The sequence below is a fragment of the Nostoc cycadae WK-1 genome, assembly GCF_002897135.1.
GTDB lineage: Bacteria > Cyanobacteriota > Cyanobacteriia > Cyanobacteriales > Nostocaceae > Nostoc_B.
Genome location: NZ_DF978431.1, coordinates 103,708 through 219,050 on the forward strand (window position 1 = coordinate 103,708; position 115,343 = coordinate 219,050).

The 115,343-nt window shown below is 40.7% G+C and carries 93 protein-coding genes, 2 tRNA genes and 1 pseudogene; 41 read left to right on the forward strand and 55 right to left on the reverse strand.

The genetic code is table 11. The features are described from left to right. Positions 1–52: 52 nt before the first annotated feature. Complete coding sequence (locus NCWK1_RS16875) at positions 53–1,882, forward strand: HEAT repeat domain-containing protein (RefSeq protein ID WP_103125505.1); 1,830 nt, start codon at positions 53–55, stop codon at positions 1,880–1,882. 271 nt (positions 1,883–2,153) lie between these two features. On the opposite strand, the gene NCWK1_RS16880 is transcribed toward NCWK1_RS16875, so the two are convergent. The 6 genes from NCWK1_RS16880 to NCWK1_RS16905 all read right to left on the reverse strand — a co-directional run bounded on the left by NCWK1_RS16880 (position 2,154) and on the right by NCWK1_RS16905 (position 8,869). Continuing rightward, positions 2,154–3,224, reverse strand: coding sequence for an LOG family protein (locus tag NCWK1_RS16880; protein ID WP_103125506.1), 1,071 nt, complete (start codon positions 3,222–3,224; stop codon positions 2,154–2,156). 203 nt (positions 3,225–3,427) lie between these two features. Next, on the reverse strand, positions 3,428–6,070 hold the full coding sequence (gene clpB / locus NCWK1_RS16885) for an ATP-dependent chaperone ClpB (RefSeq protein WP_103125507.1): 2,643 nt from the start codon (positions 6,068–6,070) through the stop codon (positions 3,428–3,430). 207 nt (positions 6,071–6,277) lie between these two features. Continuing rightward, the gene (gene gloA, locus NCWK1_RS16890) at positions 6,278–6,712 is read right to left on the reverse strand and encodes a lactoylglutathione lyase (RefSeq protein ID WP_096583933.1); all 435 of its coding nucleotides are present in this window, start codon (positions 6,710–6,712) and stop codon (positions 6,278–6,280) included. Positions 6,713–6,997: 285 nt separating this feature from the next. Then, positions 6,998–7,180 (reverse strand): hypothetical protein, encoded by a 183-nt coding sequence (locus NCWK1_RS16895; protein ID WP_096583931.1) that lies wholly within the window; start codon positions 7,178–7,180, stop codon positions 6,998–7,000. Positions 7,181–7,384: 204 nt separating this feature from the next. Beyond that, complete coding sequence (locus NCWK1_RS16900; RefSeq protein ID WP_146034001.1) at positions 7,385–7,900, reverse strand: HMA2 domain-containing protein; 516 nt, start codon at positions 7,898–7,900, stop codon at positions 7,385–7,387. Positions 7,901–8,233: 333 nt separating this feature from the next. Continuing rightward, a complete protein-coding gene (locus NCWK1_RS16905; RefSeq protein ID WP_103125509.1) occupies positions 8,234–8,869 on the reverse strand; it encodes a hypothetical protein in 636 nt (211 codons plus the stop codon). Positions 8,870–9,177: 308 nt separating this feature from the next. Here NCWK1_RS16905 and NCWK1_RS16910 point away from each other — a divergent pair, with 308 nt between their 5' ends. The 3 genes from NCWK1_RS16910 to NCWK1_RS16920 all read left to right on the forward strand — a co-directional run bounded on the left by NCWK1_RS16910 (position 9,178) and on the right by NCWK1_RS16920 (position 11,204). After that, positions 9,178–10,263: a tocopherol cyclase family protein gene (locus NCWK1_RS16910; RefSeq protein WP_096583925.1), complete on the forward strand. Its 1,086-nt coding sequence runs from the start codon at positions 9,178–9,180 to the stop codon at positions 10,261–10,263. Positions 10,264–10,295: 32 nt separating this feature from the next. After that, a tRNA-Arg gene (locus tag NCWK1_RS16915) sits at positions 10,296–10,369 on the forward strand. A gap of 280 nt (positions 10,370–10,649) precedes the next feature. Then, positions 10,650–11,204 (forward strand): YdcF family protein, encoded by a 555-nt coding sequence (locus NCWK1_RS16920; RefSeq protein ID WP_096583923.1) that lies wholly within the window; start codon positions 10,650–10,652, stop codon positions 11,202–11,204. Positions 11,205–11,268: 64 nt separating this feature from the next. Here NCWK1_RS16920 and NCWK1_RS16925 read toward each other — a convergent pair whose 3' ends face one another. From NCWK1_RS16925 to NCWK1_RS16955, 7 genes are all read right to left on the reverse strand, one after another. Beyond that, positions 11,269–11,562: a DUF2288 domain-containing protein gene (locus NCWK1_RS16925; RefSeq protein WP_096583921.1), complete on the reverse strand. Its 294-nt coding sequence runs from the start codon at positions 11,560–11,562 to the stop codon at positions 11,269–11,271. A gap of 93 nt (positions 11,563–11,655) precedes the next feature. Continuing rightward, a complete protein-coding gene (locus NCWK1_RS16930; RefSeq protein ID WP_103125510.1) occupies positions 11,656–12,693 on the reverse strand; it encodes an AI-2E family transporter in 1,038 nt (345 codons plus the stop codon). A gap of 100 nt (positions 12,694–12,793) precedes the next feature. Beyond that, positions 12,794–13,432 (reverse strand): lysophospholipid acyltransferase family protein, encoded by a 639-nt coding sequence (locus tag NCWK1_RS16935; protein WP_096583917.1) that lies wholly within the window; start codon positions 13,430–13,432, stop codon positions 12,794–12,796. A gap of 151 nt (positions 13,433–13,583) precedes the next feature. Beyond that, the gene (gene fabD, locus NCWK1_RS16940; RefSeq protein ID WP_103125511.1) at positions 13,584–14,465 is read right to left on the reverse strand and encodes an ACP S-malonyltransferase; all 882 of its coding nucleotides are present in this window, start codon (positions 14,463–14,465) and stop codon (positions 13,584–13,586) included. A gap of 76 nt (positions 14,466–14,541) precedes the next feature. Continuing rightward, positions 14,542–15,534, reverse strand: a complete 993-nt coding sequence (locus tag NCWK1_RS16945; protein ID WP_103125512.1) for a beta-ketoacyl-ACP synthase 3 — start codon at positions 15,532–15,534, stop codon at positions 14,542–14,544. A gap of 91 nt (positions 15,535–15,625) precedes the next feature. Then, on the reverse strand, positions 15,626–16,651 hold the full coding sequence (gene plsX, locus NCWK1_RS16950; protein WP_096583911.1) for a phosphate acyltransferase PlsX: 1,026 nt from the start codon (positions 16,649–16,651) through the stop codon (positions 15,626–15,628). A gap of 335 nt (positions 16,652–16,986) precedes the next feature. After that, on the reverse strand, positions 16,987–18,465 hold the full coding sequence (locus NCWK1_RS16955) for a leucyl aminopeptidase (protein ID WP_103125513.1): 1,479 nt from the start codon (positions 18,463–18,465) through the stop codon (positions 16,987–16,989). Between the two features lie 179 nt (positions 18,466–18,644). Between NCWK1_RS16955 and NCWK1_RS16960 the strand changes: the two genes are divergently transcribed. After that, entirely contained in the window at positions 18,645–19,349 is a 705-nt protein-coding gene (locus NCWK1_RS16960; protein ID WP_103125514.1) for a Uma2 family endonuclease, read from the forward strand. Between the two features lie 88 nt (positions 19,350–19,437). Here NCWK1_RS16960 and NCWK1_RS16965 read toward each other — a convergent pair whose 3' ends face one another. The 3 genes from NCWK1_RS16965 to NCWK1_RS16975 all read right to left on the reverse strand — a co-directional run bounded on the left by NCWK1_RS16965 (position 19,438) and on the right by NCWK1_RS16975 (position 22,692). Continuing rightward, positions 19,438–20,646: a hypothetical protein gene (locus tag NCWK1_RS16965; RefSeq protein ID WP_245894918.1), complete on the reverse strand. Its 1,209-nt coding sequence runs from the start codon at positions 20,644–20,646 to the stop codon at positions 19,438–19,440. 175 nt (positions 20,647–20,821) lie between these two features. Then, entirely contained in the window at positions 20,822–21,649 is an 828-nt protein-coding gene (locus NCWK1_RS16970) for an alpha/beta fold hydrolase (protein WP_096583905.1), read from the reverse strand. Between the two features lie 317 nt (positions 21,650–21,966). Beyond that, positions 21,967–22,692 carry a lysophospholipid acyltransferase family protein gene (locus tag NCWK1_RS16975; protein ID WP_096583903.1) on the reverse strand — a complete coding sequence of 242 codons (726 nt, stop codon included), beginning with the start codon at positions 22,690–22,692 and terminating at the stop codon, positions 21,967–21,969. A 375-nt stretch (positions 22,693–23,067) separates the two neighbouring features. Here NCWK1_RS16975 and metG point away from each other — a divergent pair, with 375 nt between their 5' ends. The 3 genes from metG (at position 23,068) to lptC (ending at position 26,729) form a co-directional block, all read left to right on the forward strand. Continuing rightward, positions 23,068–24,669, forward strand: a complete 1,602-nt coding sequence (gene metG, locus NCWK1_RS16980; RefSeq protein ID WP_103125515.1) for a methionine--tRNA ligase — start codon at positions 23,068–23,070, stop codon at positions 24,667–24,669. Between the two features lie 171 nt (positions 24,670–24,840). Next, on the forward strand, positions 24,841–25,473 hold the full coding sequence (locus tag NCWK1_RS16985; protein WP_096585719.1) for a LabA-like NYN domain-containing protein: 633 nt from the start codon (positions 24,841–24,843) through the stop codon (positions 25,471–25,473). Beyond that, positions 25,470–26,729 carry an LPS export ABC transporter periplasmic protein LptC gene (gene lptC / locus NCWK1_RS16990; protein ID WP_103125516.1) on the forward strand — a complete coding sequence of 420 codons (1,260 nt, stop codon included), beginning with the start codon at positions 25,470–25,472 and terminating at the stop codon, positions 26,727–26,729. The genes NCWK1_RS16985 and lptC overlap by 4 nt, the downstream gene beginning before the upstream one ends. A 65-nt stretch (positions 26,730–26,794) precedes the next feature. Here lptC and NCWK1_RS16995 read toward each other — a convergent pair whose 3' ends face one another. From NCWK1_RS16995 to NCWK1_RS17010, 4 genes are read right to left on the reverse strand one after another with little or no spacing between them, the layout of a single operon-like run. Next, positions 26,795–27,523, reverse strand: coding sequence for a hypothetical protein (locus NCWK1_RS16995; protein WP_103125517.1), 729 nt, complete (start codon positions 27,521–27,523; stop codon positions 26,795–26,797). 37 nt (positions 27,524–27,560) lie between these two features. Next, positions 27,561–28,364 (reverse strand): S1 family peptidase, encoded by an 804-nt coding sequence (locus NCWK1_RS17000; protein WP_103125518.1) that lies wholly within the window; start codon positions 28,362–28,364, stop codon positions 27,561–27,563. 7 nt (positions 28,365–28,371) lie between these two features. After that, positions 28,372–29,160: a S1 family peptidase gene (locus NCWK1_RS17005; protein ID WP_103125519.1), complete on the reverse strand. Its 789-nt coding sequence runs from the start codon at positions 29,158–29,160 to the stop codon at positions 28,372–28,374. Positions 29,161–29,201: 41 nt separating this feature from the next. Further along, entirely contained in the window at positions 29,202–29,774 is a 573-nt protein-coding gene (locus tag NCWK1_RS17010; RefSeq protein WP_245894919.1) for a COP23 domain-containing protein, read from the reverse strand. Positions 29,775–30,252: 478 nt separating this feature from the next. Between NCWK1_RS17010 and NCWK1_RS17015 the strand changes: the two genes are divergently transcribed. From NCWK1_RS17015 to NCWK1_RS17030, 4 genes are all read left to right on the forward strand, one after another. Further along, positions 30,253–31,230 carry a sodium-dependent bicarbonate transport family permease gene (locus tag NCWK1_RS17015; protein ID WP_103125520.1) on the forward strand — a complete coding sequence of 326 codons (978 nt, stop codon included), beginning with the start codon at positions 30,253–30,255 and terminating at the stop codon, positions 31,228–31,230. Positions 31,231–31,234: 4 nt separating this feature from the next. Continuing rightward, a complete protein-coding gene (locus tag NCWK1_RS17020; RefSeq protein WP_096583889.1) occupies positions 31,235–31,528 on the forward strand; it encodes a P-II family nitrogen regulator in 294 nt (97 codons plus the stop codon). An 88-nt stretch (positions 31,529–31,616) separates the two neighbouring features. Next, positions 31,617–32,291, forward strand: a complete 675-nt coding sequence (locus NCWK1_RS17025) for a carbonic anhydrase (RefSeq protein ID WP_096583887.1) — start codon at positions 31,617–31,619, stop codon at positions 32,289–32,291. Between the two features lie 86 nt (positions 32,292–32,377). Next, positions 32,378–33,652: a proton extrusion protein PcxA gene (locus tag NCWK1_RS17030; protein ID WP_103125521.1), complete on the forward strand. Its 1,275-nt coding sequence runs from the start codon at positions 32,378–32,380 to the stop codon at positions 33,650–33,652. 3 nt (positions 33,653–33,655) lie between these two features. Here NCWK1_RS17030 and NCWK1_RS17035 read toward each other — a convergent pair whose 3' ends face one another. Continuing rightward, positions 33,656–33,838: a hypothetical protein gene (locus NCWK1_RS17035; RefSeq protein ID WP_103125522.1), complete on the reverse strand. Its 183-nt coding sequence runs from the start codon at positions 33,836–33,838 to the stop codon at positions 33,656–33,658. Positions 33,839–33,973: 135 nt separating this feature from the next. Here NCWK1_RS17035 and NCWK1_RS17040 point away from each other — a divergent pair, with 135 nt between their 5' ends. Further along, positions 33,974–34,729, forward strand: a complete 756-nt coding sequence (locus tag NCWK1_RS17040; protein ID WP_103125523.1) for an alpha/beta fold hydrolase — start codon at positions 33,974–33,976, stop codon at positions 34,727–34,729. 104 nt (positions 34,730–34,833) lie between these two features. Here NCWK1_RS17040 and NCWK1_RS17045 read toward each other — a convergent pair whose 3' ends face one another. Next, positions 34,834–36,519 carry an NAD(P)H-quinone oxidoreductase subunit 4 gene (locus NCWK1_RS17045; RefSeq protein ID WP_103125524.1) on the reverse strand — a complete coding sequence of 562 codons (1,686 nt, stop codon included), beginning with the start codon at positions 36,517–36,519 and terminating at the stop codon, positions 34,834–34,836. Between the two features lie 199 nt (positions 36,520–36,718). Continuing rightward, complete coding sequence (locus tag NCWK1_RS17050; protein WP_103125525.1) at positions 36,719–37,225, reverse strand: GNAT family N-acetyltransferase; 507 nt, start codon at positions 37,223–37,225, stop codon at positions 36,719–36,721. A 74-nt stretch (positions 37,226–37,299) separates the two neighbouring features. On the opposite strand from NCWK1_RS17050, the gene NCWK1_RS17055 reads away from it, so the two are divergent. Together NCWK1_RS17055 and NCWK1_RS17060 are read left to right on the forward strand one after the other, a co-directional pair. Next, positions 37,300–38,199 carry an isopenicillin N synthase family dioxygenase gene (locus NCWK1_RS17055; RefSeq protein ID WP_103125526.1) on the forward strand — a complete coding sequence of 300 codons (900 nt, stop codon included), beginning with the start codon at positions 37,300–37,302 and terminating at the stop codon, positions 38,197–38,199. Continuing rightward, on the forward strand, positions 38,200–39,342 hold the full coding sequence (locus NCWK1_RS17060; protein ID WP_103125527.1) for an NAD(P)/FAD-dependent oxidoreductase: 1,143 nt from the start codon (positions 38,200–38,202) through the stop codon (positions 39,340–39,342). It abuts the gene before it with no gap. 236 nt (positions 39,343–39,578) lie between these two features. Here NCWK1_RS17060 and NCWK1_RS17065 read toward each other — a convergent pair whose 3' ends face one another. The 5 genes from NCWK1_RS17065 to NCWK1_RS17085 all read right to left on the reverse strand — a co-directional run bounded on the left by NCWK1_RS17065 (position 39,579) and on the right by NCWK1_RS17085 (position 49,254). Continuing rightward, the gene (locus NCWK1_RS17065) at positions 39,579–40,298 is read right to left on the reverse strand and encodes a hypothetical protein (RefSeq protein WP_103125528.1); all 720 of its coding nucleotides are present in this window, start codon (positions 40,296–40,298) and stop codon (positions 39,579–39,581) included. 8 nt (positions 40,299–40,306) lie between these two features. Then, on the reverse strand, positions 40,307–41,620 hold the full coding sequence (locus NCWK1_RS17070; RefSeq protein ID WP_103125529.1) for a cytochrome P450: 1,314 nt from the start codon (positions 41,618–41,620) through the stop codon (positions 40,307–40,309). Between the two features lie 125 nt (positions 41,621–41,745). Further along, a complete protein-coding gene (locus NCWK1_RS17075) occupies positions 41,746–45,711 on the reverse strand; it encodes an Ig-like domain-containing protein (protein WP_103125530.1) in 3,966 nt (1,321 codons plus the stop codon). A gap of 443 nt (positions 45,712–46,154) precedes the next feature. After that, the gene (locus tag NCWK1_RS17080; RefSeq protein ID WP_187308169.1) at positions 46,155–47,738 is read right to left on the reverse strand and encodes a peroxidase family protein; all 1,584 of its coding nucleotides are present in this window, start codon (positions 47,736–47,738) and stop codon (positions 46,155–46,157) included. Between the two features lie 823 nt (positions 47,739–48,561). Next, positions 48,562–49,254 (reverse strand): response regulator transcription factor, encoded by a 693-nt coding sequence (locus NCWK1_RS17085; protein ID WP_096583860.1) that lies wholly within the window; start codon positions 49,252–49,254, stop codon positions 48,562–48,564. An 86-nt stretch (positions 49,255–49,340) separates the two neighbouring features. Here NCWK1_RS17085 and NCWK1_RS17090 point away from each other — a divergent pair, with 86 nt between their 5' ends. Next, a complete protein-coding gene (locus tag NCWK1_RS17090) occupies positions 49,341–50,723 on the forward strand; it encodes a sensor histidine kinase (RefSeq protein ID WP_103125532.1) in 1,383 nt (460 codons plus the stop codon). Positions 50,724–50,802: 79 nt separating this feature from the next. Here the strand turns inward: NCWK1_RS17090 and ilvD are convergent, their stop codons facing one another. Continuing rightward, complete coding sequence (ilvD, locus tag NCWK1_RS17095; protein ID WP_103125533.1) at positions 50,803–52,494, reverse strand: dihydroxy-acid dehydratase; 1,692 nt, start codon at positions 52,492–52,494, stop codon at positions 50,803–50,805. A gap of 358 nt (positions 52,495–52,852) precedes the next feature. Here ilvD and modA point away from each other — a divergent pair, with 358 nt between their 5' ends. Continuing rightward, positions 52,853–53,767 (forward strand): molybdate ABC transporter substrate-binding protein, encoded by a 915-nt coding sequence (gene modA, locus NCWK1_RS17100; protein ID WP_103125534.1) that lies wholly within the window; start codon positions 52,853–52,855, stop codon positions 53,765–53,767. A 75-nt stretch (positions 53,768–53,842) separates the two neighbouring features. After that, entirely contained in the window at positions 53,843–54,559 is a 717-nt protein-coding gene (locus NCWK1_RS17105) for a PEP-CTERM sorting domain-containing protein (RefSeq protein WP_103125535.1), read from the forward strand. 120 nt (positions 54,560–54,679) lie between these two features. On the opposite strand, the gene NCWK1_RS17110 is transcribed toward NCWK1_RS17105, so the two are convergent. Beyond that, a complete protein-coding gene (locus NCWK1_RS17110; RefSeq protein WP_103125536.1) occupies positions 54,680–56,575 on the reverse strand; it encodes a S8 family serine peptidase in 1,896 nt (631 codons plus the stop codon). A 507-nt stretch (positions 56,576–57,082) separates the two neighbouring features. On the opposite strand from NCWK1_RS17110, the gene NCWK1_RS17115 reads away from it, so the two are divergent. Next, positions 57,083–57,706: an FMN-dependent NADH-azoreductase gene (locus NCWK1_RS17115; protein WP_103125537.1), complete on the forward strand. Its 624-nt coding sequence runs from the start codon at positions 57,083–57,085 to the stop codon at positions 57,704–57,706. Positions 57,707–57,783: 77 nt separating this feature from the next. On the opposite strand, the gene NCWK1_RS17120 is transcribed toward NCWK1_RS17115, so the two are convergent. Further along, positions 57,784–58,050, reverse strand: a complete 267-nt coding sequence (locus NCWK1_RS17120; RefSeq protein ID WP_015112584.1) for a hypothetical protein — start codon at positions 58,048–58,050, stop codon at positions 57,784–57,786. Positions 58,051–58,526: 476 nt separating this feature from the next. On the opposite strand from NCWK1_RS17120, the gene NCWK1_RS17125 reads away from it, so the two are divergent. Beyond that, complete coding sequence (locus NCWK1_RS17125) at positions 58,527–58,976, forward strand: Fur family transcriptional regulator (protein WP_096583848.1); 450 nt, start codon at positions 58,527–58,529, stop codon at positions 58,974–58,976. A 54-nt stretch (positions 58,977–59,030) separates the two neighbouring features. Here NCWK1_RS17125 and NCWK1_RS17130 read toward each other — a convergent pair whose 3' ends face one another. After that, positions 59,031–62,054: a pentapeptide repeat-containing protein gene (locus tag NCWK1_RS17130; protein ID WP_103125538.1), complete on the reverse strand. Its 3,024-nt coding sequence runs from the start codon at positions 62,052–62,054 to the stop codon at positions 59,031–59,033. 103 nt (positions 62,055–62,157) lie between these two features. Here NCWK1_RS17130 and NCWK1_RS17135 point away from each other — a divergent pair, with 103 nt between their 5' ends. After that, positions 62,158–63,909, forward strand: a complete 1,752-nt coding sequence (locus NCWK1_RS17135) for a DUF3685 domain-containing protein (RefSeq protein WP_103125539.1) — start codon at positions 62,158–62,160, stop codon at positions 63,907–63,909. Between the two features lie 15 nt (positions 63,910–63,924). Here NCWK1_RS17135 and NCWK1_RS17140 read toward each other — a convergent pair whose 3' ends face one another. Further along, positions 63,925–64,149, reverse strand: a complete 225-nt coding sequence (locus NCWK1_RS17140; RefSeq protein ID WP_103125540.1) for a DUF4351 domain-containing protein — start codon at positions 64,147–64,149, stop codon at positions 63,925–63,927. Positions 64,150–64,227: 78 nt separating this feature from the next. Between NCWK1_RS17140 and NCWK1_RS17145 the strand changes: the two genes are divergently transcribed. From NCWK1_RS17145 to NCWK1_RS17200, 12 genes are all read left to right on the forward strand, one after another. Continuing rightward, entirely contained in the window at positions 64,228–65,412 is a 1,185-nt protein-coding gene (locus tag NCWK1_RS17145) for a nucleotidyltransferase domain-containing protein (protein ID WP_103125541.1), read from the forward strand. Positions 65,413–65,802: 390 nt separating this feature from the next. Further along, a complete protein-coding gene (locus NCWK1_RS17150; RefSeq protein ID WP_146034002.1) occupies positions 65,803–66,651 on the forward strand; it encodes a phosphoenolpyruvate carboxykinase (ATP) in 849 nt (282 codons plus the stop codon). 30 nt (positions 66,652–66,681) lie between these two features. Beyond that, positions 66,682–67,194, forward strand: coding sequence for a PqqD family protein (locus NCWK1_RS29170; RefSeq protein ID WP_146034003.1), 513 nt, complete (start codon positions 66,682–66,684; stop codon positions 67,192–67,194). A gap of 149 nt (positions 67,195–67,343) precedes the next feature. Continuing rightward, positions 67,344–67,925 (forward strand): PqqD family protein, encoded by a 582-nt coding sequence (locus tag NCWK1_RS17160; protein ID WP_103125542.1) that lies wholly within the window; start codon positions 67,344–67,346, stop codon positions 67,923–67,925. A gap of 56 nt (positions 67,926–67,981) precedes the next feature. Further along, positions 67,982–68,635: a 2OG-Fe(II) oxygenase gene (locus NCWK1_RS17165; protein ID WP_103125543.1), complete on the forward strand. Its 654-nt coding sequence runs from the start codon at positions 67,982–67,984 to the stop codon at positions 68,633–68,635. A gap of 25 nt (positions 68,636–68,660) precedes the next feature. After that, positions 68,661–70,478 carry a GlcNAc-transferase family protein gene (locus NCWK1_RS17170; RefSeq protein ID WP_103125544.1) on the forward strand — a complete coding sequence of 606 codons (1,818 nt, stop codon included), beginning with the start codon at positions 68,661–68,663 and terminating at the stop codon, positions 70,476–70,478. Further along, the gene (locus NCWK1_RS17175) at positions 70,475–71,443 is read left to right on the forward strand and encodes an NAD-dependent epimerase/dehydratase family protein (protein WP_103125545.1); all 969 of its coding nucleotides are present in this window, start codon (positions 70,475–70,477) and stop codon (positions 71,441–71,443) included. Before NCWK1_RS17170 ends, NCWK1_RS17175 begins: the two co-directional genes overlap by 4 nt. Before the next feature lie 116 nt (positions 71,444–71,559). Further along, complete coding sequence (locus NCWK1_RS17180; protein ID WP_103125546.1) at positions 71,560–72,267, forward strand: diacylglycerol/polyprenol kinase family protein; 708 nt, start codon at positions 71,560–71,562, stop codon at positions 72,265–72,267. A 227-nt stretch (positions 72,268–72,494) separates the two neighbouring features. Next, positions 72,495–73,211 carry an SDR family oxidoreductase gene (locus NCWK1_RS17185; protein ID WP_187308173.1) on the forward strand — a complete coding sequence of 239 codons (717 nt, stop codon included), beginning with the start codon at positions 72,495–72,497 and terminating at the stop codon, positions 73,209–73,211. Between the two features lie 484 nt (positions 73,212–73,695). After that, positions 73,696–74,295, forward strand: a complete 600-nt coding sequence (locus tag NCWK1_RS17190; RefSeq protein ID WP_103125605.1) for a MiaE family protein — start codon at positions 73,696–73,698, stop codon at positions 74,293–74,295. Between the two features lie 26 nt (positions 74,296–74,321). Beyond that, positions 74,322–74,729 (forward strand): VOC family protein, encoded by a 408-nt coding sequence (locus NCWK1_RS17195; protein ID WP_044499852.1) that lies wholly within the window; start codon positions 74,322–74,324, stop codon positions 74,727–74,729. A 218-nt stretch (positions 74,730–74,947) separates the two neighbouring features. After that, entirely contained in the window at positions 74,948–75,490 is a 543-nt protein-coding gene (locus tag NCWK1_RS17200; RefSeq protein WP_103125548.1) for a hypothetical protein, read from the forward strand. Between the two features lie 38 nt (positions 75,491–75,528). Here NCWK1_RS17200 and NCWK1_RS17205 read toward each other — a convergent pair whose 3' ends face one another. After that, positions 75,529–75,978 (reverse strand): YlqD family protein, encoded by a 450-nt coding sequence (locus NCWK1_RS17205; protein WP_015112570.1) that lies wholly within the window; start codon positions 75,976–75,978, stop codon positions 75,529–75,531. Positions 75,979–76,084: 106 nt separating this feature from the next. Beyond that, a complete protein-coding gene (locus tag NCWK1_RS17210; RefSeq protein WP_103125549.1) occupies positions 76,085–78,055 on the reverse strand; it encodes an AMP-dependent synthetase/ligase in 1,971 nt (656 codons plus the stop codon). 691 nt (positions 78,056–78,746) lie between these two features. On the opposite strand from NCWK1_RS17210, the gene NCWK1_RS29630 reads away from it, so the two are divergent. Then, positions 78,747–78,890, forward strand: coding sequence for a hypothetical protein (locus NCWK1_RS29630; protein ID WP_187308170.1), 144 nt, complete (start codon positions 78,747–78,749; stop codon positions 78,888–78,890). Between the two features lie 73 nt (positions 78,891–78,963). Here the strand turns inward: NCWK1_RS29630 and recQ are convergent, their stop codons facing one another. The 7 genes from recQ to NCWK1_RS17245 all read right to left on the reverse strand — a co-directional run bounded on the left by recQ (position 78,964) and on the right by NCWK1_RS17245 (position 87,010). Then, positions 78,964–81,120: a DNA helicase RecQ gene (gene recQ, locus NCWK1_RS17220; protein ID WP_103125606.1), complete on the reverse strand. Its 2,157-nt coding sequence runs from the start codon at positions 81,118–81,120 to the stop codon at positions 78,964–78,966. 189 nt (positions 81,121–81,309) lie between these two features. Further along, positions 81,310–81,636, reverse strand: a complete 327-nt coding sequence (locus NCWK1_RS17225; protein WP_096583818.1) for a type II toxin-antitoxin system RelE/ParE family toxin — start codon at positions 81,634–81,636, stop codon at positions 81,310–81,312. Then, complete coding sequence (locus tag NCWK1_RS17230; protein WP_103125551.1) at positions 81,620–81,910, reverse strand: type II toxin-antitoxin system Phd/YefM family antitoxin; 291 nt, start codon at positions 81,908–81,910, stop codon at positions 81,620–81,622. The genes NCWK1_RS17225 and NCWK1_RS17230 overlap by 17 nt, the downstream gene beginning before the upstream one ends. Positions 81,911–82,538: 628 nt before the next feature. Continuing rightward, positions 82,539–82,811 carry a tetratricopeptide repeat protein gene (locus tag NCWK1_RS30170; RefSeq protein WP_245894921.1) on the reverse strand — a complete coding sequence of 91 codons (273 nt, stop codon included), beginning with the start codon at positions 82,809–82,811 and terminating at the stop codon, positions 82,539–82,541. Positions 82,812–82,883: 72 nt separating this feature from the next. Further along, a complete protein-coding gene (locus tag NCWK1_RS30175; RefSeq protein ID WP_340641209.1) occupies positions 82,884–83,120 on the reverse strand; it encodes a tetratricopeptide repeat protein in 237 nt (78 codons plus the stop codon). A gap of 85 nt (positions 83,121–83,205) precedes the next feature. Beyond that, a complete protein-coding gene (locus tag NCWK1_RS17240; protein WP_103125552.1) occupies positions 83,206–86,682 on the reverse strand; it encodes a tetratricopeptide repeat protein in 3,477 nt (1,158 codons plus the stop codon). A gap of 1 nt (position 86,683) precedes the next feature. Next, the gene (locus NCWK1_RS17245) at positions 86,684–87,010 is read right to left on the reverse strand and encodes a hypothetical protein (protein WP_103125553.1); all 327 of its coding nucleotides are present in this window, start codon (positions 87,008–87,010) and stop codon (positions 86,684–86,686) included. 135 nt (positions 87,011–87,145) lie between these two features. Here NCWK1_RS17245 and NCWK1_RS17250 point away from each other — a divergent pair, with 135 nt between their 5' ends. Beyond that, positions 87,146–87,430: a DUF427 domain-containing protein gene (locus tag NCWK1_RS17250; RefSeq protein ID WP_103125554.1), complete on the forward strand. Its 285-nt coding sequence runs from the start codon at positions 87,146–87,148 to the stop codon at positions 87,428–87,430. A gap of 90 nt (positions 87,431–87,520) precedes the next feature. On the opposite strand, the gene NCWK1_RS17255 is transcribed toward NCWK1_RS17250, so the two are convergent. From NCWK1_RS17255 to NCWK1_RS17265, 3 genes are all read right to left on the reverse strand, one after another. Further along, entirely contained in the window at positions 87,521–88,348 is an 828-nt protein-coding gene (locus NCWK1_RS17255; protein ID WP_103125555.1) for a DUF4351 domain-containing protein, read from the reverse strand. A gap of 19 nt (positions 88,349–88,367) precedes the next feature. Further along, complete coding sequence (locus tag NCWK1_RS17260; protein ID WP_103125556.1) at positions 88,368–88,967, reverse strand: Uma2 family endonuclease; 600 nt, start codon at positions 88,965–88,967, stop codon at positions 88,368–88,370. Positions 88,968–89,084: 117 nt separating this feature from the next. After that, positions 89,085–91,175, reverse strand: coding sequence for a prolyl oligopeptidase family serine peptidase (locus NCWK1_RS17265; protein WP_103125557.1), 2,091 nt, complete (start codon positions 91,173–91,175; stop codon positions 89,085–89,087). Positions 91,176–91,465: 290 nt separating this feature from the next. On the opposite strand from NCWK1_RS17265, the pseudogene NCWK1_RS17270 reads away from it, so the two are divergent. Further along, a pseudogene (locus NCWK1_RS17270) lies at positions 91,466–91,777 on the forward strand (Uma2 family endonuclease); the annotation flags it as partial. A gap of 210 nt (positions 91,778–91,987) precedes the next feature. Here the strand turns inward: NCWK1_RS17270 and NCWK1_RS17275 are convergent. The 5 genes from NCWK1_RS17275 to NCWK1_RS17295 form a co-directional block, all read right to left on the reverse strand. After that, positions 91,988–97,183: a hybrid sensor histidine kinase/response regulator gene (locus NCWK1_RS17275; protein WP_103125558.1), complete on the reverse strand. Its 5,196-nt coding sequence runs from the start codon at positions 97,181–97,183 to the stop codon at positions 91,988–91,990. Between the two features lie 122 nt (positions 97,184–97,305). Beyond that, positions 97,306–100,194: a methyl-accepting chemotaxis protein gene (locus NCWK1_RS17280; RefSeq protein ID WP_096583803.1), complete on the reverse strand. Its 2,889-nt coding sequence runs from the start codon at positions 100,192–100,194 to the stop codon at positions 97,306–97,308. A 16-nt stretch (positions 100,195–100,210) separates the two neighbouring features. After that, on the reverse strand, positions 100,211–100,741 hold the full coding sequence (locus NCWK1_RS17285) for a chemotaxis protein CheW (RefSeq protein WP_015112465.1): 531 nt from the start codon (positions 100,739–100,741) through the stop codon (positions 100,211–100,213). A 13-nt stretch (positions 100,742–100,754) separates the two neighbouring features. Continuing rightward, on the reverse strand, positions 100,755–101,120 hold the full coding sequence (locus NCWK1_RS17290) for a response regulator transcription factor (RefSeq protein WP_015112466.1): 366 nt from the start codon (positions 101,118–101,120) through the stop codon (positions 100,755–100,757). Positions 101,121–101,303: 183 nt separating this feature from the next. After that, the gene (locus tag NCWK1_RS17295; protein ID WP_103125559.1) at positions 101,304–102,515 is read right to left on the reverse strand and encodes a response regulator; all 1,212 of its coding nucleotides are present in this window, start codon (positions 102,513–102,515) and stop codon (positions 101,304–101,306) included. Positions 102,516–102,919: 404 nt separating this feature from the next. Here NCWK1_RS17295 and hmpF point away from each other — a divergent pair, with 404 nt between their 5' ends. Further along, the gene (gene hmpF / locus NCWK1_RS17300; protein WP_103125560.1) at positions 102,920–104,677 is read left to right on the forward strand and encodes a pilus motility taxis protein HmpF; all 1,758 of its coding nucleotides are present in this window, start codon (positions 102,920–102,922) and stop codon (positions 104,675–104,677) included. Between the two features lie 30 nt (positions 104,678–104,707). Here the strand turns inward: hmpF and tilS are convergent, their stop codons facing one another. The 5 genes from tilS to NCWK1_RS17325 all read right to left on the reverse strand — a co-directional run bounded on the left by tilS (position 104,708) and on the right by NCWK1_RS17325 (position 110,393). Then, a complete protein-coding gene (gene tilS, locus NCWK1_RS17305; RefSeq protein WP_103125561.1) occupies positions 104,708–105,691 on the reverse strand; it encodes a tRNA lysidine(34) synthetase TilS in 984 nt (327 codons plus the stop codon). A gap of 90 nt (positions 105,692–105,781) precedes the next feature. Then, positions 105,782–106,837: a c-type cytochrome biogenesis protein CcsB gene (gene ccsB, locus NCWK1_RS17310; protein ID WP_103125562.1), complete on the reverse strand. Its 1,056-nt coding sequence runs from the start codon at positions 106,835–106,837 to the stop codon at positions 105,782–105,784. 145 nt (positions 106,838–106,982) lie between these two features. After that, positions 106,983–108,728 (reverse strand): DUF3352 domain-containing protein, encoded by a 1,746-nt coding sequence (locus NCWK1_RS17315; RefSeq protein WP_096583793.1) that lies wholly within the window; start codon positions 108,726–108,728, stop codon positions 106,983–106,985. Between the two features lie 829 nt (positions 108,729–109,557). After that, complete coding sequence (locus tag NCWK1_RS17320) at positions 109,558–110,187, reverse strand: chorismate lyase (protein WP_096583791.1); 630 nt, start codon at positions 110,185–110,187, stop codon at positions 109,558–109,560. Between the two features lie 125 nt (positions 110,188–110,312). Continuing rightward, positions 110,313–110,393 (reverse strand) — tRNA-Leu (locus tag NCWK1_RS17325). 420 nt (positions 110,394–110,813) lie between these two features. Between NCWK1_RS17325 and accC the strand changes: the two genes are divergently transcribed. The 4 genes from accC (at position 110,814) to NCWK1_RS17345 (ending at position 115,141) form a co-directional block, all read left to right on the forward strand. Continuing rightward, a complete protein-coding gene (gene accC / locus NCWK1_RS17330; protein ID WP_103125563.1) occupies positions 110,814–112,157 on the forward strand; it encodes an acetyl-CoA carboxylase biotin carboxylase subunit in 1,344 nt (447 codons plus the stop codon). Positions 112,158–112,512: 355 nt separating this feature from the next. After that, complete coding sequence (locus NCWK1_RS17335) at positions 112,513–113,655, forward strand: IS4 family transposase (RefSeq protein ID WP_103124467.1); 1,143 nt, start codon at positions 112,513–112,515, stop codon at positions 113,653–113,655. 5 nt (positions 113,656–113,660) lie between these two features. Continuing rightward, entirely contained in the window at positions 113,661–114,146 is a 486-nt protein-coding gene (locus NCWK1_RS17340) for a GNAT family N-acetyltransferase (protein ID WP_103125564.1), read from the forward strand. Between the two features lie 166 nt (positions 114,147–114,312). Further along, positions 114,313–115,141, forward strand: a protein-coding gene (locus NCWK1_RS17345) for an IS5 family transposase (RefSeq protein WP_245894923.1) whose coding sequence is annotated in 2 segments (ribosomal slippage) — positions 114,313–114,704 and positions 114,703–115,141 — 831 coding nt in all. Because the reading frame shifts where the segments join, the coding sequence is not laid out codon by codon here. Positions 115,142–115,343: the final 202 nt, after the last annotated feature.

A 115,343-nucleotide genomic window follows, 5' to 3' on the forward strand; every position in this document is an offset into this window, starting at 1 on the left:
TACCAGTTAGTCGCGCAAAGTGCTGTATATAGATACACTCACCGGAATTTTTATGTCACTTTTAACAGATGCGCTGGATAGAATTGAGACTTGGTTAGTGAGTCATCAACCTGAATTTGCCTTGAGTTTAGCGCCTGGATTAACTCGCCAAGAAATAGACGCAATTGTTGAAAATTTTCCTTATCGCTTGCCAGAAGAATTATACGAGTTTTACGGGTGGCATAATGGTTGCCAATATGGCTATATAGTTCCTAAATTTGACAATTTTTTCTCTTTGCAAGAGGCGTTGAAATGGTATGCAGACTTTTTAAGTTGGGGCTTTGATTGGAATCCGCAGTGGCTAACAATATTAGATTTTAATGGTGATTATAGATACGCTGTTGTTACAGGAGAAGATTCTGCACCTATTTGGTTTATCGATCCAGAATGTGGCATTGAAGAAATTCGCTGGGATAGTTTAACAGATTTAATGCTGGCGACAGCAGAGTGTTACGAAACTGGTGCTTATTATTTTGATGATGAAGGATACATGGAGGCAGGCGAACAAAAAGTTGCAGAAATTCACCGTAAGTATAACTATCGAGGCAGAGAAAAATCGACTACGAATGAATCATACAATCCTGAGTTGCCAACAGTTGCTAGTGAAGTTGATTTGTCTCATCCAAATGCCCTAGAAGAATTGATCCAGGCTTTGCAAGCTGCGCCATTGAGTCCTGATGCTGGGATGTTGCAAGGAATGGCAGCTAATACGTTAGATAATTTAGCGAATTTGGGTTTAGCTAATCAAGTTGGTGTGGAACCGTTAGTAATTGGTTTACAAAATATACTCTATGACAATGCTGGTCATGCTCTCGCCGCAAAAAAATTAGGTGAATTAGGAGATATTCGAGCAGTTGAGCCACTTCTACAAGCTTTAAGCGATCGCTCTAGTGAAGTCAGAACCAATGCAATTGAATCATTGGTAAAGTTGGGAGATAGTCGAGCCGTTGAACCAATAATTCAGTGTTTGCAAGACGCAGATTTTTTTGTGCGAACTAAAGCAGCATGGGCGCTGGCAGAATTTGGCGATACTCAAGCTATTGAACCGTTAATTGAAGCATTGAGTCATGAGAATCAGTCTACCGCTTGTGGTGCGATCGCCTCAGCATTAGGCAAGTTTGGCGATGTGGGAGCTATAGAACCTCTGATTGCAGTGTTTCGCAGCAATGGTAGTTTTCTCAGAGATGTTTCTAGTTTTCCTCATGTCCAATTAGCTGTGGTTCATGCTTTACGGTTCATTGATGATTCCCGCACTACAGATATTTTGGTGGAATTGCTTAAGGACAAGGAAGGTATGTTGCAAGCGATCAAAAGAGATTGGCTACGCTCGGAGCAAGCAACTCACCAAGTTATCGAAACTCTCCTTACCCGTCAATATCCAGACTTGCTGGAAATATTAGCCCAGTTGCTGCAAGATTCGGAAAGTCGCATTCAAACAAACACTCTTTCTGCGATCGCGAAGATTGCAAATCCGCTGATGGTCGATTTGTTAATTTTGACATTAGCCAGTAAAAATGACTGGCTACGTAAAAGTGCGATGTATTACCTAGGACAGCGAGGTGAAACTAGAGCTATTCAACCCCTCATCAATATTTTGCCAGATGTGAATGCAGATTTGCGTTTAGAGGCTGTTCATGCTCTAGCAAAAATGAATGGTGATCAGGTGGTGAATGTTCTAATTGAAATGCTCAAAGATGAAGATTTTAGGGTTCGCGGTGAAGCAGCATTAGCGTTAGGTAATTTAGCAAATTTACGAGCAGTGGAACCACTTAACAAATGCTTAGAAGATGAAAGCTCAATTGTTCGGAAAATAGTTCAACAAGCCTTGAATAAATTTGAATAACTGATACCATTTCACTAAATAAATGATACGAATAATTTCTCCTCCGCCCCTCTGCTCCTTTGCCCACGCCAGTCGCTACAAGTCGGGAAACCCGCCGACACTTGCTACAACTGAGGGAACCTCCGCAACGCAGTGTCTCCCCAACGCGCTCGCTCCCCTGCGGTCTATTTGTATCAAACTTAAAGTGAAACGGTATGACTTGTAGACAAGCTTTGCAAAACTTTCTGAAGGTTAACAAGTGACGCAAAATGTTAATCAATAAGTCTTGGCACTACTTTCTCTCTGGATGGGCTATCTCCTGTTGCGAAGGTCTACCCATTTGATTAATAGTGGCAATCATCTGATATAAACGCCCCAAATCTCGTTGATTAAAGTGCAAAATTAACCGAGGTAATTCTAAAGTTTCATCTTGAGCTTCTTGAGGCAATGCCTGACTTTTTTCAATTTTTCCTTTAACCAGGATTTCGCTAAACTCAGCGTTCAGCCGTTCTACCTCTGCATCTGATAAATCGCAACTGAGGCGAATCACCAACTGATTACTCACGTAGCGGCTGGAGTGATAAACCTTATAAAAATCTGTGATGGCGTTACAAGCTACTTCCAGGTTATCTGTCACAGTGTAAAGGCTAGGGTCTTCTGGACTCACAAGACCTTTCTGTACCAGTTGTTGATCAATATAATCGCTCCAAGACCGCCAATAATCTCCGCCTGGATGGTCAATTAAAACTAAAGGTACAGGGCCAAATTTGCCAGTCTGACTTAAAGTCATGCACTCAAAGGCTTCATCTTGAGTACCGAATCCACCAGGAAACAACGCAACTGCATCACTTTCTTTGAGGAGAAACAGTTTGCGGGTAAAGAAATACTTAAAGTGAATCAGCTTTGGATCACCTTCAATAATCGGGTTCGCTTGCTGTTCAAAGGGTAACTGAATATTTAACCCAAAGGAATTTTCTCGTCCAGCGCCTTCGTGACCAGCCTGCATAATCCCGCCGCCGCCACCTGTCATCACCATAAAACCCAACTGAGTCACAGCGCGACCAAATTCCAGCGCCATTTGGTACTCTGGTGTTTCTGATGATAAACGGGCAGAACCAAAAATAGTTACTTTACGTACGTGTCGGTAGTTATAAAATAACTCAAAGCCTCGCTCCATATCCGCTAAAGCAGAGGATAGTATTTTCCAATCAAGACGATCAATGTCACTATCAGCCAAACGGATTATAGTAGCAAGTGCCTGTTGGATAAATTGCCGATTTTTTAAAGTCGGTAGGCGATCGATTAAGTCAGCGATATCCGCTTGCAGAGACTCTAATGTGTCAAACGAGGCAGATGAGGTCATGAGAACTGCTGGCACAATGGCATTACATTTTACCTAATTTTTGGCTGATATTGACAATGTTTTTTTAAAACAAAAATATTCAGCTTTTGCCGCCTCTACGCCACTGGCTACAACACAGGAAAACCCTGCTATGAGAGGGTTTCCCGACTTGAGGTGACTGGTGTGAGAGGGGTTTTTTGATCTGTCGAATTCACGTTAAATGCTTATGTGATTACCTGTGGGACTGAGACTTTCACAGTCACTTTTTTGTTAAAAGTCAAATTGTCTTCATCTTTATCAATCAGGATGGTATCGCCACCAATAAAAGTATTTTCTAATAATTTAGTGGCGATGGGATTTTCTACTTCTCGCTGAATTGCTCGTTTTAAGGGACGTGCGCCATAAACTGGGTCATAACCCATTTCTACTAAGTAATCACAAGCTGCTGGGGTGATTTCAAAAGAGATTTTTTGCTCTTTTAGCAGGTTCTCAACACGCTTGAGTTGAATGCGGATGATGTGACGCATTTCGGAACGGCTGAGGGTATGGAACAGGATAATATCATCTACACGGTTGAGAAATTCGGGGCGGAAATGCGATCGCAGTGCATCTGTTACCCGGTTCCGCATCATGTCATATTTAGAATCATCACCAGACACATCTAAAATGTGTTCACTGCCAATGTTACTGGTCATCACAATCACAGTATTACGAAAATCTACTGTTCTGCCTTGAGAATCAGTAATTCTCCCATCATCCAGTACTTGCAACAAAATATTAAACACATCGGGATGAGCTTTTTCCACTTCATCCAGCAGCACGACTGAGTAAGGATGACGGCGAACCGCCTCGGAAAGTTGACCGCCTTCTTCATAACCAACATATCCCGGAGGCGCACCAACTAACCGCGAAACCGAGTGTTTTTCCATATACTCGGACATATCTAGACGGACTAAAGCATCATCAGAATCAAAGAGAAACTGTGCTAAAGCACGGGCTAATTCGGTTTTACCGACTCCAGTCGGCCCCATGAATAAAAATGAACCAATGGGACGGCTGGGGTCTTTCATTCCCGCACGGGCGCGACGAATGGCTGCGGCTACGGCTTCGACGGCTTCATGTTGTCCAATGACCCGTTCGTGTAAATGGCTTTCGAGTTGCAGTAATTTTTGCCGTTCTGATTCCAATAAACGGTTCACTGGAATTCCTGTCCATTTGGCGACAATTTCCGCGATGTCGGCTTCGGTGACTTGTTCGCGCAACAAAGTCGAACCTTGGCTTTGCAGTTCTAAAAGTTTGGTTTCTTTGGCTTCGCGATCACGCTGTACGCCTTCTAATTTGCCATACTTCAATTGGGCAGCTTTATTTAAATCATACGCCCGTTCTGCCTGATCAATTTGCACCCGCAAGGCTTCTTCTTCTTTCTTTAATACACTAATAGCTTCTAACAGCTGCTTTTCACCTTGCCATTGTTCGTTAAATTCTTGCTGTTTTACCTTTAAGGTGTCAATTTCTTCTTCAATGCGCTGCAAACGTTCGCGGGTTTGGGTAGGAACTTTTTCTTCTCCCGCTAGTGACAGCTTTTCCATTTCTAGCTGCATTAAGCGGCGGTCGATGGTTTCCAATTCTGAAGGTTTAGAGGTAATCTCCATTTTTAACTGCGCCGCCGCCTCATCAACTAAATCAATGGCTTTGTCGGGTAAGAAGCGGTCAGAAATGTATCGTGCTGACAAAGTAGCCGCCGCCACTAATGCTGAATCAGAAATTTTGACGTTGTGATGGACTTCGTAGCGTTCTTTCAAACCCCGCAAAATCGAGATAGTATTTTCTACGTTCGGCTGATCGACAAATACTTGTTGAAAACGGCGTTCTAAGGCTGCGTCTTTCTCAATATATTTGCGGTACTCATCTAAAGTTGTCGCGCCAATACACCGCAATTCGCCCCTAGCCAGCATAGGTTTGAGTAAATTTCCTGCATCCATCGCCCCTTGTTGATTGGAACCTGTACCCACAACGGTATGCAGTTCATCGATAAACATGACAATTTGTCCGTTGGAATCGATAACTTCTTTAAGTACAGCTTTCAAGCGGTCTTCAAATTCACCCCGATATTTCGCCCCAGCAATTAAACTCCCAATATCTAAAGAGATTAATTGACGATTTTTGAGAGATTCTGGGACATCACCGTTGATTATACGTTGTGCCAAAGCTTCAGCGATCGCAGTTTTTCCTACCCCCGGTTCACCAATCAAAACCGGATTATTTTTACTACGACGCGACAACACCTGAATCACGCGGCGAATTTCATCATCCCGGCCAATAACTGGGTCGAGTTTGCCCGCTTTGGCTTGTTCTGTTAAATCTCTACCAAATTTTTGCAGTGCTTCATAGCGAGATTCTGGATTTTGATCTGTCACTTTTTGGCTACCACGCACAGCTTTAATTGCCGCCTCTAGAGTACCACTATCAGCATTAAAACCTTTGAGAATTCGCCGACCAATACGTTCGTCTTCCGCAAAGCCTAAGAGAATATGTTCTACAGATATGTAGGTATCTTTCATTTTGACTCTTGCTTCCTCAGCATGGTCAAGTAGCACATCTAAAGTGCGACCGAGGTAAAGCTGGTCATTATTAGCAACTTTGGGCTGACGTTGGGTATAAGCTTCTAGTTGCTGTTGCAAGCGGATGGGGTCGATTTCCGCCCGTGCTAAGATGCGAATCGCTAAACTGGTGGGTTCTTCTAAAAGGGCAATAATTAAATGTTCAACGTCTAATTGTTGTTGTTTATAAGCACGAACTATATCCTGAGATTTGACAATTGCTTCCCAGGCTTTATCTGTAAATTTATTAGGATCTGTAGGCTGCATCGTTACGATTTTAAATGGCGGATTTTATTTAAGAAATTGGGGGTTGGGGAAAGGTGGAGGACTTAGATGCACTATCCGGCGATCGCGGCATCTCCTTATTAGTAGCGTAGGATAAAAGATCTCACCCCCTACACCCAACCTCAACAAACAAGGTTTTGCGTAAGTCTTGTGAATCAAAAAGACCTTACACCCTAATCGTAATCAAAATTATGGCGATACGAGTTGGTCTTGTGAGGATTGCTTCACAGCTGATCCTTGACTACCCAATTGAATCAGTTCAATTTTGTATCCATCCGGATCTTCGACAAAAGCAATTACTGTAGAACCATGTTTCATTGGCCCTGGTTCTCGCACAACTTTACCACCACGATTTTTAATTGCTTCACAGGTAGTGTAAATATCATCCACTCCCAACGCAATGTGGCCGTAGGCGTTACCTAATTCGTACTTTTCCACTCCCCAGTTATAAGTTAATTCAATAACTGCATTATCACTTTCATCACCGTAGCCAACAAAAGCTAAGGTAAATTCTCCCCCTGGATAATCTTTTCTTCGGAGTAATTTCATACCTAGGAGTTCACAGTAAAATTTCAATGATTCTTCTAGGTTCCCCACCCGCAGCATTGTATGTAGTAAGCGCATAATGATTTTTTACTTTGGTTCTGTAGGATTTATTGATTGCTGCCAACATTTTACAAGGGACTGATCAAGAGGATGAGCCTCTAACAGAAGAGATATTTTTGTATAAACATACCCTAATATGTCTCTAATGCTGAATTTTTATGTATTTCGAGATGATTTACTCTGCAAAAATTTCGGTTAAACACTTAACGCACCACCAAAAAAAGGTGGTGCGTTATACAAAAACAAACAGAATCAAAAGTTCTCAGATTTAGCTAAACTCCTTTACCAGTCATCAATAGAAGTTTAAGCAGATCTATCTTCCCGTTCTATTTGTTGTCGAATGGTATCAATGGCAGCATTAATACCAGATAGCTTGGATTCTAAATCATCGCGCATCCAAGTCAAGAACTTGAGTTTACGTTCTAAATGAGCTTTGTGCGAAATAGGTTCGCTACCGTAACAGACGTTACTCCAAAAAGGAAACATACTTGGCCTCTGGATTTAGCTAGATAAAAGTGTGCTATGTTGCACTACTAAGTTACATTCTGGCTAAAAACAAGCTGACTGGTAGAGTAAAAACCGACCAAAATATTACGTGTTTGGTAAACTATCAGAAAATTATTTTTTTACTTAAAAGAGTATTTTCATATTCTGCTTCTAGACTCATGCCTAAATATGGAAATGCTCTAATTAAGCAGAGTTTAGTGCTGACTGTGAATGCCATTGCTTGTGAGGCAGAATAAACATTATAGCAGATTTGAAACCTTTAATTATCCTTTCTCCAGTTGACAATAATCGCTCCCAAGAGTCTTTTTTCATATCTTGATGCTGAATAGCAGTACGTGCTTTGTTGACGTTACGTAGGCTATCCATTAAGTTAATCAACGCATCAAAAACAGTCCCAGCAATTGTTTTGGCACTGACTTTTGTGGGTAAAACTATATTTTGGGCAGTTTGAATGAGATTAACTAGATGCGATCGCATTTGTTCATCTGGCATTAAACCTGATGGATAATGAATAACAACAGATGCGGCTGTAGGATTAATTCGGACTTTGGCATTTTTAATTTGAGATTCTATCGCTACTTTGAGTTTATTCGCATATTCCACATCTTTTGATAGCCGAGGAACCCGAAAGCGAATTCGTCCACTAATTGCATGAGCAACGCTATATGATATTTGTTGAGCTTGCGTTTTCTCATGCATTAAATTTTTGCTAGTTTTTGCAGTTTTCCGCTGAAAATCGCTCAGATAATTTTGTCTTTTGCTAAATAATTGTAGATAATTCATAACCCAGGTTTACTTAATAAAAAATAATTTTATTGATATGTTTCCTAGTTAATTTATCTAGGTAAGGTTTTTAAATTATTTTTCTTTTAAATAAACTATTTACAACACAAAATATAGTAAATGTTAAGCTATCTCAAAAAACTCTATCCACAGAAGAGTCTCAGCAACTATCAAAAGTATGAAGATAATCAAACACAATAAAATAGAGGCGTTGGAATGCAACGCCTCTACAACTATGGCAATTAATTATTATCGAGAGTTACTCTTATCTGTACTAGTATCACCAGTGGTAGAAGAATCAGTATTTGATTTTGCCTTAGTTTTACTACTGTCCACTGGAGCAGGATTATCTTTTGGAGGAGTGGTTTGTGTTCCCGAAGTTACAGGCTGTTGAGGTGGAACAGTTATATTAATGTCTGGTGGGGAAGGTATATTTACGGTTGGAACTTGTTGTTGAGGAATTACAACAGGTACTTCTCTGGTTCTTTCGATGATTGTGGTTTGTTGTGGTTGGGGAGTAGGAAGATCATTTTTAGGTGAAGGAGTCACTATTGGTTGAGTTTCGTTAACTACGGTTTCTCTGGGCTGGTTAAAGTACCAGAATGCACCAACAATTAAACCAGCTAGAGAGGTGAGCAAAATCCCCAATAGTAAGCCACGAGAAGCATTGTCATTATCACGGGCGGCTAAATTAGCTTGCTGGTAGTTACGCTCAATTTCTCGACCATTTGCATAACCATTTCGATAAGAATTGACATTGTTGGGATTGTTGTTAACTGTTTCACTGGTGCGTGTCAGGTTAGTGTGAGTGTTACCGTAATTATCTGTGTAAGACTCTTGTCTAGTTTCGTTGTTATAAGTTTCGCGATCGCCTGAATTAGTCATACTATTAATTACACTCCTAAAATCTGTACTAAAAAAGCTAAACTCTGACGACAAAAGAAATTGCAATACTAATCTGACAAGAACCAAATAAATTTGCGTTCTTTTTTTTACTTAGCTTTTAATGATATTCAGCATACCCTCTGTAATTGCACAGATGGTTCTATCTAAAGTTGGGAGTTTATCATCTGCCAAAAGAATTAGTTTCGGGTAGAGATATGCTGTTATTAGCTGTTGCCTAAAAATGTTCAAGCTTGTTTACAGGCGATCGCTCATACTAAAAAATAGTCAATTAGCAAACATTTATATAGATGTTTTCCTTACCTGTAAATTATCAAACACCACACAGTGGGTATCATTGGGATGGCAGTAGTCGCCGTTTTTTTGAAGGTTGGTATTATCGTGTAACTTTGCCAGACTGCGGACAAACCTTTGCCTTTATGTACTCAATTGAAGACCCTATTGGTGGTAAACCTTATAGTGGTGGTGCAGCGCAAATTCTCGGCCCCGATGATCAGTATTTATGTCGCACTTTTCCGGATGTAGACAAATTTTGGGCTAGTCGAGATGTCTTAGCTTTAGGACATTGGGGTAAAACCAACCTCAACACTCAACCTCTCTACCTTTTACCAAAAGAATTTGAACAACATATTCAAGAGGGTTATCAAGCTACAGCCACCATTAACCAAGGAATAATTCGTGATCCTGCAACTGGTTTTTATTGCCGTTGGTTATATGAAATTCAGCCAGTATACGCTTGGGGAAATCAAAATAGCCCTCAGCAATCAACAGCTGGCTGGCTATCATTTTTACAGATTTTTGAACCTGGCTGGCAAATTTTGATGGCGCATGGCTTGGCTAGTGGTTGGATAGACTGGAATGGCAAAATCTATCAATTCACTAACGCACCAGCCTACTGCGAGAAAAATTGGGGCGGGGCTTTTCCACAAAAATGGTTTTGGCTAAACTGTAATTGCTTTGATGGCGAACCTGACTTAGCATTAACCGCGGGTGGTGGTAGACGCGGTGTGTTGTGGTGGATGGAATCTGTCGCCATGATTGGAGTACATTATCAAGGCAAATTTTATGAATTTGTGCCTTGGAATTCGCAAGTTCAATGGCAAATTCAACCTTGGGGTAGATGGCAAATGCAAGCTAAAAATCTAAACTACGAGGTTGAATTGACAGGAACCACGCATCTACTAGGTACACCCCTACGTGCGCCGACAACCAATGGTTTAGAGTTCTGTTGTCGGGATACCATGCAAGGAAAACTGAATTTAGAGTTGCGAAAAGTAAGTGACAAACCATCTCAAATTATCCTAAAATCACAGAGTTCTCTGTGTGGTTTAGAAATAGGCGGCGGTTCTTGGGATAATTCTTGGCACTCTAGCTAAAACTACTGCTATTATATTTATGCCTCATAGTTGGGGCTGTAGCTCAGTTGGATAGAGCGAGCGCCTCCTAAGCGCTAGGCCGTGCGTTCGAGACGCACCAGTCCCGTCGTTGTATCAAAATAAATTCACCAAAAATTTCCTCGGTAGTTTTTGCGGAATCTTCTAAATTTATCTGAAGTTAACTAATAAATACTTACCGAGAGCGTTTATACGGAATTTAATCTGTATCAACATCAAAATTGGTAACAAACTATAGGGTGGATTTGACAAAAGTCTGCTAACCTAACATATATTTTTGACTTATTCAGAGAAGAATACGTATCCCTACACGAAATCACAGAGCCTTGAAGAACAATTTTTTGTTTACAGGTAAATCTTTTCGGTTTATGGTTCTTGCCTTACCCCTATTTATGTGGCTTGGTTACAAAGAATTCCAACAACAAGCTAAACAACCTGAAGCGGTTTTAGTATTGGGTGGTTCAACCAAAAAATTAGAGAGAGAAAAGTTCACAGCGGAGTTTGTTCGTAAGCATCCAAATTTACCGATTTGGATTTCTGGCGGTAGTCCACCTAGATATACGCGGAAGGTATTTGTCAAAGCTGGCATTGATCCCAAGCGTTTACACTTAGATTATGAAGCTGTAGATACAGTTACTAATTTTACCAGCTTAGTAGACGATTTAAAAGCCCACGGCATCAAGAGGGTTTATTTAATTACCTCAGATTTCCACATGCGTCGTGCTTCTGTTATTGGTGAGATTGTCTTAGGTAGCCGGGGAATTGATTTTCAGCCTGTATCTGTACCTTCAGAATCACCACCTGAACCTTTAGAGAAATCTATTCGTGATGGAGCTAGAGCTTTGATGTGGGTAGCTACAGGTTATACAGGTGCTGATGGCGTTAGAAAAGTTGGTAAATCAAGGATGGAGAGTAGGAAGTAAAAAGGTAAAAGGCAAAATTACAAATAATGAATTTTTTACTTTTTACTTTTTACTTTTTACTTACTTATGCGGCGATTTCTTGGACTAGAACAAAAGGTTGTAAAATCAGGGTGTGGAATCGTTTTTGCCGATCGCCATTCCATTCTCCTACTTGGTCTACGGAAGGTTTGGTAATTAATTGCTCATCAATCCACTGCTGTACAGATTGAGAGTTATCACTAGCGATCGCTTCTCCTACATCTACAAGACTTAACCCTGGCGTTACCAAAATTACTGCATCACGTTGTACATGAGGAATTAACCATTCCCATTCTGCTTCATCTACGCTTTGTGTTAATTCTGCTCTTAAATCTGACATGACTTCACGTTTTTCTTTTTCTAAATTTGATTTTACATTAGAGTTTAGTCAAGAATTATCAAGGACAAATGACCAATGACTATTGACTATTGACTAAATCTCTGCTTTCATCTCATCAATTTCAAATAAAGATACGATGACTCCTGTAATAGGAATAGAGATAAAAACTCCTAACAAACCTGCAACTCTAGCGCCTACTAGTAAAGCAAAAAATACGACCACAGGATTTAGATTTAGAGCATTTTGCATAATTCGGGGTGCAATCAAATTATCTTGAATCTGCTGAAGGATAATACAAGCGATTAAGACTTTTAATGCTAACCAAACATTTTGAGATAGTACAATCAACGTAATTGTACTAACACCTAAAGTTGCGCCTATGCCAGGAATGATATCTAAAAATCCGACTATTACTGACAATAATAAAGCAAAAGGTACTTGTAATAATAGAAAAACTATAAAACTAGTTGTTGTTAAAAATAAACTTAATAATAACTGACCACGAAAGAACCCTAAAAAGCTCCGTCTAATAATATTGGTAAATCTAATTCGGCGCTGTTTAGGGACTATTTTTAAAATAAAATTCCATAGCTTTTCGCCATCTAATAGCATAAAAAATGCTACAACTGCAATCAAGACAAAAGTTACGAAATTGGTCAATAACTGTTGTAAAAAAGTTAAGCTGGTGACTAAACCTGATATAGCCTGATTGCGTAATTGCTCTTCAATGACACTTAAATCTATTTGTAGATTGCGGTTCCTGAGAAATTCTTCTATTCTTTCTAAAAAAGGCGCAAGAGAAGTTAAAAAACCAGAAATACTATCGATTAATTGCTGTCCTTGAGATAACACCGCAATCCCAACGGTGATCATCAAGCCTCCCAAAATCACGATACTGAGCAAGAAAACGAAAATCACGGACACACCATGAGGCAAAAATCGCCGCAACCAATATACAGGGTAGCTAAGTAAGAACGCTAAAATTGCGGCGAATGTAAAAATAACTATGACTGCTTCAAAATATCCTAAAAGTTGGACAAAAGCCCAGCCAGCAGCCACTAAAAGCAAAAAGCGGACTAACGCCAAATTATTCAACCGATTCCAAAAATGCTTGGCATCCAATCCACTCATATAATGTTTAAAAAATAGATTATTTTAGCGATCGCTAGTAGATATTAGCAACATATAAAAATCGAGTGGCGATCGCTACTACCTAAAAGTATATTTCTTATCAACGCCCTAAATCGTGCATTTCGTTGATTACTGCTGCACACTTTTGGGTTACAGCCTCTAATTGTTCTTTATTAGTAGAACTAGGAGGATCAATCACCTCACCAATTCTGATTGTGAGGGGAACAGCACGCGGTAGAGACGAGCCTTTTTCTAGAATTCCTTCACTTCCCCACAAACTCACAGGTAAAATCGGTGCTTGCGCCTTGGCTGCTAGTAAAGCTGCGCCTTTTTTTGGGTCAGTAATTCTACCATCAGGTGTGCGAGTACCTTGTAAAAAAACTCCCACAGCCCAACCATTTTCTAAACATTCTAAAGCTGCCCGAATGGCATTGCGATCGGCGTTACCTCGGCTCACGGGGTAAGCACCATACAATTTAATGGCTTGTGCTAAAACCGGAATTTCAAATAATTCTTGTTTAGCCATATATGCTACTGGACGACGCACACAATTAGAAACAATGGGTGGGTCAAAGTAACTAGCATGATTGCTGACAACTACTAATGGATCTGATTGCGGCACATTTTCCACACCATAAATCTTGCCCTGAAAGTAAGCATGAAGCATGGGGCTGACAACCGACCATTTAAAGGCGTGGTAAAGTGCCAGACTAATAAACGGTTCACGACTGCGAGACATAAGAAGTATGAATTATGAAGTATGTAGCCGCTTTTAGCGGTGAAGCAGTGAGTTGGGCGGGTACCCCGACTTAAAGCAACTGCTGAACCCGAAGGGCTTGCCACAGGCTAGTGTGAAGTCGAGTATTTCATACTTCACACTTTTGAATTTTTTAGTCCGGTAATTCAGCACCATTACGGACGTTCTTTAAGATTAAATCAGAAGTGGTACGTTTAATTAAACCAGTTAAAACATTACCAGGGCCAATTTCTATGACTTGTTCAATGTTATTAGCTGGTAATTGCAGTGAAATTTCTCGCCAACGTACCGAACCAGTCATCTGTTGAGTTAGACGCTGTTTTAAAATTTGGGCATCAGTCGAGGGTACAGGCTCAACATTCGACATCACGGGTACAGTTGCAGGCTGAAATTCAACAGTTTCCAGAATCTCTTGGAATTCATTCGCCGCCGCCGCCATTAAATGTGAGTGAAACGCCCCAGAGACTTTTAAAGGAATAGCACGTTTGGCTTTAACTTGAGACATGACCGCTTGTACAGCATCAGGAGTACCAGAAATTACCACCTGTGCGGGACTGTTATCATTTGCCAAAACTACATTTGGTGTTGCGGCTATAACTGCATCTAATTGTTCTTTGTCAAAGTTCATTAACGCCGCCATCATCCCACCTGCGGCACTATCCATCAGTTCTGCACGACGTTTGACTAAATGCAATCCTGCCGACCATTCAAAAACCCCAGCGACATAAAGGGCAATATATTCACCCAAACTATGCCCCGCCACCAAATCTGGTTGCTGTCCCCTTTCTCGCATCAAGTCCGCGAGAATACTTTCCACAACGTAAAGACAGGGCTGAGTATAAAGTGTCTGTGCTAACTTTTCTTCTTGGTTTTGGCAGACATCAGTTACAGACCAACCCAAAATTGCCTCCGCTTGGTCAAATTTCTCTTTGGCGGAGGGTATATCTAGTAGATCCATTCCCATTCCCAAAGCTTGGGAACCTTGTCCGGGAAACACCCATACGGTTTTAGTCATTGTCAATAGTCAATAAAGAAGTCAAAAGGCAAAAAGCAAAAGTAAAAATTTTTACTTTTTACTTTTTACTTAATACTTATTTTCCCCATTGGAAGATGGCTGCACCCCAGGTAAGACCTGCGCCAAAGCCGGATGCAGCAATGATGTTGTTAGGTTGAATTTTGCCTTGTTGCACTGCTTCATCTAAGGCGAGAGGAATAGAAGCAGCGGAAGTATTGCCGTAATTTGCCAGATTACTAATAACTTTTTGTTCGGGAATTCCTAGCCGTTGAGCGACAGCATCTAGAATGCGTTGATTGGCTTGATGTAAGATGAGCCAATCTATTTGATCAACAGTAAGATGAGCTTCAAATAAGGCTTTATCAATAATTTCTGGGACTTTCTGCACAGCAAAGCGGTATACTTCTTTGCCGTTCATGGTGATGGGTTGGTAATGGCCTTGAGAAACGTTGATGTTTGGGAGTATTTCTTGAGCAGTAGCTGCATAGCCAAGGTTGAGGTAATGATTTTGCGTACCGTCACTTTTGAGGGCAAATCCTAAGAGGCGATCGCTTTCACTAGCTTGCAAAACTACCGCACCCGCCCCATCACCAAACAAAATACAAGTTCTGCGGTCTTGCCAATCTACCCAACGAGAGAGGATGTCTGCCCCGATCAAAAGTACATTCTGATATACACCTGTTCTGAGGTATTGAGCAGCTGTAACTAGCCCAAACACAAAGCCAGAACAAGCGGCGGTTAAGTCAAACGCTACGGCTTTAGTCGCGCCTAACTCAGCCTGCACTTTACAAGCAGTGCCAAACAAATCATCAGGGGTAGATGTTGCCAGCAAAATCAGATCTATATCAGTGGCTTGAATTCCGGCAGATGCGATCGCTCGACGACCAGCCGCCGCCGCCAAGGAACTCAGAGAATCTGACGGTTGTGATACTCGTCGTTGACGAATCCCGGTTCTTGTGGTAATCCACTCATCTGATGTTTCAACCAGCGCTGTTAGTGCCTGGTTGTCGAGGGAAGTTTCCGGAACTGCCGAGCCACTTCCTGTAAATGCTATGCCTAACTTTTGCACTCCTGCTCTCCCAAGCTCTCAGCATTTTGATCATTGCCTCTGGTGTTTTCCTACAACAAAGGACAAATGACGGATGACAACTAGCCCATTACTAACCGCTACCACGCTGTAGGATTTCGTATTGGGAATGAAGCCTTTCTAGTACCTGATTATCTACTGCTTCTTTGGCCATCCGTATTGCACTAAAAATTGAAGGTGCTTGTGAACTGCCGTGGCCGATAAAACAAACTCCAGCCACACCTAACAGTAAAGCACCTCCATGCTCCGCATGATCCATGCGCTGCTTAATTCGCTTGAGATTTGGTTTTAACAGTGCTGTGCCAATTTGACCGTGCAATCCTTGGGGTAGTTCTTCCCGTAAAATTTGCAGAATTACGCCTCCCAGAGATTCGGCAAATTTTAGTAAGACATTGCCGACAAAACCATCGCAGACAATCACATCAAATTCGCCAGAAAGCACATCACGCCCTTCAGCATTACCAACAAAATTAATTAAAGAATTATCTCGCAGTAGTTGATGGGCGCGGAGGGCTTGCTCATTACCTTTTGTATCTTCTTCGCCAATATTCAATAACCCGACTTTGGGTGTGTCTGTACCTAATACATACTGGCTATAAATCGAACCCATCATCGCAAACTGCTCTAAAAACTTAGGTCGGCAGTCTACATTGGCACCTACATCTAAAATTAACACTGGCTTGCCAGCCATAATTGTAGGGAAAACTGTACCAATTGCTGGGCGATCAATTCCTGGCAATCTCCCTAAGCGCAGCAATGCTGCTGCCATAGCTGCCCCAGAGTGTCCAGCAGAAAATACAGCATCCGCCTGCTGATTTTTTACCAAATCCATCGCCACATTAATCGAAGCCTTGCGTTTGCGTCTAACCGCATTTAAAGGCTCCTCATCCATCGCGATCGCTTCTTCAGCAGGAACTATCTCCACCCTCTCCAAAGTAGTTTTTGGCGGCATGACAGCTTTAATTTGTTGGGGATCACCTACCAACAAGACTTTCACACCCAATTCTTCACTGGCGCGTAATGCACCAGCAACGATTTCTTTGGGTGCATGATCCCCCCCCATCGCGTCAATTGCTATCCGTGCGCAAGTCGATCCCATTGCTCAGAGCTTCTAGAAACCTTACAAATTTTACCAGATTGGCTTTGTTAAAAAACCTTAACTTTTTGACTGCCAAATTCCCATACTCAGTGCTGAGTCAAGTAAAAACTGCTCAGTACTCCGCATCATTTGTCACTATTGCAACATATTTTGGCGGCAAGCCCAAGATAACACGCGAGAAGTTAAAAGTAAAAAGGTGAGCCAGCGAGGTCTTGGGGGTTTCCCCCATGAGCGACTGGCGTTAGCGTCAGCGTTAGCGACGTTAGGAGCGTCACCCGAAGGGCAAAAGTAAACAGAAAGATACTTTTGCCTTTTTACTTTTAACTTTTGACTTTTTATTGATTGAGTATCCAATCAACTAACATCCTTACGCCGTAGCCTGTGGCACCGGGGCCGTTGTAGCCATTTTCTTTATCTGCCCACACTGGCCCAGCAATATCTATGTGCGCCCAAGGAGTATCTTTAACGAACTGCTTGAGGAATAGAGCAGCAGTAATCGAACCACCAGGGCGCGGCCCGGTGTTTTTCATATCCGCAATGCCAGATTTCAAGCCTTCAAAATATTTCTCTTCCATTGGCATTCGCCAAATTTTTTCGCCGGATGTGGCAGCAGCTGTTTCTAACTGCGAAGCTATCGCATCGTCAGGAGTATATAGACCTGCAATATCTTCACCTAAAGCGATAACGTTGGCACCTGTGAGGGTGGCTAAATCTACGATCGCATCTAAGCCCAATTTATCGGTATATACCAAAGCATCAGCTAAGGTTAAACGCCCTTCAGCATCGGTGTTATTAACTTCGATGGTTTTGCCGTTAGAGGCGGTAAGGATGTCGCCTGGGTGCATAGCGCGACCGCTAATCATGTTTTCGGTAACGGCAGAGATGAAGTGAACTTCTGCATCTGGCTTGAGTTGGGCGATCGCTTTTGCCGCACCCAAGGTTGCAGCTGCACCACCCATATCAATTTTCATGGTTTCGATGCCGCTACCTGCACCTTTAATATTCAGTCCACCAGAGTCAAAGGTTAAACCTTTGCCAATAATGGCGAGTTTCTTTGTCGGTGTGCCTTCTGGTTTGTAGGTGAGATGAATAAATTTAGGTGGTAAGTCAGATGCTAGGGCAACTCCCAAAAAAGCACCCATACCTAACTTTTCACAATCTTCTTTTTCGAGTATTTGTAGTTGTAAACCGTAGTCTTTGGCGATCGCTTGGGCGGTTTCTGCCATTGTAATGGGTGTAACTGCGTTGGCTGGGGCTGCAACCAATTCTCGTGCCAAAATTACCCCGGACACAATTTGATTTGCACGGGTAAGGGCGGCTTCTTGTCCCTCGAAACCGAGCAGTTCTACTGTTTCGACCTTTGACCCTTTATCGTCTGGTTCTGATTTAAAGCGAACATCTTGGTACAAAGCTAACTGTACACCTTCAGCGATCGCTTGGGCTGTGGCTCCTGGGTCGTTATTCCACAAGGGAAAGCTAAATCCGAGAGTTTTGCTTTTTTGCTTTTTTGCTACTTTAGCCGCCGCCGCCGCCGCCCGCCGCAGACTATCTACTTTCAGCGCATCTGGTTTTCCTAAACCGACTAAAATAATTTTTTTAACTGAACCACCGCCACTGACACGGGTGAAGACAGTACTGTTGGCTTTGGCTGTAAATTCTTCTTCGGCAATGACTTCTTTTAAGATGCCAGCAAACTTTTCATTCAAAGTCGCCAGTTCACCTGTTAACTCTACCGCATCTTCAAATAATCCAATTGCCAAACTATCGCCTGCCCACTCCAGCAGAGGCTGATTACTAAGTTGAATTGCTGCCATGTTGGGATTTTCTTTAAAGATTCCTTCTTGTACCAGTATTGCTCAAAATTTTGAAGTGTGAAGTCGGAAATATGATTTCAAGTGCTGGCTATTGACTGTTGACCATTGACCATTAACAAAGGACAAATGACCATTGACTTTTATAATTGAAACATCCCAACCTTCTGCATGGCATGACTATGACCTCAGCCTTGACTCCAAACCAACGGGCAGAAGTGTTCTATCCTAGTTCCGATGGTGAACCTGTGGCAGAAAGCTATGCCCATCTATGTGTTTTACTGGCGACACTAGAAATTCTGCGTCAGTATTTAGCAGGACAACAAGCAACAGTCCTTGCCAATCAATTTCTCTACTACGCTCAAGGTTTTCCTAAGTTGCGCGTTGCACCAGATGTGATGATAATTTTTAATGTCGCGCCTGGTGGTCGAGATAATTATAAAGTGTGGGAAGAAGGGGAAGTTCCATCTGTGATTTTTGAGATGACTTCGGCAGGGACAAAAAATCACGATCAGGAATTTAAGAAAACCTTGTACGAGCAACTTGGTGTTAAAGAATACTGGCTATTTGACCCTAAAGGTGAATGGGTACAAGAACAGTTGCAAGGTTATCGGTTGTGGCAAGATAGATATGAATTGATTACAGACAATCGCAGTGAACCTTTAGGGTTGCGGTTGCAAGTAGAAGGAGAACTGATTGGTTTTTACCGAGAAGATACAGGAGAAAAACTGCTTAATCCTACAGAACAGGCGCAAGCACTACGAGAAGCAAAACAAAGGATAGATGCAGAAGCTTTGGCTCGACAGCAAGCTGAACAGCAAGTAGAGCAATTAAAGCAACGTCTCAGAGACCTGGGTATTGATCCTGAGCAAGTTGAACAAGAATAGAGGCGCTAGTACAACAAGGCAAAAGGCAAAAGAAAGAAGTCTGATTATGTAGGCTTTTGAGTAATTTCTCAGGGTCTGTTTATTGACGCTATGATGTACTAGTTTTTGCCTCAGAACTATTAACTATTGATTGAACTGCGGTGATATCAATGCTAAATTTGCTGGCGATCGCACTAATTATTTCTTGCTCTAGTGTGGTAGTTTGCTTGTCAAGTTGAACAATTCTTTGGCATTGAGCTAATAATGGTATCGCAAAATCACGGTTGAGTTGATTGAGTAGTGTATCTAATGGTTGCGGTGATTTGATATTGTTGGCGATCGCACTCAGTGAGTTGGGGCTGAGGTTCAATGCTTGCAATTCTGGTAAGATTTTTTCCCAGGTTTTTTCGGGATGGCTGGCCAGAATGATATGAACTAAAATTTGATCCATGATTGCTTGTTGAGCGATCGCTGTTTCTAAGTAATTTTCACTTTCTGCTTTGAGGGTTGCCAAAGTTTCTGGCGATGATAGGGAAACGGATTCATCTAGTTTGGCTTCGTAAAATCGACAAGCGGCATACCCTAGAGAATAGCTTAAGGCAGCATTAGAACTAGTGGCGATCGCGGCTCCTGCAAATGGCACATTTCGCAGCAAAGCTAATCCGGCTGCTTTTAACAGTCGATTTCCACCCAAACCCAAACCAAAAATTGTTAAAACCTCGCCTTTCCGCGCTGGATCTTTTAAATCTAGGTTATAAGCCGCCGCAATTTGATATAGCATTTCCGACTGCAATTTCAAGGTTGCGGCTAAATCAACTGCTAATAATGCTGCTGCTATTCCTGGTAAAATACTGCTGGCAAATCCAATCCCCCCAGTTTTCGTTGCTGTTTCTAACATGATGTGGTGAGAAATTTGGCTGGGCGATTCTTGGGGGTGTTGTTGCTTGAGTTTTTTGACTGTGGCTGCGGCTTTTTCTAGGTCAACATTTTCACTAGCACCGATTAACCAATTAAGATTCAAAAATCCTGATAGTTTGCGGATGAGCCAATTTTGATTGAGATAATTGACTACCTCACCAGTGGTTTGAGTTGCTTGTCCAAATAATTGATGCGTTTGTTTTGTTGCGGCTACGCCAAGTCCCCAGGCTGTATCGATAAATGTTTTACCAGTGGTGGCTAAAGAGTCAAATAGGGATAATTTTTCTGTGGCGGATGTTTGATGGGTAATTTCTACTTCTGGTTTTTTTTGGGGTTGTTCTGTCATTGTTTTGCCAGTCGCTCTAGTCTGTTTGTAGCGAAATTTCAAGCGACTTGACATCTCCCAACCAGTACAAGTTTGTTGAGTACTTCAGGGATAACTTGTCTCACCTAGAAACGCATACTTCTCTACGAGAGGCTGCGCCAACGACTGCGTGGTAGTTGTGCGTTGTCGAAACTCAGTAACCAAAGGCGCAGAGAGAACAAGGAGTTTATTTTTGTCGAACTACTTAAGCTCAACCTACTTCCTTAACTTGTAGCTTATAAACCTTGTGTTCCCTAGTTTCTAAAAAGTTATTGTTTTTGAGAATTTCATAGAGATTGATATCTTTTTCTAGCAAACAGGCGTGTCCGCTGTTTGGCAGTACCAAAACTTCCGCATCAGGTAAAATACTAGCTATGCGTCTAACTTCAGTCACAGAAGGTAAAAGCCGATCGCCTGCACCCGCAATTAACAACACTTGTTGAGTTAGGCGGCGTAACTGGCTGTCATCCACTGCAAATTCTCTTAATAAAGCCAACCGCCAGTTAACTGTTGCTGATGGTACAGAACGCATGGTTTTTAGCAGTTCGTGGCGATCGCTTCTAGTCATCCGTTCTAAGGATGCCAGAAACGGTAATAATCCCAATGCGCCGACATCATAAAAAGATTCTGGCACTAAGTATGTTATCTGGGATGCCCAATCTAAAAACGGACGCAGACGAAAAGCTGAGGCTGGATTAATCAAAATAATGCGTTTAAACAAATGCGATGCTTTGGTGGCTACTTTCATCGCCAAGCAGCCGCCAAATGATTCCCCGCACAGATACACTGGTCTTTGGGAACTTTTCTCTAATTCTGCATGAATTAAATCCAAGACATTTTTCGTTAATTCTTCCCATGTTGTCAGGTCTTTTCTGGGGATCGCCAAACAGCGCACATCAAAGCCAGCTTCTAACCCAGATGTTTGCGATCGCAACAACTCACCAGTGCCATCCATTCCCGGTAAATAAACAAACAATGGATACTCTGGCTGGACTCGTTTCGGAGTCAGAAAACAAGGCTTTAGCTCAACTTGTGGCATTTTACAATTTCGATTTACTTAGCGATTTTGATAGATTTACCTGCATACAATAACTATCTTTTGATTTGGGTGATTGCTTACTAGATTCGCTACAGTATTACAGACAAAACTCTGTTAAAATCATAACTCAGCTAATAACAACTCACTTAAATATAAGATAAATTTCTCATAAAGATAACTCAATCTTATGAGCAGATAATATAATACTCAGACAATATTTAGCAAGATATATCAAAACTAGGCAACAAATTACAATTAGTCCTAAAGTAAAATTAGCAAAAAATTGCCGCGATTAATTTTTTCTGCTGGTTTATACATTAATAACATCCTTGCTGGAGTAAATTTGCGATTTCGCTGTGGCAGTGTTCGGTTAGCTCAGAGACCACTTTTTTTGCTTGTTTTCCATGATATTGGTGTTGATGAGCGTTTGTAATCCAATAAGGACGACCAATTAGTACAGCTACCCGTTGATATATTACTAACGGATGCCATCCATATTGGTTAAATAAAGGTTCGGAAGGGTCAAACAAACTCAACATTTTTAGGGGAAAAGCTGTAGTGTTAACTTCTTCTAAAGAAGCGATCGCAATTGGTAAAATTGCTAAGTCTGGTACGCCAGAACGCAACGCCAAATGGGCAAATCCCCGCTGAAATTCCCCAACTACAGATGCTGGAGTCGATTGAACCATTGGTTCAGCCCCTTCAGGAAACACCCCTACCATCTGTTTAGACTGTAATAGCATCTGGGATTGGGCAAAAAAGCTTTGCTGCCTGTTTTGATTGATATCTAAAGGAAAACAACCTAATTGTCCGGTGACAATCTCTCGCAAAATTGGGACTTGTCCCATGTAGTGATGGCAAGCAAAACGAATCGGACTTGATAAAGCTGACATTAAAATCATCGCATCCATAAAGCTGCGATGATTGCTCACTATTAACAAACTTGCATCATCAGGAATGCGATCCTCGTAATAGCGAAACATTCGTGTGGAAAACGTTGCTAAGAGTAAGCGAGAAATGTCCAATGGGCTATTTAGACTCATATCTAAATATATTTTTGGGAAAATATCGTAGTTTATCTTGATTCAATTTTTACATTTCTTTACTAATGCCACGACCGTCTTAGGATAGAAATGTCTTATCTATTAAAAGCAAATGATTTTTCTATGTTTGGAGCGTTGTACTTTTAGTCACAATACTATGTAAGAAATAGCATCAGTTCAAGGATATAAAATGCTCTATTCCGTTTTTAGTGCAGAAATTAGCCAGATTTGTACTGATGACCAAACATTTGTGAACTCTAGAAATTTGCTAATATTAAGGGGGACTTTGAAAAAGCGATAGTAATGTTATATAATTGCGTGGTTTTGCCCTCATAATTAATTAAAAAACGGTTTAATAATTTATTTTTATTTTGCATGAACCTAGTGGATAAAACAGACAAGACATTTGCACTGACAACACCCCTCTATTATGTAAACGATGTCCCCCATATTGGAAGTGCTTATACAACGATCGCCGCAGATGTAGTGGCTCGGTTTCAAAAGCTGAAGGGACATCGGGTACTGCTAATAACAGGTACAGATGAACATGGGCAAAAAATTCAACGTTCGGCGGAGACTTTAGGAAAAGCACCCCAAGAATTTTGTGATGAGATTGTCCCTAGTTTCGTTAGCTTATGGGAAAAATTAAACATTCAATATGATCGCTTTAGTCGGACAACAGCACCGCGTCATGAAGCGATCGTCAAAGAATTTTTTGGGCGAGTTTGGCAAAAAGGCGATATCTACCAAGGACAACAAAAAGGCTGGTACTGTGTAGCCTGCGAGGAATTTAAAGAAGAAAGAGAATTATTAGCGGATAAGCGTTGTCCTATTCATACGAATAAACAAGTTGAGTGGCGCGACGAACAAAATTACTTCTTTCGGTTATCGAAATATCAAACCCAGTTAGAACAATTTTATCAATCTCACCCAGATTTCATTCAACCAGAAAGCCGTCGTAATGAAGTTTTAAGTTTTGTGAGCCGAGGTTTACAAGATTTTTCGATTTCCCGCATTAATCTCGATTGGGGTTTTCCTGTACCAACAGACCCAAAACAAACTTTGTATGTTTGGTTTGATGCGCTGCTGGGTTATGTCACAGCATTATTAGAACCTGATGCTGAACCAACCTTAGATAACGCTTTAGCGACATGGTGGCCGATTAATCTGCATTTAATTGGCAAAGACATTCTGCGCTTTCATGCAGTTTACTGGCCAGCAATGTTAATGTCAGCAGACTTACCAATGCCCAAAACAGTGTTTGGGCATGGTTTTTTGACCAAAGATGGGCAAAAAATGGGTAAAGCGCTGGGTAATACCCTTGATCCTATTGCTCTAGTCGAGAGATATGGTAGTGATGCGGTTCGTTATTACTTTCTTAAGGAAATCGAATTTGGCAAAGATGGCGATTTTAATGAAAGTAGATTCATTAATGTTCTAAATGCAGATTTGGCAAATGATTTAGGTAATTTGCTTAATCGCTCCTTGAACATGGTGAAGAAGTACTGTGCTGGTAATGAACTGTCAATTTCCGATGAAACAATTTCTGCTGACAATCCTTTGAAAAAGATTGGCTTAGATCTAGGGGAAAAGGTTCAACAAGCATATCAGACGTTAGCTTTCAATCAAGCCTGCGAAGCTATCCTGTCATTGGTACAAGCCAGTAATAAGTTTATTGATGATCAAGCACCTTGGTCGCTATATAAACAAGGACAGCAGCAGGAAGTAGAAAAAGTGCTTTACGCAGTTTTGGAAGCTGTGAGGCTGTCAGCGTATCTTCTTGCACCAGTTATTCCCAATATCAGTAGCGAAATTTATCAGCAGCTGGGTTTTGGAATCAACTTTAACGAACAAAATCAAACAGCAAATGCTGCCCCATTTTCCATTCATTCCAAATGGGGGTTACTATCTAATAAACAACTGTTGGGGAATCCTCAACCAATCTTTAAACGCATAGAACCTCCTAAAAACGATTAGTTTTTTTAATCTCTTTCAGACAATTTTCTTATCTCTCAAAAATCTCAAAAAGTTTATCGGGGCTGAACTTAAATAATTAGCCCCGGAAAATTATCATAAAACTCTCTAACTAAATGTAAAAGTTGGAAATTCGTATCAAAAATCACCAGATAAAAATGAGGTATGACAACAATGTTGAATAATTTAGAAAATGACTCGATATTTACGCCAGAGCAAGTTTTAGAGAATCGAGGTCGAGTCGCCATATTTATTGATGGCTCAAATCTATTTTACGCTGCTCTGCAATTAGGAATTGAAATTGATTACACCAAGTTATTGTGTCGTTTAACAGGTGGATCTAGACTGTTGCGGGCATTTTTCTACACAGGTGTAGATAGAACCAACGAAAAACAACAAGGCTTTTTGTTGTGGATGCGTCGGAATGGTTATCGCGTCATTGCTAAAGACTTAGTGCAGCTACCAGATGGTTCTAAAAAAGCCAACTTAGATGTAGAAATAGCCGTTGATATGATGGCTTTAGTCGATTCCTATGATACTGCGGTTTTGGTGAGCGGTGATGGCGATTTAGCCTACGCTGTCAATTCTGTAAGCTATCGTGGTGTCAGGGTAGAGGTTGTGAGTTTACGCTCCATGACCAGTGATAGTTTAATTAATGTGAGCGATCGCTACATTGATTTAGAAGCTATCAAAGAAGATATCCAAAAAACACCCCGCCAGAGTTACCCATATCGCCCTTTGTCGGGAATCGGTTTTTTGGATGACCCCACAGACCATGATGGACATCTAGAAATTCAAGATACATGAAGCATCAGCAAGGCAGGCAAATAGCAAAAAGAAATTTAAGATTTATGGGGGGAAAATATCAATCCCCCCACTTTCATACATTTCCTTTTGAGAGTTTTATTCAAATCAAAACAAATTGGTATTACCTGCCTTTAATTTTACTGTTAATCATGAGTTTAGGAGCTTGTGGCGGTAAATCTTCCACAGGCTCTCAGCAAAATAATCAACGATCAGCAGCAGATTCAGAGAGTAATTTAACCTTTTTTGATGTAACTTTAGAACAAGCTGACGAAGTAGGAAGACCGCTTTGGAAAGTTAAAGCAAAACAGGCAGTATACACCAAAGAAAAACAAATTGGTCAAGCCGAAAGTCCCTATGGAGAGTTATATCAAGATGGCAAAGTAATTTATCAAATTAAAGCAGACCAAGCAGATATTCAACAAGATGGTAAACGGCTATTTCTCAAAGGCAAAATCTTGGCCACAGACCCTAATAATGGTGTGGTTTTACAAGGGAATGAAATGGAATGGCTACCTAAAGAAGATTTATTAATTGTTCGCAATCAAATCAACGGTAAGCATAAACAGTTACAAGCAGTAGCGCAAGAAGCAAGAGTTAAAACCCGCACCCAAGTAGTAGATTTTTTTGGCAAAGTTGTTGCTAACTCTACTGATCCCCAATTACGAATGCGGACTGAGCATTTAATTTGGCAAATTAAACAAGAACAATTAATTGGCGATCGCCCTTTACAATTTGAACGTTATAAAAATAATCAAATCACAGATCGTGGCCGAGGTAATTCCGCCGAAGTTAACTTAAAAACTAAGATTGTTACTATTAAACAAAATGCCCAAGCCGATTTATTAGACCCGCCAGTACAAATCCTCAGTAACTCCATGATCTGGGATATGAATGCAGAAAACGTCAGGACAAATTCTGCGGTGCGCGTCTTCCACCGTGCGGAAAAATTGACGGTGACAGGTAATCAAGCTGAGATGAAAATACCGCAAAAAACGGTTTATTTAGTAGGTAATGTTAACGCCGTTGGACAGCGTCGCCAGTCTTTAACTTCTCAGAATTTAACTTGGTATCTCGATAAAAAATTATTAGAAGCACAGGGAAATGTAGTTTATCGCCAAGCCAGCCCAGCCTTAACATTTAATGGAGATACAGCCGTTGGTAATCTGGAAACAGATAATATTGTTGTGAGTGGCGGTAAAACAGGTAATCGCGTAGTCACAGAAATTATTCCCGAATCACCAAAACCGAAGAACTAACAGTAAAAAGTAAGAATACTGTAGCATCTATTCTTTTGCCTTTTGCCTTTTAACTTTTACCTTTTTTACGGCTGACTGGGTGCAGTACAAGTATTATTAAACCCATAAGCTTCTTGCCAATGTTTTACAGTTCCCTTACCAATAGGAAAAACTTTAGTATCACCATTGGCAAAAGTTAACCGAGCGCGAATTTCTTTGGCTGGAGCTTTGCGTAAAATATTAGCAGCATCGGCATTGATAGCAAACAAAGTATCTGACATATACCAAGTATTGTTATATGAAACGTTTTGATTGTTTTCATATTCTGTATATGTATATTTGCCAGAAAAGCCTCTGACTTTGGTATTAGGAGTAGGAGTTAACTGGAGAATTTGACCATCAATGCCTAACTCTATTGTTGTTGGCGCGATTTCATCTAATGTAGCTTGGCCATTGCTGGGGGCTGTTTGCACAACAATTTTGGCAAAGCAGCCTTCAATTTTGCTTCCCCAAAGAGAAATAATGACAAATCTACCGGGACGGGGGCCGCTAAAAGGACTTTTAATTAAACTGCTTAATGGATCTTCACCGTGGGCATCAATGACTACTTTACCTAAAGCAGAATTTACCAGGGTATCTTGAATATTAACGAGTTTGCTAAAAGGCAAACCACCCCCAGCCCAAGGCATACCATTGACTGTATTGAGTTTATCTTCATCGATCGCACTTTGAGCGATCGCTTTTTTGCCATCCAAATTTGGCAATGTTGGCAATAGTAATACAGTTAAAAGGCTCAATTGTAAAAACTTTTTCATCTTAAAAAAATTTGTTACGTAAAAAAGAATGTAATAATTAGCAAATTCTACCAGGACAAGAACCTGCGGCTCCCCCAGAACCATTGATGACACTCGGCCTCCCAATGGTAGGAACATTTGCAGATGCAGGTTTGTCCTTGGGTTGAGCAATGGGAATTGTCAATTTTAAAGTGCTGACAGCTTTGGAATTGAGCAAAAATTTGATGGGAATGCCTAGGTTAAAACCAACTTTGAGATTATCATCATCTCTAGCGCCCCGTCCGTGAATCCCAATTAAACGCCCATTGTCGTCTAATACTGGGCCACCACTCATACCACTATGAGTAGTGTTGCTATAAATTAAGGTGTAACCTTCTTTGTCTTGAGAATTTGTACCAATAATTTGCCCCATTGGAACCAACACAGTCCGGCTTTCAATCCCATTCAATGGTTCTGGTGCGCCGGATACATATACAGTTGTTCCTTCTCTGGTGGCATCAGAATTGCCAAAAATAGCAACATTGTGTGCCTTATCGCTGTTAAACTGTAAAATTGCTAAATCCGCTTCTGGCACACGGGTAATAGATGTTGGTGGGATTTGATATTGAGTTTGATCCCGCGTTTGAATAGTGTAGGTTCCTGACTCATCAACAACATGCCAATTGGTGAGAACACTGTAGGTTTTGCCTTTGCGATAAATAATAACTCCAGAACCGAGTTTGGGGCCGCTAATCAGTACTGTAATATCTTTAGCGAGATTGGTGACATCTTGAGCAGTTAAGGGTCGAGCAATTTCTGGTTGCGTAAAGGCGATCGCTACTCCGATAATTGCTGTTGTTAATCCACGATTAAGTCTCATCATCTGACCTCTAATCAGCCTTACTGAATACAGTAGTAACCGTAGTTTTTTCGGCTTTGGGTATCATCTGCATTACCTTTGTTATTGGTACAGCCCAACTCAGGCGAATAATCATTTGATGCAATCTTTCCTCAGCTTTGGAACCATCAGCAAATACCGAAGGTTGATCCCACAAAGGATAAGCCTGCATCCCATTGATTCCCACTACTTGACCCCGACGATTTAATAAAGGGCCGCCACTCATCCCGTTTTTAATATTGTTGGTGTAGCCTAGCTGATAACCCCCTTCTAATGGTTTGGCTAGAACTAAACCCACCTTACCTGTAGTAAATGCAAAGCTTTGTTTTTTCCCTCTCTCTTCCACCGCTGGATAACCCGCAGCAAATACTTCATCTCCTGGTGTGGGAGATGCCCCAAAAGATGCTACTGCATAGATACTGCCTGCACTTTTAAATTGCAACACAGCCAAATCGTTTTTCCCGAAGTTTAAGCGTTGAGGTAAATTAGCTGTATAAATCCTACCATCCACTGTTTGTATACGATAGGGAGGATCACCAGCTTGTAACACATGAGCATTAGTTAACACCGTGTATGTTGCACCGTTGCGGCGCAATATAATACCTGACCCCAAAAAATCTTGAGATCTGACTTTGACAGTAATAAACTGCGCCTGTTGTGAAAGAGGAACTGACTGAGCAATATAATCTGGTGCAGGAATACTGACGACTGGTGCTGAGGCCGACAGTGTCAGGGAGATACTGCCAAGACAAACAACCAGCGTCAACAAAGAACAATTCATCTATCTGTATTTACAAGGGATATGAAATAGCGATCGCATCTTTATTCATTAATATCTTGATTAATATCGCTATTTTGCTCATTTGTAGCATGATTCAGATATGTATCAAAATCAATATTCAACGAGTCTCCGCCACTTTCATTGAGTACATTTCCAGCAACTAATCCCCGTCGATTCATTAATCTTCTCAAGGTTGCCTTCGCATTACTACCACGCTTGAGAGTGAATAACAAAGAACTATCTGTACAAGGAGCATTTTGATTCACTGCTGCACATACCACTGGTTCACCTCTGAGGATGCCAGTTTTGATGTACTTTAGTTTGCCATTGTCATAGCTTTTTTGAAATCTCCGCGATACTTCATAACAACGGCGTTCCGAATTCCACTCCCTAGTAAAGTAATCCTGCGATGACCATTGAATCATCGGGACTTTCCTACCATCTTGAGTTTGAGCCACTGTTATCGGTATACCCTGACGCTTTTCACACTTGAAGATAGTCCCTCCCGCATAACTGGGCTGATTGATAGTTGCAATCATACCCAACGCAACCACAGAAGTTCCTGCAATCCCCATTAACCCTTGGCTAAAGAACCCCAATTTTATCCTTAACACTTAACTTCCTCGACAATATCAGGTGTCTTACTGAAAGTGTAAAACAGCATTGACCGTAAAATCACGGTAATAGTTCCAGCTATACAATTAATTTATCTTAAACCTAGTAGCACTACCCATAGTAAAACTATTTTCGTGAAGTGAAAATTACTTTCATCAATGAAAAATTCTGCTTCAAACATAGAATTGATACTGAATTATTGATAAGTAGCAGTTTGGTATTATTTACTCATTAATCCTAATTCCTGCTAGTTCTAGCTTCTGACTTCTATTTCAATTAGCTTTTTTAGAGATTGCATGTATCAAAGTATATTTTTTAGCTAATTCATCTCAATGACATAAGAAAAACACATATTCTTCACAATATTGCAATATATTAACCGAGCATGGTTGATTATTTATTACAAGAATTTTTAGTTGTGAATCAATCTGTGAGTTTATTGGTCTTTGTGCTGAATCAATATCAGGAGTTATAGATATGAATTCTAGTTTAATTCTGTCCAATATATTAAATCCACCAGTGCTATTTTTCTTTTTAGGAATGCTGGCAATTTTTTTTAAATCCGACCTCGAAATACCTCAACCTTTACCTAAACTATTTTCACTTTACCTGTTACTAGCTATTGGCTTTAAGGGAGGATATGAAATTACACAGAGTGGCATCAATACAGAAATTTCTCTCACACTTTTGTCAGCAATCCTGATGGCTTCTGCTGTACCTGTGTACTCCTTTTTCATTTTAAAACTCAAACTAGACGCATATAATGCAGCTGCGATCGCCGCAACTTATGGTTCTATCAGCGCCGTCACCTTTATTACTGCTCAATCATTTCTCAAAATTCTCAATATTTCCTCTGGTGGACACATGGTAGCAGCTTTAGCATTAATGGAATCACCTGCAATTATTGTGGGTATTTTGCTAGTAAGATTATTTGCACCAAATCAAGAAAACAAAAAAGGAGAATTTGCTTGGGGCGAAGTTTTACGAGAAGCTTTTTTGAATGGTTCAGTTTTTCTCCTCATCGGTAGCGTGATTATTGGAACTCTTACAGGCGAAAGAGGCTGGGAAAAACTACACCCATTCACCCAAGATATTTTTTATGGGGTTTTAGCCTTCTTTTTACTAGATATGGGTATGGTTGCTGCTAGAAGAATTAAAGATATGCGGAAGACAGGTTCTTTTTTAATTGCCTTTGCTATATTAATGCCTGTAGCTAATGCAATTGTGGGCATAATTCTCGCAAAATTAATTGGTATGTCGGCGGGAAATTCCTTACTATTCGCTGTTCTTTGTGCAAGTGCTTCTTATATAGCAGTTCCCGCAGCAATGAGAATGACAGTTCCTGAAGCTAATCCTAGTTTATATGTATCGATGGCATTAGCTTTAACTTTTCCTTTCAACATTATTATTGGCATTCCTTTGTATTTCAACATTATCAAAGCTATTGGAGTTTAACCCAATGGAAGCCATCAAAAAGATAGAAATAGTGACAAACTCATTAGAAATCACTAAGGTTCTAGAAATTTTAGAAAAAGTCGGAGTTTCTGGCTACACAGTAATTGAAGATGTCACAGGTAAAGGAGACAGAGGCAAAGTTTTTAATGATTTAGAAACTCATGCACTCACTAATGGATATGTGATGAGTGTTTGCACACATGAACAAGAACAAGAATTAGTAACAGCAATTGAGCCAATTCTGAAAAAATTTGGAGGTGTGTGTATTGTCTCTGATGCCAAGTGGATTGCACATTAGATAAGCTCTGAGGAGACGTATTGATAATATCAGTGTCTCTAAAAATTCCATTTAGTTTATTACTAATATTACTAAGGAGTATTTAACCGTGCCAATTAAACGTATCATTGAGGGGCTGAATGAATTTCATGATAATTATTTTAATACACACCGAGAATTATTTGAAAATTTATCACAAGGTCAAAACCCAGAAGTATTATTTATTACTTGCTCTGACTCGCGGATTGATCCTTTTTTAATCACTCAAAGTCAGCCTGGAGATTTATTTGTTATCCGTAATATTGGTAATATTATTCCACCCTATGGCTCACCCAATAGCGCTGAAGCTGCGGGAATCGAATATGCAATTCAAGCTTTAAATATTGATGATATAGTGATTTGTGGTCATTCTCATTGTGGTGCGATGAGAGGATTATTACAAATAGGTAGTTTGGCACAGCAAATGCCTTTAGTTTATGACTGGTTGCGGCATTACGCTGAACCGACTCGCCGCTTAGTTATGGATAACTACAAAGACTATCCAACTGACAGGCTGTTAAAAATTGCCATTGAACAGAATGTACTAACGCAGATAGAAAATCTCGAAACCCATCCAATTATTCGTTCTCGACTTCACAGCGGTCAATTGACTCTTCATGCGTGGATTTATGAAATTGAGAGTGGTGAAGTTTTTGCTTATGATGCTGACAATGGTCAATTTAAGATTTTGGAAAATCGACCATTCCCTGTCCCAAATCCTTTGATTGGTGTATATTCAGAGTAATTCATTATTGATGTTGGATAGGGTAATAATGAGAATTTAAACTCATTATTACCCTATCTTAATGATAGATTACCCTCAATACGGCAATGAAGAATTTTTTGTTTATAAAGAATAGTGATTTGCTGCTGCAAAAAGTATCTGAATATTGGGAAGTGATGAAGCAATGGTTTATCAATACACCAGAGCGATCGCTTGCACAAGCTTACGAGGCTGCACAGAAAATCAGGAATATTGAAATAGAGCATTTCAACTGTCAAATCATTGCTGCTACATCCGTAAATGAGACCCCAAATGTCATGTCTTATTGGCAGAGTATACTTACACAAAATTTAACTATTATTAAACTGAGACTAGCGGAATTCCAGTCTAGTCGCTCACTACTAGAAATTTCTAATCCAGTTTTATTAATTAAGCTCCAGTTTATTGATGAAGTCATTGATAAATATCAGCAACAAACAGTAATAATTAGCAATATAAACAAACAATCAATCTCGCAACCTAAACCCATAAGAATTGACAGTGAAATTTATCAAAATACATCTAATCTAATCAATCCTAGCAGCAATCAAAGTATAGGATTTCTTCCCAGTTCTATCGGTAGAACAATTAATAGAATTACCACTGACTTTTCTCCCCAAGCTGAAGCCGACTTTATTCGTAACTACCACATTTCTCAAAATCGGACGAGAACCTCGATTAGGTTTTTAATCCTGCTCATGGTTATTCCCTTATTAACACGGCAATTATCTAAAGAATTTTTAGTTAGTCCGATAGTAGAGCGTGTTAGGAGTCAACAAATTACTCCAGTGTTTATCAATTCTGAAATGGAAGAAGAAGCTTTTAAAGAGTTAAAAATTTTTGAGGAAAAATTAAAATTTCAAACTCTACTCAAAAAAGCTCCCATTTTGTCTTCAGAAGAAATAGAGAGAAATATTAAGGAAAAAGCTATAGAAATAGCTCAAGAATTTCGGTGGAAAAGTAAAGATGCTATTAGTAATGTTTTTGCTGATTTAATTTCCTTAGTAGCGTTTGCAGTAGTAGTAGTTAATGGGAAGAAAGAAATTGCGGCTATTAAGTCGTTTATAGATGAAATTATCTTTGGTTTGAGCGATAGTGCCAAAGCCTTTGTAATTATTTTGTTCACCGATATATTTGTCGGTTTCCACTCACCGCACGGTTGGGAAGTCATTCTTGAAGGTTTAGCCGAGCATCTTGGTGTAGCAGCAAATGAAAGTTTAATATTTCTATTTATTGCTACATTTCCGGTGATTTTAGATACAGTTGTTAAATATTGGATATTCCGTTACCTCAGCCGCTTATCACCTTCAGCACTAGCTACATACAAAGAAATAAACGAGTAGCAATCACTCTCCTTCTTCTGTTGACTGAACATGACCGCTAATAATCGTTTGTAATAAATTTTTGATAAACCAGAAAGTTGCTGATACTAACAACACAATCATTAAACTAGCAAGGGCAGCAAAAGGAGAAACAATCAATAAAATTAACATTGCAAAAATCACGCTAGTAATTAATGTTTTATTCATATCTTTGTACCTGTTGTAGTCTCTGATTTTAGATTAACTAGGAACAGGACTAATAGTCATATATCTAAAAGTAGGCATTTGGATTAAGCTAAAGTTTACTCAATCAGTTCACCATTACGGCCTATTCAATTTGATATGAGTCTTTTTTGCCTAGTTCACGGTGCATTTCAAGGCACTTGGTGTTGGGAATTGCTCACTCCCTACTTAGAAGCACAGGGTCATACAACCCTAGCAATGGATTTGCCAATTGAAAATGCTTCTACTACTTTGTCTCAATTTGCAGATGCAGTTATTCAAGTGTTGCCCAAAACTGATGATGATATTGTCCTAGTTGGTCACTCAATGGCTGGTACTATAATTCCTCTGGTTGCAGAAACTGTAAAAGTGCGTCAACTAGTGTTTGTTGCTGCACTGCTTCCGTATCCAGGAATTAGTATTCTTGACCAATTTGCTCATCAACTTGATTCAAAGACACTTCAATCGTTGAATTACCAGGCAAAAGACTCAAGCAAACTCGAACAGTTCTACGATGAGCCTGGAATGTATGAACCAGATTCTGTGGGTAAAGATTATTCAGACGCAGCCGTGTTAAGGCAATTTTTCTATCATGATTGTCCACCGGATGTAGCACAGTGGGCGATCGCAAAAAGTCGCTTGCAACTATCTCTGGCTTATATGTTTGAAACGAATCCTTTAAAAGCTATACCTACAGTTGAGCGTAAATATATTGTTGGTACTAATGACCGAATCATATCTCCTGCATGGTCACGTTACGCTGCACGCAAGCGCTTGGGAGTTGATGCTATTGAGTTAGCTTCTGGACATTGCCCGCATTTGTCTTGTCCTGAGTTGCTGGCTTCGGTATTATTGCAGGGGACAGGTGATAGGTGACAGAATTAAAAGACAATAAATTTAGGGGTGTAAGTGAGCAAAACCCTTAAGGCATATACCCTTACACCCGATCTCAATAATTAACCTTGATGCGTAAGTGCCTGTTATTTAATTATTCCTAAAACAGGTGCAGTTTCCGGCTGGGCAATTTGGGGCGCAAATAATCCCTTGGCGTATATTTGAGGATTGGCTTGGGCAAATTGAATATATGATTGGCGTACTTGAGTGTTGACAGCCACAGTTTTCACATCGTACATTTGCGTAGCCAATTTGGGATAGAAACCAAAGCCAATAATCAACACCAAGAAACAAGCAGCGATAAATATTTCCCGCGGTTGAGCATCTCGATAGACGGCTTCGCTGGGTAGGAGACAGTCTGTACCGAAGCAAACTGTTCCTTCATCTTCTTGATTTTCTAAAGAAGCATTGTTGATATCACAGGTGAGTTCTGCACCAGTACCGTAAAATACCTGTCTCAACATCGAAAGCAGATAAATGGGGGTGAGGATAACTCCCACGGCGGCTAAGAAAACCATGACGGTGCAGAATGTGGAACTGTAGATGTCGCTGGTGGTAATGCCTACAAATACTTGTAGTTCGCTCACAAAGCCACTCATTCCAGGAAGAGCCAGTGATGCCATTGCGCCAGCGGTGAATAAAGCAAAGACTTTTGGCATGACTTGGCCAATACCGCCCATGCTTGCCATTGCCATTGTATGGGTGCGATCGTAAGTCACACCTGCTAAGAAGAATAATACTGCGGCAATTAAACCGTGAGAAAGCATTTGCAGCATCGCTCCACTGACACCGACATCGGTGAAGGAGGCAATTCCCAGCAGTACAAAGCCCATGTGGGAAATAGACGAATAAGCAAGACGGCGCTTCATGTTCGTCTGAGCAAAAGAGTTTAATGCACCATAAATAATATTGATTACGCCGAGAGTTGCGAGGAGTGGTGCAAAGTAAACATGGGCATCAGATAACAATTCTAAATTGAGACGAATTAACCCATATCCGCCCATTTTGAGCAGTACACCGGCTAAAAGCATGGATACGGGGGCAGATGCTTCACCGTGGGCATCGGGCAACCATGTATGCAAAGGAAATATAGCTAATTTGACACCAAAGGCAATTAATAGTCCTGCATACAACCACAGTTCTAAAGCCAAAGGATAATTCTTAGCACCAAGTTCAACTATATCGAAGGTTGTATTATCGCCATAGAGTGCCATTCCCAGCCCAGCTATGAGAATAAAAATAGAAGCTGCGGCGGTGTAAAGTAAGAATTTGGTCGCGGCGTAGCGGCGTTTTTGACCACCCCAAATGGAGACAAGTAGGTAAACAGGAACCAGTTCTAGTTCCCACATAATGAAGAATAATAATAAGTCTTGGGCGACGAACACGCCGATTTGGGCGCTATATAACAGCAACATCAAGAAATAAAACAAGCGTGGCTTGAGGTTAACTTGCCAGGCTGCAAATATCGAAAGTGTGGTGACTAGCCCTGCCAGTAGCACTAATGGCGCAGATATTCCATCGACTGAAACTGCCCAACTCAGACCTAACTGAGGCAACCAGGCATATTTCTCCACGAGTTGAAAAGTTGCATTGTTGGCATCGTAATGCTGCCAAAAAGCGTAGCACATCAAGATAAAGTCTGCGATCGCCACACCTAGGGCATACCATCGCACAAGCTTGCCGTCTTTATCAGGCAGCACAGGGATGAGTATAGAAGCCACAAGTGGCAACATAATAATCGTAGTTAGCCAAGGAAATCCATCCGCTATCATGGCAGTAAGCAAAAATACTTATGTGTGTGAATGAGATTATTATATGCAATTTTGTTATATTTTCTTCATAAATCTTTACCCATAATAGGTATAGAAGGAATTGATTCTATCAATGGCTAAATAAGGGCAAAGTTGTTCGATAATAGCTAAAAACTAGATTTAGTTAAGTGAAGCTCATTAGTGCTGCTGTTTTGCCTAATTAAAGTCTCAATTCCATAAAAATCCAGTTGGCTCGGTATTCTGGAGGCACTTCCAGTTTGGCAAAATATGGTTCGATATCTTGAAAACCGAGTGAATGATAGAGTGCTTGCGCTTCCTTCGTAAAAGGAGCCGTATCTAAGCGTAGTTTAGAATAACCAATATTGGCAGCTTCATAGATGATATTTTCTAATAAAGCTTTACCGATACCTTTTTCCCGAAATTTTGGCTTGACATACATCCTTTTTATTTCACCAATTCCCTCATCAATTCTGCGTAAGCCAACACAACCAACGATTTTGCCTTTATATCTGGCTAAAAGTAAGCGTCCTACTGGTGGCATAAATTCATCTAGTTGAGTAAGAGATTCCTCTAAATAAGCATTAACATCAAAACTTGTGTTAAATTCCTGGCTCCACATCAAGTTTATCCAGCTAAAATATTCAAAAAACAAATTTTGCAGATGAGTTTTATCTTGTTCGTTATCAAAATGAATAATTTTTAGCAAAATAAATTCCTTTTTTTAATTAATTTTGTAAACTTGAGCAATTATTGTGAAAAAATCTCAATTTAATATTTCTAATGTTGAAAATTCCCATTATTGATTTAGCTACTTTTAGAAAAAGTGATATCAAATCTCAACAAGCTATAGCCAAAGAAATTTATGATGCTTGTCATAAAATTGGTTTTATGTATTTACGAAATTCAGGGATATCAAAAGATTTGATTGCCCAAGTATTCTGTCATAGTAAATCATTGTTTAATTTATCTTTAGCGGCTAAACAAAAATTGGCTTGGAAAAATGAATTGAGTAACATTGGGTATGTAGGTATTGAAAGAGAACGTCTTGACCCTAATCAACCAGGAGATTTAAAAGAAGCATTTAATTTCAACAAAGCAGAATTATTGACTCTACAACCTCCAGCAAATGAGCCTGAAATTTTTGTCTTTTATCAAGCTTGTACAGAACTAGCAAATAAAATTTTGCAAGCATTTGCTTTAGCCTTAGAATTACCAGAATATTTTTTTACTATTAGACATAATCAACAAAATCATACCTTGCGACTGCTACATTATCCCCCTTTACAAACACCGCCTAAACCTGGACAAGTACGTGCTGGTGAGCATTCTGATTATGGCAGTATTACCTTGCTTTTCCAAGACAATGTAGGTGGTTTGGAAGTGCAAACAACTGCGGGGGAGTGGATTGCTGCGCCGACAATTCCTGATACAGTGATTGTGAATACTGGCGATTTGATGCAGCGTTGGACAAATGATGTGTTTTGTTCAACCAAGCATCGGGTAATGATTCCTCACAATCAAAAGTTGGAGCGATCGCGTTATTCTATAGCTTTTTTCTGTCATCCTAATGATGATACAGAAATTGCTTGTCTAGAAACTTGCCAAAAAGAACGTGCGCCTATTTATCCTCCCATTCTGGCGGGAGAATATCTTTTGAGTCGTCTACAAGCAACATATTGAATGAAAACCTACGACTGGATTGTAGTTGGTGGCGGAATTACAGGTGCTACACTTGCTTATGAATTGGTCAAAGTCGGCTGGAGTGTACTTTTATTAGAACAACACGCCACACCAGACAATGCAACTCGATATAGTTATGGTGGATTAGCTTATTGGTCGGGGACAACACCACTCACTCGTCAATTATGCCAAGAAGCGATCGCCCGTTACCAAGTTCTGTCTCAAGAATTAGATGCTGATATTGAGTTGCGAGAATTAGATTTATTACTGACGATTTCCGCTGATAGCAACCCAGAAGCAGCAGCTAGTGTTTATGCTAAATGTGCAGTTCCGCCGCGGTTACTGAGTTTACAAGCAGCTTGTGAGTTAGAACCACTATTAAATCGGGAAGTTATTTCCGGTGCGTTAACTGTCAAACATGGCCATATTCATCCCGAAAAAACCGCACAAGCTTATATTCAAGCATTTTTACGTGCTGGGGGGGAAATGCAGATTAGTCAGGTTTTGCAAATTCTCAGCGGTGGTGTTCAAACGCATACCGAAAATTACCACAGTGCTAATGTTGTGATTTGTGCTGGTGGACTTAGCAGACAATTACTCAAGTCAGCCGGGGTTTCTATTAAGGTGTATTTTACCCACGCCGAAATGATCGAAATTCCGCCTGTAGATTTGCAGTTAAATACTTTAGTGATGCCCGCTAATTTGCAAAGATTTGAATTAGAATCAGCATCCACACAAGTTGATGAATTGTGGGATGATTTAGGAAATGAATTAGTCTCACCAATATTAGATGTAGGTGCAGTTCAATTTTTAGATGGTAGCTTACGCTTAGGTCAAATTAGTCGAGTGTTAACAAATCCTCATGCACAGGTAAACTCAGAAGACAGCGAACAATGGTTACGAAATAGTATTTTATCAGTGTTACCAACTTTGGGTAATTTACCTGGAACTTGGCATCATTGTTTAGTGGCGTTTAGTAATAATCGACTACCTGTAATTAGTGCTGTGCCAGAATTGAAAGATGTGCATATTTTTTCAGGATTTAGCAATCCTCTGGTTTTTGTACCACCTTTAGCACAACGTTTTGCTAATTTTGTTACTGGTACGGAAGATGAAATTATTATGGGATTTATGCAGGTTTAGTTAGGTCTTTTTTCAACGCAAAGGTGAGGCAGCGTGGTGGACGGGTTCCCCGGCATAAAGCGACTGCCGTCGCGGAGGTAAGCGCGGAGTTACGCTGAGGTTTTTTTCGTTAGGTTATGAGGTATAGCTTTAGCCAAGGTAGTTAGGATATCGGTAAGCGATAAAAATTAGACGATAAAAGACTTTTAACTCTGTCACCTGTCACCTCTAAGCTGTACCCTGCTATATATGAATGTTTAAAGATTATTGATGTGATTTTGAGGGAATCTAATTTCTTGAATTTCGAGATTGGTGGTGTCTGTGGCGATGATTTCGGCGGCTTCTTGTAAAAGTTGCTGTTGTTCTTGTTGGAGTGTTTCTAAACGACAAGAAATTTCTGCTAATCTTTGCTGTTTATCTTGATAAATAGGTTGAATAGTATTTGTATTATCTATTTGATGATGATTGGTGATTTTATTAAAAGTAAAACCACCAACTTTAGCTAAGGTTAGGAATATAACTTTAATTAAAGCTTGTAATAATTTTAATGGTGCTTGCAAGATAGAAAAACTTGCTGTTGTAAATAAACGAATAATAGCGTTGATAATACTGAAAAGAATAGCAAGACTAAACAGCAAAATTACTAAACTGATAATAGGGTGATTCGCTGCCCAATTAAGTATATGAAGTAGACGCAACATCATTGGATGCTGTGTCAGCCAATCATTGATGGAAGAGGCGATCGCAGTTTCAATTGCGCCTGATGTTGTATTCTTAAACTGGTCAGCGGTTTGTAACCCTTGTCCAATCGAAGATTTAGCTTTTTCAATGGTTGTTGTAGCTGTTTCTTGCCAAGATTCGCCAACTTGTTGTAGAGAATTATTCACAGAGTTAGTCTCTTGGTTGACAAAATCTTTGACACTTTGCCAACGTTGAGACACTTCTGACGGCAAACTGATATTGATTTGAGGTGTCATATACAATTTCACCGGGGCTGGAATCGAACCCGCAACCCATCTTTAGGACGATTTGTGGGAATTCGGACTGTAGCCAAACTTTGGTTAGGTAAGATTTCCCAATCATAGCTGCGTAAAAGATGGGCAGCAACAATCTTCATTTCCATTTTGGCAAATGCCACACCAATACATACCCGCGGCCCTCCACCAAAACCAATTAAACTGAAAGGATACTGTTTGTGTTCTTGGCGCTGAGGGCTGAAGCGGTCAGGATCAAAACGTTCTGGTTCAGGGTAAATTTCTGGTAGGTTTTGAGTAGTTAAAATTGAATAATATAATTGCCAACCAGTCGGGACATAATAACCATCGTATTCAAACTCTTTGACTACCCCACGAAATCCCCCTGCAACTGGTGGATGTAGTCGTTCAACTTCCCATAAAATTTGGTCTAAATAAGGCATTTTTCCCAATTGTTCTAGAGTTACAGAACCAGATGAAGTCAGTTGTAACTGTTCTTCTCTGGCGCGGTGTAAAATCTCTGGATGAAGGGCTAACTCTGTTGCTAACCAAGTCAACATTGCAGTGGTGGTTTCATGTCCCGCAAAGAGTAACAGCACGGCTTGGACGATAATTTCCTTTTCACTGAGGCTGTTACCATCTTCATCCCTAGCCTGGATTAATAAACTTAAAGCATCTTTGCTGGGATTTTGCTGGCGTGCTTTCACAACCTGAGCAATGTGTTCTAAAATTTGATTACGCGCTGCGATCGCTTTGCTAAAGGTAGTAAAAGGTAAAGGCAAAGTATTCAAAGCAAAAAAACCATTGGTGAGGTTAGTAAATAACCTACTTAAACGGATAACTTCTTCACTGGCGCTTGTACCTAATAACAGTTGACTTGCAATATCAAAAGTCAGTTTTTTAAACTCTTCAAACCAAGTAAACTCTTGTTTATTCTCCCATTGTTTTAGGTAATTGCAGACAATTTCATCCATTGTAGTGACATAGTTTGTCAGCGCTGGCCCGTGTAAAGCTGGCATCATTAAACGGCGATTGCGGCGGTGTTCTTCGCCATCTTGTAAAAATAATGATTCACCCAACAATACTTTAAAATTTTCCGGCCAGCCTTCACGCCAAGAAAAATTTTCGATATGGCTAGAAAGGACAAACTCCACTGCTTTTGTCCCGACCATTGCAACTGTTGGTCTACCTAAAATATGAGTTTTAAAAATCGAACCATATCGTTGATAGCGTTTTTCGACAAAGTTTAAATCTGCCAAAAAAGATAGAGTTTCTCCGACAACTGGTAAACCAAAGCTTCCTGGTGGTAGTGGTAATTTGTTCATGAGACTCGCGATCGCACCAAATATGATTAAGTATAGCCATCCTCAATCATTCGATTTCAACAAGATACCCGACTTCTAACAGAAGTCGGGTATCTGAACAGTAATAATTATTACTGCTTACTCAGCTACGCAATCACAGTAAAATCGGTATTGCTCAGAGTTGGTCGATTAGACAGTTGGCCTATTTGCACTTTGGCAACACTACCAATACCATCTTGATCAAAGAATAGTTTACCTGTACTTCTGTCGTAGATAAAGCGATCGCTGGCTGTGCTTGCACTGCTACCCAGGCGGAATAAGCCAGGGTCAAGTGTACCCAATACTTGGTTAAGTCCAAATTCCAACTGAGAAACAACAAGACTATCAATCCCAGATACCAAGTCAGTGATAATATCCGAGTTTCCCGCCCCATTATTCAGGTAAAAGCTATCTCTACCATTTCCACCAGCCAGAATATCTCGACCTAAGCCGCCGATGAGGGTGTCATTACCAGCATCACCAAGCAACATATCGTCACCAGCACCACCATTCAAGGTGTCATTACCATCGCCACCATAAACAATATCACTGCCATTTTCACCATAGAGGCTGTCATTACCAGCCCCGCCGTCTATTATGTCATTACCATCGCCACCATATATGACATCGTTATTACCTAAGCCGCTAATAATATCGTTACCCCCCAAACTGCGGATAACATCGATTCTGCTAGTTCCCAGTAATATATCACTACCGTTAGTGCCGTTAATCTGGTTGCTACCAAGGGTAACTGTCAAGTTAACTGTGGCTGTACTAGTTAAATTGCCATCACTCACAGTGTAAGTAAAACTGTCAGCACCAGTGAAGCCAATTTGTGGTGTGTAGGTAAAGGTGTTGTCGTTATTCCTCACTAAATTACCTGTTGTCGGATTGGTAAAGCTGTTGATAGTTAATGGATTACTATCTGGGTCGCTATCATTGGTGAGAACATTAATAATTACTGGTTGAATATCCGTAGTTGTGGTGCTGTCATTCCTAGCGGTTGGTGTTTCGTTGACATTATTGACAGCTAAGGAGAAATTAGCAGTAGCATCGGGAGTAGTACCAACTGTCGGATCATCCACGGCAACTGTCACACCGTAGTTAGAACGGGTTTCAAAATCTAAGTTAGTGTTAGCCCGCAGATACAGTACAGAATTATCGATTTCAAAGAAACTAGCATCTGCACCAGTCACACTTAGGTTATTTGTGCCTCGTCCATCATCGGTAATGGCGATGTCTGCAACTTTGATGCGATCGCTGGTATTTGTATTTTCGTTGATACTGGTAACAGTATTATTAAATATCACCGCCGTTGGTGCTTGGTTGGCTGGTGGTAAATTGAACCTCGCTACAACAGGATCATGGTCGCTATCTTGATCAAAAAACTCTGAGTTGATGTGAACTACATCATAGCCATCTAAGTTATTCACCAAGTTTTGACTTGCTAAAATGTGATCAAGTACCTGGGCGTTACCTTGAAAATTATAGGTGTAACGCTCATTTGCAGGTAGAGTTTCAATTAAAGAAGTTAGTCCTGCACTTTCTAATGTGGTGAGAGGATTAGAAAACTCAAAATCATTCAAGTCACCCAGCACAACCACATTCGCATTCGGGTCAATTGCCAAAATCTCTTGCACAAAGTTTCTGACAATGGTGGCTTGTTGCTGGCGTTGCGCTTCACTACTGAGAACTGGCGGTTGACTTGGCCCGAATAAAGGTTGGTCGCCACCTTTGGAGTTAAAGTGATTGCCAATGAGATAAACACTTTGACCGTTAAAGACAAACTCACCAACTAAAGGTTTACGGCTGCTGTTGAAAGCAGGGTTTGTCGGGTCAATTAACCCAGGACTAGTAGAAAGGGTGGGAGTACCATCAACATTAGTGACGGAAATGTTTGTAGTAGAACCACCACCAGGACGGTCTACAAAGCTGACGCGATTGGGGTTAAACAAGAAGCCGACGCGAATATTACCGCCTGGTTCACCACCATTGGTATCATCTACTGGGTTAATTTGACGATATTGATATGTCGGGCCGCCAGATGCGGCGATCGCATCTATTAATGTCTGATAAGTTACACTGGCATCAACTACACTGTCATTCGTCGCCCCGTTATTATCCTGAATTTCTTCTAGAGAAATAATGTCAGGCGATCGCAAGTTATTCACAATTCGGTTAGCCAAGTTATTAAACTGAGTTGCACCATCACCCGGATCGAGGTTTTCTACGTTGAAAGTAGCAACTGTCAATTGATCAGCATTACCTGTTAAATTTGTAACTTCTCTTTGTAAAGTAGATGGCTGTACCACTGTCGGTGCAGATGGAACCAGGACTTCATAATTGTTGAAATCGTAGTTAACCACACCAGTAATTGTACTGAGTTGAGCGCCGACATTCACACTTGGTAATGTGATTGAGCCATTGATTAAATCATCAACTTGAATCCGTTCTGGGTTGCTGTCGGTGGCTGTAATCAAACTACCGCCGCGCTCAGTCCGGCTTGTGGCATTAGCACCGTTATCTGCCAGCACCCAGATTTCCTCAGAAGTACCAAAGTTGGCGCTTGGAGATGTCGTCACAGGATTGTTAATCTGAACTAACATCCCTTCTAGACTTTCGTAAAAATCGATACCTTCATTTACTGAATCGAAATCTCCACCTGTTTCTACATTACCGCTAGTGGTAAAGTCATCATTGATTACCAGAGTGGGAATCGTCCGTCCGCCATTGCCCAGTATTGTTGGGGTAATAGTTGTAGTTGGTGCATCTGTCCAAGCACTCACACTCAGACTCTGCACATTATTGTTATTGCCAATTTGGGTAATAGTCAGGTTGTTGGAGTTGTTAGCTGGGCGAAACTCCGATACTGTACCTGTAACTAATACTGCTTCGCCGACAGTACGGGTGCTGAGAATAGCAGAAGTAGTACCCGTGAAAACAAAAATCCCTTCGGAGGTTGCATCATTGTTATCGGGAGTGGGGTCTTGGATGTAGAAGCCGTTAGAGGCGATCGCTGTAACAATCCCGGCTACATTCACCACACCTTGGCCATTGAGGGGTGAAATATGTGCTGTGCCTTGAATATCATGAATACGAACTGCCCCAGGCGCAACATCATTATCAGCAATTGTGACTGTAGCTGTGGCAGTTGCACCTAAATTGTAATCCGCAGTGTCTACCAGCGTCAGCGTAACAGTTTCATTCCCCTCTACCAAAGAGTCATCCACGGGTGTGATTGTGACATCCACAAAGGACTGTCCAACAGGGATTGTCACATTACCTGTCAGGTTTGGTGTGTAGTCTGTCTGATCTGCACCACCAGCAACCGTGTAATTAACAGTCAGCGCATTGGTTGTATCGCCAGTACGGGTGATGCGGAAGGTTCCGGGGTCGCTTGCTGCTTCGGCGGCGGTTGCATCGGTAGTTGCGATCGCCACTGTGGGAACCGCAGGTGGTGTGACTCCAGTAGAAAGGGAAAAATTGTCAATCGCCAAGCCATCATCTGCGTTAGCAACATCAAAATCTAACCAACGGAACCAAAAAGTTGCACCATTGGGGATATTTAGCCCTGTAATTGTTGTGGTGATTTGGCTGCTATTCGTATTTCCATCCAGCGCCCCTACAGTTCCAGTAGTCACGGGAGAATTGAAATCTAAATTATCAACATCTACCCAAGTTCCTGTATTTAAAGACGTTGCATCCAGACTGTACTGAAAATCTAAGCGATCAGACCCTCTGTTGGCTGCACCCAAACGCCATTGTTCACCTCTATAAGACAAATTCAACGTTGTAATTGTGCTACCTGTGGTATTTGTAAAACTTGTACCGATTGAGGGGTTGAGAGTACCTGAGCGTAGAGTTCCAAAAGCTCTCTCACTAGAACCTGTCGCGCCAAAACTATATATATCGCCTGCGTTATTAGAGCCAGTACCAGCCGTGTACTGTCCGTTGACATTTGCACTGGTTCCAGTTTCCAACAATGCCCAACCAGAAGGAAGTACACTACTGCTACCAGAAGATGCCAAACTATCAAAGTTCTCAGAATAAGAGCCATTAAATTCAATCGCCATGACTATTTGTCCTTAGATGTATAGCTTTGCAGAAACATAAAATTGAGAGCGATAGACAAATGTACTTCGCTCATAAACATAGAATCAGGCTTCAATAAGGCAGAAGAAATAACCAAATTAGAAATCTGGCTGGAGTCTCAGATGATTGAGGAACCAAATTAGACCTGTCACACTACTGCATCAAGTGTTTTTGTATATACTGCAACTTCAGGTGAGACTAGTTTTTTTGTGTCAATAGTCCCCGAAAATTTACTGAATTAAGGTTAAGGAAATACTAGGAAAAGGTAAATTTAGAGAATATTTATAAAAAAGCAAAAAGCAAGTGATTGATGCTCACCTGCTTTTTGCTTTCTTTGCTTTTTGGATATTATATTAAGCTGCTCAGTCGTAGTTAGGTCGGCGGAAATAAACCAAACTATGGTATAAAAAGTCCGACAATAACATCACTGACCACGACTAGCCGGAGCTACACCAGCAAAAGTTAACAAATCAGTCATCCGAAAATCTTGAGGTTTACCAGTTTTGGTGGGTAAAGTTGGCACCCAAGACGGATTTACATTGAGATAAGAATTTGGGTCAACCTGAAGCAGACCGATAATTACCTCACCAACAATCCGACCGCCAACTTGGCCTAGATGTAAGCCTTTTTCTTTCAGTTCAGCTTCTTTGAGGATGTAGTACCAAAGTGGTGTGGAGGTATCGAAGGTAGGGTAAATACTCCGAAGCTCCGCCAAGTCGTACTTACTTAGTACGGGTACACCCATCTTCTGAGCGATGCTTTGACCAGATGGTAGTAGCCAAGTTAGGTGCCGGAGTAGGTTACGTTGGATAAGTGAAGTCGGAGGAGTACCTGAACCAATAGTCTGAAGTGGCAAGTTAAACAGTGGGCTAGAAATTTTCGTATCGATTAATTTATTCGGTCTGACTTGATTATCTCCAAAGTCGAAGAATGTCTGCCATCCAATAAAGCGTCGTGCTGCTCTTGCTCGACCGCGGAGGTCGTCTGGATCAGGTTTTCCCTCTTGAGAAGGATCGAAAATGAATGCAAAGAAGGGCTTGCCATTGTCACCAGCCAAGTTGGCTCGGTAAGAAGGCCGGATCATACTGTGACCGATACGATAACCAATTTGAAACTCAACTGGGATAAATCCTCTATTTGGCAAGGGATTATAAAATTTACGCCCATTTTTTAATATGTCATTCACCATATCCTGACCAACTACCAGGGGCAAAAATTCATGGAGGATTGTCCATTGGTAGTGCCATGTGGTCAATTGACGAGCCTGACGAAAAACATCATCGTTCGAGATATTAGGAGACTGGGATCTAACTAAATCCACCAGATGGTTGTGAAAGCTATAGAACGCAGTTACCAACCCACTGATAATTAGATGCTGATCACCGCGTGGGTCGGCAATAATCGCTCGATTGTTTGCGTCTCTCGGTAAATCCTCAAATAAGCCGCCACTTTCAAGTTTTAGTTTAATTGGATCTTTAGGGTCGTATAGATTTGGCGAACCTATCGGCCCAGAACCGTAGATATTATCAAGGTCAAAGGCTGCGGTTCGAGAGTTCGTTGCCGAGACTGGAGGTGTTACTTGGCCTAGTCGAGATGTCGTATCAAAGGTTATGTCAAGATCCAAAAACTGGGACATAAAGGTTGTACCAGCTGTATGGGTAGGGTTGTTGGGATTGTTAACGTTGAGAGTAGGATCAGTGATCAGGGCTATTGGCCCTGCGGCTAAATTGTCTTTAGCATCTAAGATACCCCCAGGTTTACCCATTTCCATCAGAGCATTTTTAACAATCGGGCTGGGTGGCGCAAAAGGTGGTAGATTACGAAACATCCGGCCGAATCTACTGGGTAGAGTCGCATCAACAGACTGTGCTTTCACTTCTCTGTCAAGAAAACCACCCACTATCACACCGATAGAAAAAATAGCAGTAATAGCGATCGCTAACACAGAAAGGATTTTCTTTTTCAAGAGTGCTTTATCTTTTGAGCCTTTAACTTTTGGGCTATTCATAATTTTCATTAGGACTATTTAACAAAAAACCAAGTAAGTGCAGTTATGACATCTGCACAAAACTGACTCTATCCATTTACGTCAGCCACAGTCTTTGTAAAACACAGAAGTAATCTCGGATTTTACTTTTAAAAACAAGGGAAAACACAAAAATAATAAAAACCTAAAGGCAATACTAAACCTTTATCTTTGCAAGCTAATCCAACATCAACCTGTGCTAAATTTGCCAATTAAAATGTATAACAACAGCAAACTTACAGGACAGTGGTAATTATTCTTGCAGAGAAAATAGAGATTTTTATTAGCTTATTTAAAAATTTAAAATTAATTAACGTGAAGGTATATGATATTCGGACTCTATTTATAGGACTTACGCATGAGTTCACCTGGTGTCAGGGTGTTGGGTACATACATCCATACACCCTTCTTAAAATCCTTGATTGCTTATCTCACTACGTAAGTCCTATATTAATTTCGGTGATGATTGACGAATAGAAAGTAATAGATGAACAAAGCTCATTAATTAAAAGCAGATTGTCATATCTACCACTACCACGATCATATTTATTCATAAGCGTAGTCAACTTAGTTTTCTTTAATGACTCCAAATCACGTAAATTTTATGAACCCCGATAAATCATTAAATAGAGACGATTGAATACTAAATTCAATTTTTAAGTATTGAATTTTATACTTATAATTTTCAGTTCAAACATCATAATATTATATTGATATGCAATCCTCGTGTAGAGTTTGTGTATAATTCGTGTAGATAATCCTGGCTAAATTTTCAACGCTGCTGATGAGATGAGCATCATGATGACTATTTCAAGCGATACCCTAGTCCATGAACAGTTTCAATGAAGTTTTCTGCTGCACCTAACGCTTTCAGCTTTTGTCGAATGCACCTAATATGGGATCTGATTGTTTCTTCAACAGGAGATTCATCAACTGACCAAACTTGTTCAATAATGCTAGAACGACTTAGTACTCGTCTACCATTAGCAACCAGTAATTCTAAAATTGCATATTCTTTTAGAGTTAATGATAGGGGATAGCTATCGTAAGTAGCTTCATAGGTGCTGGGATTTAGGTACAATTTTTCCCATAACAGACTCACTGTACTGCTGGAACTACCTCGTCTAAGTAACGCACGAATTCTAGCCATTAACTCTTCTAAATCAAATGGTTTGGCTACATAATCATCTGCACCAGCATCTAACCCAGCAATTTTGTCCGCTACGGTATCACGCGCTGTTAACATTAACACTGGTATAGTTGCATTACGATGTGCAGCATTGTTTATGCCGACAGTACGTAACTGGTGACAAAACTTAATTCCATCTAGCTTAGGCAAGGTTATATCCAGGACTATTAAATCATATTTCATGGATTGTGTAGAGTTCCAAGCTGCTTCTCCATCTTTGGCAATATCCACAACATATTGCCGTCTATTGAGTGCTTCTGCTAGTACTTCTGCGAGTTGAATATCATCTTCAACTACTAAAATTCGCATATTTGATCTTTTATTGAGTAACAGGCAAATATATTAGCAATACCTTAAATTTATCATGTATAAGTAACTATTGTTTAACTCAATCTATGACTCAGCAATTGATCAAATGGACTTTCCCAGGAAAATGGATTATGGGAGGTTTTGGTTTAACCTTGTTGCTAATGGTAATTATCTGTTTTGTTTCGTTGAAGAACACAGATGAAATCAAATATGGAGCTAACAGGGTGCAGCAGACATATCAAACTCTCAATGCTTTGACAAATTTTTATGGCGCAATGACTGCCGCAGAATCAGCTAGACGAGGATATATTTTTTTAGGTAGTAGTCAGGATTTGCAGCGTTATTATAATGCAAAGGCAGATATGCGCTCTCAACTGCAAATATTACAAAAACAAATACATCCGGATGAGAGTCAAGAAAAACGATTGGTAAGTTTAAATTTATTAGTCAATCAAAGATTATCTCTGTTAGAGCAATCTATAGAACTTTATCAAAAAGATAAAACAGCATTGTTAATACAAAATAATATTACCGTTAGCAGTGTTCAGATTCGAGAAAAAATCTTGAAGGTTATAGCAGATATTAAAGCAGAAGAACAAACTTATCTCCAAGATTCATTAGAGCAATCAAAACAAAGTATTTATTTCCGAGTTTTTATAGAAATTTTTACAACGTTTTTAATTTTAATCATAATTCTGGGGTTATGTATGATTCTGGAGAATCAATGGATTAAACGTGAGCGAATTAGAGATTTAGAATCTTCTTTAGCTCAAGAAAAGAAAATAGGTGATTTAAAAATTCAATTGTTTTCTATGATTTCTCATGAATTTCGGACACCCTTAAGTATAATTTTACTTTCAGCACAGTTATTAAAGGAAAGTCTCGAAAATTTAGTAGATAGACAGCAGTTAAAGAATATTTTTCGGATTCAATCTTCTGCTAAAATTATGAATCATATATTAACGGATATATTAATTTTAACGCGAGCCGAAGCAGGTCAGTTAGATTTTAAATTACAAGTAATAAATTTAGAAAACTTTTGCTTAAATTTAGTAGAAGATTTACAGCTTTTTGCTACAACAGCAAATATGCTCCGATTTCAAAAAATAGGTTCTATTTTTAAAGCCAACATTGATGAAAGGCTTTTGTATTCTATTCTTAGCAATTTGTTATTAAATGCTATCAAATATTCAAATAACGAAACCGAAATTTATTTAATACTAAAATCTGAAGCGGATATGATAACTTTTCAAGTTATTGATCAAGGAATTGGTATTCCATTAGCAGAGCAACATAAAATATATGAGCCTTTTTACCGATGCCAAAATGTTGAAAATATTGCTGGGACAGGGTTAGGGTTAGCAGTTGTCAAAAAATGTATAGAGCTACATCAAGGAGAAATTATCGTAGAAAGTAAAGTAGGTACAGGTACGACATTTACGATCATGATTCCTCAAGAAAACACATAAGGATGCCAGATGGTGAAGCATTGGCATAGCGCAGAGACGCAGAGATTATGTTTATTTATCTGCGTCCATCTGCGGTTGATTAACTATCAAACAAACCTAAGTCTGTGACTGCACCAAGGCTGCTGGAAGATACCAACTTGGCATATTTCGCCAATACACCTTTAGTGTAACGAGGTGGGCGGGGTTGCCAATTAGCACGGCGGCGGGCTAATTCTTCATCAGAAATATTCAACTGTAACAGCCGCGCTGGGGCATCAATTGTGATGCTATCACCTTCTTCGACTAAGGCGATCGCTCCCCCTACAGCGGCTTCTGGTGCAACGTGACCAACTACCATCCCGTAAGTACCACCAGAGAAGCGTCCATCAGTAATTAACCCGACAGAATCACCCAAGCCAGCACCAATAATTGCCGAGGTGGGAGCCAACATTTCCCGCATTCCAGGGCCACCTTTGGGGCCTTCGTAACGAATCACAATCACATCACCAGCTTTAATTTTGCCTGCCAAAATCGCATCTAAACAAGCTTCTTCTGATTCAAATACTCTGGCGGGGCCGGTAATGACTGGTTTTTTCACCCCGGTAATTTTAGCCACTGCACCCTCAGTAGCGAGATTACCTTTGAGAACTGCCAAGTGACCTTGAGCATACATCGGTTTATCCCAAGGGCGAATTACATCTTGGTCAGCCCTAGGTTCATTCGGCACATCGGCAAGGATTTCCGCAATGGTTTGACCACTGATGGTAATACAGTCACCATGCAGCAAATCATGTACCAGCAGCATTTTCATGACTTGAGGAATACCGCCAGCTTTGTGTAAGTCTGTCGCTACGTACTTACCGCTAGGTTTTAAATCACACAATACAGGTACACGACCACGGATAGTTTCAAAGTCGTCGATGGTTAATTCCACACCAGCCGCCCGCGCGATCGCTAGAAAATGTAATACTGCATTGGTAGAACCACCGACGGCCATAATTACAGAAATAGCATTTTCTATAGATTTGCGGGTGATAATCTGTCGGGGCAATAATTGCTTACGAATGGCTTCTACTAAAACAAACGCTGATTTTTCGGTACTGTCGGCTTTTTCGGCATCTTCGGCTGCCATTGTGGAAGAATAAGGTAAACTCATCCCCATTGCTTCAAATGCCGAAGACATGGTATTGGCTGTAAACATCCCACCACAAGAACCAGCACCAGGACAAGCATTTTGTTCAACTGCTGTTAATTCAGTTTCGTCAATTTTGCCGGCGCTGTATTGACCCACTGCTTCAAAGGAACTGACGACAGTTAAATCACGACCGTTGTAGTGTCCGGGTTTGATTGTACCACCGTAGACAAAAATCGCCGGAATATTCATCCGGGCGATCGCCAGCATTGCCCCTGGCATATTTTTATCACACCCACCAATCGCCAACACGCCATCCATACTTTGTCCTGTACAGGCGGTTTCAATAGAATCGGCAATCACTTCTCTTGATACGAGGGAATATTTCATCCCTTCCGTTCCCATCGAAATCCCGTCACTGATGGTAATTGTACCGAAAATTTGCGGCATAGCTCCAGCACTTTTAATACCAGATTCTGCCCTTTGTGCCAATTGATTTATCCCCATATTGCAAGGGGTAATAGTGCTGTAGCCATTGGCAATACCGACAATTGCCTTGTTAAAATCGGCATCTTCAAACCCAACAGCCCGGAGCATCGCTCGATTTGGCGATCGCTGTACACCTTGTGTTACAACCCGGCTTCTCAAATTATCCGACATCTTTCTTCCTTTGACTTTATCGCTTGTATTGCGATCGTATTATCTGATTTTCTCATGCCAACGCAGCACACAAGAGTATTAACCTCAGCGTTGATCATTTATTTATTGCCGAGTTTCCACCGAAGAGGCTTCGGGGAAGAGGGCAGGGGGAATTGGAGAAATATTCTACCCCTTGCTTCCTGCTCCCCTACCTCTTTTGACCACAGTGTTTTGTCAGGATTTGATTACCAGATATGTTGGTAATAACTACCAACCCTGGTAGGATTACTTATAGTATTATTACCAAATATATTGGTAAACACTCCTGTTGTTGGTAATATACGCCTGCGTCAACCTTACACCAACTCAACGATTCAGCATGTTTCTAACTCGAAGAAGAGGTTTGATCACCTGGATAGCTGCGGCGATTACCAGCTTGCTGTTAGTAATAGGCTTACCGCTGCTCAATCAGACAGCCGAAAAAGCACAGGCGGCAGTCACCTTGCGGGTCTTTGCCGCAGTTAGCTTATCAGAAGTACTACCAGAAATTGAAAATGACTTCATTGCCGCTAACCCTAGCTTAGGAGCTACTTTTGTCAACACTTTTGATTCTTCTGGTGCGTTGCTCAATCAAATCAACTTGCCAGCAAATCAGTCAGCAGGTATCCCAGATATTTTTATCTCGGCGGCGACAACGCAAATGAATAGCCTGCAAACAGCGGGACAATTAGCTTCTGGTTGGCCAGTGACAGTTGCAACTAACCGTCTAGTTTTGATTAGACCGACTACGCCGACTTCTCCGGCTCCCAGTCCGACGATCGCAGGTATTGACAGACTGACAAACAGCACCACCAGCAGTCCTCCCAGAAGTGGTATTAGAGGGATTGCTATCGGTGATCCCGCAACCGTACCCGCCGGAGCCTATGCTCAACAAGCTCTCCAAAGCACCCTCAGTGGTTGTGGTGCAGGTAGCTACAACACTCTCCTAAATAGTACGACTGCCAACAAGTTAGTGTTTGCTAGTAATGTCCGTAACGTCTTGACGGCAGTGCAAAATAAAACACTTAGTGGCAACACAATTGATGCAGGTCTAGTTTACACAACTGACCAAAGAATTTCTAATACTACTACCTTCATCACAACTGTGGCACAAAACTGCCACAGTTCGATTGTCTATCCGGCGGCTGTACTTAACAGAACTACTAATCTTACGGCTGCAACTAGTTTTGCCAACTTCTTATCAAGTTCTACAGCCAGAGGTAGGTTGACTGCTCGTGGATTTGGTACTCCTTAACCCCAGAAAATCTGCGATCGCTTTTTCAGCAACTTTTTATTCTCGTGACATTTAAATTATTTGGAGTTAAATCTGATGAAATCAGCGAAAAATATAGGACTGCTTGTTGTTGGTATGACTAGCGCCATTGCTATTACTGGTGCTTATATTCCCCAGGCGCAAGCGGTAAGAGTAAATCTAGTGCAGAATGGCGATTTTGAAGCAGACCCACTGGTAAATCCTGATTATGATCCCACTCTACCTAATCCTTTTATTACTGGCTGGAATAATAACAGTCTGATTGGTGTTGATATCTTTGCTAATCGTTTGTCAAATTATCCTAACCCAGCGACCAATGGTTTACGTAGCGTCGAACTTGGCTATACTCCGCCTGGAACATTAGCTTACCTTTCACAAACTCTAGCTACACAGAAGAATAAGAATTATGAACTCAGCTTTTATCTAGCCTCTGTAGAAGAAGCACCCCGTCTTGATAACATATTTCAAGTATTTGTCGGTGGACAAAAGCAGTTAGAACTAACAAACCTCACCTTAAATCCTGATTCCTTACAGAATTTCCAAAAATACACCGTTAATTTTGTCGCTACATCAAGAGTTACAGAGTTAAAGTTTGCCAGTCGTACTGGATATGACTGGTTAAACTTAGATGATGTGAGTGTTTACCGAGTCAGTAATGGGAATTCACAAGGTAGCGGAAACCAAGCTGTACCTGAACCAACAACTATTGGTGGTATCGCTATTGCTGGGTTACTAGGCAGTTGGTTAAAGCGCAAAAAAGCTGCGAGTTGTTAGTTTTCGTTAGGGAGTAGGTGAAGGAGTATAGGGTGTGTAAGGGTGTAAGTGTTCAAAAACCTTACATCCTTATACCCAGTCTCCCCAGACAATTTTTGTGCGTAAGTCCTGTTAATGACCTTATGCCGTCAAACTATTGCTTGCGGTTGCTGTGATTATCTTACGTACTTGGGCATCTGTAAGATTTTTATTCGCACTGAGCATCAAAGCTACTACCCCAGCAACATGAGGCGTTGCCATTGATGTGCCGTTCCAAGCAGCATATTTATTACCAGGAAGTGTAGAATAAACACCAACACCAGGGGCTGTAACATAGCTGACTAGTTCAGAGCCAGCTAAATTAGAAAAATTGGCCATATTCCCAGATTGATCAACTGCTCCCACCGCCACACCCCAATCTTGAGCATAATTCGCAGGATAGTATGGTGTGGAACCACTGGCATTTCCAGCGGCCATAACGACAATTGCGCCTTTGCTACTGGCATATTGCACGGCTAACTGTATATCAGTATTCGGCTGATCTTTGCCAATACTGATGTTAATCACATTTGCGCCATTGTTCACAGCGTAACGAATACCATTAGCGATCGCACTATCAGAGCCAGAGCCATTTTCATTTAAAACTTTCACTGGCATAATCTTGGCATTATAGGCAATACCAGTTACACCAAAGCTATTGTTTACCCCGGCAATAGTACCCGCAACGTGAGTACCATGACCGTTTTTGTCTAGGGTGTTATTGTTATTGCTAACAAAGTTCCAACCGTAGACATCATCAATATAACCATTGCCGTCATCATCCTTACCATTGCCAGCAATTTCCTTGGTATTTTTCCAAATATTAGAGCTTAAATCTCGATGGTTGCGGTCAACACCACTATCCACAACCGCGACAGTAATTCCTGCGCCTGTATAGCCTTTAGCCCAGACTTCTGAAGCTTTGATCAGATCTGCGCCCCAATTACGACCGCCCAAATCAGGAACATCTGCAAAGGTAGTTTGAGCTAAAGCTTGAGCCACAGCGGCGGCTGCATTAATCAAGCCATAACCATTTGTAGAACTAAAAATATTTTTCAGGGCGATCGCTTTAGCAACGATATTATTACTTTCATTCGTTTCAATTACATTGTTGTTACCATCAGCTTTGTACAACAGATAATAACTACCTGGGGCGACATTCTTCTCAATGCTAAAAGTGAGTGTTCTGGAACTGTAAGCACCTGCGGCCAGACTAGCAATTTCATCAGAGCCTAAATACAAATCATCATCACTCACTGTTTTATCTCTAGATAGATAAAAGGTTGTAGAGCTAGGAAAAGCTTTGCCAATACCTTGATTTTTGACACGATAACTAACTTTAAAACTCTCTCCCACAGATATAGAACTGGGAGCGACAGCATTTTGAACTATCAAATCTGTCTTCGTTTGAGTTACATTGATAGTCTGAGCAAAAGTATTATTGTTTAGATTGCTTTCAATAGCATCTCCATTACCATTAGCTTGATAAAGTAAATAATGACTACCAGCGGCAATATTATTTTCGATTTTGAGTGCGACTGATTCTGAACTATAAACACCAGCAGCAATACCATCAACATAGTCTGAGCCTAAGTAAACATCATCATCACTCACAGTTTGATCATGCGATAGATAAAAAAGTGTGTAGCTAGAAAAAGCATTTTCTACACCTTGATTTTTGACTTGATAGTTCAGGTTAATTGTACTACCAGCAGTTATTGAAGCTGGAGCTACAGCATTTTGTACTATTAAGTCTGGTTGGGCAGATGTCAGTGCGATCGCTTGAGTGTTTTCTTGGTTATTTTGCTGATTCAAGCTAGTGATATCAGAGCCAGCATTACTAGATTTTAAAGCAGATGAATAACTCTGATAATTTAGCAATTTAAGGCTGTTTTTTTTAGGAGAAATTAAGCTAACTTGATGGTGATGATTTTCCCAAATATTATGCTTACTAGTAGCGCTAGAAATAAGATTTATATTTTTTTGGTCAGAACGCATATCAAAATATTTTCACTTATATATTGCCCTGGTATCTGACTGAAATTAAGTAAAAAATTAACTAATTTGGTCTGTTTTTTCGCACACCAAATTTTCAGCAGCAAGCATTTTTACAAACCTACTGCTTAGATTAATTATTCTTTTAGCCACACCGCAGAAGCTTAATTCAGTCAAGATTTTTTAGATAATACCATTAAAGTTGGTAATTAGTTCATCTAGTTGGTATAACAAGCATAGTTAGTCTGCGTTCAAGTTGAACATTCTTTACTTAAGACTGTTAAACAAACATAAAATCTGATGCAGCTAGATAGGCAAAAAATATCGGTTTACTGTGTCATGCTTTTAGCCCAGTATAATATGTTTGCATCACTGATGCTGACGATTGTGGGCTTGACTTGACAGACTTTCTGCGCTTCTGGTGAACTGATCTAGATTTCTGGTGTCACCTTTTGTACTGCTCGTTCAAACCAACAAATTTGAGTAATAATCTGATTTTAGGCTTTATTTATGGCAAATATCCTACACATTGATTCTAGTCCTCGTGGTGAACGTTCTGTTTCACGCGCACTCACTTATGAGTTCATCACATCTTGGAAAGATACTCATTCAGGGGATACAGTTAGTTACCGAGATTTGGGTCATCATCCTGTTCCCCACGTAGACGAATCATGGATAGCTGCGGCTTTTACACCACCAGATACGCACACACCCGAATTAGCTGAGGCGATTAAGCTTTCGGATAGTTTAATTGATGAGTTTCTAGCTGCTGATCGCTATATTTTTGGTATACCAATGTATAACTTGAATATTCCTTCTACTTTCAAAGCTTACATTGACCAAATTGTTCGTGTTGGTCGCACCTTCACCGTTGATGCGAACGGCTATAAGGGTTTAGTTGATAGCAGCAAAAAAGTACTAATTATTACATCTCGTGGTGGGACTTTTCCTCCAGGTACACCCTTTGCAGCTTATGACTATCAAGAACCCTATCTCCGCGCTATTTTGGGTTTTATCGGTCTAACAGATGTGACATTTATTCATGCTGATAGCCTCAATTTAGGTGATGATGCTCGTCAACAATCATTAGCAGCTGCTAAAGACGCGATCGCTCAAGCTGTGGCTAACTGGTAAAGATATGCAATTTTATTTAGTTGTATAAAAGTTAAGGGCGTACATCTGTGCGCCCTTAGCAATTTTTGCGATCGCTTTTATCCAATTGTTAAAGCGGGTTCTTCACAAAAGTTAAATAAGGCTGAATCAGTTTCTGATTCATCTTCAAATACAGCAGAGATATACCATTCACAAGGAGAATCATTGGTATATTCAGCCCAAGCAATTGTTGCTGTTTCACCTGATGGAATCCCGTCATCACTCAAGGTAAATGGAAGCCACTCTTCATCATCAACAGATACCCACAACTCTGTAATTGCTAGGTCGGTGTCATTTGTAACGGTAAAGGTAAATTGGTCTGACATAAAATAGCCCTTTAGGATAACTAGACTGTCAATTGTCAGTCACCGATTATACTCGCTCTTTTTGGGAATCTCACCAGTTTAATTACCGAAATCGCTGCTGAGAGACAGTTTTAAGGCTTTTTGCTCAATTTTAATTCAGAAAAGAAGATAAAAATTTTACCGAGATTAGCGACTTTCCCTAGGGTAGAACACAAACATGAACTGAACTAGATTGCGTCATATAAACCACACCTATCTCCAGGTGGACATTAATTTGGATTTTAAGCTAAAGTTGTAATGAGTTTGTTTTAGATAAGAATATGATGAGCAAACCATCAACAAACTGTAAATACTATTATTTGAGACTGTAAGTTGTGCAGCGATCGCTAAAAACAACACAGTTGAGGCGAACAAGCAGCATATAATATTTTTTTATATCAAAAAGAAAAATTAAACATGGAAATACCCAATTTCCAGAATACTTAGCCAAACCTAATATGCAAAAACCAACGATAGCTAAAAAACCAATTCGTTCCTTAGAAGATGCACTAGATCGCTGTCAAATGCTGGGTATGCGGGTTAGCCGCCAGCGCCGCTTTGTCTTAGAATTGCTGTGGCAAGCAAATGAGCATTTATCTGCTAGAGAAATTTATGATCGCCTTAACCAAGAAGGCAAAGACATTGGCCATACCTCTGTATACCAAAACCTCGAAGCCTTATCAAGCCAAGGCATTATTGAGTGTATCGAACACTGTGATGGCCGTTTATATGGCAACATTAGTGATGCTCACAGCCATGTCAACTGTCTTGATACCAATCAAATTCTAGATGTCCACATAGAATTACCAGCAGAATTACTCCGTCAAGTTGAAGAACAAACAGGGGTACAAATCACGGAATATAGTATTAACTTTTATGGTTATCGCCATCCATCAGAAGATGTGTAAGGGTGTAGGGGTGTAGAGAAAAATAACTTTTGACTATGGACTATTGACCAATGACTAATCATAATCATTAGGATTTACACTAAATACCGTTTCATCTTCGACATCATCATCATCGTATAGATCTACGGAGACCATTGTCTCTCCTTGCAAACCTTCAAGTCCTTGAATATCAGGATGATTGTGCAACCAAGCTTCCGTTTTATCGGCGCTAGGGGTGATGCTCATTAAAGATTTTTGTGAGAGTAATTTTTTCAGGGTGTAAAACTGTTCCAAAGAGAATACAGCACCATTAACTGTGGCAATTTCTCTGTCAGTATCATTCAAAATAGTATCAAATAAGCAGGCATTGGTGAGATTGACAGTCTCAAAATTAATGTTTCTGAGATTAGCACCAGTCAAATTTGCACCAGTTAAATTTGCCCGGCTGAGGTTTGCGCCATTTAAATTTGCATAACTGAGGTTTGCACCAGTTAAATTTGCCCGGCTGAGATTTGCACCAGCTAAATTTGCATAACTGAGATTTGCACCTGAAAAATTTGTCTGTTCAAAATTGGCTTTAGCTAACATCATTTGTGACAAAGATGCCCCTGAGAGATTAAGTCCAATTAAGGATTGAGGGAGAATTCGCCGGACTAAAACATGATTAGATAAAATTGCCAGTTTACCCATCAGCATCGTCAAAGCTTCTGGGTAAAATTCAGTGACATTATCAGGATTACCGCAAGGAGAAAAAGCAACTTTTGTAACTCGATAGCCAGCACATAATAATAAAAATATATTTATACCGACGTTGGCATTAATTTGCTCAACATTAATAGGATTATTTAGTGTGTGGAAATAATTCCAAGCTTGATGAACGATTCCTTCATTCAACCAACGACCTTGACAGTAACCATGCCAAAATAATTCTAGACGTTGTAGTAATAAATCTAGAGAAAAATCGCTTTTAGGCTGGTGTAGTAAAGTTTCAATTACCAGTTGTTTGATTTCTCTAGTCAACACACCATAACCAAGTAGTTTATATAGATGTTGAGCAACACTCTGAGGAGAATCTAGGCAAAACATCAGGGTTCCATAGGCATCTTTTTGCTGCTGAGTCAAGATTTGTAGTTGATCAGCAATAGCGTCAGCACAGAGATATTCACCTAATTTGGGGTGGGAAAATTCTACCAAAAGTACGGAGTGGGATGTTTTGAAGTAGAAGGCTGGTAGGGTGTGAGGGTGAGAAGTTTTCGGTAAGTGAATTTGATCGCGATCGCTGTGTAAAATTTGCAGAGCGATCGCCTGCATTTGGTTTAATAAATCTTGGGGATGACTGCCTGAGAGTAAATTGGCGATCGCTTCTTGTGTACGATGAATGTGAGCCGAACCAGAACGCAATAGCATGGTTTTAATCCCACCAATTGCGGGATAGCCTAATAACCAACGACTCAGGCGATAATAAATTTCCCAAACTACAGTAAAAGTGCTATTTGATTGAGCTAATTGCCATATTTCATCATCTATGAGTGCGTCACGGTGTAAAACCCCTAGCAAATACAGCATCAATGGTTGGCGCACCAAAGCCGAAAGTTCGGGAAACTTAGAATTACTGACAAATAAACCAGATTGCTTTAAGAAGGTAAAGAAATTTTGGGCGATGGGTAATGATTGTAAAATTGCCCACTGTTGAAACCATTGTTTTAATTGTTCTTGTTCTAATGGTTGAATGATTATTTGTTGTAACTGCAATAATATATCGGAGTCAATTTCTTCTAAAGTATTTTTGCGACTAGTCAATATAATTTTATGTTTAGCTTCAGATTGAAATTCAATTAGCTGCTGGAGAAAAATTGCCTTTGCCCTTGTGCCTAAACTAGAAGCAGGTAATTCATCCAAACCATCTAAAAGTAACAAACATCGCGAATGTTCTTGATCAAACCAATCACTTAAATTAACCTGAGTATTCAAAATAAACCCAGAATTAAGAGTTTCTGCTAAAGTTTTGCCATACTTAATATCCCGCAATCTAATAATTACTGGCATCCAAACAGGATAAAGTTCTCGTGCTACTTCTGCTGCCCAAATTTGGCAAAAACTGGTTTTACCATATCCTGGTTCTGATGTAATGACAGCGATTGTTTCGCTATCTGCTAACTGTTCTTGCACCCATTTTTTTAAATCAACAGATACCGATGGAGAATTACTTTTGTCTGAGACTAAACCCTTGAGAGGAATATAAATATCTTTGAGTGCAAAAGATTCTATAAATAAAGGTGTACTCAGATTTTGGAGCAGAATCCCCCGATAATTTTCTCGACATAAATCAATTTTGTCTCCTACAGTCGAATTAGTAGAGGTTCCCAAAGCACCTAGTTCTGAGGTGGAAATATTTATAGTAGAACCTAACTGGAAAAATTTTTGTAATTGTGCCAGTTGCGGTGCATTTTCAGCCACAACTTTGAGTAAATATCCACTTAGGGAATGAGTTAAACGCTGCGTTAACAATTTTGCTTCTAAATCTTCAGCACCATTGGCAATTAACCAAGCTACAGTAGCATTATTCATTTGTTGTACTAATAATGAATCTGCCACTACAGATAGTGCTTGTTCAGCTTGAGTATCAGTTAATTTACCTGGACTTAGAGTTTTCAAAAGTCCTTGGAGTTGAACATCTTGTAAACTGAGTTTGCCAATCAACTCTTTCAATATTTCCGCGGGAGTTGGAATTATGGCTCGATTCAGCCAAGGTTTTTGCAGGCTGACTTCTTGTTGAATCACCTGTTGTAAAGCTTGGAGATAGGCAATTTGAAACGCCAACCATGTACCTTCGTTACGTTTTAAGGCTTTTTTTTCACTGAGACTACGCAATAGGCTTTCTGTTAATCGGGCGATGACATTAATATCTTCCCAAACAGACCCCAAAGGCAATTCTAACACCTCCACTAAGGTACAGACATCAAGCGGTGCAAGGCTTTTGAGTTCCATGTCTTGGACAATCCGGTAGGCGACTCCCGCCAATTGACCAAGGGAAAATGCTCTAATTTGGTGGATTTCAATCTGGCGTTCTGCCAACCATTGCCGAATACTGAGGTTCATTTAATTACACAATTAAGACTCCGCCTATGTAATTATGATTCATTTATTGGTGGACGAAAACAGGTGACAATGAGTAAGAATATCCTTAGTGTCTCAGGTAATGATGAGCGATCGCCCTCTCAAAATATTACTAATTGACCAAGATCCTATTTTTCGCTTGGGACTGCGGATAGCTTTAGAAGAAATGGCTGATGGGCAAGTTGTAGCAGAAGTAGAAACCAATACGGCTGCTTTGCAAAGACTAGCAGAATTTGCTCATCAAGACCCCAACCAAGTAAATCTAGTAGTTTTGGAATTGGGCAACGGTCGTTCTCTTGATAGTCAGTTACAAAGTTTAAAATTGTGTCGTCTGCTCAAAAGTACATATCCCACTTTGCCAATTTTACTGCTGAGTTCTGTCCAAAACCCAGAAATACTTACGGCGGCTAAGGTAGCTGGGATCAATGGCTATCTCCCTAAAGGTACTCCCATATCTCAAATAATTGCCGTCATAGCAGAAGTAGCAACAGGTGATTCCTATTGGGTATTAAATACCAATCCTTCTCCAGTTAATATTTCTCCACCGCCTCAGATGCCTTTATTGGGGCTATGGCATAATCAGTGTTTATCAGGAATTAATTATATTAATGATTCCTTAGCAAAAGTTACATTACAATTACAAACCCCAGGTTTACCAATACTAGAACGGGCTGTACTGGCTGGACAACGGCGAGAACTTTTAGCGGCGCATTGGTTACTCAATAAATTTTTAAGTTCATCCCAACAAAGGCAACGATTAACTTCCTCTCCTGAAGAATTGCCATTTATTCCTTTATCTAGTAGTGCTATTGTCACAACAGATGTGGAACAACCACTAACTTTGTTACCAGATATTAACCCAATTAACTTGCAATTTGAGTTATTTTCTACTTGTATCAATAAGCTACAATCGCCCTTAGAAAACGTTGCGGATGTTCCTTTAGAGATTGATATTTTATATGAAGCGAAAAAACGTGATTTACTTTATTTAATATTACAAAAATTAGCTACACAGTTAGATAGTTTACGTGCGGCTCAAATTACAATTGAGCAGTTAGAAGGATACAAAAATACTATATTATTTGATGTTTGGCAAGCTACAGTTACAGATTTTTTCGGTAAATTTTCCCAAGTTCAAGTCGGGAAGCAAAGTATTGCAGTGGTAAATGTATTGTTGCAAAATCCTAGAGTTATTCAAACAGAAATATTAAATAAAATTCCTTTTGTATTAGAGTTATTTTCTTATTTACTGTTTCAGACAGATTTATATATTGATAATCATGCTTATTTAGCTGATAGTGATGATGCTAAATCTCAGGCATTAATCATTTTAGAGAATTTGTTGATTCAGGTTGGTAATGGGGTATTACAACCACTGTTAAATTATTTAGCCGATGTAGAAGCGATTAAGAAAAATTTCTATACTCGGAAGTTAATTTCTACGCGAGAAATTGAACGTTTTAGAAATGAATTATCATGGAAATATCGTTTAAATAATTATGTTAATGAAGCCAAAGCAATTTTTGAAAGCCGCTATGAGTTGTTTGTATTAGCACCGCGCGGGATTGCTAAAACTTCGATATATGCTCCGCGAAACGCAGAATTAGCCAAGCTTTCGGGAGTTCCTTTATTGGTGACGCTAGGGCTAGAATTTTGGGATGCGATCGCTCCTCGCCTACAATCCCTATTATCTTTTCTAGGGAGTGGTATTGTCTTTGTGCTGACTCAAATTATCGGTCGTGGTTTAGGTTTAATCGGTCGTGGGATTTTGCAAGGTATCGGTAGTGTGTCGTTCCAAGATAAAAATTTCAACCGCAACAGCGAAAGACCAAAGTGAATAAGTAGTCATTTGTTATTGATTATCAATTGCTGCTAACCACACTTGCAAATCAGCCAAACTGGTGAAATCCAGCAATGCCTCACTCAGATTTTCGAGAACAAGCAGAGGTAAACTGGAAATGCGCGATCGCAGTTCTTCAGATAGTTCTCCAAATCGCTTAGTTAGCAATCGAATCACAAGATTAACCGCCTCTTGTTGTCGAGGATTGATTGAGGACTGCTGTAACTGTAATTTTATTCATTTTAGCACCGTGCCGGATTGCTAAAATTTCGCTTTACGCTTCTTATAGCAATTTTTTTATTGTGAAAGACACAAGTGAATAGACAATCAATTATTTCCATTAACTTACCAGAAGTGCAGTTAATTTTGCATTGCGCTCATACTCAGCGATCGCCAGCTTTAAACATAGCAATTCAGGAACTTTGTAAGACACAGATTAATTGGACTTTATTGCAAGATTTATCTAGCTGCAATGGAATTGATGGTTTGCTCTGGGAAAGTTTACAAACTGTTGATGCGGTGAATGTACCCAGGAGTTTGTTGAATCAACTCCAGCAAAATTATCAAGGTTATATACTCAAGGGGATGATTTTCAGTCATGAATTAATCAGACTATTGCAAGATTTCAACAGACATCAAATTCCGGTTTTACCATACAAAGGCCCGACTTTAGCAGTTGCACTCTATGGTAGTTACGCACTCCGTTATTTCAGTGACTTGGATATCTTAATCCATCCAGATTATTTAGTAGCTGCAAAAGCTTTATTAATTCAGCATGGTTATGAAACCCTGGCAGTGGATAATATTCAAGAAAGAATGAATATTTGGTCAGATAGTGAACGAGATTTTTTGCTGCCAAATAAAGATGTAGCCATAGATTTACACTGGCGATTAACACCAAGATTTTTTGCGTTAGAAATACCTTTTGAACAACTGTGGGAACGTCGTCAGTTAGTGAGTTTGTTAGACACTGATGTTGCTACCTTATCGCCCGAAGACTTGCTTTTACTATTGTGCGTTCACGGTGCCAAAGAATGCTGGTCACAATTAAAGTGGATTTGTGATATTGCTGAATTATTGCAAACTTACAAACATCTCGATTGGCAGACTGTGGAGGAGCGATCGCAAGTATTACACTGTCATCGAATGCTACTTTTAGGGCTGAAACTGGCTCAAGATTTGTTACAAGCCCCAATTCCCCAATCTTTACAAACCGCAATTATCCAAGACACTTGCTTACCTGAGTTGTCTCAACAAGTGATCAATCGCTTATTCTCACATCCTATGCCCTTATCCACAACTTGGCAAACAACAATGTTTCGTTTGCGAGTCCGCGATCGCAGTAGGGATTGGGTGCAGTATTTTGTTTGGCGGTTGTTAATTCCCAATGTGCGCGATCGGCGGTTGTTCAACCTGCCAAATTCACTCTCTTTCTTGTATTACCTCATCAGGCCAATCCGCTTGTGCGTCGAACAATTAAGTAAAGCGATCAGAAAATGATTGACATGATTCAGTAACAATTTGTTGCCAATCATACGTTTTGCCGAAGAAGTCAGATTAGAATCACCAGCGAATGTAATAAATTGATTTGATCTAGCAAAGTCACGGCTTCTGGCTAGAGAAAGGCAGGAAGGAAGAAGGTTTTAGTTTAGTTAACCTTTTTTAATATAATTTTATTTTTTCCCACCGACTTACTTATCAATAGGGGGTAAAGGGTGTAAATCTTTTTTTCGTGCTTGATGGCAAATGTTTACCATGATTGACTGGAAGTGCTGAGTAAGAATACTAGCCTCTACGTTCTATCTGATTCATGGTGGTGATTTTTTTGAGCTAATTTTAACTGTTTTAATATTTATTCTCAGGGTTTGACACTACTGCATTAGGATGATTTTGACAACTTCACCAGTTGATCAGGATGCCAACAAACAGGCATTCTGCTTAGAAAATCTGAAATGGAGCGATCGCATTTTCTTCAGCAGTTATGGCATAGGAATTGGCATCAGACTGAACAAGTCTACTTTGCTAGAACCGCTGCAAGCGTATTTGCCACCCATCCGCTTTCCATTATCTGGATTACCTGTTCAGAAACTCTATTCATTGTGGGTTGGCGCAGACAAAGATGATGAGTCTGTCTATCGGCTATATGAAGGACAAACCGAACTGCTTTGTTCTCCCAATTTGGATGAGGTCTTAACGCTACTAGAAAATGACCTGTGTTTATCGATTGGGATGGCTACTCAGGATTGGTTATTTATTCATGCTGGCGTAGTTGCTTGGGGCGATTATGCGATCGTCATTCCTGGGCGTAGTTTCAGTGGGAAAACGACCTTAGTCATGGCCTTTTTGCAAGCTGGCGCAACTTATTACTCGGATGAATACGCCGTTTTAGATCGCCAGGGATTAGTTCATCCCTATCCTAGAGCCGTATCTGTACGTACTTCTTCTGAAAAAAGACAGCGATTGACTGCCACCAATCTAGGGGTCGCTGTGGGTAGTCGTCCTCTGAAAATCAAAGTAATTTTACAAACACAGTATCATCCGCAAGCAAAATGGCAACCAACAGCAATATCCACTGGACAAGCCATTCTAGGACTGTTGGATAACACTTTAACTGCTCGGTTATACCCGGAGCTAACATTATCTATTTTGACTGCTGCAACTGTCGGTAGTTCATGTTTCGCTGGACAACGGGGTGAAGCAGCACAATTAGTTGATCAGGTATTGACATTGCTTTCTTAAGCAGAGACCAAATACAAGGAGAATAAATTGATGATTCCAGTTGCTCGCACCGAAAATTTATTGATTCAAGAAGTCGGAGACGAGTTAATTGTTTATGATGAAACGCGAGATACTGCCCATTGCCTAAGTGCGATCGCCGTACGTGTCTGGTATCTGTGTAATGGTCAAAACACCGTCGAAACCATTGCGCGTTTGTTACAAGAAGAGTTCGAGTTTCCACCAAATCAAAAAGTTGATTGGCATGGTTTAGTTCAATTGACATTAGCTGAGTTAGAACAGTTTCACCTGTTAGATGCAGCCGTTACCGAACCTCTGAATAGCCCCCAAACTTCCCGCCGCCAAGTCCTCAAAAAAGTCAGTTTAGTAGGTGGCTTTGCCATTGGCTCTTTGTTCCCAGCCATTAAATCGATTATTGTTCCTACTCCAGCAATGGCGGCTCCCACTGGCTCTAGTGCTACGACAACTACAACTACTACCACCATCACTACTACAACTACTACAACTACAGCCGCGCCAACTACAGCCGCGCCAACTACCAAGTAGTGTAATTGACACACTTCTATTACCGCTTTTCCCAGATTTTTACTTTTAGCAGCATCATGCAAGATATTGTCTGTTTAGAACCGGGAACTGATAAACAGCCAGATGACTTTCTTTCTTAAGCAGAAACCGAATACAAGGAGAATAAATTGATGATTCCAGTTGCTCGCACCGAAAATTTATTGATTCAAGAAGTCGGAGAAGAGCTAATTGTTTATGATGAAACACGAGATACTGCCCATTGTCTCAGTGCGATCGCCGTACGTGTCTGGTATCTGTGTAATGGTCAAAACACCGTCGAAACTATTGCGCGTTTGTTACAAGAAGAGTTCGAGTTTCCACCAAATCAAAAAGTTGATTGGCATGGTTTAGTTCAATTGACATTAGCTGAGTTAGAACAGTTTCACCTGTTAGATGCAGCCGTTACCGAACCTCTGAATAGTCCCCAAACTTCCCGCCGCCAAGTACTCAAAAAAGTCAGTTTAGTAGGTGGCTTTGCCATTGGCTCTTTGTTCCCAGCCATTAAATCAATTATTGTTCCTACTCCAGCAATGGCGGCTCCCACTGGCTCTAGCTCAACTTCTTCACCGACAACAACATCTACAAGTACAACAACAACAGCGCCAACGACAACATCTACAAGTACAACGACAACAGCACCAACGACAACACCATTTACAACAATATTCACAACACCATTTACAACAATATTCATAACACCACCTCCCTCTTAGTGTGATTGGCACACTTCTGTTACCGCTTTTTCTAGATTTTTACTGTTAGCAGCACTATGCAAGATATTGTCTGTTTAGAACCGGGAACTGATAAACAGCCAGATGACCAACAGGTGGTCAAGACTCCACTTTATGTACAGGTGCTAAATTTTCTAGACCACAAAGAATGGCAAACGTTACTCAATTACACTCTGGCGCAAGCAAATCAGTTTGTTCCCAGTACCACTTTTACCAATCAGCCAGACTATCGAGTTTCCCAAAGTTTGAATGCGGTTGCAGAAGTCCAATCACTCATAGTTGATAAAGTAAAGTCCTTACTGCCACAAGTCTGCCAGCAGTTAGATATTCCACCATTTTTTGTGACGTTAATTGAAGCACAAATTACCGCACATAACGATGGCAACTATTACAAACTGCATAGTGATAACGGTAGTTACGATACTTTCAACCGAGAAATTTCCTATGTTTACTATTTTTATCGGGAACCACAGGCATTTTCGGGTGGTGAGTTGCGTTTTTGCGTAGATGACAGTAATCAACTCTTAGAACAACAGATAACTCCCCAGCAAAACAGCATCATTCTGTTTCCCAGTCGTTATCTACATGAAGTGTTACCTGTTTGTTGTCCATCAAAAATGTTTGCTAACAGCCGTTTCACTTTTCACGGCTGGATTCGGAAATCGGTGTTTACAAACCCTACTAATTGGTAATTTATTGCTGTTTTGGCGGTGATACATGATGAGCGATCGCATTTTTGTCCAGATTGCGGCTTACCGCGATTTTGAATTAATCCCCACAGTCAAAGATGCCTTAGCCCAGGCACTATGTCCAGAACGCATCAGTTTTGGTATTTGCTGGCAATATGGCAATGATGAAGAACTACACTTCATTGATGGGCTGAAAGATATTGCCAATTGCCGGGTTGCTACAGTACCAGCAGCCGAATCTTGCGGTTTGGGTTGGGCAAGATCCCAAACTGAAAAACTTTGGCAAGGAGAACGCTATGCCCTGCAAACAGATGCACACATGCGCTTTGCTACTGGCTGGGATACCCTACTGATTGAAATGTTGGCGATGTGTCCCAGCCAAAAGCCTGTACTCACAGCATTTCCTCCTGGTTATCATCCCCCCAGAATAATTGTGTCGAATTTCCCCACAGGTACGGCCACAGGCAGATTTGCCCACAATGGGATGATGACCCCAAGGGCTGTGGAAGATTTAAGCAACTATCACGCCCCTAAATCTGGCGCATTTATGGCGGGGGGATTTATGTTTGCCGATGCGCGGTTGATGCAGGAAGTTCCCCATGATCCACTGCTTTACTTTTCGGCAACTGAGGTGGCTTATTCTGTCCGCGCCTGGACAAATGGTTGGGATATTTACCATCCCCATCGTGTTATCTGTTGGCACTATTACTATGACACTCAAGAAAAGCCACGCCCGCTAAACTGGGAAGACAACCAAGACTGGTACCAGCGCCATATTATTTCCGAACAGCGATTTCGCCAAATTTTGCAGATGGAACCAATGACTGAGGATTTTGGCATTTATGGGTTAGGAAATGTGCGATCGCTTACAGATTACGAAGCATTTGCGGGTGTGAGTTTTCGCAACTGGCAACAATACATCAAAGATGAACAACAACGGGCGATGCAATTGCTGTCTGGATGTCTCCAAGTCTATTTTGACGAGACAGTTAGCGATCGCCTCCAGTCTCTGTTAAACGACGACAAAGACTATTCTCGGCTTGTGCAGATTGATTGGCAGTATTTTGTACATGTTGCCTCTGAGTTAGGTGTATTATCGCTTGCCTATTGGGGTTTAAACAAAACGGCTCCTAAGTTTGTTCCAGAGTCTACACTGCGAGAATTGCAGCAATACTATTACGCTAATGCCCTGCGTAATCGTTCCCATAGCCAAGTTTTACTGCATTTATTAAATCAACTCGCCACCGCCCAAGTCACGGCGATTCCCATCAACGAGCCAGCCCTCGCCGCCTTGGTAGATGGTGATTTATCTCTCTGGCCATTTCAAACCCTGGATTTGTGGATAGCAGCCCGCGATCGCGCCACCGCTACAGAAATCCTCACAGCCGCCGGATATCAGCCGGGAGAGATTTGGCAAATTGGGCAACAATCCTTCACCCATCCCCAACGCGCCGTAAAAATTGAGCTACACTGGCAGCTTTTAGGTTGGGAATGGCAAACAGAACGCCTGTGTAAAGTAGAGTTAGAAAATCACACAATCCAGACCCTACCACCGCGAGATTACTTACTTCTGCTCTGTATTAGTGCCGCAAAAATTGGTTGGGAGCGATCGCTGTGGAAAGTTTACCAAATCGCCACCTTAATCGCCCGTTACCCTTCACAGCCCTGGGAAGACTTGTTACAGCAGGCAGAACAAATGACCGCTAAAGAAGCCTTATTCACAGGAATTTGGTTAGCACATCAGTGTTTTAGGACTGCTCTACCCGCAGCAGTCACACAGTGCTTAGAGACTATGCCAGAAGTTTCGGCCATCACTATACCGTGGTTAGGAGCGAGCGAATCATGAATCGCCAAGTAGTATTAGTTACAGGCGGATGTGGTTTTATCGGTTCCCATCTGGTCGAAGAATTAGTGAATAGAGGGTATTATGTGCGAGTGCTGGATAACCTGTCTACAGGCAAGTTAGAAAATTTACTGGCTGTACCTCCAGACAGGTGGGAATGGATTAAAGGTGATTTGACCAATTATAAACAGGTAAAAAAAGCGACGCAAGGCTGTGATTATGTCTTTCATCAAGCTGCGATCGCTAATATCTCAGAATCCTTCACAGATACTGTCGGGACACATCAAGTTAATTATGGTGGGACAGCCAATGTTTTAAAAGCAGCCCATCACTGTCGAGTCAAACGAGTCATATTTGCTAGTAGTGCGGCTGTTTATGGGAATGATCCTACATTGCCAAAACGAGAATCAATGCCAACTCATCCCATTAGTCCATACGGTGCAGATAAACTTGCTTCTGAGCAGTTGGGACAAATTTATCATCAACAAGGCTTGGTGGAGTTTGTTTCGTTGCGCTATTTTAATGTGTTTGGTCTGCGTCAGAATAGTCATTATACAGGGGTGATTTCTCAGTTTTGCGATCGCATCCGTCAAAGCTTACCGCCAATAATTTATGGTAATGGATTGCAAAGTCGTGATTTTATTCACGTTTCTGATGTAGTTCAAGCCAACTTAATTGCAATGGAACATCCTCAAGCCGCAGGTAAAATCCTCAATATTGGATGCGGCCAAGCTACCAGCTTATTAGAGTTAATCGCGCTATTAAATCAAATTACTAAACAAAATCTGCGTCCTATCTTTCGCCCAGGTCTTCCGGGAGATATTCACCACAGCCACGCCGATAATACAGCTATGCGATATTTAAAATGGTCTTCCCAAGTAGATCTTCATCAAGGCTTGACCAGCTTACTATTTACCCCTGCCCATCAACCACAAATGCAGGACTTACGCACAAAAATAGTCGTTTAAAACTGGTGTCGGGGTGTAAGGTTTTGGATACACACACTCCTCTGAAAAAAGGTCATCGAGAAACAGGCAATAAAAGAGAAAATAACTATTAATCATTGACCCTAGATCGGTGACAAATGACTAACGCTGATTTTATCGGATTAGCAGCATCTTACACCTACGCTATCGGTTTATTAGCTCTTGGTGAAGGACTGCGGAGGCTATTTGGTGTCAAGCCAGATTTAACTCGCAAGGTTATCCATGTTGGTGCGGGGATGTGGGTGTTTGGTGTGCTGTTGCTGTTTAAACATTGGCAAATCGGTATTATCCCTTTCGCCACCTTTATTTTCATCAATTATCTGCTTTATCGTTATCGAATTATCGGTGCAATGGATACTGAAGATAGTTCCCCAGGTACTGTTTATTTTGCAATTTCAGTTACCATCCTTTTTGGGTTATTTTGGCGACCAGATGATTCAGTTGATCATGTCCCCATTGCTGTAGCGGGAATTATGGCTATGACTTGGGGAGATGCTTTAGCTGCATTAATTGGTAAACGTTTCGGAAAACATCAATATCAAATAGGCTCATCTGTGCGTTCTTGGGAAGGTTCGCTGGCGATGTTTTTAGCTAGTGCAACAGCAATATTTCTGGTACTCCTATTTTTACCTAGTTCTTTGATTAGCCCTTTAGCTGTTTCTATTGGTGCGGGAAAGGCTTTATTAATAGCATTAGTGAGTGCTAGTTGTGCAACTTTAGTTGAAGCCATATCACCATCTGGTACAGATAACCTTGGTGTCCCACTAGTTACAGCAGGTGTGATTTGGGGATTGATGCAGATTTAATTTAAGTAAGTCGGTGAGAATAAACCCAACTATCTAACAGAATATAAAATTGGCGTAATCTTTGCGATTGCTTCATTCCACTTCGTTTCATTCGCAATGACATAACGTGAATTATTTAAGCGTTTCTACTTATCGTCTGGGTTCTGTCAAACGATGGGTGTGATGTCTTTTCACTTCTTGTATTTTAAAAAATGCCACCACAAAAATATGATGGGGAGAAAATCAACGTGAGTACAAACCAAAAAGTTGCTGTCGTCACTGGTGGAAATCGTGGATTGGGATTTGAAGCTTCTCGTCAACTGGCGAAACAAGGATATAAGGTAATTCTCACCAGCAGAGACGAAGATAAAGGTAAAGCCGCTGCACAAAAGTTACAGGCTGAGGGTTTAGATGTAATTGCTTATACTTTAGATGTCACCAGTGATGAAAGTAGTCAAAATTTAGCTAAGTTTATTGATCAGCAGTTTGGCAAACTTGATGCACTGGTCAATAATGCAGGTATTTATATTGATGATCAATCAGGAAGCAAGGGCATTATTGATACTCACATTGATACTTTACAGACAACAATTGATACAAATGTTTATGGTGTTGTGCGAGTTACTCAAGCGTTAATTCCCTTGATGAAGAAACAAAATTACGGACGAATAGTTAATGTTTCTTCAGGAATGGGACAGTTAACAGATATGGAGGGTGGTTCTCCTGGATACCGTATTTCTAAAACAGCTTTAAATGCTGTAACCCGAATTTTTGCCAGTGAATTAATAGGTAGCAATATATTAGTTAATTCTGTATGTCCAGGTTGGGTAAAAACTGATATGGGTGGCGCTAATGCACCACTTACACCAGAACAAGGAGTTGATACAATTGTCTGGCTGGCTACCCTTAAAGATGATGGTGTGACTGGGGGATTTTTCCGCGATCGCCAACCAATTGCTTGGTAAAATTTTATATTTAGTTATTAATCAATACAAATAATTCATGATAATTAACAGTACAAAGTTGGGTGAAGTATAAGATTTTCCTGACATAGAATCGCCGGGCAAAAATCAATGGGAAATCTGAGCAAATGGTGTGGGCTGATACAGTAATTTTTAGGCAGCTATTATAGGCTTTATATGCCCTTTACTTTTACCCTTATGGCGGAAATATCCGCTAAAAAAGCACCAAAGCAGTAGATAATTATTCCTAAAAAAGTAGGGTTGATAAACTTCAACCACAATACTGATGTAACAACATAGGAAAATTACTATGCTTTGGTGATTTACTTAATTTTGGTCATAAAGAATTATCTTGAAGTCACTCTTACACTCCTAAACCAAAATCTTCAGCCTCTTCAGCGATCGCCCACACTAATTCACCCCATTCGCTATTACAATCGATTTGCTGGGATACTCAGCAGGATTGCAATTTCTTCAATTTCAGCCTGTGCTTACTTCTGCATTACCGACTATCAACGCCCTCAAGCAGCCGACATCTGATGCTTGGGTAGAACAAGCGATCGCAAATTTAGATATTATTTTGCTTGACCATTCCCACTGCGAACGCAAAGCCGCAGGGGTGGCGTTAAATTTTATGTTTCGCTATCCTTCCAATACCAAAATGGTAAGGGAATTAACTGCGATCGCTCGTGAAGAATTAGAACACTTTGAACTCGTCAACCAGTGGCTAGAACGCCGCAATATACCCTTAGCACCTTTATCACCGCCTCCCTATGGTGCTGGTTTAAAAGCCGCTGTCCGTCCCAACGAACCAGACCGTTTTTTAGATTCCTTACTCGTCACTGGCTTAATAGAAGCCCGCAGTCACGAAAGACTAGGACTTTTAGCTACACACTGTCCTGAAGCAGAATTAGCTAAATTTTATCAAAGCTTAATGGCATCGGAAGCAAGACACTTTGGTACATACTGGGTTTTAGCAGATACTTATTTTGACCGCGAAATCGTCCAGCAACGGCTGGATGAGTTAGCAATTGTTGAAAGCGATCTGCTGGTAAACTTGCATCCAGAGCCAAGAATTCATAGTTAGTATATTCACTAATAGACATCATAGTTATCATGCTTCAGTTAACACATATCAGGCTGCTAGTAACCAACTACACAGATTGTTTTCTCTTCTACCGTGACATACTCGGCTTTTGGATTGATTGGGGTGATGAAAATAGCGGCTATGCTGAGTTGCACACCGGATCTCACCTTAAACTGGCATTATTTAGAAAAGATTTTATGGCTGAAGCAATTCCCAGTGCTTATCTACCTTCGGCTTTTGATTGTCAAAACAAAATGGCTTTAGTTTTCGCCGTTGATAACGTGGATGAAGTCTACGAAAAACTCAAAGAACGCAACGTCATAGTTGTCACCCAACCCTTAGATCGTCCAGCCTGGGGACTCCGCACAGCACATTTTCGTGATCCTGATGGTAATTTGATTGAAATCTTTAGTAATCTGGGGTCGGTAAATTAGGATTTTGCTGTCTCTAACTACACAATGGATAAATTTTCTGCAATTGTGCGTGATATCCATGATCCACAAGATGTGATCTTGGGAATATTGACAATATTCTGCTCTACTCTACACTTGTATCAGGATTTTGTTCTTAGCGAAGTGTAAATAATTAGAAGTTTAACTTCAATTTAAAATTTACAATTCACAATTAATCTGTGGGAAATTTTTGTGAGCTTATGCTTTCAGGAAAGTGGAAATTTCTGCGGATTTTACTACTCAGTATTATTGTTACTGCTGCTATTAGTGTTTATATCACTCAGCCCCAAAATCCAGTAACAGTTTTCCATACTGAAAATCCAGTAAAACCGCAATTTTCAGTCATGCAACATACTGAAAATCTTGTGGTTGATCCAGAGCGTATTAATTATAAATCTATACCATTAGAAAGTCTGAATGCGGCTCGCCAAGGGAGTGACCCAGAAACCCTGGCGTTGAATGCGATTGAAGATGTAGGGTCAGAAAAGGGGATAGATAAGATAGAAGTGATTTATCCCCAGCACAATCAAGCCCTAGTGACCATTACACACATTCCCCAAAATAGTAATTCAGTCAATGCGATTAAATATCGGGTGGAGATGAATACCTTTGGGCGATCGCTTTTAGTGAGTTCGCCGCCTGTGTGGGAAATTATCTGGGCTGGCTCCCAGGTACAATGTAAACCTGGAAGTCGCCACAGCAAACAATTAAATCAGAGTAAAAATCTGAAGTGTGAAGGATAAAATTTTCATACTTTCAGACTTCACACCTCATACTTTATTTAGATATCGCCGCGAATATCTTCGATAATGCCATCGCGCATGACGATTTCTACCTGCATTTTGCTAATTAAGTTATCACCTTTTTCTACCCGGAAAAATCCTTCCATTTGAAATTGGTTGACTTCTTGATCTAACTCCAGCATCTGTACTTGCTGAAGGTTTTGCAGCATTTGATTTTTTTGCTCTAGGAATTCGCTTTTCTTTTGATTAACTTGCAGTTGGATGTTGTCAATTTGTTGCAGAGTTTGGGGGCTAGGTGGTTGGATACTTTGCTTTTGAATAGCGGCGATCGCTCTTTGTCCTTCGAGGTCAAGTTGTTGCAATTGCTGATCAAGTTGATTGATCTGGGCTTGCAATTGCTGTTGTACTTCCTCTCTCCAGAGGGGAGTAACAATAACTTTGACGTTGACGATGCGCTTCAAAAGTAGTTGGGGGTTGGAGACATCCATATTTCGCGTTCACTCTATAAAGTTTGCAGTGGAAATTATCGAGGTTTGATACTCAGCACGGGCTAAACGCCCCGCTACGGCTAACAGCACTCAGCACTTTTGAAGATCAGGCAAACATTTTGTTAATCAGGTCGCCGTAGCGTTCTGCAACAACGTGTCGCCGGATTTTTAGTGTTTGGGTCATTAAGCCATTTTCAATAGAAAACGGTTCTAGAATCAGCCTGAATGGCCCAATGCGATCATCTGAACGATAACCTGGACGATTCTGTACTTCCCGATTCAATTCTTGGCGAAACAAATCCTGGATTATTTTACTCTCTAGGCCAACACCAGTGCTGAGTTCGGAGTTTTGTTCTGGTAGACGTAATTGCACGTTCTGACTTTGGGCCCATTTTTCTAAGGCTTCGAGGTTGGGAACAATTAAAGCACCAAGACTGCGCTGATCTTGCCCTACAAGCATGATTTGGTCAATATAAGGCGATCGCAAACACGCATCTTCAATTGGTTGTGGTTCGATGTTTTCCCCGTTAGTCAAGACAATTGTATCTTTTGCCCTACCAGTTAGCACCAAGTCATTTTCTGGCGTAACCCAACCCAAATCACCGCTATCAAACCAACCTTCAGCATCAATAGCTTTGGCTGTTGCTTCGGGGTTTTGGTAATAACCCTGCATGATTTGCGGCCCTTTCAATAACACCAAACCTCTTTGTCCTTTGGCTAAAGGCTGGCGATTTTCAGGATCTACAATTTTTACTTCTGTACCGGGAATTGGTTGACCGGATGAACCACGGAAATTCCGCCAAGGACGACGCGCATTAGTTACTGGCGAAGTTTCGGTTAAACCATAACCTTGTAAAATGTCTACACCAATAATTTCAAAAAAGTTATCAATGTGCCTTGGTAACGCCCCGCCACCACTAATAACATGTTTGATGCGTCCGCCTGTGGCTTCCCGAACTTTGGCATAAACTATCTTTTCTCCCAAAATATGCAGCGGTAACAAGGCTGATGCTTGAATTTTAGCCCCAATACGTTCAATGGCTGAAGCATCGATATGCTCTAAACACAATCCTTGGGCGATGCGTTGCGCTTTGATATACTTTTCGCTAATGCCTAGTAAAAAGTTAATCAGGCGTTGCTTATTAGCAGGTTGTTCCCGAAACTGTTTCTGCACTCCTTCATAAATCGATTCCCATAAGCGGGGAACAGCAATCATGAAATTGGGTTTAAATTCTTTTAAATCTCGTTTCACAGAACGCAAATTTGTGTAAACTTGGGTGCAGCCTTGTGATAACAAAAAGTATTCACCACTACGTTCGTAGCTGTGCCAAGTAGGAAGAATACTTAAGACAATATCACCTGGTTCGGGTTGGACTATTGCTCTGAGACTTCTGACTTGGTGCATTAAATTGCTGTGAGACAACATAACACCTTTGGGTTTACCTGTTGTCCCAGATGTATAAATTAAAGTTGCTAAAGAATCGGGACTTTGCTGAACCCGCACTAGAGTATGCTTTGCACCAAGGTCTTGTAACTGGGAAAAGTTGAGTATTTTCAGATGATCGTCCGTTGGTGGAGTTTCATCAGCAAGTAAGATAACTATGCGAATTGGTAAGTCATATAGTCTGTCGCGCAGTCTATTAAAGGTTTTTAAATCTTCAACTACCAAAACTGTACTGCCACTGTTGGCAATAATAAACAGCAGTTCTTCTTTTTCGGCTTGCGAACTACGTACCGCATCCACACCGCCAGCTGTGATGATACCTTGATCGGCGATGAACCAGCGGGGACTGTTATCGGCAATTAAAGAAATGCGATCGCCTACTTGCACTTCTAAGGCTTGTAACCCAGCCGCAAATTGTTGAATTTGATCCGCTAACTGGATATATGTAATCGCTGTTTCTGGCTTTGAGTGCGGATTTCGCAACGCCACAATATTGCCAAATTGCTTGGCTGCTAAAGGCCAAATCTCTGAAAGTAAATTTACTTTTGTGTAATCTACAGAACCTTGAAATGCCAGCTTTTCTCTCTCACTGATGTTCAATAATATGGAAGACGCAGATTGGGTGTTTGACATAACAACATTACCGAAAATGTACTAATTTTTTAGTTTTAGTTTATTCTGCTATTGACACTACAATACTCTCCTGTATTTTTACATCGCCAATTGTGTCCGCTATTTCGCAAAACCAACGGTTGTATTGATAAAAATTTATGTTAAAGTGAAGTTATATAAATTTTAAGCAATACATCCGTAAATGATTGCTTAATTTGGATGTTTGCAGTCAATAACAGCGACCACCTAACTTTTCAATGGGGGTGATTACCTATAGATTTCACAGATGCAATATGCTTCACTCTGATTAATGCTATTGCTTGTTTAGCATTTCCTAAGTTTCTCTCTGGGATTCTAGCTAAAATCAGAAATAATCAAGCATCTACAAAAGTTCTGATCTCACCAAAATCTACAGTGGAAATTACTAGTTTTCCCTATTGTACGGTTTATGCAATAACAGGCCGTCAATATTGTAGATTCAGTCCTCATTTTTGTTCCAAATGTTCTAGCTATTGATTAATCTCTGCTTCAGATACCCGACTTCTTTAAGAAATGAAGTTGGGTATCTTTGTCTCTATTAGTGTTACAAAACTAAATATTGAACTAGCTTATGGAGATGAGAAGAAAATCAAAAGCACTAATGTAGTCTATTTGACAAAATATGCTTCAAACTAAATAAATAACAAACAAAATAAAAAAAAGGAGTTTATTTATGAGTTTTATCGATGGTCTATTGCTGACACTCGTGAATACTGTTGCTTGTTTGATGTTGCCAAAGCTGCTGTCTGTAGTTTTGGCTAATAAAACCGCGGATGAAGTAGCAACTCAACCTGTATCTAGTTCTGAAATAGCTTAAAAGTGTCAGGCGATCGCAGTTGTGATCAATGTGGGATAATGCTTGTCTAGTTGGAGCGATCGCCAAAAATAATTTACTTCCGCTTTTCTCGCCGCCACTTCTCTTTAACTAAGCGAATTTCATCAAAACTGTAGGCTGTACCCAGTTGTTCTTTTAGCGGAGTGAGAGGAATATCACCGAGAACTTCGAGAACGTGCCAAATTTTTTGATGATGTTCCGCAGGTACTAATAAATTTAAATCTACAGGCTGATTTTTTTCGATTAATCTAGCTAAATGACTGACAATTGTCGCTGGGCTAAGTTTGCGTTGTTGGGCAATTTCGGTAACACTTAAACCTTGTTGATGTAAATGTAGAGTTTGTAATTCAGTTCCAGAAATTAAACTGAGTGAAGGTATAACATCAGCAGCAGAATTAACTGAAGTTTTATTACCCCGGTAAGTGCTAATTTCTGCTAAGAACTTTTCCCCATATTGGGCAAGTTTATGACTCCCGACACCAGATAGTTTACCAAATTCAACTAAAGTTTTTGGTTGTACCTGTGCCATTAACTTTAACGTCGAGTCATGAAAGATAACGTAAGGTGGAACAGACTGTTCATCAGCCAATTGCTTACGCAGCGATCGCAATTTATGTAATAATTCTTCAGCCTCAGCTGCTTTGGGACTTTCTTCGATTAAACTTAATTTTTGGGTTGCAGACACAGCAATTTCCACTTTGCGCTGTCGTCGCATCACTTCCCAACTGTGGGCGTTTAATTTTAAAACAGAATAACCATCACTAGTTTGTTCTAACAAACCTTGATGTAAAAGCGATCGCCCCAACATTCGCCATTCTTCCACACTTTTATCTTTACCGATACCGTAAGTAGATAATTTGTCGTGTTCGTATTGGGTTATTTTCTGATTTTTTGCCCCCCGCAACACATCAATAATATGCAGCATTCCAAATCTTTCTTTGCAACGCGCCACACAAGATAAAAACTTCATGGCTTCAATTGTCCAATCTTCCACGGGTTTGGGATGACGACAATTATCACAGTTATTGCAATTTCCCAGAAACCTTTCGCCAAAATAACTGAGTTGAATTGTCCGCCGACAATCTGTCCCCTCAGCGTAATCTATCATTTGTCGCAGTTGTTGTTTAGCAATCAACTGTTCTTGAGCATCAGTTTTTTGATTAATACTCCATTCAATAGTTTTAATATCACCAAAACTAAAAAAGATTGTACAGCGAGAAGGTTCCCCATCTCTCCCCGCCCGCCCAGATTCTTGATAGTAACTTTCTAAATTGCGGGGAATATCAAAGTGAATTACCAGTCGCACATCTGGTTTATTAATTCCCATACCAAAAGCTATTGTCGCCACCATCACCCGCGCATCATCTCGAATAAATCGGGTTTGATTTTTGCTGCGTTCTTCATCACTTAATCCCGCATGATAAGGGAGAACTGAAACTTTATCATTTTGCAGTTTAAAAGTTAATTCATCAACTTTTTTGCGAGTCAGACAATAAATAATAGCTGAACCGTCAATTTCTCGAATCAATTCTAATAATTCCGCGTAAGCATATTTAGTTTTCGGGCGGACTTCGTAATAAAGATTTTGGCGATTAAAACTCGCAATGTGAATACTTGGTTGCTTTAACCCGATTTGTTGAATGATATCAGAACGGACGCGTTCAGTAGCCGTTGCTGTCAACGCAATCGTCGGGATATGGGGATAACGCGATCGCAATGAGCGCAACTGACGGTATTCTGGACGAAAATCATGTCCCCACTCCGAAACACAGTGCGCTTCATCGATTGCAAAGGTAGAAATACCAATTTGGTGATGTACTAAATCGAGAAACGGCAAAAACCTTTCACTCATCAGCCGTTCCGGGGCGACATAGAGTAATCTTACCTTACCGTTAAGAATTGCTTCTTCCCGCGATCGCACTTGATAAGGATTCAAACTACTATTGAGAAACGTGGCGCTAATATTATTATTTCGCAGTGCTTCCACTTGGTCTTGCATCAACGCAATTAACGGCGATACCACCACCGTCAATCCCTTCTTTACCAACGCTGGTAACTGAAAACACAAAGACTTTCCCCCACCTGTGGGCATAACTACCAGCAAATCTCGATTTTGTAGCGCATCTTCGATAATTTTTCGCTGTCCCGGACGGAATTGATCATAACCGAAGTGATATTTTAGCGCCTGTTCGAGATTAGGATACTGAAGCATAGCGATCGCTTTTTTGGCTGCATTCTGCGTAGGTAGTTGATACAAAGATTATAAAAGCACAAAATCCTCTCTGCGTCTTTGCGCCTCTGCGTGAGACGAAAATATTTCAGTGCGATCGCTCGGCGTAGATCCTGATTCTCTCACCTGATGGGTGATTATTTAACAGGAAAACATATCTCCGGCTTGTTCTCATTCTTCATCCACTTCATCAGATGTTAAGAGTGCTTGTGAACTATGACGCACGTACAAAATATAAACAGTATCATCACGAATTGTAAAAAGAATGCGGTAGATATTTTTTGACTTGCCGTAAAGAAGTTGACGCACTTCTTCAGAAAATACTTCATGTTCTACAGCTAAAGCGCACCGACGAGGTTTTTCTTGAAGAGTTGCTATTGCATTCATCAACCCCCGAAACCACTGATCTGCATAAGCTGGGTTATATTCTTTCAGCCATAAGTATGCTGATTCAATTTGAGCGTCCGCAGTCTTGGTAGTTCTAACTTGAAATACCATATTTCTGCTGCATTTCTTGCTCAAATGCACTTAATGGACGTGTATTTCCTACTTCTATGTCTTCTAGTCCCTGTTTAATTCCTGTTATTGTTTCTAACTTTTCTACAAGTTCTAAAAGCTTTTGGTATGATTGAGCATCTTGAACAACTAATTCGGCTTTGCCATTGACAGTTAAAACTACTGGTTTTCCAGTCTGCTTCATTTGCTTAATCAAGTCGGATGTGTTGCGCTTGAAGTTTGAGAGAGAGTGAATATCTCGAATAATGTTGAGCATTGCTGTAATTATGCACTTAATTTGCACTCAATTTAATGCTATCATCTGGAACATTAAAGACACCTAACTCCCAGCTAAAAATTAAAGACTCGTGGTAAAGTGCGTAGGATGACCATCGTCGTACACATCGCTCGGCGTAGATCCAGATTCTCTCACTTGAATTGCTGTAAAAGCTAATTAATGACGCGATGTGCAACTTATTTTTACAACCCCTCTCCAAACCTCTCCCCGAAACGGAGAGAGGCTTTGAATCTTACTCCCCTTCCCTTGTAGGGAAGGGGTTGGGGGTTAGGTTTAAGAGAAAGTTGCACACTGCCTTAATCAGTATCAAACACTCATCCGCGAGTATCAAAGACTCATTCACAAGTATTTAAGACTCTCCCGCGAATATCAAACACTCATTCACGAATATCAAACACTCGTCCGCGAGTATAAAAGACTCATTCACGAATATCAAACACTCATCCGCGAGTATAAAAGACTCATTCACGAGTATTAAACACTCGTCCGCGAGTAAAAAAGACTAGTTCACGAATATCAAAGACTCATTAAAGCAGTTTTCATTTACTTAAATCACACACTCACCCTCTTCTTTGCGCCTTTGCGCCTCTGCGTGAGACAAAAACCTTCAAGAATTACCCATCACCCTCTCAAGACTCACCCTCACACCCTCAGCATCCGGTGACTTCAATCGCTGCAAAATCTCTAAAGCTGGTTGCAAATAGGATATCGCTTTAGTGTATTCACCCTGCTGTTCTGCCAAATGTCCTAACCACCACAGAGTCATTGCTTTGCCTTGAACATCACCAATACGTTCAAATATTTCCAAAGACTGATGGAAAAGTGCGATCGCTTCATCCACTTCCCCTTTGTTGGCGTAGAGAATTCCCAGTTGGTGCAACGTCGCTGTTTTACCTTGGACATTCCCAATGCGTTCATTTATTTCTAAAGACAGATTGAAAAGTGCGATCGCTTAATCCACTTCCCCTTTGTTAGCGTAGAGAATTCCCAGTTGGTGCAACGTCGCCGCTTTGGTTTGGACATTACCAATGCTTTCAGTTATTTCCAAAGACTGATTGAAAAGTGCGATCGCTTCATCCACTTCCCCTTTGTTGGCGTAGAGAATTCCCAGTTGGTGCAACGTCGCTGTTTTACCTTGGACATTCCCAATGCGTTCATTTATTTCTAAAGACAGATTGAAAAGTGCGATCGCTTAATCCACTTCCCCTTTGTTAGCGTAGAGAATTCCCAGTTTGTGCAACGTCGCCGCTTTGCCTTGGACATTACCAATGCGTTCAAAGGATTGATTCCTGAATACTTAATATTATTCTTTTGACCGTATCAGTTTCAGAAGATTGAAGACGTTGCAATATGCCTAATGACTGCTGTAAGAAATCTAATCCTTGGTTATAATCACCAAGTTCATATATCAACATTTGCCCCAACGAAGCCAACGTACTTGCTTTACCGCGCATATCTTGTATATGCTCTTCAATTTCAAGTGCTTCTTTATATGTGACTAAAGCAGCATCAATTTTCTTTTGATTTATATAATAAATATTTGCTATTTGATGTAATGTATGTGCTTGACCTTTTAGATATTTAATTTGCTTGTTCAATATTAGAGATTTACTATAAAACTGAAGTGCATTTTCAAATTTACTTTGTTGTTCGGATACTACACCAAGTTGATGTAATGCAATTGCCTGACCTTGAATATCATCAATTTGTTCAGCAAGTTTAAACGAAGTATTAAGGGAATTAATTGCTAAATCAAATCTTCCAACTTTAGTATAAGTAATTGCCATATTATAAAATAATGCAGCTTTAAGTTCAACGCTACCAGTTTCTTCAACTATTTTTAGAGACATCTGTAAAAGATTAAAAACTGCTTCTAAGTCTCCTTGCTCTTCTTTAAGAGATGCTATTTGATGCAAAGTTGATATTTTTCCTTTAAGATCACCAATACTATCTTTCAGATAGAAAGATTTTTCATAAATAGCAAGAGACTCTTGTATTCTTCCTTTTTGTGCTTTTATGTATGCAATTTGATGTAATGTTGATGCTTGACCTTTAATATCACCAATATTTTCTTGAATTGCTAGGCACTCTTGATATTTATGAAGTGCATTGTCTACCTTGCCTTGTAAAAGATATATTCTTGCTATCTCATGCAATGCTGAAGCTTTACCCTTAAGATGACCAATTTTTTCGCTATCTATAAGACATTCTTGGTAAATTTTAAGAGCTATATCTAATTCTCCGCTTTTAGATTTGATATATGCCAAGCAGTGTTTAATGCCGCAGATTTCAATTATTTCATTATCTGGACAAAGTTTTAAAGCTTCTTGATAATGCTCCACAGCTTCTTTAACTTTACCTAGCTCAATTTCAACACGAGCTAAATTACTAAGAATACGATAGTCTCTTATATTGTTAAGTGTATCTTGACAAATTTTATTAGTGTCTCGGAAACGACTATGAGGTATCCACTTTCTAGAAAGACAATTCGCAACATTGACAGTAATATCTTTATCCTTCCCCAGCAAAGCCAACCTATGAATTTCTAACGTTTCCGCCTCCGTAGAAGTTCCCGCCTCCCACCACAGACGATACAAAATTTGTGCAGCTTGTTTATACAACTCTTCACCCTTGGGGTTTTCTGGAAACTCTAGCAACGGTGACAAAATCCGGGGAACACGATACAACCTCTCTGTGTTGTTGGTAAGGGTAACTTCCAACAAACCCAAAATTTCAGCGCGTTGAATATGACTTTCCCAACTTGAGATATCCTCACAAATCGGGGAAATCGCAGCTAGAGGAACAGGTAACTCATACACCAACAACTTCCCCAGCATAAGACGCAAAGCTGGAGTTTGCTGCTTCAGCAATTCTTCAGCCAAAATATCCTCACGAAATTCCTTTTCCTTATCTGCCATCTTTTGCAGAATCATCTCAACTCCCCTCTCGGCTTCTGGCGACTTCGGGGAATTTTGCAAAATCTTATCTAACCATTCCAACAGCCGAGGATTTCCATCTGCTGCTTTTTTGGCACGTTCGGGCAAATCTGGCTGAAATTGCCAACTGCCATTAAACGAATCCAGACGATTATACTTTTTAATTAAATCTGCCCCACCCAAAGCCCCCAGAGGTTCGCGGTACAGACGATGATTCAGTTCCGACAAAGTGAAATTGTAGCGACAGGTAATAATTACCTTGTGGGGAAGTTGGGAGTTTTGCATCGCCTTCAGCAACGCCAGCAGTACATCCACAACTTGTGGTTGCAAGACATAAACCCCATTGCGTAATTCCAAATTTGCCTCAAAGTCATCCAGCACAAAGGCAAAGCGCTGTTCTTTGGTATTCAGTCCTTCAGTGAAAAACTTGGTGAGGCGCTGCATCAAGGGTAACTTGCCATTGAGAATTTCATGCCCCCGTTCCGAGGTACATTGTTCAGCCAGGGTTTTGAGCAGTTTGTCCTCATCCAGTTGCCGAAAGTTCACCAGCCTGTGATAGCCAACCATCCTTTCCAGAAGTCGCGCCGTCACAGTACTCTTACCCACACCCCCCAGTCCGTGAATTAGTACCCCTAATGAAGTGCGAATAGCTTTGAGACAACGTTGCAAAGTCCGCCGTCTCCCAACAAACTCAGAGGGTTTCGCCACCCGCACCAGTTGGGTATCGGGATCTAAAAACAGATCATAAGCAGGTTCGGGCGCAGAGAGTGGCACATCTCTCGATACTTCCACCAACGCACCGGGACATTCTCCCTGGACATATAACCGCAACAAATGCCAGTCACGCACATTCTGTTTAAACAACTGCTGGTAAGTGCTGGCGAGTGCTTGGGCTAATTGATATCCGGCTGCCAATTTCCCGTAGAGGTGCGCGGCGGCGGCTGTAGCTGTCCGATCTTCCACAGGCCGCCCCCAACTTAAAACCGCCCTCGCGCCTTGGGCAATTAGTGCCTCAGCCATTGAAGGGACAGCGCCTTTATCTGGTGCTTGTCCAGTCCGACACCCAGACAAAAACACCAACTTGGGAAAGCGAAACCGGAAGACTTCGGCAAGTTCTGCGGCTGTGGTTTCGTGGCGTTCCCCAATTTCCGTCTCGGTGATAAAGTAAGGCGTGTAAGGTGCTTCATCTTTAATTGAGGCGTGTCCTGTGAGGTGAAACACATCAAAGTCATCAAGATAGCGACTCCACACCTTACCCAATTCGTTCACGCAGCCGCTTTCTTCCACCCGCAAATCTACAGCAAAATCTCGCGTATCTGCCAGAATTCTCGCTTCTTCCTGTTCAAACTCTAACTTTGGTTGCACGTCTTCCGGGTCGGTTGCCATAAACAATACTCGCAATTGTCGTGCTTCCACAGAAAACCCTTCTATTTCTTTCTCAATCCAGCGCAGAGGTAACACTACCGGGTTAACCCGCTTCACCAAAAAATCCTCACCATCATGCAGCACTTCCCAAGGTAGATGTGCCAGTTGTTTTCCGGTATCAATCGCAATTACCAACCCTTCACCGTGACAGTTAGCAATTCCCCGACTCAACCACCGTCCATCCCCATCCAACCAAAAAAATAACTGCTTCCCGATTCCTGGTAAATTGGGCAGCAGTTTATAATAATCTCGTTCTCCTTGCTTGAGAAAATTAGCGATTTCTGCCAACTTCAAGCGACGTGATTCATAGTGATTCTTTTGAGGTAGCCAATACCTGAGTTCAACTGTTTCCTGGGTACTTTCCCGAAGTTGAATGCGGATAGTTTGCACTTTATTTGCTGAGAGATTTGAGGATTTCCGTGATTTCCTCTATGGTAGCTTCTTCGAGTAAAATCCTATTTCCAGTCTCAGGGTCAAGAATCACCACATCAAATTGCTTACCTGGATGAGATTTATGCCATTCTTGATACCATTTGCGAATTTGTTCAGCTAAAGCCGCAACACCACCCACAATGCCAACAATAGTAGCGATGGCGGCTAGAGTTCCCTCTCTTTGGGTTGGAACTTCATAGCTTCCCGATATTCCGGGGATTTCTAGTAAAGCCTCGGCTGCGGCTGGCGCACCTTCACCTTCAATGCCAATTTGAAGTTCTGCCATTAGTAATCTTTACCACACGAATAAAATCATACATCCCCAAAATATTTTAAATTTACATCAGTTAGCAACTCAAATTGGCTGATGTGATAGGAAGTGTCAAAATATTAAGTGTAAACTTTCAGCACCAACTCACTTATGCCTAAAGCAATCTGGAACGGCGCAACTTTAGCCGAAAGCGATAATACTGTAGTTGTGGAAGGCAATCATTATTTTCCTCCCGACGCAATTAACAAGCAATATTTCCAAGACAGCGAAACCCACACAACTTGTCCGTGGAAAGGTCTTGCTAGTTACTACAGCATCGAAGTTGATGGACAAGTAAATAAAGACGCTGCTTGGTATTATCCCAGCGCGAAAGAAAAAGCGAAAAATATTGAAGGTTACGTCGCTTTCTGGAAAGGCGTAAAAGTCGAAGCTTAATTTGATCCGCTTCCGGCTTATTTGCTGAAACTGTTGATTAACCGAGTTTTAGTAAATAAGCCTCTTTTTTTATAAATAATTAGCGTCGTGCTACTCTAACGTAGTGAACCACGCTTCTAAATCTGCAATTCCTTGAAAATCTAACAATGCTTCTCCCAGATTTTCTAATTCTTCAACAGAGAGCATTTCAATTTTGCCTATCAGTGATAGAGTTAATTGTCCCACACGACGCTTAAGTTGACGGAAAATAAGCGATCGCGCTTCTGTTAGTTTTCCTAGTTGTTCGCCTTCAGCAAGAATTTCTTGATAAATTACTGATTCGCGCATCATATCCTCCCGAAACAATTGTCGAATCAAGTCTTTTTTGTATTTTAACCCTGCAAAGATTTGGGTATAGGTTGAGATTTCTGGTCTTTGTTGTGGTTGAAGTTGATTCACTCGTTCCAACACTTGTTGCAATAAAGCTTGGGGTTGGGAAGTTGCTGTTAGTGGTGCTAATGGTAACAATGCTGGGTTATCCAGGAATATTTGGGGATTTTCTTCCCATAGGCTAATTACTCGATATTCATGACGAGTGCTTTCGACATGGAAAACAGTTTCAATTACTGTGTCTGGTGCAGGAGGAAGTAATAATACAACAACTTGCGTGATTGGTATACGATATAACCGATACAACCTTACCCAATAATCAAGCATCCGCAAGGGTAGAGGTGGATTTGATTCGAGTTTAGTTTGAAATTCCAAGTGAAGAATGCGTTCTTCTAGTTGTAGAAATGTAACGTAATCAGCACGTATTGGTTCAATACTCAATTCGGTTTTGAGGACAGTGGCGGCTGTTTGCGGTGTACCTAATACCCAACTAGCAAAGGTGGCGGGATGTTTTTCAGATAGGAGTTTGCAGAGGTTGTCAAAAGACATGAATAATCAGCACTCTTGGTCAAATTATTTCACTTTCTGGCTCAACAAGCTCAAAATTTACTTTGTTATATAAATCTTGCAGGGAAATTTCCAAGGGTACAGATGCAAATGCGATCGCATTATCTTCCTCATCATACTCACGCAGGTTCCATTGTTTCTTCCCAATCTTAGAAAACTGCTCTACATGCAACCGATATTGGTCTATTAACAGATATTCTTGAAACGTGGGAATTTTGCGATACGCCGCAAACTTATCCTCATAATCGTAATTTATAATGGATTTTGACAGCACCTCCACAATAATTTGCGGGTTAGTAATAATATCTTGGCGATTGTTAAAAAATTCTGGTTCACCTGCGATAATCATCACATCTGGGTATGTATAAATCCGTTTTTGTGATATCCACAGACGGACATCACTCATATAAATTCGGTAACTTTGTTTTTTAAAAGCATAATTTAACTCAGTGCTTAAGTTAAGTGCTATCTGGTTATGATTAATTGTTCCACCCGCCATTGGAATTATTTGTCCATCAATATATTCACTTTTATATTCAGCCGCTTCCTCTAACTGTAAATATTCCTCTGGTGTGTAGTATTGCTGTTGTGTAACCTGCATAGCTTTTACCCATATCTATTCAACAGTGTAACTTGGTTATCTCACAAAAAAGGTGCGTTCCGCGATCGCCTGAACACACCCAAAATACTCTGCGTTTCTCTGCGCTTACCTCTGCGTTTAAACCTCAATATCCAAAACCCGCACCAAAAATGCCCACTTATCCGCAGCCTCTTCAATTATTTTAGTTGTCGGTTTACCTGCACCATGCCCCGCCTTCGTCTCAATTCTAATTAACACTGGCGCATCACCTTGATGGGCAGCTTGCAAAGCGGCGGCAAATTTGAAACTATGAGCAGGTACAACGCGATCGTCGTGATCTGCTGTAGTAATTAAAGTGGCAGGATAAGCTGTATTTGCTTTGAGATTATGCAACGGTGAATAAGCATAAAGTGTTTTGAAATCTTCGGTATTATCTGGCGAACCATATTCCGCAGTCCAAGCCCAACCGATGGTAAATTTATGGAAGCGCAACATATCCATCACGCCAACGGCTGGTAAAGCTGCACCAAATAACTCAGGGCGCTGCGTCATACAAGCACCCACCAATAAACCACCGTTACTACCACCTGCGATCGCTAGTTTGCCAGTTTTTGTATACTTATTGGCAATTAACCACTCAGCCGCCGCAATGAAATCATCAAACACATTTTGTTTTTTCTCTTTCATCCCGGCTTGATGCCATTCTTCACCATATTCGCCACCACCGCGCAGATTTGGCATAGCATAAACACCACCCATCTCCATCCACACCAAGGTACTCACAGAAAAAGTCGGAGTTAGAGAGATATTAAACCCACCATAAGCATAGAGAAAAGTTGGATTATTGCCATCTAACTTAATGCCTTTTTTGTGAGTAATAAACATCGGCACCTTTGTGCCATCTTTGCTGTGATAAAATATCTGCTTTGTTTCGTAATCATCAGGCTTAAAGTCTACCTTTGGTTGGCGGAAAAGCTGACTTTTACCAGTCACCATATCGTAGCGATAAATTGCGCCTGGGGTAGTAAAACTAGTGAAACTATAAAAAGTTTCTGTGTCATGGCGTTTACCCCCAAAGCCCCCCACTGAACCCACTCCGGGTAATTCTACCTCACGCACCAATGCACCTTTGAGGTCAAAAATTTTGATTTGCGATCGCGCATCTTGCAAATAATCAGCCACAAACTGATTATTGAGAATATTCACACCTTCTAAAGTTGCTTCATTTTGCCGAATAATTTCTTGCCATGCTGATTTCTCTGGTTTTTGAATATCAATGGCAATTACTTTACCCCGTGGGGCATTTAAATCGGTGCGGAAATAAAAGACACTATCATCATGGTCAATAAAACTATAATCTGCCTCAAACTCGTTAATGAGTTCAACAACTTCAGCTTGAGGATTACTTAAGTCTTTATAAAATACTAAATTCCTAGAGTCAGTTCCCAACCACACAGAAATAATTAAATATTGTCCATTTTCTGTAACACCACCACCAAATCCCCATTCTTTTTGGTCAGGACGTTGATAAATTAAAATGTCTTCCGATTGGGGCGTACCTAATTTATGGTAATAAAGCTTTTGATAATAGTTGACATCTTCTAACTGAGTTTTAGAATTTGGCTCATTGTAACGACTATAAAAAAAGCCTTGATTATCAGTTGTCCAAGATGCACCAGAAAATTTAATCCACTGCAAATGGTCTGCTAAATCTTTACCTGTTGCGACATCTCGGACTTTCCACTGTTGCCAATCAGAACCAGAAATTGAAAGACCATAAGCTAAAAGTTTACCATCATTACTAATAGATAATCCTGATAAAGCAACAGTGCCATCAGCAGAAAGTTTATTGGGGTCAAGTAAAACTTGCGGTTCAGAGTCGAGAGTTTTTAATGTATATAATACGCTTTGATTTTGCAGCCCATCGTTTTTGAAATAAAAATAGCGATCGCTGGAACCATCCCCTAAAGATTCGCCTTCTTTAAACGGAATACCATATTTTTCATAATCCCAAAGTTTAGTTAAGCGTTGTTTAATTTTGTCACGAGCAGGAATTTCACCTAAAAAGCCAAAAGTAATTTTATTTTGAGCCGCAATCCAGGCTTTCGTTTCTTCAGAATCGGGATTTTCTAACCAACGGTAAGGGTCTGCAACCAACGTTCCGTGATAATCATCTACTTGTTCGCTTTTATGGGTAGTTGGATAAGTAATCTGTTTTGCTGTTGACATAGTTGGGGATACAATTCTTCTCTGTACATGGTAATCAGATTTCTCCAGCTTGTGGTAGCTGGCTAGAGCTAAAGGTAGTATTCCCGGATTTACAACCCAGTAAGAAACACAAACTGTGGTTAAAAATATTACAAAAAATCGTACGATGTTGGCAAGCAATTTCATCATAGAAATAGTAGAGTCAAAACAAAGCTACATCTAGTAAAAACAGTATGACTTATACCATTTCACGAAAATATTGATGCAAATTCATTGGTTTTTAATTCTTTTCCCCTGTTCCCCTGCGGCCTATTTGTAACGGCAGTACGATTAAACTTGTTCCTGAAGTGGTAAGTACAAATTGGCAAGATGATTATGCCAGAAAAGTGGAAGAATATGCTTTTCTAAACATTCTTGCATATTGGATTGTGGACTTTGGGGTATTATGTGGTTGGCAATTTATTGGTAATCCCAAACAGCCTACTTTTACCGTTTGTCATTTAGTTAACGGTGTGTATGAACAGCAGCAATATCGCTTAGGAGAAACTATCTCATCTTATCTGTTTCCCAACTTACAGATAAAACTTGATGATATTATGCCTGTTACAGCAGTAGAACCATAAATTAAGAAAGTGTTGATTACTCAAAGCTTTAATTAAACTAATACCAAATTGAAGAATGATTGCGACAAATGGATTTCCCAAAAGCTTACCAGTAAACCCTTCCTCAATCCAAAATCGTCTTGAAAAGTTTGCTCAAGTCGGGGAACCCGCCCACGCAACTTTCCGCAAAATCTAAAATTTAAAATGGTATAGGTTTTTACTCAGCACTTCCTAACCATTATTGCTGACTAACTTCTCACCCTTCAACATCCTCACAGCAGCTTCGAGTAAGGCTTCTTCGAGATAAGGCTTAGTAAAGTAACCACTAGCGCCAAGCTGAATTGCCATTTGTCTATGTTTGTCTGCACCACGCGAGGTGAGCATAGCGATAGGTAAGTGATTCAGGCTGGAATCTTTTTGAATGCGTGATAATAACTCCAGTCCATCGCAACGGGGCATTTCAATATCGCAGAATACAATATCGCAAGGTAGTCCAGAGCGTAGTTTATCCCAAGCTTCTTGACCATCACGCGCCTGTTCAACGCGATAGCCTGATTTATTAAAGGTCAAAGATAACAATTCTCTAACTGTAATTGAGTCATCAACAATCAGCACAGTTGGATCAATTTTCTCAGCCTGAACTTCTATAACAGTAGGTGGAGTTTTTTGTTGCCAAGGAGTACCACCGCTATGTTTAGACATCCGTCCTTGGAAGATATCGATAATTTCCAACACGTCAGCGATTGGCATAATCCGACCATCCCCTAGCACCGTAGCACCAGCTACACCGATGGGTTTAGGCGCTGGCCCTTCAAATTGCTTAATGACAATTTCTTGTTCGCTGAGTACTAAGTCAATTTGTAGAGCAATTAAAGTATTGCCCGATCGCACCACTACAACAGAAACTGTATCATCATCCCTAGTACCACCGTAAACATTACCGCGACTCAACTGGCGATTGAAGGATAACAAATCTTTGAGAGGTCGGAATGGCAAGACTGTATCACGCCAAGAAATAAATGTTTGCCCATCAGCATTATGTTGAATATTTTTGGCGGGGATGTCTAAAGTATCTTCCACCCCATCCATTGGGAAGGCAATTCGGGCTTTATCGGAGACGCAGCAGAGGGCTTTACAAATACTTAAGGTGAGTGGTAAACGAATAGTGAATGTTGTGCCTTTACCAATTGCCGAATCTGTATTGACAGTTCCGCGAATTTCACTAATCTCGGAACGCACTACATCCATCCCAACACCACGACCAGAAATTTCATCAGCTTTATCTTTGATACTAAACCCAGGCTGGAACAGCAAATCATAAACTTCCATACGGGAGATTGTTCTGGCTTGTTCTTTGGTAATCATCCCGACCTTAACGGCCTTAACTTTGACTTTTTCTGGGTCGATACCTGCACCGTCATCACCCACAGAAATGACTGTTTGGTTTCCTTGGTGGAAGGCGCGGATGGTAATTTCTCCCACAGGTGTTTTACCCGCAGCTTGGCGTTCTTCTGGGGTTTCAATTCCATGCGCGATCGCATTATTCAACATGTGCGTCAATGGATCGGTGAGATGATCTAAAATCATCTTGTCAATTAAGGTATCGCTACCTTCAATCACCAACTCTACTTGTTTACCGCATTTAATCGCGTTATCCCGCACACCGCGCCGCAAGCGGTCAATCGCCTGAGAAAACGGCACCATCCGAGCGCGGGTTAAACCTTCTTGCAATTGAGTTGTGACTTGACGGAATTGTCTCGCCACACGTTCAGTTTCTTCAGTCACAAAGTCAATGTCACTCGCTGACTCCCGTACTCGCACAATCAATTCAATCATTTCTTGAGACAATGTGTGGAACGGGGTAAACCGATCCATTTCTAGTTCGCTAAAACCTCTGTCTGTATCAGGTTCTGGCGAGAAGATTGGCGTTTCTTTTTTGGTACGACTGGCCAGTAGAGAAGCTTCTAAAAGCGATCGCTCATATAATTCTTGCATTCTCGCGCCCACATCTGACAGCTGTTGCACTTGAATTAGCAAGTTATCTAATGATTGTCTTAGCCGTTCATGATCCTGCTCTAAAGTGTTGCGATTGACTACCAATTCCCCGACTAAATTGCTCATATCGTCCAGTTGTTTGACTGGCACTTTCATTGTTTCTTCAAATCTGGCGTTCCGTCGATTTGTTGGACGAGGCGCTTTATTATTGTTGGATTTGATTGGCGATGTGTGAGCGATTGTGTTATCTGCTTCCGCCAGTAGTTTTTCTAAATCACTAAATTCATCTTCGAGTTTTGGTGATGCAGGCGTTTCGCTAACAAAGTGGTTACTGGCTGTGGTGGGAGATTCTGAGATGTAATTATGGTGAATTGTGGTCTGGGGAGGGATTTCATCATGGTTATCTCCACCTAATAAAGCTTCCAACGCTGCAAAATCTTCCGAAGCGATCGCACCAGCATCACTTGGTAGTTCTTCACCTAATAATGCTTCTAAATCAGCAAAGTCATTTTCATCTTCAGATATTATCTTTGTTTCTTCTGTGGATGATTCGGGAAATTTAACAGTAACACTTTCTGCTTCAGTAATTGGTGTATCTGATGATGTCTCACTGATTTCTAATAATAATTCTGGAGATTCTGCTGTTTCTCTTAAAACATCAACAGCAACAGTCTGATTAATATTTTCATAAACTTCTAGTTTTAATCCTGACTCTTCAGTACTGGATGATATCTCATCTGTATCTGCCGTGGAAAATAAATCAAAATCATCGCTAACTATTGGTTCGGAATTATCAGTTTTTTCCTGATAATTGACAACTAATAAATCATTGAGTAAATTGTCAAAATTTGGAAGTTGGGAAAACTCAATAATTTCTGTATCTGCAAGTAACTGCTCTAAATCCGTATTTGGTTGGCTGATGTCTGTGGCTAATAACTCATCTAGTAAACTCAAGTCTACATCTTCATTGACTACGGGTTCATTCACATCTCCCTGAGTTTCAGACGTTCCTGGAAGGCTAATATCTCCAAACAAATCAAAAGCTGGATTATCGGAACTGTCTAGCTGAATATACGTGCCATGAATTTTTGGCTCTAAATCAGCTAAAGCCATCGGTTCATCTTTGGCAAATTCTGAATCTAGATCATCAAAAAGATTGAGTTCTACTTCCCCAAAAGCTTGGGCATCAACCGCAGCAGCTTCCGGCGACTGGTAAGTAAATTCGGGAGTGAAATCTAATGCCTCTGGTGCTTGGGCAAAATTGCGAATTTCTGGTGAAGAAACATCGCGATCGCTAAAAACAGGAGCTTTTAATTCCCCAAATAAATCATTTTCACTATCTGACTCAAAATCTAATTCTGGCTGGAGGAAAGTTAGCTCAAAATCATCTCGATAATCTTCTATATTCGAGGAACTAGCATCCTGCATATCCCCAAAAATTTCCCCAGAAGCCGCCGCTGCAAATAAACTTTCTTCTAAAGCTTTGGTGACATCTTCTTCTAAGATATTATCAAATTCTGACTGTAATTCTGCGTCTGCGGGGGACTCCCAGAAATTACTCAAATCATCTTCTGTCTGAGCTAAATTTGTGGCTATTGTAGGTGAACTATCAAATAAATCCCCAATTCCTGAATCTTGTGTGGGTATGAGTGTATTTTCTTCACCTTCAGCAAATAAACCGTCTAAAGACAAAGAGTTAGGTTCAGAAATTGACAACTGAAGTTCTGCATTGTCAAAATGATTGACTTCTGAAAGAGTTGTTGCCGAATTTTCGAGGAATAATTCATCTAAAATGCTTTGTTGGGAGACAGATAATCCAGTACTCGGCATCGCCTCAGTTGCTGGTTGAGCTACTTCGCTCACCATTGGTAGTTGATGATCATCTAGGGTCAGCGTTAATAGGTCATCTACATCTTGGTTATTGACGTTAGGCGAAGATAATTGAGGTGCATTCGTAATTTCTGGTTCGGAAGAGTCTTTTTCTAAAAAATTATCGCCAAATAACAGTCCAAGTTCTTCTGTAGTGCTGAGATTGACATTTGGCTCATCAGTACGTAGTTCTTCATCCAGAGACAGAAAATCTGCCAAATCACTATCATTATCTTCTGTAGTATCTTGGGTAATATCTATTCCCAAGTTACTAACAGCAGTAATATCCAGAATTTCTTCTTGTTGCCAAGTTTCATCTAATTCTGGCGTTTCCCCTTCAAATAAATCAGCTAAAGTATTTAAGTCTGCTAATGCTACCTCTGGCCCGTGATGGTCAATTTGACCAATCGTGAATGACACATCTTCTCCATCACTAAATAGAGAATTAGCTACATTTTCACTCGGATGATTAATTGCGATCGCACTATCTGGATTCAGTTGCTCATTAATATCCGCCAAGCTAATAACACTATCTGTAGGTTCTACACTAGCAATGAGAGAAACTTCCTCATTAGTTGTGGTGATGTTGACAGCTTGGTTTTCTATCTCCGTAACTAGTTCATTATCAAATAAATCAAATTCCAGTTCGGGAAAACTCAGGAGTGCTTCTAATTGCTGACTAATTGTAATCTCAGCATCTCTACCTTGAAGCACTAATTCCTGAGCTTGTTTAATTTCAGTAATGACAATTTTAGCTAGGGTAAGATAAGTATTTTCACTATTACAGATCGCATTTGCGGCGGCTTGACATAAACTAGACCAATTCGGCAAATTCCATCTTTGTCCAAGTTTCTCCAACTGGCGACAACATTGCTGAAGATTTTGGCGTGATTCTGCTGTCGCTTGTTGCTTAAACAGTTGCAACATTTGTCGTAGAGCTTGCAGCACCTGATTTTGAAACTCGCTCCAAGTATTTTCTTGGGCGGCCACTGGTGTGGGTATTGCTGGAGATGAAACTTGAGTGTCTTCTACTGGTGTAGAAGTATCCGTCCGCCAGAAAATCTCTGTGAGTGAACTTACGCTTTCTGTTTGGGGCGATTGTATGACTGTATGACTATCATCTGCTACGCCATTGTGACCTTTTTGTACTAAAGAGTCTAGATGATCAATCAGCCATTTAAATACAGGTTCAGCTTCCGACATCAAAGTGTTGGCCGCTTCTTCTGACAGTCCGTAGGGGCCGCTTAAATGTTCTAATAAAGCTTTGAGAGTATCCGCTACACCCAGAAACAATGATTCTAACTTTTCATCAATCCGAACTGGATGCTCTTTGAGGACTTTAAAGCAATCTTCTAGACGATGAGCCGTGTGCTGGATACTAGTTAGGCCCAGCATAGCCGCGCCGCCTTTAATGGAGTGGGCTGCCCGAAAAACTTCATTGATCATTTCCGGGTCGTTCAAAGTACCTTGAAGATCCAATAACCCCTGCTCAATTGTGTTCAGGTGGTCTCGCGCTTCTTCGATAAAGTAACCCAAAATCCGCTGTTGTTGTTCCGGCAGCATAGTCACAAGTTAAAAGGTAAAAGTTAAAAGGTAAAAGAAAAGGCAAGGGCAAATTAAAAGGTAAAAGACAAAGCACAAAAGTAGACATTTCTTTTTACTTTTGCCTTTTTACTTTTGCCTTTTTACTTCGATTCCAAGGTATCCACGCGGAAACGCTCAACGGAAGCGATTAAGTCACGGGACACACCTACTAAGTTTTGGAGTGCGCCAGAAACTCGCTGTGCTTCTTGGGAGGTTTCTTGGGCTGTGAGTTCTACTGATTGCATAACTTGAGCGACAGCACGGGAAGTTTCTGTCTGTTCTACGGTATCGCTGGTAATTGAACGCACAAGAATATCAATGCGATTCGCCACTTGAATAATATTTTCCAGCGATCGCTTGGCTTCTTCTGCTAGTTTTGTGCCTTTAATTACCTGTTGTGTGCCTTCTTCCATTGCGGTCATAACTGAGCCGGTTTCACTTTGGATTTGCATCACAATCTGTTCAATTTCCTTTAAGGATTTGGCAGATTTGTCGGCTAACTGGCGCACTTCATCCGCAACAATTGCAAACCCTCTTCCCGCTTCGCCCGCCCGCGCCGCCTCAATACTGGCGTTGAGTGCGAGTAAGTTGGTACGAGAAGCAATTTGGGAAATTAACGCCACAATCTTAGAAATTTCTTGGGAAGATTCTGCCAACCGTTTCACTTTGCGGGTGGTTTCCGCCACAGTTTCCCGAATTTCTAAAATCCCAGCTACGGTGTTTTCTACGGCTTCCCCACCTTTGAGCGCAATGCTACTAGCATCACGGGCAACAGTTTCAGCTTCCCGCGCGGCTTCAGCTACCCTCTGAATCGAGTCTGTCATCACTTGCACAGAATTTAAGGTGACAGCTAACTCTTCAGCTTGGCGTAAAGCATCACTGGATAAGGCTCTGGCAAAGGTTTCGGAATTTGTCGCGCCTTTGGTTACTTCCCGCGCTGCTACTTTTACCTGTTGGACAATATCGCGCAGGTTTTGAATTGTCAGGTTAAAGGCATCAGCAACGGCTCCCAATACGTCGGCTGTCACCTCAGCTTGCACTGTCAAATCACCTCTGGCTGCCCCTTCTACGTCGTCCAACAAGCGAATTACTTGCCGTTGTAGATTTTCCTTGGCTTCTTCTTGTTCATCGGCTTTGCGTTGGGCTTCATTGGTAGTTGTAAAAATTACCCGCGCCATTTCGTTAAAGCCGGTGGATAACAGCCCTAATTCATCCTCGGAATAGACTGTAGCTTGGACATTGAGATTGCCTTGGCGGACAGCATCAAACTGATTTTGCAAATCCTTAGTTGTGCGGCGAATTTGCTTGAGAGTGAGATTGCCCATAAAAGCAGCAGTGGCAAATCCCGAAATCCCAGCGGCGAGAGACATAGCCCAGCCAGTGTTGCGGATGGATTCTCGCTGTTGCGGTGGCGAAAAGGAAGTCGCGCCAAAGCTCACAATAGCAACAACCATTGCCGAGAAAATACCCACAGTCCCAGCTACCAAAAAAGGCTTCATATCTAAAGAAGCATTTTCCAATGGTGCTAACCAGCCTTGCTCAACACTGGCAACAGGCTCTAGCTTTGAGACATCAGTTTGGGTAAATATCGGTACGGCTTCTTGAGAACCAGTAATGGTGAATAGTTCTTCATCGCGATCGCTACTGCCATTATTAACATTATTAACAGCCGTTTCAGTAAATTTACTGCGAGGACTACTATGAGCTTCTAGCGGCCCAGATAGTGCCACATCGCCAAAGCTCACATCTGAGTCTGCTAAGTCAAATCCAGGAATATTACCGAGGTCGTCAAATTCATCAAAATCATCTAAAAATTCGATATTACTTTTAGAATTTTCACTACTGAGCAGACCGTTTGTATCTTCATCAGTTTTGAATTCATCTGAGCCAAAAGCAGACTCAAACGCTTCAAAATCAAAATTATCATCACCATCAAAAGAGTTAGTGTCTAAAGTTGTGCCAGCTTTTAAAGGAGAGTTTTGCAAAGAAAAATCATCATTAACAGATGAGTTGGTAGTTTCAGAATTATCAGGAAATTCTATTTTTTCTAACCAATTACTTGGTTTAGCCGCGAATACATTATCTTGATTGGTTTTTGCGTCCACATTCAGGATATCTTCTGGTGATTTGGGTAAAGTTTCATCCAGAATACCCATTTTTAAATCAAAACTTGCTATGTTTGGCTCTGCATACTGTTCTGTTAATAAAGGTTCAGATGAAGTATCTAAAATATTACTCGTTAATAAATCAACTGGTGCAAAAGGAGAATCAACGCTATTGCTATCAAAGGGTGAACTTGCTTGACTCGAAGTTGTCCCACTATCAAAGGGGCTATTTGTGATTCCTGAATCATCTAAATTGATTCCTGAAATATCTTCTTGCCAAAAAGCTGGTAAATCTAAGGCGATTTCTTCCTGTGGATTGCTATGCAGATCAGAACTATTTTCATCTTGATTCACGGCAAAAGGATCAGCCATTAAAGATGGAGATTCTTCAACCGTTTTGTTCATAACAATGCTGTCTGTGGGAACATCAAATGGGTTTAAAGATGACTGAGATTCTTCAAAACTGCTTAAATCAAAGCTTTGGCTATCTAAGTTAGCAAAAGCTCCTAAATCTTGTAAGTCTGCTGTATCAAGTTCTGAGGAATCAGCGATACTGGCAAAATTGATTGACTGATCAATTTCCAGCGGTATAGCTTCTTCTAGAGGCTGTAAATATTGATGGATATTCTCTAGACCATTTTTGGCAAAACTGATAATTTCTGGTTCATCAGTCAACTGCAATACTTGTTGATATTCTGCTTTGGCAATATCGTACTGTTGCAAAACGTAGTAGACGTGACCCCTTAACAAATGGCAGTTGGGGTCATCTGGTACATTTTCTACTACCTGATCGACTAAGGTAGCAGCGAATTCATAGTCTTGTTCTGCGTAGGCTGTACAAGCCTGCTGATATGTTTCGAGATAATCATCTATTGTTGCTGCCATTTGCTCCCTCCCAATATCATCCTGCCCACCTTGCACTCCGCACAATCGCCGTTTGATCAAGCAATCTTAGACACTGGTTGTTTTTAGCACCTAATAACCACTCACCACGCAAAAAGGGAGCCATCGTATCTGGTAGATTTGTTGGTGGCATCAGATGTTGTACATCTAGCCAATCCATACCGCCGACTTCTTCCACTGCTAAACCGACTATTGTTTCCTGCTCCTCGATCGCAATTACGGGAATTTCTGCTCTATCCGTATTTAGCGCCGTTCCTTCGCCAAGAAATTGACCTAAATCAGCTACCCAAATTACTCGACCTCGTAAATTTAGAGTACCCAAAAGTAAAGGAGAAGCATTAGGAATCGGGGTAATTCTATCAGGACTTAATTCCAAGACTTCTCGGATACCAGTAGCTGGTAGGGCAAACTCCTGATGCGAGGGAATATAAAAACGTAAATGTAACTCACCTTCAGGACTTTCTACTTGTAATTCAGGCCGAAAGTGGTCTTGTCCACTGCCACTCAAAAAGTCCGGTTTGCTGACCATGTTATTTTCATCCTTATCCTCGCAGGAGTTGTTTGACTGTTCCTACCAACTCCGTCGGCTGAAACGGTTTGGCTATATAAGCATCCGCACCCTGTTTCATCCCCCAGTAGCGGTCAAATTCTTCACCTTTAGAAGAACACATAACTACTGGGACATTTTGGGTTTTTGGGTCAGATTTTAACCGACGGCAAACTTCGTAGCCGTTCATTCGTGGCATGACAATATCCAATACCACCAAGTCTGGAGGAGCGCTTTGAATGGCCTCCAACGCTTCTACTCCGTCACTGGCGTATGTGACTGTTAAACCAGTGGCTTTCAGGAGGTCAATAATCATCTCCCTTTGTGCGAGACTGTCTTCCACAATCAGAACTGTACTCATAAATGCCTATCTACCTCCTGATGTAGACGTTCCCATTTGGAACATTCCCTGACTCCCCGTTAAAATTACTTGTATAAATTTATGCTATTATTTCACTAATTGACTAGATAATAATTGGGCATGGGGTTAGTTGATTCTGTGATAACATTTTTTACCCGATCTTTTATGGAATCAACAAGTCTTCTATTTCTTTGGTGTTCCCATAAAAGACTTGTAATTAACATATTTCTCCACAAGCATGAGTAATTCGGAATCATCAAATGGTTTGGTTAAATAATCTGTTGCCCCAACCATCCTGGCTCTGACTCGATCAATAAAGCCATCTTTACCAGTCAGCATAATAATCGGCACTAACCGAAATGCGGTGGAATGGCGCAGCATATTGCAAATTTCATAACCATCTAGTTCCGGCATGGCAATGTCGCACAAAATTAAATCAGGTCGTAGTTGAAATAGCAAACCAAGAGCTTCTAAGGGTTGAGTCAGCGTGATCGCTTCATAACCATGTAACTTTAAAATCGACTCAACAGCCTCACAAATCGTGGTTGTATCATCAATACAAACTATCCGTGGGCGATGGTTTTCTTCTCCTCCCAACTCTGGGATGAATGTTTTGGAATTAGTTGTCGCTGAATCTACTAGTTGCAACCAACCTTGTAGTACATAAGGATATATTGCCTTAGCAACTGTCAATAAATCTCGATTTAAATAACGCGACAGTTGCCTGAGGGATGTTTTACCATCAGCCCAATGCTGTAGCTTATTTACTGTTGCCTCTGGTAATGAGGAGCGTAGCTCTGTTGTGTCAGCTAACACGGGTAGTTGTTCGGGAGACTGAATTTGCGGATATAGGCGCTTCCATTCTTGGACTTGTTGAGTGATTCTGGCAACTAGAGGCGCAATTTCTAAACTAGTTAATTGTGGTGCCAAGGCTGCTCCTTGACGAAAAGTGAAACTACCTTGGTGTAAACTCAATAAATCAAATAATGTTTCTTGCACTAAACGGTGAATAATACTATGAGCTATCTTGGGACTGATGATACTTCGCTCTAGCAGTGTCCACAAATAGCCATACTCTGGGACATTTTGGGTGGCTAGTGAAGTATGTTGCTTTTGCTCAAGTCCGGTGTCGATGCGATAATGGCGCAAATAATCATCAATACGCGATAAATTACTCTCACCAGCTTGGCAATAGATAATTTGACCATTGAGAAAAAAGACAAACCAAGATTTTTTTCTGCTATTTTTACTATGGCGATGTCTGAGAGTCTCATCCTGGCTGAGATTATCTTGCTTGTGAAAGCCAGCTTCTACTAAAAGTTGTCCAGTTCTCTGACCTAAAGCAATCAATTGCAAAATACTGCGAATATCAATTTCATTTAAATTTCCCTGCATTTAGCGCAACGCAACTCCTTGTTATATTCTTGACTTAAGTTTGCCCAGTAATTTTCTCCATATTTCTCATAAGTAAAGTAAATTATTACCTCCACGTCTTCGCCATCTTATTTCTCCAACAAATAATGTCTATCAGGAGATACATTTAGCTATAAACCGTAAATTTTCGTAATACAGCTTGATAAAGTTAGTGATAACACGGAAGTCATGATCACTATCACCAGTACAGAATATAAAGGCGCGACTCAATCGCTTCTATAAATATTTCGGCGTGAAATTTTACGCCTATAGATAGTTCTGTCTGGATTTTTTTCCTACACCACGGTGAAATTAAGACAAACTCACAGAATTATCTTAGATATATCTCAAAACACGGACATTAAGTACGCAAAAGGACGAACGGTGTGCTGTATTTAGCAGAAGTACAAAAGCAGAAGGGCGGCTTACTTAGTGGTGGTTCTAAAACCGAACTGAAACTGCTCGCTTGTCAGCGAACCGACCAGAATTGGAGTACTGTGTCGGAAGAGGTGATCACTGCTGAAGAAGCCAGTAAATTAAATGACGGTGCATTAGTGTTAGTAGAACTGAATCCAAATCGCCAAGTGCAGCGGATTCAAGAAGCAGGACGGCCATTAGTCAACATCTTGCAAAATTTTTCTCGTCAGCTAGAAAAATTTAAACTGAAAGAAGATGAAATTGATCAGTGGAAACAGTCACTAACATTTCAGGCGCAAGAAATGAATCGCCGAGAAATGGAAATGGAAGCACGCTTAGAACAGCTGCAACAAATGGAAGACGATTGTCAACGTCTGGATGAGCAAAAACAAGAAGTTGACTCATCCCGCGAGGAAATTGAAAAGTTGCAAGCGGAAATTGAGCGTAACCGCCAAGAATTAGAAGGTGCTTGGGAGCATTTGCGCGGTGAACAGCGGCGTTTAGAAGAGCGACAAGCAGAGGCACAACAAGGTAATGTTTTAGATGAAGAGCAAAGTCGGGTGATGAGCGAGTTATTAAATCGCTTATCTAGTCGTGTTGCGCCAACTGAAACAGTCAGAGAACATTTGCATTTAGCTTTTGAATTAATCGAACAGCAGCAAGCAACTTTAAATCCGCACTGGGAAAAGTTAGAGCAGCAAAAAACTTTAGCAACGCAACAACAAGAAGAAGTTGAGCGTCTTGCACAAAGTTTAGGCGATCGCCAAAATGAATGGCAACAAGCATATAATTTTATAGAGCAGCAAACTACTCAATTAAAAATTAATCAGGCAACTATTACTAGTAAGCAAGAATCTGCTCGACTAGTTAAAGAACAGTTGCAACATCAAGACGATTTATATCAAAAAATTAATTATTTATCTGCTAGTGCTGGTGATATTTCTGGACAGAAAGTTGATTTAGAAGCATTAGAAAAAATGCCTTTAGATGAACTCCAAAAAATAGTTCAAGACCTTATTAAAAAATTAGAAATAGACTCTAGCTTTGTCCAAGAACAAGAACAAGAACTGCAATATAAGCAAGCAGATATAGAAGAAATCCAAAAAAAACTTAGTCAAGCTTCTGACCAAGATCATATCAATTTGGAAATGGAACTGGCGGATGAAAAAGACCATTATCAAATGCTCAACAAAACTTTAGAAGGTCAACGCCGTAGTTTGTTGCAGCGTGATAAGGCTCTGAAGCAGCACCAAAATATATTGCTCCGAAGACAAGGACAACCTGTTCCCAATACCGAAGAAGAAAATACAGTTGATTTTGCCCCAATTTTGCTGCAAATTGATAGTCAGCGGCAACAACAATCTCAGGAACTACAAAAACTTGAACAAGACATTGAACAAATGCGGTCTGCGATTGATTTAGACCAAGGAATGATTGATAACCAAGCGCATGATTTAGAAAATAAGCAACAAGAAATCAAAACTCTAGAAGCAAATTTACAGTCTTTGCGAACAGCAACTGCTGAATGCTGGGTGCGCGTCAATTTATATCAAGAAGCCTTACAACCAATTCAAGATTCTTTGGATAGTTTGCGACAAAAGTTACAAGGAATTAATGATTCTCTAGCGCAAGTGCAAGAAGTGGGTGATTATCAACTACAAACTATTAGCGAGATGCGTCAGACTCTGCAAAATTTGATATCTCAGCCAGAGTTAATAGCATCTTAGAAGTATGAAGTGTGAAAAATATTTTAGACTTTATAATGACTTTTCCTTAATGATAATCCAGTTATCTTGAACTTGAGCGATCGCACCACCAGGAAAGGGATCAGTTTGTGAACGATTCGGGGCGATAATTAAGGCGGTTAATTTTTCAATATGTTCAAAATTAGGTGCGTCAGGCAAAATTTCTATTAATATCTGTCGCATCACACGGCGTTGTAAAGCTAATGGCGCTGGTTGTAATACCTGACGATTTAATTTTAGCTCATCCCCACTTCCTATCATCGCTTTTTCTCGTAAATGCTGGGCTGCTTGTTCCAAATACTCGACATCTGCTTGCAGGAGTTCTGCTGTTTGGGCGAAAGCTGATTCTACTTTGGGGTTAAAGTTTGTTTGTAAATAGGGAATTAATTCTTGGCGGATACGGTTGCGGGCGTACCTCACATTTTGATTGGTAGAATCTTCCCAAATAGGTAATTGAAAATCATGGCAAAATTGCCCTGTTTGTTGACGAGTAATTTCTAACAGTGGACGTATTAACATAACTTTTTCCGATAACGGACGTTGCCAAGTTAAAGCTTGTAAACCATCAGTACCAGTACCACGCATTAAATTGTAAAGCAGAGTTTCGGCGCGATCGCTGGCTGTGTGTCCAGTAACTATATATTGATAATTGTATTGTTGGGCGATCGCATTTAAAGCTTGATACCGCCAATTCCGCGCCGTAGCTTCACTATTTATGGGTTCTTTAGCAGTTTCTAAATAAAAATTTATACCCCAATTTTTAGCCAAATTTTCTACATGATGAGCATTGGCTTGGGAATCATCACGCCAGCAATGATCGCAATGAGCAATAGCTAAATACCATGACCATTGTGATTGTAAATCTAATAGTAATTTAATTAAGCATAGAGAATCTTGTCCACCAGAAACAGCCACTAATAGGCGTTCATGATGTTGAAATAAATGGCGCGATTTAATGGTGCGATGAATTTTGGCGTGTAGGGGAGTCCATATCATTAATAATTAGTAATTTCTAGTTCGTAATTCGTAATTAAGAATTTAAAAATAATACAACCCCTCTTCATTGGTGGAGAGGGGTTAAAGCTGTTAAAAAAACCAACCGTAAGAATGTAAACCTTTACCTAAAAGATTCACGCCAAGATAACAAATCCAGACGACGACAAAGCCACTTGCAGCTAAAATTGCGGGGCGACGACCTTGCCAACCGCGAGTAATTCTAGCGTGGAGGTAAGCTGCAAAAACTAACCAAGTAATTAATGCCCAGGTTTCTTTAGGATCCCAACTCCAGTAAGAACCCCAAGCTTCGTTTGCCCAAACACCGCCAGCAATAATCCCAATTGTCAGCAGGGGAAATCCTAACCCAATGATGCGATAGCTAATATTGTCTAGGGTATCGGCCAGACTGAGACGTTGGGGTGAAAGAACTTTTGCGGTTTCTATGGTTCCTGATGGGGTTGCTGTTACCAAGTTCAAAACGGCGGTGTTGCCGTTATTAGTATTGTTTTCAAAACGATGAGCAGAACCATTATTTTCACCGACAGGTGTTGCTGATTGAGTTACTAGTTCACCTGCTTTGTGTAAGCGATAACCATTGGTGCGGTAGCCACCAGTACCAACTGAACTGCCTTGTAGTTCGATATTTTGACCGCGTGTCACCACCAGAAAAGCGATCGCTAATATTGAACCTACCATTAAAGCAGAGTAGCTCAACATCATCACGCTGACGTGCATCATCAACCAGTTAGACTTTAATGCTGGTACTAATGGTTCTGCGGCTTGCATTGTAGATGGTAAGGTTAGGGCAGCAAAGGCAGTGATTCCCATTGCGACAGGTGTAGTAAAAACTCCTACCAAGCGGCTACGAGTACCATTTTCCGCAATTAAATGGACTGCTGTAATCCCCCAAGTCAAAAAGAACAGCGACTCGTACAAGTTACTCAAGGGAAAATAACCTGCCTCTATCCATCTTGCGCCTAAAAGGGTAGCGATGCACAAATTAGCGATCGCCATTCCGGCTGTTCCCAAAGCAGCCAGTGCTGGCAGATTTGGAAAAGCTGCTCCTCCCCAGTAAACCAGCATGGTGAGAAATAACACAGCAAATGCGGCGTTGTCTAGCCAGTTCTGGAGTACAACCAGATTCATACAGTATTCTCCACCGTTATTGTTTAAAGTTGCGATTCTAACTATCTTGATCCTAACTTGAGTTTAATTAGAGACTCAGGGTAGATAGAATAAATTAATGTGTGTGATACTGCTAAACTGACGTGACTAATACCACGGACAAAATTTACTTTGAGCTACTAATGTTGGGACTAGACACAGGGTTAGGTAAAATCGCTGAATTATGAGATTTTTTCAAAGAGAGAAATACATCGTAGCGAGTACTACGACTGTCACTCACAGATGTTGTTACGCCAATAGAACGGGTTGCTTCTAAAAAAGTTTTTTGTTTGGGAAATAAAGTATTAAGGGTAAAGTTATTTACCATCCGTTCTACATCCAGGAAAAATGCCCCATTTGTCGGATTGAGTTCTGTCGGCACAGTATGTTGATAAGCAAGATTACTAGCTAGTGTGCTGTTGGGTTTAGGCACAATTTTATCGGTGACAGGAGCGCCCAATACTAAAAAAGCGACATCTTTATCTAACCAACCGTGGCTGGCTGTTAAAGTACCAAAAGGCCCAATCCAGTTGACAACAGGTTGATTAGCGACTGTCCCTGGTTGAATTTGGAATTGATATTGATTTTTAATAACGTCATCCAGTTTTTGTAGAGATGCTTCAGCTAATTTGCGATCGCTGGCTTTGATCATAAATACCAATCCGGCTCTAAAATCTCCTGGGGTGCCGTTTTTTGATGTGTTAGGAATCAGTGAAACAGCAAACTCGCCTTTCATCCAACTGAGTAAATCTCGTTCCAAATCAAGATTAGTTAGCGATTTTACGCCACTACGCAATTGTTCTGGAGATACAGGCGAGAGGGGATTTCCCTGAGATGTGAGGATGTAATCTCCCCACAATCTTTGTAAGTTACTACCAGATAACATCATTAAGGTTTCTGCTGGCATTCGCTGCTGCATACTACCTGCTGTGTTGTCAATTGAGAGGAGGCGCTGACTTTGAGGATTCAGCCAGGAAACACCCTTCAAGCGTACTCCTTCTGCTTCTAAAGTAATATTCCCTGCCAAACCTTGGTTATTTTGCAGTTGCGCCAAAACTTGAGCAGGTAATCGACGATTAGGAGCCGTAGTCGCAATTTTCGCGGCTGTTGGAACGTTGATATAAAACTGAGCAAAAGAGTGAGACTCAGAAATTTTGGGGAAATTCTCGGCGAAACTCCCGACTGTTGCTAAGGATGTTTTATTTTTGTAGGCATCAATTGCCCGTTCTGTGGCTTTAGGATTATCAGTAATAACCAAAAAGCGTTGATCTAATAATGTGGCGGAAAGGTTTGTGCCAAATTGCCCTTCGCTTTGTTTAATGGGAATTCCCTGATAGGTGCGGTCAATCCATTTACCTGTTTTCAGCGCTTTGGGCTGTGCCAATATTTTTTGGGCTAATTCTGGGTTTTTGACAGGCAAAACCATAACTAATGACTGCTGACTGTTAGCAACGCCATCAGTAGCTACAGGCTTAGGAGCAGGCTGACTAGTTTCAGGAGCTAAAATAGCGAAGGTAACTTCTTCACCTACCCAAGGTTGGATATCTTGTTCAAAGTTAAAACCATTATTGGTCAGAAAGCGATCGCGTAACTGAATTAAATTTTTATTCAGTTCTGCTTGCGATTCTTTTGTGCCAAAATCCTGTAATTTCTGCCATTGTTTGGGATCTGTAGTCAGAGAAGCAGCAAACAGAGCATCGCCAGGAATAATATTTGCACCTACTAATAAATTTCCCGAATATAAATGACCCTGGCTGAACAGCCGATAAGCTACTCCGCCACCAATAATTAATAAACCAGTAGCTGAGAGCGTCAGTGCCAGAGACGGTTTCTGTTTTTTCTTCATGGGAACAGACACAATAGGCAGCGCCATTGAAACCAATACCTCATAACTTGCGGACTTTTTACTTGTTTTATCAAGTAAACTTAAGCTTTTCCCATTCTTTTGGGCAGTTTTTCCACAATTTTCTCTACCCTGAACTTTTACTGATACTTCGGTAATTAACCTTAGCTATTTTGCTGTAAAAGGAGTATTTTTATTGTTAGTTTATCTTTTTAACATGCTTTGCTCGATTTCGCAGGCAACTTTCTCATAAAAGTTTTTTTATCGCTCAATCTTCGTGAGCTAAACCCTCTGGTAAATTTATCTTGTGATCCTAAAAATCAATGATCTAGGTGAAGGACTTAAGTCAGCGCAACCCAGACTATCATGCGCTATAACTCTTTAAGGTTACTCTGAACAGACAATTTTTTTACATAAGTTTTAAACTTGATTCTCAGCATTATGAGGATATAACTAACTGCAAAAAGCTGCAAGTCAGCAGTAATTTGTAATTTTTACTACTTACACAACTTAGTTATTATGTATTGAATATTTAAAAATATAGGGTTAATACCCAACTGAAAAAATTATAGAAAATATAACTTAGTGATGACTATTTTTACTAAAATTACCAAATCATAAATTTTGGCAATTTATCGATATTTTTGCGCTGAAATCACAATTATATTGGCTAGATAGCAGTAAATGAACTATCGAGCCAGAATTTAATTTTTAGATAAATTTAATTTTTTCCTCAACTCAGGTATATTCGATTACCTATTTAATGTGAGGATTTAATGACCGTCGCTGAGGTCAATGCCTGGAAGCAATTGAATGGATAATCAGCACTTGGCGATATTTTGGCGATCGCTTCTTGATTTTACACTTTGCCATTAGTAGCATTTAGCTGCATCGGCCCCAAATACTTGGTTAAGTAAGGTGAAAAAACCTCATAAATCAAAGTTAGCGGTTGCCCATGATGCCAAAACAAGTAGTGACGACCCCAAAACGGCCCTTCCACATCAAAGCCAGACTCTAACGCTGCTGAGTCCCCGTAGTAAATACCTCGCACATCTCGATACAATTCTGTGCGGAGACGCGCTAAACTTGCCCAAATCGGCAATGAACGGTTTTGCAAATACTCATCTACATGGCTGGCTTCCCACCAGGATGTAGCATAAGCTAACCTCTGACCAGAAGCAGTCCGCAACCACACCTGTCGTCGCAATCTAGGCCCTGGTACAGCTTGAATTAAGTCAGGTGCATCATCTAAATCCATACCAATTAAAGACATATCAATGACATCTACTTCTGTTGGCTCACCTGTCAGCAATTCTAAATGCCTAGTCGGAGAACCATCGCCTAACAGGAGCAATTGCCAAGTAGGTGCTAACTGCGTGTGAGGCAAACTTTTTTGAATAATTTCCTCGCCCCCTTGCCAAATCGGAGTCAGGCGATGCCATGCTGCTGGCTTTGTTGAGTTGTTTGTCAGAGTAAAAATAGCAGTCAATTTTATTTACAAAAGTTCATCTATCTCTATAAAAGCACAAAAAAAGTCAATAGTTCAAAGCTTGTAGTCAGTAGCTAGGCATTGCTTAACTATTGACTATTGACTTATGACCATTGACTAAAAAATGCGGATGGCGAGACTCGAACTCGCAAGGCAAAGCCACACGCACCTCAAGCGTGCGCGTATACCAATTCCGCCACATCCGCGAGAGTTCACTGAAGAACTAATATAGCACAACAAAGTGATTATAGTAAGGTAATATCTAATTTTGCAAAATTTACCAAAAATTTAAGTGAACATATTCACAAATTTCCCGAAGGCGGATATCAGACTAACAGAAATGTAATAGCGCCACAAGTGATATTAAAAGGGGTATAGCTACTTTTAACCACAGCCTCGTTTAGGACACTGGCACAGATAAGCAGATGTGATGCTGTTAGTCTGGTTAAGACCTGTAGAGGCTCCTTGGCAGTCCTTTCCCTTTGTAAAACTCCGAAGGGTGTATATACACTGCTCAGGATGATGTTGAGAAAGCTCTGATCGTCATTTGCAACCAAGTAAAAGCTCTGTTGCAAACCAGATAAGAGAAAATGTCGATCTACTGGTACCAATATCGAAGCTACAAAATGAAGTTTGACAAAATATTAATTGCTAATCGGGGAGAAATCGCGCTTCGCATTCTCCGCGCCTGTGAAGAAATGGGAATTGCGACTGTTGCGGTTCACTCCACTGTTGATCGTAACGCTCTCCATGTTCAACTTGCTGATGAAGCAGTTTGTATTGGTGAGCCTGCCAGCGGTAAAAGTTATTTAAATATTCCCAATATAATTGCTGCCGCTTTGACGCGTAATGCCACTGCTATTCATCCAGGTTATGGCTTTTTGGCAGAGAACGCCAAATTTGCCGAAATCTGTGCTGATCATCATATTGCTTTTATTGGCCCGACTCCGGAAGCTATTCGGTTAATGGGCGATAAATCCACAGCCAAAGAAACCATGCAAAAAGCTGGAGTGCCAACAGTACCCGGTAGCGATGGTTTAGTAGAGTCTGAACAAGAAGGATTAGCACTGGCGAAAGAAATTGGTTATCCAGTGATGATCAAAGCGACCGCTGGTGGTGGTGGGCGTGGTATGCGTTTAGTACGCTCTGAAGATGAATTTGTCAAACTTTTCTTAGCTGCTCAAGGAGAAGCTGGTGCAGCCTTTGGTAATTCTGGCGTTTATATAGAAAAATTTATTGAACGTCCACGGCACATTGAATTTCAAATTTTGGCAGATAATTACGGCAATGTGATTCACTTGGGTGAACGGGATTGTTCCATTCAACGCCGCAACCAAAAACTCCTAGAAGAAGCTCCTAGTCCGGCACTTGACTCAGACCTACGGGAAAAAATGGGGCAAGCGGCTGTTAAAGCTGCCCAGTTTATCAACTTCACGGGAGCAGGCACTATTGAGTTTCTGTTAGATCGGTTTGGGAAGTTCTACTTTATGGAAATGAACACCCGAATTCAAGTAGAGCATCCTGTAACAGAAATGATTACTGGGGTCGATTTAGTGGCTGAACAAATTCGAGTTGCTCAAGGAGAAAGACTGAAACTGACTCAAGAGCAAGTAGTTTTACGTGGTCATGCGATCGAATGCCGGATTAATGCTGAAGACCCAGACCATGATTTCCGTCCCGCCCCAGGACGCATCAGCGGTTATCTTCCTCCCGGTGGCCCTGGTGTGCGGATTGATTCTCACGTTTACACCGATTACCAGATTCCTCCCTACTACGATTCTTTAATTGGCAAGCTTATTGTTTGGGGGCCAGATCGGGCAACTGCAATTAATCGGATGAAACGTGCATTGCGGGAGTGTGCCATTACTGGACTGCCGACAACTATTGGTTTTCATCAAAGAATTATGGAAAACCAACAGTTTTTACAAGGCAATGTTTACACCAATTTTGTCCAAGAAATGAACCTCTAGGGATTGGGGGTGAGATAGGTAAAGGGCAAGGCACATAAAAGTAAGTGCTGCGAAATATCTTATTTTCAGCTTACTGCCTGTCCCTTTACTGATCCTGCTCAGGTTAAGTAGTCATGGTACGATGCTGCCAGCTATCCTACTGACCATGAACTATGGGAATATCGAATGAAGATTTGTTCAAGGGGCGACAATCGCCTCTAAAGCAAGCCAGATAAAGGTTTTAGGCTTACAAACCCCTTAAAAAATTTGGGTGCTTATTGAGAATGAACTGTATAGGGATAGTAGACTTTTCTATGGAGAGCGGTTTCGTGGTAAAAAAGAACGGTCTCGTAATTTGACCAAGACCGTCATAATAATGCTGGCATCATTCTACCAAAACTTCTTAGAAAAATACCTAAATAAAGCACAGTTAATCACCCTGAAGATGTTGGTGTGGTTGTTACAAAATCAGAAGCAGGTAAGGATAGAAAGACTGGCAGCGACGCTACCTTTACCTATACAGCAAAACAGTCGTAGACGGCATTTACAAAGGTTTTTAACACTGAATGCCTTAAGTGTAGTATTGTTGTGGTTTCCGATTATTGAAGCAATAATTAACCAACATTTTAAACAGGGGTCACAATTAACCATTGCAATGGATAGAACACAGTGGAAAGAAAACAATGTGTTGATGGTGAGTGTAATTTACCAAAAGAGAGCTTGGCCAATATATTGGTGCTTGTTAGAGAAAGAGGGTAGTAGCAACTTAGAAGAACAGCAAAAAGTATTACGTCCAGTAATCCGCTTATTAAAAAAGTACAAATTAGTAATTATTGGAGACAGGGAATTTCACAGCGTCGAACTAGCGCAATGGCTCCACAAGCAGAACCTCAGTTTTGTATTTCGTCAAAAGAAGGACACGACTTTTCGAGAGAAAAGGCAAAAATTTCAACCTTTAAGTAACATTGAGATTTATCCTGGTGTCCACCAATTTTACACAAATGTTAAGGTGACTCAAAAGCAAGGGTTTGGTTGTTTCAATTTGGCTGTTTATTGGAAAAGGAAGTACAGAGGTAAACAAGATAAAGAAGCTTGGTATTTATTAACTAATTTGCCTGATTTCAATACTGCTCTCAAAATCTATGCTCAACGTTTTGGGATTGAAGCTATGTTCAAAGATTGTAAAACAGGTGGCTACAATTTGGAAAGCTCTCAAGCCAGTCCTGATAGACTTGTACGTTTAATCTTTTTGATTGCTTTAGCAATGACTAGTGCTTGGATACAAGGTCAAAAAATTAAATTACAACGACAACAATCTTATGTTTGTCGCTCCCAAGAGCAAGGTAAAACTGAAAAAAGGCACAGCAACTTTTGGATAGGTTTATATGGTTTTAATTGGATAGTTGCGTGGCAAGGGTGTCAAGCATGGGTCGAGGCACTAGTCGGTTTGATTCGCAATAAGCGGGCATATTATCAGCGAGGTTTAAAGGCTATTAAGCTTATACAGCAAGCACTTTAGGGAGCTTGTCGCCCCTTGAAGAAGATTTGTCCTTCAGATTTCTGGCAGATATACAAACTGCCATTCCAACAGTAGCAGAATTGTATTACCAAGAGTGGGGCAAGATACCCAACAACTCGGTTGAGAAAACGATTGAAAGGATAAAAGGCAAGCTCAACCATGACAATCCTCCTTTTCATATTCTGGCTATTTCAGGAGATCATATCTTGGGTGTTGCTCAATTCAAGCTGCACGAGATGAGCATTTATCCAGACAAGGAGTTTTGGTTGGGGGGTCTTTTTGTTGCCCCTGAGTTCCGAGGTTACGGTGTAGGGACAGCACTGGCAGAGAAGATTACTGCCATCGCCAAAGATTTTGGAGCCAATCAGCTTTATTTGCAAACGGAAGCTTTAGATGGAGGCTTGTATAAGCGTCTCGGCTGGAATGTCATCGAGACAATTGAATACAAAAACGTGCGGGTGGCCGTTATGCTGAAGCAACTGGGTGAGTAATTAATCAAGCGAAAATATTCCAACCTCAGCATAACAAGGCGCTGCACCAGACTTATGAAGAGCGATCATGAATCAGCTACGCTCTATTTTATGGTTTAGCAATCACTAGACCTCTTGCACGAATAGCGTAAGGATGAAAAAATACAGGTCAAAAAAGTGAACAGCGATGAGCTACGAACAGATAAAAGACCTGCCACCACCAGAATTTAAAAGGTTATGCGGAGTGCATATCGCCACTTTTGTACGGATGGTAGAAGTACTAAAGCCAGAACTGGCAAGGACTGGTAAAAAAGGTGGTCAGCCAAAGTTAAGTGTGGAAGACCATTTGTTGGTGGCACTGGAATATTGGCGGGAGTATGGAACATACTTTCATATCGGCAAAAGCTGGGGTATCCATGAATCAACGGTATGTCGGATAGTACGGAAAGTAGAAAATATTCTGATTAAGTCGGGAGCGTTCCGACTACCTGGAAAACGAGAACTGCATTCAAGTGCCTACTCATTACAAGTTGTGGTAATCGATGTTACAGAAACCCCTATAGAACGTCCAAAAAAAACAGCGTCGCTACTATAGTGGCAAGAAAAAACGTCACACCTTGAAAGCACAATTAGTAGTTGATCAAGCTAGTGGTAAAGTCATTTGTACTGCCTATGGAACTGGTCGTATTCATGACTTCCGGCTACTGAAAAATACACAGATCAGATTTCATAATTCACAGTTGTGTTTAGCCGATAAGGGCTACCAAGGAATTGCCAGACTCCATGCTAGTAGCTGTATTCCGGCTAAAAAACCTCGTGGGGAAGTTTTATCCACTTGTGAACGCCAGCACAATCGTCATCTAGCTAGTCTACGTATTTTTGGTGAACACATTCATCGCCGACTGAAGATTTTTCGTATCCTCAAAGAACAATATCGTAACCGTAGAAGACGTTTTGGCTTACGTTGCAACTTGATTGCTGGACTTCTCAATTATGAACTTGCTTTGTTTTCCTGATTCGTGCAAGAGGTCTACTGACTCAGGACAGACACATCATATCAATAAGCAAAGTCTATTGCCCTGGTTTGTTCGCCAATCTGGTTAGGCAAAAATCGCTGCCACAGGGATCAGACGTTCCTGAACCAACCCATCAGACTAATTGATAAGTAGTTAAACAAAATTAATTACACATTTCTTCTTCGAGTTTGAGGTATGTTTC

Coding starts and splice junctions, on each gene's coding strand:
- NCWK1_RS17285 (WP_015112465.1), bottom strand. CDS start 100,741: ATGGTCAGCAAACCGGACTTTTTGAGTGGCAGTGGACAAGACCACTTT.
- NCWK1_RS17130 (WP_103125538.1), bottom strand. CDS start 62,054: ATGAACCTCAGTATTCGGCAATGGTTGGCAGAACGCCAGATTGAAATC.
- recQ (WP_103125606.1), bottom strand. CDS start 81,120: ATGCTTCAGTATCCTAATCTCGAACAGGCGCTAAAATATCACTTCGGT.
- NCWK1_RS16925 (WP_096583921.1), bottom strand. CDS start 11,562: ATGTCAGATTTAAGAGCAGAATTAACACAAAGCGTAGATGAAGCAGAA.
- NCWK1_RS17230 (WP_103125551.1), bottom strand. CDS start 81,910: ATGCTCAACATTATTCGAGATATTCACTCTCTCTCAAACTTCAAGCGC.
- NCWK1_RS17165 (WP_103125543.1), top strand. CDS start 67,982: ATGCAAGATATTGTCTGTTTAGAACCGGGAACTGATAAACAGCCAGAT.
- accC (WP_103125563.1), top strand. CDS start 110,814: ATGAAGTTTGACAAAATATTAATTGCTAATCGGGGAGAAATCGCGCTT.
- NCWK1_RS17075 (WP_103125530.1), bottom strand. CDS start 45,711: ATGGCGATTGAATTTAATGGCTCTTATTCTGAGAACTTTGATAGTTTG.
- NCWK1_RS17295 (WP_103125559.1), bottom strand. CDS start 102,515: ATGCAGGGAAATTTAAATGAAATTGATATTCGCAGTATTTTGCAATTG.
- NCWK1_RS17335 (WP_103124467.1), top strand. CDS start 112,513: ATGCTGGCATCATTCTACCAAAACTTCTTAGAAAAATACCTAAATAAA.
- NCWK1_RS17125 (WP_096583848.1), top strand. CDS start 58,527: ATGCAAAAACCAACGATAGCTAAAAAACCAATTCGTTCCTTAGAAGAT.
- NCWK1_RS16910 (WP_096583925.1), top strand. CDS start 9,178: ATGTTTTCCTTACCTGTAAATTATCAAACACCACACAGTGGGTATCAT.
- NCWK1_RS17180 (WP_103125546.1), top strand. CDS start 71,560: ATGACTAACGCTGATTTTATCGGATTAGCAGCATCTTACACCTACGCT.
- NCWK1_RS17210 (WP_103125549.1), bottom strand. CDS start 78,055: ATGTCAAACACCCAATCTGCGTCTTCCATATTATTGAACATCAGTGAG.
- NCWK1_RS16905 (WP_103125509.1), bottom strand. CDS start 8,869: ATGACTAATTCAGGCGATCGCGAAACTTATAACAACGAAACTAGACAA.
- NCWK1_RS16920 (WP_096583923.1), top strand. CDS start 10,650: ATGGTTCTTGCCTTACCCCTATTTATGTGGCTTGGTTACAAAGAATTC.
- NCWK1_RS17205 (WP_015112570.1), bottom strand. CDS start 75,978: ATGGATGTCTCCAACCCCCAACTACTTTTGAAGCGCATCGTCAACGTC.
- NCWK1_RS29630 (WP_187308170.1), top strand. CDS start 78,747: ATGAGTTTTATCGATGGTCTATTGCTGACACTCGTGAATACTGTTGCT.
- NCWK1_RS16880 (WP_103125506.1), bottom strand. CDS start 3,224: ATGACCTCATCTGCCTCGTTTGACACATTAGAGTCTCTGCAAGCGGAT.
- NCWK1_RS17105 (WP_103125535.1), top strand. CDS start 53,843: ATGAAATCAGCGAAAAATATAGGACTGCTTGTTGTTGGTATGACTAGC.
- NCWK1_RS16995 (WP_103125517.1), bottom strand. CDS start 27,523: ATGAAAAAGTTTTTACAATTGAGCCTTTTAACTGTATTACTATTGCCA.
- NCWK1_RS17225 (WP_096583818.1), bottom strand. CDS start 81,636: ATGGTATTTCAAGTTAGAACTACCAAGACTGCGGACGCTCAAATTGAA.
- NCWK1_RS17200 (WP_103125548.1), top strand. CDS start 74,948: ATGCTTTCAGGAAAGTGGAAATTTCTGCGGATTTTACTACTCAGTATT.
- NCWK1_RS17110 (WP_103125536.1), bottom strand. CDS start 56,575: ATGCGTTCTGACCAAAAAAATATAAATCTTATTTCTAGCGCTACTAGT.
- NCWK1_RS17250 (WP_103125554.1), top strand. CDS start 87,146: ATGCCTAAAGCAATCTGGAACGGCGCAACTTTAGCCGAAAGCGATAAT.
- NCWK1_RS17170 (WP_103125544.1), top strand. CDS start 68,661: ATGATGAGCGATCGCATTTTTGTCCAGATTGCGGCTTACCGCGATTTT.
- ccsB (WP_103125562.1), bottom strand. CDS start 106,837: ATGAATCTGGTTGTACTCCAGAACTGGCTAGACAACGCCGCATTTGCT.
- NCWK1_RS17275 (WP_103125558.1), bottom strand. CDS start 97,183: ATGCTGCCGGAACAACAACAGCGGATTTTGGGTTACTTTATCGAAGAA.
- NCWK1_RS17255 (WP_103125555.1), bottom strand. CDS start 88,348: ATGTCTTTTGACAACCTCTGCAAACTCCTATCTGAAAAACATCCCGCC.
- NCWK1_RS16930 (WP_103125510.1), bottom strand. CDS start 12,693: ATGAGTGGATTGGATGCCAAGCATTTTTGGAATCGGTTGAATAATTTG.
- NCWK1_RS17160 (WP_103125542.1), top strand. CDS start 67,344: ATGATTCCAGTTGCTCGCACCGAAAATTTATTGATTCAAGAAGTCGGA.
- NCWK1_RS17060 (WP_103125527.1), top strand. CDS start 38,200: ATGAAAACCTACGACTGGATTGTAGTTGGTGGCGGAATTACAGGTGCT.
- NCWK1_RS17120 (WP_015112584.1), bottom strand. CDS start 58,050: ATGTCAGACCAATTTACCTTTACCGTTACAAATGACACCGACCTAGCA.
- fabD (WP_103125511.1), bottom strand. CDS start 14,465: ATGACTAAAACCGTATGGGTGTTTCCCGGACAAGGTTCCCAAGCTTTG.
- NCWK1_RS17290 (WP_015112466.1), bottom strand. CDS start 101,120: ATGAGTACAGTTCTGATTGTGGAAGACAGTCTCGCACAAAGGGAGATG.
- lptC (WP_103125516.1), top strand. CDS start 25,470: ATGAAGCATCAGCAAGGCAGGCAAATAGCAAAAAGAAATTTAAGATTT.
- NCWK1_RS17070 (WP_103125529.1), bottom strand. CDS start 41,620: ATGAACAAATTACCACTACCACCAGGAAGCTTTGGTTTACCAGTTGTC.
- NCWK1_RS16895 (WP_096583931.1), bottom strand. CDS start 7,180: ATGTTTCCTTTTTGGAGTAACGTCTGTTACGGTAGCGAACCTATTTCG.
- plsX (WP_096583911.1), bottom strand. CDS start 16,651: ATGGGATCGACTTGCGCACGGATAGCAATTGACGCGATGGGGGGGGAT.
- NCWK1_RS17045 (WP_103125524.1), bottom strand. CDS start 36,519: ATGATAGCGGATGGATTTCCTTGGCTAACTACGATTATTATGTTGCCA.
- NCWK1_RS29170 (WP_146034003.1), top strand. CDS start 66,682: ATGATTCCAGTTGCTCGCACCGAAAATTTATTGATTCAAGAAGTCGGA.
- NCWK1_RS17280 (WP_096583803.1), bottom strand. CDS start 100,194: ATGGCAGCAACAATAGATGATTATCTCGAAACATATCAGCAGGCTTGT.
- NCWK1_RS17135 (WP_103125539.1), top strand. CDS start 62,158: ATGAGCGATCGCCCTCTCAAAATATTACTAATTGACCAAGATCCTATT.
- NCWK1_RS16965 (WP_245894918.1), bottom strand. CDS start 20,646: ATGTCAAGTCGCTTGAAATTTCGCTACAAACAGACTAGAGCGACTGGC.
- ilvD (WP_103125533.1), bottom strand. CDS start 52,494: ATGTCGGATAATTTGAGAAGCCGGGTTGTAACACAAGGTGTACAGCGA.
- NCWK1_RS16900 (WP_146034001.1), bottom strand. CDS start 7,900: ATGCATGAGAAAACGCAAGCTCAACAAATATCATATAGCGTTGCTCAT.
- NCWK1_RS16985 (WP_096585719.1), top strand. CDS start 24,841: ATGTTGAATAATTTAGAAAATGACTCGATATTTACGCCAGAGCAAGTT.
- NCWK1_RS17040 (WP_103125523.1), top strand. CDS start 33,974: ATGAGTCTTTTTTGCCTAGTTCACGGTGCATTTCAAGGCACTTGGTGT.
- NCWK1_RS16955 (WP_103125513.1), bottom strand. CDS start 18,465: ATGGCAGCAATTCAACTTAGTAATCAGCCTCTGCTGGAGTGGGCAGGC.
- NCWK1_RS17315 (WP_096583793.1), bottom strand. CDS start 108,728: ATGGCGCTGCCTATTGTGTCTGTTCCCATGAAGAAAAAACAGAAACCG.
- NCWK1_RS17265 (WP_103125557.1), bottom strand. CDS start 91,175: ATGTCAACAGCAAAACAGATTACTTATCCAACTACCCATAAAAGCGAA.
- NCWK1_RS17090 (WP_103125532.1), top strand. CDS start 49,341: ATGACTCAGCAATTGATCAAATGGACTTTCCCAGGAAAATGGATTATG.
- clpB (WP_103125507.1), bottom strand. CDS start 6,070: ATGCAGCCTACAGATCCTAATAAATTTACAGATAAAGCCTGGGAAGCA.
- NCWK1_RS17030 (WP_103125521.1), top strand. CDS start 32,378: ATGAAGAATTTTTTGTTTATAAAGAATAGTGATTTGCTGCTGCAAAAA.
- tilS (WP_103125561.1), bottom strand. CDS start 105,691: ATGATATGGACTCCCCTACACGCCAAAATTCATCGCACCATTAAATCG.
- gloA (WP_096583933.1), bottom strand. CDS start 6,712: ATGCGCTTACTACATACAATGCTGCGGGTGGGGAACCTAGAAGAATCA.
- NCWK1_RS17085 (WP_096583860.1), bottom strand. CDS start 49,254: ATGCGAATTTTAGTAGTTGAAGATGATATTCAACTCGCAGAAGTACTA.
- NCWK1_RS16960 (WP_103125514.1), top strand. CDS start 18,645: ATGACCTCAGCCTTGACTCCAAACCAACGGGCAGAAGTGTTCTATCCT.
- metG (WP_103125515.1), top strand. CDS start 23,068: ATGAACCTAGTGGATAAAACAGACAAGACATTTGCACTGACAACACCC.
- NCWK1_RS16875 (WP_103125505.1), top strand. CDS start 53: ATGTCACTTTTAACAGATGCGCTGGATAGAATTGAGACTTGGTTAGTG.
- NCWK1_RS16970 (WP_096583905.1), bottom strand. CDS start 21,649: ATGCCACAAGTTGAGCTAAAGCCTTGTTTTCTGACTCCGAAACGAGTC.
- NCWK1_RS17055 (WP_103125526.1), top strand. CDS start 37,300: ATGTTGAAAATTCCCATTATTGATTTAGCTACTTTTAGAAAAAGTGAT.
- NCWK1_RS17260 (WP_103125556.1), bottom strand. CDS start 88,967: ATGCAGGTTACACAACAGCAATACTACACACCAGAGGAATATTTACAG.
- NCWK1_RS16935 (WP_096583917.1), bottom strand. CDS start 13,432: ATGTCTCGCAGTCGTGAACCGTTTATTAGTCTGGCACTTTACCACGCC.
- NCWK1_RS17065 (WP_103125528.1), bottom strand. CDS start 40,298: ATGACACCTCAAATCAATATCAGTTTGCCGTCAGAAGTGTCTCAACGT.
- NCWK1_RS17080 (WP_187308169.1), bottom strand. CDS start 47,738: ATGAATAGCCCAAAAGTTAAAGGCTCAAAAGATAAAGCACTCTTGAAA.
- modA (WP_103125534.1), top strand. CDS start 52,853: ATGTTTCTAACTCGAAGAAGAGGTTTGATCACCTGGATAGCTGCGGCG.
- NCWK1_RS17000 (WP_103125518.1), bottom strand. CDS start 28,364: ATGATGAGACTTAATCGTGGATTAACAACAGCAATTATCGGAGTAGCG.
- NCWK1_RS17015 (WP_103125520.1), top strand. CDS start 30,253: ATGAATTCTAGTTTAATTCTGTCCAATATATTAAATCCACCAGTGCTA.
- NCWK1_RS17035 (WP_103125522.1), bottom strand. CDS start 33,838: ATGAATAAAACATTAATTACTAGCGTGATTTTTGCAATGTTAATTTTA.
- NCWK1_RS16975 (WP_096583903.1), bottom strand. CDS start 22,692: ATGAGTCTAAATAGCCCATTGGACATTTCTCGCTTACTCTTAGCAACG.
- NCWK1_RS17245 (WP_103125553.1), bottom strand. CDS start 87,010: ATGGCAGAACTTCAAATTGGCATTGAAGGTGAAGGTGCGCCAGCCGCA.
- NCWK1_RS17020 (WP_096583889.1), top strand. CDS start 31,235: ATGGAAGCCATCAAAAAGATAGAAATAGTGACAAACTCATTAGAAATC.
- NCWK1_RS17005 (WP_103125519.1), bottom strand. CDS start 29,160: ATGAATTGTTCTTTGTTGACGCTGGTTGTTTGTCTTGGCAGTATCTCC.
- NCWK1_RS17175 (WP_103125545.1), top strand. CDS start 70,475: ATGAATCGCCAAGTAGTATTAGTTACAGGCGGATGTGGTTTTATCGGT.
- NCWK1_RS17115 (WP_103125537.1), top strand. CDS start 57,083: ATGGCAAATATCCTACACATTGATTCTAGTCCTCGTGGTGAACGTTCT.